The following is a 113,440-nucleotide window of genomic DNA, read 5'->3' as shown; positions in this document are numbered from 1 at the left end:
TTCTTGTAGTAGTCGTAGACCTGCCCGGCCGCCCAGTGCGCGTCCACGGCCCCCGACTCGGTGGCGTCCTTGCCGAACTCCTCGGTCTTGGAGGCCACTTCGGAGATGCCGCTCGGCCATCTGCCGGACGCGTCGTTGGCGTCGACGCCGCGCGCGTCCCAGGTGGTCAGCGCGTTCTTGCTGCCGCCCCACTGGTGGCGGTAGTCACGCAGCTGGTACGCGCCGGACGCCTTGTCCCGGGTCAGGTCGAGGCCGACCTTCGTACCGTCCAGCTTGACGCCGCTGCCCGTCGTGCCGGGGAAGTCGGCGTCGTCGGCTATGGACTGGATGCCCGAGTACTGGAGCACCGGGAAGCCGGAGGCGGCGTCGACGTACACCTCCTGCTTGACCGGAGCGCCGCTCACGGGGTCGGTGCCGGTGACGGTGACGTGGTACGTCAGGACGCCCTTGCCCTGGGGCAGGACGACCAGGCCGTGCGAGGCGCCGGAGAGCGGGGCGCCGCCCCTGCCGGTGCGCTTCTCGGCCTTGCTCCTGGCCTTGGCGGCGGACGGCCCGGGGGTCAGCTTGGTCAGGCTGCCCGTGCGGCCGTCGCCCGCGGCGGTCGCCGCGACGGCCCGCGCGATCGCCGTCTTCTCCGCGACCTGGGCCTTCGTAGCGACCGTCAGACCCGTGAAGTACTTGCCGGAGGTGCCGGTGACGACCCGGTCGCCGTCCTTCTTCTCCATTCGCACCAGGTACTGACCGCCGAGGACCGGCAGGCCCCGGTGCTTCTGCTGGAAGCGGACCGTTTCGTCGCCGCCCTGCGTCAGCGTCTGCTCGGCCGTCAGGTCCCGTGCCGGGTCCGCGATCTCGTAGCGGTCCTTCTTGGCCGCGAGGTGGCCGCGGGCCGCGGCGGCCGGGCTGCCCGAGTCCTTGGCGGCCTCCTCGATCCCGTCCACCAGGGCCGGGGTCCTGGTGCCCGCGCCGGGGACGACCTCGGTGGCCGGTCCCCGGGGCGTCTCGTCGTCGGCCTGCGCCGCCGGGACGCCGGACGCGAGCAGTGCCGCCGCACCCAGGAGCGCGGCGCCCCCGGATATCCGGGCCCGTCTGCGTGACTTGCTCATGTTCCCCTCCACACGCCGAAAAGGCGCACGTCAACCGAGCGCACGTCATGTACGTGCGTCAGCCATGCAAGTCGTTGCCCGAGTGTTGATCAAGGAATAACTACGGGTCACAAGTGGGGCCGCACACTTGTGTGCACCCAGGGGCGCGGTGAGACTTCCGGTCATGACCATGGTGGGGAGCGGCAAGGGGAGCGCGCTGCGCGACCTGGGCCTGGGGGAGTCGGACGAGCGGGTGTACGGGGCGCTGCTGCGGCGCCGGGCCGCGGCGGCCCTGGACGCGGAGCAGCTGCGGCGGGAACTGGGGATCACTCGCGGCGAGTTGGAGCGTTCGCTCGCGCGGCTGCGGGAGCACGGCTTCACCCTGCCGGAGCCGGAGCCGGAGGCCGCGCCCGGCGCGGGCCGCCCGGCGGCGGCGCTGCCGCGCCCGGTGCCGCCCGCGCCCGCCGTGCGCGCCCTGATCCGCCGAAGACAGGCGGAACTGCACTACCGGGCGGCGGAGTTGGAACGCCTCCGCCGGGAGGCCGACGAGATCGCCGAACGTCTGGAGCCGGACCCGGCGGGCGTGCCCGGCGCCGTCGCGGCGGTCGAGACGGTCAGGGGAGCGGCGGCGGTCCGGCGCCGCCTCGACCATCTGCTGGCCCGCGCCGAGCGGCAGGTGCTGATCCTGGACCGGCCGCCGGGCCTGGACGCCTGGACGGCGGACTCCTCGACGGCCGGTGGTGCGCCTCCCGGCGCGGGCATCGCGGCCCTCCTGGAGCGCGGCGTCGCCGTGCGGGCGGTGCTGGCCCGCGCGGGCGCCGCGCCGCCCGCGCTGCTCAGCCCGCTCGCCCCGCTCCTGGAGCGGGGACTTGAGGTGCGGACGGCCGCGCACCTGCCCACCGGGCTCGTCGCCGTGGACGGCCGCGCCGCGCTGCTCCTGCCCGCCGGGGACGCCGAGGAGGACGGCACGGCCGTGGTGGTGCGCGGCACCCTTCCGCGCCAGGTCTTCGGCCCGCTCTTCGAGGCGCACTGGGAGCGGGCCCTGCCGCTCGGCGGTGCCGCCCGGCGCCCGCCCGAGGAGCACCGCGACCTGCTCCGGCTGCTCGCCGGGGGGCTCAAGGACGAGGCGATCGCCCGTCGCCTCGGGGTCCATGTGCACACCGCGCGCCGCCGGATCAGCCGCCTCCTCGACGACCTGGACGCCGACACCCGGTTCCAGGCGGGCGCCCAGGCGGCGCTGCGCGGCTGGCTCGCGGGCCCGTGACCGCATGAGCCCCGCCGCGCGGGGAACTCGTCCCGGCGTGACGGGGCTTCGGAAGGCACGAAGGCCGTGGGGGGCCGCCGCGAGCGGCGTGGCCTCAGAAGGCGAAGACCTTCCCCTCGCCGATCTTCAGCGCGCAGGGGTTGGCGAAGGTGTGCTCGTACGAGACCCGGCGGCCCTCCCACACGCCCTGGGCGGTGACGACGATCGGGTTCCACTCCTTGGTGCAGGGGCGCGACGACGGCTTCTTGGTCACGGCGTCGAACTTGCCGCCCACCGAGCGCAGCTGGTCGCACGCGGCGGCCGCGTCGGGGTGGCTGCCGACGCCGCCGGAGGAGCAGCCGAGCGTCACGGCGCGCTGGATGCTCGCGGTCTCGGCCTTGTCGCCGTAGCCGATGGTGAGCACCAGCTCGGAGGGCGCGTACATCCGGGCCGTGGTGGGCTCGGGTGCGGGACCGGCCATGGCCGCTGTGGTCAGGCCGCCGAGCGCGAGGGCGGCGCCCAGGGCGATCCCTCCAGTGATGTACCGCATTTCGAACACTCCCTTGCTTGATTTCCCGGATAACGAACGGAACCGGAAGCGAGTCTTGCTCAGGGCGCCACTGAAAGCACATCGAACACTTACTTTCAGTCGTTGGTTGAGGACTGAGGGTAGTGGCGTGAAGTGGTGTGCCTCGACGGACGCGCCGGGGCGCCCGGCGCCCCGTGTGACCGGCGGGGAGTGGGCATTGGGGTGGAATCTCCCGATCGCCGGAAAGCGGGGCGCCTGGCTGCGAATGGGTGGTCTGCGTCGCGCCGCGCGCCCCGCCGAGGGGTCGGGATTGGCCGGAGGGTGCTCCTCGAACAGGTCTCCTGTCAGCGCTTGGGCCAGTACCAGAGGGGCTCGTCGAGGAGGCTGTCGCGGCCCGCCACCTGGGTCTGGCCCAACTCCTTGAGCAGCTCTATGGAGTTGACGTCCGTCCGGTGGCGGCGCGCCCCCTCGGCGATCGCGTCCGCGAGGTCCTGCGCATGGGTGACCAGGACGACCTGGGTGTCCTTGGCGGCCGTCAGGATCAGATCCGCGAGGGGGCGCAGGAGGTCGGGGTGGAGGCTGGTCTCCGGCTCGTTCAGAACGAGCAGCGCGGGCGGCCGGGGGGTGAGGAGCGCGGCCGTCCACAGCAGATAGCGCAGCGTGCCGTCGGACAGCTCGGCCGGGCCGAGCGGGCGCCGCAGTCCGCGCTGGTGCAACTGGATCTCGAACCGCCCGCCGTTGTCGGCGATCCGCACCCGGCTGCCCGGGAACGCGGCGTCCACGGCGGCGTCCAGGGCCTCGTCGTCACCGGTCTCGCGGATGGTCTGGAGGGCGGCCGCGAGGTCGGCGCCGTCGTGGGCGAGCACCGGGGTGCGGGTGCCGACGCGGGCCGCGCGGGCGGGCGCTTCGGCGTCCGTGCGGACGTGGTCGTAGAACCGCCAGGAGCGGATCAGCTCGCGCAGCCTGAGCAGGTCGGGCGCGAGCTGGGGGTCCGCGAACTCGCTCAGCATGCTGTCGTACGGGCGGATGCCCTGGGAGCGGTGCCAGCCGCCGTCGGCCGTGCGGGTGCGCACGGCGGGGCCCGCGCGGTCGCAGAGCAGCGCGGCGGTGCGCAGCACCGGCCCCGCCCAGGTGCACTCCCGCTTGATCTCCGGGTCGAGGGCGAACATGGACGGGCCGCCGCCCGGCTGCGCTCCGCTCGACTGGGGGACGCCGAAGTCCACCGCGTAACCGAACTCGTCCCCGGCGAAGCCGAGCCTCAGCCCCGCGGGCTCCTGCTTCTTGTCGCCCGCCCAGACGGCGGAGGGGAGGCCGCCCTCCCTGGCGAGCGCCGTGACGGCACCGCCCTGGCCGGCGTCGGCCAGCAGGCGAAGGGCGCGGTACAGACTGGACTTGCCGCTGCCGTTCGCCCCTGTGACCACGTTCAGCCTGTCCAGGGGGACGATCAGTTTGCGGAGCGAGCGGTAGTTCTCGACGGCGAGTGTGCGGATCATGCTCTTCAGAGTCGCAGGAGGGTCTGACACCCGGCGGTTCCGCCTTCAGACGCCGGGCAGGCTCTTCCCGCGCAGCCGCGCCACCACGAGGGTGACCACCGTCCCCGCCACCGCCCACGCCGAGAGGACGAGCAGCGGGCCCGTGGTCGCGTTGCCCTTGAAGTACGCGATGGAGCGCGCCACCCACGTACCGGCGCCGGGCGGCAGCGCGGGGCCGATCGCCTCCCAGAACGGGGGCAGCATCGGCAGCGGGAAAGCGCCGCCCGCGCTCGGGTTGCCCGCGACCACGATGAGCAGGACCGCCAGGCCGATGCCGACGATGCCGGTGAGCCCCTCCAGGGCGAGGGTGATCGCGCCGACCGCGAAGGTGAGCAGCGCCCCGAGGCCCCACAGGGCCAGGACCGAGCCGGGCAGGGCGCCCAGGATCGGGCCGACGATGACCGCGCCGCCGATGCCGCCCGCGATCGAGAGCAGGGCCATGGCGCCGAGCCTGATCGCCGCGCGCTGCGGGGTCGGGGGCCGGGAGCCCGCGCTGATCGACATGATCGAGGCGCACAGATAGCCGCCGACGCACCAGCCGACGACCAGGTAGAAGGACGACAGGCCGTTGAAGTCCTGGGCCGATGCCGGGGCCACGTCGACCGTCTTCACCGTGCGTTTCTGGGAGCCCTCGACGTTCGTGGCGATCGTCTCCAGGGCGTTGGCGAGCGCCTTGCCGCCGCCGGAGGCGACCAGGAGGGTGTCGTTCGTGCCCTGGGGGTCGACGACCAGGGCCCCGTCGATCTTCCGGTCCATGATCTGCTTCCGGGCCGCGGCCTCGTCCTTGAGTACGCGCGGGTCCAGCGGATCCCCGGGGAGCCGGGCCAGCTGGTCCTTGGTCTGCTCGGCCGCGGGGCCCGGCGCGACGACTCCGAAGGGCACGTCCGTCGGCTTCGGGTGGTGCAGTGCCCCCACGTAGGAGGTGATGAACAGCAGCTGCAGGGCCAGGACGCCGATGACGAGCAGGGCTGCTCGCGGGGTGACGGCGCTCTTCAACTCGTCGGCGAAGGTCATGCCCCCACGCTCCGAGGCGCCCGCCGGGCACGCAGGTGGGGCGGGGCCGAATGGATGACGGAAGCGTTCCCCGGGGTCCGCGAAGGCGCTCCGCCCGCGCGCCCGCCCGCGTGGTCGAACTAATATTCGAACGTGGTCTATGGTGGAGGCGGGGGATGAGAAACGGAAGGTTCAGGAGGTGCGTGTGCCCGGCTTCACGCATCTGCACACCGCTTCCGGGTTCTCCCTGCGGTACGGGGCCTCGCACCCGGAGCGGCTCGCCGAGCGCGCCGCCGAGCGGGGCATGGACGCGCTCGCGCTCACCGACCGGGACACCCTCGCGGGCGCGATCCGCTTCGCCAAGGCGTGCGAGAAGGCGGGCGTGCGGCCGCTGTTCGGTACGGAGCTCGCGGTGGACCCGCCCGCGCCCGGCGAGGGCGACGAGCGCGGCGCCCGCCGCCGCGCCCCGGTGCGCGGCGGCGCCTTCATCGACGAGTCGACCCCGAGGGTGACCTTCCTCGCCCGGGACGGGGCCACGGGCTGGGCCGCGCTGTGCGGCCTGGTCGGCGCGGCCCACCGCGACGGCGGCCCGCCCGTCCTGCCCTGGGACGACAACCACGGCGACGGTCTGACCGTGCTGCTCGGCCCCGCGTCCGACGTCGGCCGCGCGCTCGCCGCCGGGCGCCCCGACCGCGCGGCCCGCCTCCTCGTCCCCTGGCGCGAGCGGTACGGCGACGCGCTGCGCCTCGAAGCGGTGTGGCACGGCCGCTCGGGCACCGGGCCCGGTTCGCTGCGCCTCGCCGCCCGCACCGTGGGCTTCGCCGCCGAGCAGCGCCTGCGCCCCGTCCTGACCAACGCCGTCCGCTACGCCGACCCGGGCCAGGGGCCCGTCGCCGACGTCCTGGACGCCGCGCGCCGCCTGGTGCCCATCGACCCGCGCGGGGAGCACGACGGCGGCGAGCGCTGGCTGAAGGGCGAGGCCGCCATGCTGGGCGTCGCCGAACGGATCGTGGAGGCCGCCGGGTTCCGCCGCGACGCCGCGTACCGCCTGCTCGAACGGACGCGGGCGGCCGCCGCCGCGTGCCTGGTCGACCCCCAGGACGACCTCGGCATCGGCTCCGTGCGCTTCCCCGAGCCCGCCCTCGTCGGCGCCGGGCGCCGCACCGCGCAGCGCGTCCTCGCCTCCCGGGCGGCGGCGGGCATGGTGCTGCGCGGCTACGACAGGCGCGCCGACCGGCGGGCGTACTGGGAGCGGACGCACCACGAGCTGGACATCATCGCCCACCACGGCTACGCCTCGTACTTCCTGACCGTCGCCCAAGTCGTCGACGACGTACGGGCCATGGGCATCCGCGTGGCCGCGCGCGGCTCCGGCGCCGGGTCCCTGGTCAACCACCTCCTCGGCATCGCGCACGCCGACCCCCTCGCGCACGGGCTGCTCATGGAGCGCTTCCTGTCCACGCGGCGGCGGGTGCTTCCGGACATCGACATCGACGTGGAGTCCGCGCGCCGCCTGGAGGTCTACCGCGCGATCCTCGGCCGGTTCGGCCAGGAGCGGGTGGCGACGGTCGCGATGCCGGAGACGTACCGGGTCCGGCACGCGATCCGCGACGTGGGCGCCGCCCTGTCCATGGACCCCGCCGAGACCGACCGGATCGCCAAGGCCTTCCCGCACATCCGCGCCCGCGACGCCCGCGCGGCGATGGCGGAGCTGCCCGAGCTGAAGGCCGTCGCGGCCGAAGCGGACCGGCACGGCCGCCTGTGGGACCTGGTCGAGGGCCTCGACGCGCTGCCGCGCGGCGTCGCCATGCACCCGTGCGGCGTGCTGCTCTCCGACGCCTCCCTCCTGAAGCGCACCCCCGTCGTGCCCACCAGCGGCGAGGGCTTCCCCATGTCCCAGTTCGACAAGGAGGACGTGGAGGACCTCGGCCTGCTCAAGCTCGACGTGCTCGGGGTGCGGATGCAGTCGGCGATGGCGCACGCGGTCGCCGAGGTCGAGCGGGCCACGGGGGAGCGGGTCGACCTGGACGACCCGCGCCGGGTGCCGGAGGGCGACGCGGCGACGTACCGGCTCATCCGCTCCGCCGAGACGCTCGGCTGCTTCCAGATCGAGTCCCCGGGCCAGCGCGACCTGGTGGGACGCCTCCAGCCCGCGACCTTCCACGACCTGGTGGTGGACATCTCGCTGTTCCGGCCGGGCCCGGTCGCCGCCGACATGGTGCGCCCCTTCATCGAGTCCAGGCACGGCCGCGCGCCGATCCGCTATCCGCACCCCGACCTGGAGGGACCGCTCAGGGAGACGTACGGGGTGGTCGTCTTCCACGAGCAGATCATCCACATCGTCGACATCATGACCGGCTGCGGGCGCGACGAGGCGGACCGGGTGCGGCGCGGTCTGTCCGACCCCGAGTCGCAGGGCCGCATCCGCCTCTGGTTCGCGCAGACGGCGGCCGCCAAGGGCTACGACGCCGAGACCGTCCGGCGGACCTGGGAGATTGTCGAGGCCTTCGGCTCCTACGGCTTCTGCAAGGCGCACGCCGTGGCCTTCGCCGTGCCGACGTACCAGTCGGCGTGGCTGAAGGCCCACCACCCGGCGGCCTTCTACGCGGGCCTGCTCACGCACGACCCGGGGATGTACCCCAAGCGGCTGCTGCTCGCGGACGCGCGGCGGCGCGGGGTGCCGATCCTGCCCCTCGACGTGAACCGGTCCGCGGCCGCCCATCGCATCGAACTGGAGTCCGAATCGGGAGCCTGGGGCGTGCGGCTCGCGCTCTGCGACGTGCACGGCATCAGCGAGGCCGAGGCGGCCCGGATCACGGCCGGACAGCCGTACTCCTCCCTGCTCGACTTCTGGGAGCGGGCCCGGCCGAGCCGCCCGCTCGCCGGCCGGCTCGCCCAGGTCGGCGCCCTCGACGCCTTCGGCGCCAACCGCCGTGACCTGCAACTGCACCTGACGGAGCTGGGGCGCGGCGCCCGGGGCGCGCGCGGTCCCCAACTGCCCCTCGCCGGCGGCCGGGACACCGCGCCCGCGGGCCTGCCCGACCTCGACGACGCGGAGCGGCTGAGCGCCGAGCTCGGCGTGCTCTCCATGGACGCCTCGCGGAACCTCATGGACGACCACCGCGCCTTCCTCGACGAGCTGGGCGTCACCTCCGCACGCCGGCTCCGCACCGCGCGGCACGGCGAGACCGTCCTGGTCGCGGGCGCCAAGGCCGCCACCCAGACCCCGCCGATCCGCTCCGGCAAGCGCGTCGTCTTCACCACCCTCGACGACGGCACGGGCCTGGTCGACCTGGCCTTCTTCGACGACGCCCACGCCGCCTGCGCGCACACCGTCTTCCACTCCTGGCTGCTCCTCGTCCGCGGCGTGGTGCAGCGCCGCGGCCCGCGCAGCCTCAGCGTCGTCGGCTCGGCCGCGTGGAACCTCGCGGACCTGGTGGAGCTGCGCCGCGACGGCGGCCTGGACGCGGTGGCCCCGCGCCTCGCCGAAGGCGGCGCGGCGGCCGGGGCGCCCGGGCAGGACGGCGACCCCGGACGCGGCCGCCGCATCCGGATGGAGACCGGATACGAGATGCACCCGTGGGCCGACCTCCAGCCGCCCGGCGAACGGGCGCCCACGGGACGGAAGTTGTGGCACCAGAGCCCGGGGAGTGCGGGATGACCATCCTCTGTGTACGTTTCCAGCTGCCGCCGATGTACGAGGCGGCCCTGCCGGGTCTCCTCGGGCTCCTGGAGGAGTTCACCCCGGTCGTCGAGGCGCTGCCCCCGGACGGGGCCCTCGCCGATCTGCGCGGTGCCGAGCGGTACTTCGGGCGCGACGCCGTCGGCCTCGCGTCGGTGATCCGCGTACGCGCCCTCGCGCTGCACGGCGTCGACTGCGCGATCGGCGCGGGGCCTGGGCCGCTGCTCGCCCGGGTCGCGCTGCGCGACGCCCGGCCCGGCGTGCCGTGCGCGGTGCCCGCGGGCGCCGCCGCGGAGTTCCTCGCCGACAAGCCCGTCGCCGCGCTGCCCGGCGTCGGCGCCGCGACCGCCCGCACCCTGTGCGAGTACGGCCTCGACACCCTCGGCCGGGTCGCCGCCGCGCCCCTGTCCACGCTCCAGCGCCTGATCGGCGCGAAGGCGGGCCGCGAGCTGCGCGACAAGGCGGGCGGCGTCGACCGCGGCCGGGTGGTGCCGAACGCGGTCTCGCGCTCCCTGGCCACCGAACGCGCCTTCTCCCACGACGAGATCGACCCCGGCCGGCACCGCCGCGCCCTGCTCTCGGCCGCCGAGGAGCTGGGCACCCGGCTGCGCGCCCTCGACAAGGTCTGCCGCACCCTGACCCTCACCGTCCGCTACGCCGACCGCTCCGCGACCACCCGCAGCCGCACCCTGAAGGAGCCGACCGCGCACTCGGCGGAGCTGACGCGGGCGGCGTACGGCCTGTACGAGGCGCTCGGCCTGCAGCGGGCCCGGGTCCGCGCGATCGCCCTGCGCGCCGAGGGCCTCGGCCCCGCAGAGCAGGCCGCCCACCAGCTCACCTTCGACCCGGCGGACGAGAAGGCCCGCCGCATCGAGGCGGTGGCCGACCGGGCCCGGCGGAAGTTCGGGGCGAGCGTGATCGTGCCGGGGACGCTCGCGGCGTAGGGCGTGTCGAGCGCAGGATCCGTCTGAGCGAACCGGCACGGAGACGGCGGCAGGAGTCTCCTCCAGCCTCAACTCGCCGTACTGAAAGGGAAGTTGAGGACTCTCGGGCCCTGAGTGGCGCTCATGGTGCAGTGATGCACGTCACATCATGTGTGGGTGTTTGATGGCGCTTTCAGGCGATTCTCCGCCCGCGCTTCGCGGTGACGGCTGGTGCGTCGCAGGCGGACGTTCGCCGTCGCTCGATTGGGCCGCGTCCGTCCGTACGCGGTACAACGACGGCACCCCACCCCCCTTTCGAGAGGACCGTCATGGCCGCGACCCCGCACCGCGCCGCCCCCGCCCCCCGCGACCTCGCGGACCTGCCGTACGCGCATCGGCTCGACGTGTTCGCGGAGGAGTTGGAGCGTGACGGCGACCACGAGTCCGTGCACTTCGACGGCGGCGGCTTCGTCGGCCTGGACGGGGGCGGCACCGTCTTCCTGGAGTGCGCCTTCTCCGCGGTCGCCTTCGAGGGCGGGCGCTACCGCCGGGCCCGCTTCAACGACGTCTGGGCGCATCAGACGCGCTGGGTGGGGGTCGACCTGGCCGAGACCCAGTGGACGGACTGCGAGGCGGGCGCGGGGCTGCTCGCCGGGGTGGAGCTGCACGGCTCGCGGCTGCGCCGGGTGGTGTTCCACCAGTGCAAGTTCGACTCCGTGAACCTGCGCGGGGCCGAGCTGCGCGACGTCACCTTCGCGGACTGCCTGCTGCGGGACGTCGACTTCAGCGGGGCGCGGCTGGCCGGGGTCGCTTTCCCCGGCACCACGCTGGAGCGCGTGCGCTTCGACAACGTCACCGTGGACCGGGCCGACCTCAGCGGCGCCGCGGCCCTCGGCATCGCCTCCGGGCTCGACGCGCTGCGCGGGGCGACGATCAGCGGTCTGCAACTGGTGGAGCTGGCACCGGCCCTCGCGGTGACGCTCGGCCTCGAAGTGAAGGACTGAGCCCGTCCGCGCCGGGCCGTCCGGCGCGGACGACCGTGCCAGTGGCCGCTGGGAAGTTTTGCCCGCGCGCAACTTCACACTTCTACTACCGGCACGTAATTTAGCGTGAACGCGTCAATATCGTGATCCGGGTCACAGTCGATCGTTAGCCGGTCATCGCACCTGCCTTGAACCGCGAGGAGATCGCCTGATGCTGCCCTGGAGACGAGCGCTGCGCGCGTTCACCGCCGCCCTGCTGATCGCGGGCGCCGCCACACTCACCCCCACCGCCGCGGCCGCCGCATCCGCCTCCGCCGCGCCCTCCTCGGCGCGCGGCTGGAACGACTACGACTGCGAGCCGTCCGCCGCCCACCCCCGCCCGGTCGTCCTCGTCCACGGCACCTTCGCGAACTCCGTGGACAACTGGCTCGTCCTCGCGCCCTACCTGGTGGGCCGCGGCTACTGCGTCTTCTCGCTCGACTACGGCCAACTGCCGCACGTGCCCTTCTTCCACGGCCTCGGCCCCGTCGCGAAGTCCGCCGAACAGCTCGACACCTACGTCGACAAGGTCCTCGCGGCCACCGGGGCCGACGAGGTCGACCTCGTCGGGCACTCGCAGGGCGGCATGATGCCCCGCCACTACCTGAAGTTCCTCGGCGGCGCCCCGAAGGTCAACGCGCTGATCGGCCTCGCGCCCGACAACCACGGCACGACCCTGCTCGGCCTGACCAAGCTCCTGCCGTACTTCCCGGGCATCGAGGCCCTGCTCACCACGGCGACGCCGAGCCTGGCCGACCAGATCGCGGGGTCGCCGTTCCTGACCAGGCTGAACGCGGGCGGCGACACCGTGCCCGGAGTGCGCTACACCGTCATCGCCACCCGGTACGACGAGGTGGTCACCCCGTACCGCTCGCAGTTCCTCGACGGGCCGAACGTGCGCAACGTCCTGGTGCAGGACCTGTGCCCCGTGGACCTCTCCGAGCACGTGGCCGTCGGGGTCCTGGACCGGGTCGCCCACCACGAGGTGGCCAACGCGCTCGACCCGGCCCACGCGACCCCGACGACCTGTCTGTCCTAGGGCCTGTCCGGTGGGTCGGCGCGGCGTCGCGACGCCTGGCACGCACGCTCGCCGCGTTGCCGAAATGCCCTAGTAGCTCCGCTACGAGGACATCCCGGCGCCTTGCGATCGCACGCGCCCCCAAGTTCTCGGCTCCGCTCGAACAGGGGGGACCCCCTTGACGCCGCTCCTTGCCCCACGCCGACCCACCGGACAGGCCCTAGGCCCTAGCGGTTCGTGGCGGCGCGCCGCCGTGCCGCCACGAACAGCGTGCCCGAGCCGAGCGCGAGGGCCGCGGCCCCGCCGACGGCGTAGTACGCGGAGGAGCCGTCGCCACCGGTCTCGGCGAGGTTCTCGCTGGTGGCCGCCACCGGCTTCGCGGCGCCGCCCTTGGCCTCGGGGGCGTTGCCCTCGCCGCCGCCGAGGTCGCCGTGGCCGTGGTGTTCCACGGTGGACTTCTCCGCGCCGTCGCGGATGTCCTTCTCCGACGGCGCGGCGGCGCCCTTGGCCTTGCCCCGGCCGAACACCACGTCCGAGCAGGTGTAGAACGCCTCGGGGGAATCGGACCGCTGCCAGATCGAGTAGACGAGGTGCCGCCCCGACCTGGCCGGGACGGTGCCGCTGAACTCGTAGGAGCCGTTCACCAGCTTGGGGTCCGTGACCTTCGCGAAGGGCCGGGCCTGGAGGTCCGACCACTTCAGGGGCTTGGCCGGGTCGTACGACGCCTTGGTGAGGTACAGCTCGAAGGAGCCCCGGTGCGGAGCGGTGGCCCGGTAGCGGAAGGTGTGCTTCCCGGCGCTGAGCTTCGAGGCGGGCCAGTCGCTCCTCGGCAGGTCGAGCCCCTTGTACTTGGCGTTCCCCGCGCTGCACAGCTTGCCGTCCGGGATGATCTCCTTCGACCTGCCCGCGGCGTTGGCGATGTTGACCTCGTTCCAGTCGTACAGCGGCTGGGTGCCGCCCGCCCGGACCAGCGCCTTGCAGGCCGCCGACTTCGGCGCCTCGGGGCCCTCCTGGAAACACGCGGCCACCCGGCTCACCGGATCCGTCATCGACCCGTGCGCGGCGGCGGGCTGCGCCTGCGCCAGGGACAGCACGAGCGGTGCGGCGCCCGCGGCGGCGAGAGCGGCGACCTTACGGCGAGCATGCATGGGGGAACTCTCCTCAGGGGTGGGGGCACGGGGCCTGCGGCATCCCGCGACGCTGAGCAAGCTAGCCCGCCAGAACCCCCAAAACCCCTGCTGGGAGCGGTCGATGGCGATCCTTATGGCCCCGTTAAGGACCCACTAATGAAGGGCTCAGACTGGCGGTCCCGCGGGCCCGCCGTCACCCCACCCACCGGTAGCGCCGCTCCGGGCGCCCCGCGCCGCCGTACTTCAAGGTCACCTCCGCGCGGCCGGTGACCGCGAAGAACTCCAGGTAGCGGCGGGCGCTGACGCGGGAGAGGCGGCCCGCCTCGGCGCACTCGGAGGCGGACAGGCCCCGCGGATGGGCGCGCAGGGTGTGGGCCACCAGGTCCGCGGTGTGCGGGGCCAGGCCCTTGGGGAGTTCGCGGGAGCCGGGCGGACGGCTGCCGAAGAGCCGGTCGACGTCCTCCTGGCGGGCCTCGGCGAGGCCGTCGAGACGGGCGCGCAGGGCCGCCGCGTGCCGCAACTGCTCCCGCAGCGCCGCCTGGTTGAAGGGCTTGATCAGATAGTGCAGGGCCCCGGCGCGCAGGGCCGCGCGGATCACCCCGGCCTCGCGGGCCGCGGTGATGAAGAGGACGTCCACCGGCACCCGGCCGGGGTCGAGCCCCTCGGCCGCCCGCAGCTCCCGCAGCACCGCGAGCCCGTCCATGTCGGGCAGGTACACGTCCAGGAGAAGTAGATCGGGACGGAGCCGCTCTGCCGCGGCCAGCGCGTCGGCGCCGCTGTGCGCCACACCCGCCACCGCGAATCCGTCCACCGCGGCGACGTACCGGCTGTGCAGCTTGGCGACCATGAAGTCGTCGTCGACGACCAGCACCCTCGTCATCGCCCGGCCCCCCTCGGCCCCTTGTTGTCGCCGCAGGTTACGAGCGCGACCACAACGACCACAACGTCCGTTGATTCCGGAAGGGAGACAGGTTCCCCACGCGTGGGCAACATGTGGGCCACCTCACACACGTACCCCGGTCAGACAGGCGGTGGCACCCGTGCGACTACGCACCCCCCGGCGGCTGCGCGTCCCCCTCGCCCTGTGCGGGGCCGCACTCCTCGTGCTCGTGGGCCCCCCGCTGCTCACCACGGGAGACGGCGACGACACCGGCACCCGGATCCCCGGTCTGCGCTTCATGGTCCCCAACACCCCGGGCGGCGGCTACGACATCACCGCCCGCACCGCGGCGAAGAACGCCGAGGACGCCGGACTCAGCCACACCATCGAGGTGTTCAACCTGCCCGGCGCCGGCGGCACCGTGGGCCTGAGCCGCCTCGTCGGCGAGCACGGCAACGGCAGGCTCGCCATGTCCATGGGCCTGGGCGTCGTCGGCGCCGTCCGCTCCAACGACGCGCCCAAGTCCCTCGCCGACACCACCCCCGTCGCCCGGCTCACCGAGGAGCAGGACGTCGTCGTGGTGTCGAAGGACTCGCCGTACGAGACCATCGACGACCTCGTCGAGGCGTGGCGGGAACGGCCGGGGAAGATGCCCGTCGGCGGCGGCTCGGCCCCCGGCGGACCCGACCACATCGCGCCCATGCTGATGGCCCGCGCCGCCGGGATCGCGCCGAAGGACGTCAACTACGTGCCCTTCGACGGCGGCGGCGAACTGCTCGCGTCGATCCTCGGCAACAAGGTCGCCTTCGGCGTCTCCGGCGTCGGCGAGTACCTGGACCAGATCAAGTCCGGCGAGCTGCGCCTGCTCGCCGTCACCGGGCCGAAGCGGGTCAAGGGACTCGACGGGCCCACGCTCAAGGAGTCCGGCTACGACGTGGACTTCACCAACTGGCGCGGCATCGTGGCGCCCCCCGGCCTCTCCGACACCGAGCGCGACAAGCTCATCGGGCTCGTCCGCGAACTCCACGGCTCGAAGGAGTGGCGCGCCTCCCTCAAGAAGAACGGCTGGGACGACGCCTTCCTCGCCGGTGACGGGTTCGGCGACTTCCTCGACGCCCAGGACCGGCGCGTCGCCTCCGTCCTGAAGGAGCTCGGCCTGTGACCGCCACCGAACCCGCGCCCGCGGCCCGCGGCCGCCGCGCCTGGCTGCGCGCCCACTCCGAACTCGGCGTCTGCGTCATGCTGCTCGCCCTCGGCGCCGTCGTCCTCACCGACGCGCTCACCATGGACGTCGCCATCGCCCAGCGCGGCCCCATCGGCCCGCGCACCGTCCCCATCGCCGTCGGCTCCGGCCTGCTCCTCATCTCCGTACTCCTCGCGGTCGACGTCCTGCGCGGCGGCCGCGGCGAGGCCGAGGGCGGCGAGGACGTCGATCTGTCCGAACCCGCCGACTGGCGCACCGTGCTGCTGCTCGCCGGGGTCTTCCTCGCCACCGCCGTCCTCATCGAGCCGGTGGGCTTCCCCGTCGCCGGGGCCCTGCTCTTCTGGGGCGCCGCCCACGCCCTCGGCAGCCGCGCGGTCCACCGCGACCCGCTCATAGCGGCCGGGCTCTCCCTGGTCACCTACGCCCTCTTCAACAACCTGCTCGGCGTGCCGCTGCCCGGCGGCCCCCTGATGGGAGTGCTGTGACATGAACTCCTTCAGCTCCCTCATGGATGGCTTCGGCACCGCGCTCACACCGGTCAACCTGCTCTGGGCCGCGATCGGCGTCCTCCTCGGCACCGCCATCGGCGTGCTTCCCGGCATCGGCCCCGCGATGGCCGTGGCGCTGCTGCTTCCGGTGACGTACGGGCTCGAACCCACCGGCGCGTTCATCATGTTCGCGGGCATCTACTACGGCGCGATGTTCGGCGGCTCCACCACGTCGATCCTCCTCAACACGCCGGGGGAGAGCGCCGCCGTCGTCGCGGCCATGGAGGGCAATCCGATGGCCAAGGCCGGCCGGGGCGCGCAGGCGCTCGCGGCCGCCGCCATCGGGCACTTCGCGGGCGGCATGATCGGCACGGTCCTGCTCGTCGCGCTCGCGCCGAAGGTCGCGGACCTCGCCGTCGACATCGGCGCGCCCGACTACTTCGCCCTCATGGTCCTCGCGTTCATCGCCGTGACCTCGGTCCTCGGCTCCTCCCGCATCCGCGGCCTGGCGTCCCTCCTGATCGGCCTGACCCTCGGCCTGGTCGGCCTCGACCAGATGACCGGACAGCAGCGCCTGACCTTCGGCTCGCTCCAACTCGCCGACGGCATCGACGTGGTGATCGTCGCCGTGGGCCTCTTCGCGATCGGCGAGGCGCTGTGGGTGGCCGCGCATCTGCGCCGCACCTCCGGGCAGGCGATCCCCGTCGGCCGCCCCTGGCTGGGGAAGCAGGACGTCAGACGCACTTGGAAGTCCTGGCTGCGCGGCCCCCTCATCGGCTTCCCGTTCGGCGCGATCCCCGCGGGCGGCGCCGAGATCCCCACCTTCCTGTCGTACGTCACCGAGAAGCGCCTGTCGAAGCACAAGGACGAGTGGGGCAAGGGCGCCATCGAGGGAGTGGCGGGCCCGGAGTCGGCCGCGTCGGCGTCGGCCGCGGGCACCCTCGTGTCCATGCTGACCCTCGGCCTGCCCACGACCGCCGTCGCCGCCGTGATGCTGGCCGCCTTCCAGCAGTACGGCATCCAGCCCGGACCGCTGCTCTTCGAACGCGAGTCGGAGCTGGTGTGGGGCCTGATCGCGTCCCTGTTCGTCGGCATGGTGCTGCTCCTCGCCCTGAACCTGCCGCTGGCCCCCGTGTGGGCGAAGCTGCTGCGCATCCCGCGCCCGTATCTGTACGCCGGGATCCTGTTCTTCGCCGCGGTCGGCGCGTACGCCGTCGGCGGTGAGGCGTTCGACCTGGTCATCCTGCTCGTCATCGGCCTGATCGGCTTCGGCATGCGCCGCTACGGCCTGCCGGTCCTGCCGGCCGTCATCGGCGTCATCCTCGGCCCGAACGCCGAGCTACAGCTGCGCCGCGCCCTGCAGATCAGCGACGGCAGCGCCCGGGGCCTGGTCGACACGCCCTTCTCGGTCACCGTCTACGCGCTGATCGCGCTGATCCTGTTCTGGCCCCTGCTGCGGAAACTGGCGCGCGGCCCCCTGAACGCCCGCCGTACGGTGAGGGAATGACCGACAAGATCACCCCGAGCGGCGCGCAGGCCGCGATCCGCTCCGCCACCGCCGCCGACGTGTCCGCCGTCCGGGAGATCACCCACGCGGCGTACCACTACTACATCGAGCGCATCGGCCGCGTGCCCGCGCCCATGGAGTCGGACCACGCCCAGAACGTGGCGGCGGGGCGGGTGCACGTCGCCGAGGCCGACGGCACCGTCGTGGGGTTGGTGGTCGTCTACGCCTACGACGACCACCTGTACCTGGACAACATCGCCGTCCACCCCGACGCCAAGGGCACGGGCCTCGGCCGCCGCCTGCTGGAGTTCGTCGACCAGCACGCGCGCGGCCTCGGCCTGCCCGAGATACGGCTCTACACCAACGCGCTGATGTGGGAGAACCAGAAGCTCTACCCACGCTTCGGCTACGAGTTCGTGGAACGGCGCGTCGAGGGAGTCTACGACCGTGTCCATTACCGCAAGGCCCTCGCTCCCCGCGCCCCTTAGGGGGCGAAGGCGGCCTCGGGGGCGAAGGCAAGGGCGGCGAAGCGTTCGCCGATGTGGCGGTGGGTGGCGGCGTCCGGGTGGAGGTTGTCCGGGAGGGGGAGGGCGGCGGCGTCGGACTCGCCGTACAGGGAGAGGCCGTCGAGGTAGTGCAGGTTCGGGTCCTCTGCGGAGCGCTCGCGTACGATCCGGGACAGCTCGTCGCGGATGACGGTGAGCGTCAGCTTTCCGGCGGCGCGCTCCGCGGGGTCGCCCGCGGCCAGGAACCGGAGCTTCCCCTCGCCGAGGGAGCCGAAGTCCGGCGCGCTGGGTCCCGGCGTGTCCTCGTGGACGGGGCACAGGAGGGGCGAGACGACCAGGAGCGGCGCGTCGGGGTGCCCCTCGCGGATGGTGTCGAGGAAGCCGTGGACGGCCGGTCCGAAGGCGCGCAGGCGCATCAGGTCGGTGTTGACCACGTTGATGCCCAGCTTCACGCTGATCAGGTCGGCGGGCGTGTCCCGCAGGGCGCGCGCGGTGAACGGGTCGAGCAGCGCGCTGCCGCTCAGGCCCAGGTTGATCAGCTCCACGCCGCCGAGCGACGCGGCGAGCGCGGGCCAGGTGGTGCTCGGGCTCGCCGCGTCGGAGCCGTGGCTGATCGAACTGCCGTGGTGCAGCCACACCTTGCGGCCCCGGTCGGGCGACGGCGCGACCGGGGCGTCGGTGCGCAGGGCGACCAGCTCGGTGGTCTCGTTGTGCGGCAGCCAGATCTCGATGTCCTTGGGGCGGTCCGGCAGGCCGGTGAAGCGCAGGGTCCCGGCGGGCCCCGGCCGCGTCTCGGCGGACCCGGTGGCCATGTCGATGGTCAGGGTGTTGCCGCCGGTCAGGCTCCCCTGGCCGACCAGGTCGCCGTCGACGAGCAGGTCGTACAGGCCGTCGGGCCGGGGCGGCGCGCCCACGTAGACCCGCTTGGTGGGCAGCGCGTCCAGCTCCACGGCCGTGGCCCGGCTGCGGAAGGCGATGCGGACGCCGGAGGGCTGGGACTCCGCCATGGCCAGCTGGCCGTCGGCGCACTGGGCGCGGGCCCGTGCGGGCAGCCGGTGCGGCAGCAGGCCGGACGCGGTGCGCTCCAGGTCGAGGGCGCCGCGCAGCAGGTCCGCGGTGAGGGGAGTGGTGATCAAGGGGTGCTCGGTGCGCATGTCTCAGCCTGTAGGGGTGGGGTGGGGACGTGGCCGCGGTGGTTCCGGGCACGGCGGGGCCGCGGGGCCGGGCGGCTGCCTCAGGGAGCGGGCCAGTTCCGCAGCAGGGCGTCGAGGGAGTCCAGGATCCGGACCCAGCTCTCCCGCGGGTCCGGCGCGCTGTGGTCGAATCCGCCCGCCGTCTCCAGGCTGACGTAGCCGTGGAAGACGCTGCCGAGCAGCCGGACCGCGTGCGTCCGGTCCGGCTCGGCCAGGTCGTAGCCGCGCAGGATCGCCCGCATCATCGCCGCGTGCCGGACGCCCGCGCTCGCGGCCGCCGTCTCGGGGTCGAGCCGCAGCCGGGCGGCGGCGTAGCGGCCGGGGTGCTCCTTGGCGTAGTCGCGGTAGACGTGTGCGAAGGCGGTCAGCGCGTCCTTGCCGGAGCGCCCGGCCAGGGCGTCGGCGGCGCGGTCGGCGAGCTCTTCCAGGGCCAGCAGGGCGATCCTCGTCCTGAGGTCCTGGGAGTTCTTCACGTGCGAGTACAGGCTCGCGACCTTGACGTCGAACCGCCGGGCGAGCGCCGAGACGGTCACCTGGTCGAAGCCGACCTCGTCGGCCAGCTCCGCGCCCGCCCGGGTCAGCCGCTCCGGGGTCAGTCCCACGCGTGCCATATCGGTCCTCTCCTTCGACAGAACCGATTATGCAGTTACCTAAAGGCTTTAGGCAAATGCGATTGGTGCTTAGGCTAGGCCGAGGGGGCCGCGGACGACCGCGGGAGGAGCCCCTGCTCGGCGAGCCGCTCCAGGTCGGACAGGGCCCGCACGGCCGCGGCGGCCGCGGCCGGATCGGCCTCGGTGATGCCGCTCGCCGCGAACTCGTCCTCGTCCAGGCGCAGTACGGCGCTGCCGTCCGCCGCGCACCACAGGTCGAGGTCCAGGTCCTCGACGGTGAGGACGCCGCCGCCGCGTACGGCGGGCCGGGTCACGTCGCAGTACCAGCCCTTGAGCGTGCCGTCCGCGGCGTACACCTCCTTGACGGCGTACCAGCGGTCGCGCCAGTAGTGCTCCACGAAGGTGTCGCCCGGCTCGAAGCGGACGAAGCCGAAGTCCCGTACGCCCGCGCCCGCCCAGGGCGCGCGGACCGTGACGCGGGTGCCGTCGTCCGAGAGCAGCCGGGCCGGGTAGCGGATCTTCGTGCGCCCCGCCTTGCGCAGCTCGACCTCGACGCCGACGCCGACCTCGGCGTCGGTCGAGGGCGTGGCCTCAGGCGATCGTGCGGACATGACGGACCTCCGTGTCGTACGTTTCGTAACCGAACCACTGGTTGATCGCGACCATCGGGCCGTTCTCGCTGTCGTTGCCCGTGAACGCCTCCGCGAAGCCCGCGGCCCTGGCCCGGTGCAGCGAGGCGTTCTTCGCGAGCTTGGCCAGGCCCCGGCCCCGGTGGGCGCGGGCCGTGCCGGTCATCCCCGACGCGTACCGGGACGCGCCGTCGGTGTGCGCCAGGGTGAACGCGGCGGGCTCCCCGTCCACCACGGCCACCGTGGTCAGCTCGTGGTCCAGGAGCGGATGGCGCCAGGTCTCCGTGAGCCAGTGCGCGTAGTCCGTGAACTCCGCGGTCACGTCGCCCGGTTCGTCCGCCGCGGTCTCGGCGTCCAGGGCGAACAGGGGGCGCGGGTCGTCCCGGAAGTCGGCCGCCGAGCGCAGTTCGACGCCCGGGGGCGGGTCGGCGAGCGGCGGCAGCCCGCCCCGCGCCAGGTCCAGGCGCAGGAAGTGCGCGGTGCGGCTCGCGCGATAGCCGCGCCGCGCCGCGAACGCGCGGTTGCGCGGGGTGTCGAGGACCCACGAGTACAGCGCCGTCGCGCCCTCGTGCGCGAGGTACTCCTCCGCCGTGCGCGCCAGGAGCGAGCCCGCCCCCAGGCCGCACCGCCGCGGATGCACGTAGATGTTCAAGAAGCCCTGGCCCGGCTCCGGGCTGTCCTGGGCGATCCCCACCTGGGCCGTGCCGACCACCTCGCCGTCCGCCTCCGCGACGAGGGCGCGGTAGCGGGCGTCGGGATGGGCGTGCTCACAGCTGTACGCCACCGACGCGGCGGTGGCGAGCAGCGCGGGCACCGCCGCGCGCCGCACCGCCGCGTAGGCGGCGGTGTCCTCCGGGTCTGCGGTGCGCAGGTCACGCACCCGGATCTCAGTCATGGCCCGGACGGTACGCGCGGGACGGGCCCGGGTGCCTCCGAATTTCCCCGCGTGCGGGACAATCGGCGCGTGGCTCTGAAGATCGTCATCAAGGAAGGCGCGGGCGCCGCGCCGCCGTTCGAGCAGGTACGGACTCAGATCGCCGGGCAGGCGCGGGACGGGGTGCTGCCCGTCGGCTACAAGCTGCCGACGGTACGCGGGCTCGCCGAGGAGCTGGGGCTCGCGGCGAACACCGTGGCCAAGGCGTACCGGGCCCTCGAGGCGGACGGGGTGATCGAGACGCGGGGCCGGAACGGGACGTTCGTCGCGGCGGCCCGCGAGGCCGCGGCCCGCGCCGCCGCGGGGGCCGCGCAGGCCTATGCCGAGCAGGTGCGCCGACTGGGCCTGTCCGAGGCCGAGGCGGCGGCTGCGGTGCGCGATGCCCTGCGGGCGGCGTACGGGTCCCCTGCTTGACCCCAGCTCAACGGTTGCTCGGCGCCTCGGTGCTGTGCCCACCCTTCCCCAAGCTCTCGGCTTCGCTCGAGCAGGGGATGCCCCACTCGCCCTGCGGGACGATTGCCCACAGCGGGGGGCACGAGGCTAGAGATACAGTCCCGCGTCGTCGCCGTCGCGGGTGGCCGGGATGGAAGGGGGCGTCGTGCCCCGGCGCAGGGCGTACAGCTCGGCCAGGGTCGCGCCCTCGCGGGAGACGCCGTCGGGCGTGCCGAGCCAGCTCACCGACTCGGCCCGGGTGAGCGCGCCCACCTCGATCCGGGCCAGGCACCGCCCGGGCCGCACCACCGCCGGGTGCAGCCGCTCCAGGTCCTCGTTGGTGGTGACCCCGACGAGCACGTTGCGGCCCTGGCCGAGCAGCCCGTCCGTGAGGTTGAGCAGCCGCGAGAGCGCCTGCCCCGCCGTGTGCTTGGCCTCGCCGCGGATCAGTTCGTCGCAGTCCTCCAGGAGCAGCAGCCGCCAGCGGCCCTTCGCCGTGCCCTCGTCCTCGCCGATGGCGATGTCCATCAGATAGCCGACGTCCGTGAACAGGCGCTCCGGGTCGAGGACGCAGTCCACCTGGCACCAGTCGCGCCAGGAGCGCGCGAGCGTGCGCAGCGCGGACGTCTTGCCGGTGCCCGGCGGCCCGTGCAGCAGGAGCAGCCGCCCGGAGATGTTCTCCGGCGTGGTCTTCATCAGCTTGTCCATGGCGTCGGCCACCGGCGCGGTGTAGTTCTGCCGCACCTCCGACCACGTGCCCGCGGAGATCTGCCGCGTCGTGCGGTACGGGCCGCGGCGCGGCGAGACGTACCAGAACCCCATGGTCACGTCCTCCGGCTGGGGCTCCGGGTCGTCCTGCGCGCCGTCCGTGGCCTGTTTCAGGACCCGCTCGGCGAGCTCCGCGGAGGTCGCCGTGACCGTGACGTCCGCGCCCCGGTTCCAGCGCGAGACGAGCAGCGTCCAGCCCTCGCCCTCGGCGAGCGTCGCGCTGCGGTCGTCGTCGCGGGCGGCCCGCAGCACGGAGGCGCCCGGCGGAAGCAGCGTCGAGGCGGCCTTGACGCGGTCGATGTTCGCGCTGTGCGAGTACGGCTGCTCGCCCGTCGCGAAGCGGCCGAGGAACAGCGCGTCGACGACGTCCGACGGCGAGTCGCTGTCGTCGACGTTGAGCCGGATCGGCAGGGCGTCCTGAGGGTTCGCAGACATGCCGCCATGATCCGCCACGAAAGCTTCCGTGTGCACCCCGGTTTCGGTACTCCACCCGAACGTCGCGCGCGAGTCCCGGACACTCGTACGGAACGCGCCCGGCCGGGAATCGTCGCCGTTACGCTGGCCCTCGATGCGACGGCATGGGTGGAACTCGGATACGCGGAAGTGGCGTCTCGCCGCTCTGCTCGGCGTTGGTGCGGCCGCTCTGGCCCTGGTCCTGACCGTGCTCACGCTGCCCGACGAACGCGGCGGCAGCACCGCGGGCACCACGAGGGACGGCGACAAGGTGCACGGCACCCCGGTGGCCCCGCCGCCCCCGGGGCAGGCGGAGGTCGGCTGGGGCTTCACACACACCCAGCACAGCGCCGACCAGGGCGAGGACGCCGCCGTCGCGCGCGCGGAGAAGCTGCTCAAGGGGAAGCCGCGCCCGCTGCCGCAGGTCCAGCACATCATGGGCTGGGGCTCGGGCAACCCCGAACCGGTCAAGGGGCGCTACGACTTCGGCGCCATGGACCGCCGCATCGACTTCATCCGCGCCACCGGCGGCACGCCCGTCGTCACCCTGTGCTGCGCCCCCGACTGGATGAAGGGCGGCAAGTCCGGCTCCGACAACACGAACTGGAGCAAGACCTCCCTGGAGACCGCCCCGGAGCCCGAGCACTTCGACGACTTCGCCCGGCTCGCCGCGACCGTCGCCAAGCGCTATCCGGACGTACGGCACTTCATCGTCTGGAACGAGCTCAAGGGCTTCTGGAACAGCACCGAGCACCGCTGGGACTACGAGGGCTACACCGAGCTGTACAACCGCGTCTACGCGGCGCTGAAGGCCGTGAACAAGGACATCATGGTCGGCGGCCCGTACGTGGTGATGAACAGCGTCGACCCGCGCCAGACCGACGGCGTCGCCAAGGAGCCGAAGGGCCCCTGGGGCCGCATGGACCAGCGCTCCCTCGACGCCTTCGACTACTGGAACGAGAACAAGAAGGGCGCCGACTTCGTGGTCGTCGACGGCGCCAGCTACACGGTCGACGACGAGCTGATCCCCGACGAGTTCGGGGCCGCGGACAAGCTGACGGACGTCAGCAGCTGGCTGCGCGAGCGCACCGAAGGACTGCCCCTGTGGTGGGCCGAGTACTACGTGGAACCCGGCGACGCCAAGGACAACCGCGACGACTGGTCCGAGGCGCACCGCGTGGCCGTGCACGCCTCCGGCCTCATCGCCCTGGTCCGCGGCGGCGCCACGAGCGGCTTCTACTGGAACCCGCAGAAGAGCTCCGGCGACTGCGCGGGCTGCCTGTGGAACTCGACGCAGCAGGCCGGCGGCGGCCGCGGGGAGCCGATACTGGACCTGCTCGCACGGTTCTCCGCCGCCTTCCCGCCCGGCACCACGTACGAGAAGGTCACCGTCGCCGACGACGACGTGCCGAACGTCCGCGTCCTCGCCGACGACAAGACCGTCCTCGTCGTCAACACCCTCGACCGGCCCATCAGCGCGAAGGTGGACGGCAAGCGGTTCGACCTCGCCGGGTACGGGGTGAAGTGGCTCGACCGCTGAGCCGCCGCACGCCCGCCCGGCGCGCTACGCCATCGTCAGGAACCGCTGGATCAGCGACGCGAGGAACACCGCGAGCAGCGGAAGCGAGAACCAGAAGCTGCTCTGCAGCCAGCGCTGCTGTGCCACGCTCGGCCGGGCCGCGACCCGCACCACCTCGCGCGCCGCGAGGAGCAGCACGAGCGCCACGACCGCGAGGGCGCCGACCACCGACCACGGCGTCCACGTCACCTTGGGGCCGACCGCGCCCGGGTCCGCCTTCGGGACCGCGCCGTCGGGCCGCTCGCGCAGCGTGTACAGCGTCGCGTCGGCGTTGCTGAAGACCTTCTTCAGATCCGCGCGCTTGTCCAGGTTCCGCACCAGGCGGGTGTCCCAGTGCTCCGGATAGCCCGAGTCCATCTGGAGGTACACTGTCTGACCGCGGTTGACCATCAGATACGAGTTGGGTCCGGAGTCCTTGAGCGCCTTCACCACGCCCGACACCAGGTCCGGGTCGGGCGGCGCGAGCGTGGGCACGTACTCGACCTTCTCGGGGTCCTGCTTGCCCCAGGGGATCGCCGGGGTCACGTTGTTGACGGTGTCGTTGCTCATCCACAGCAGCCGCACCGTCGGGTCGTCGTGCGCGTACACGTACTCCATGGCGGCGACCTCGCCCGTCCTGACGCGCTCGAAGGGCTCGTTGCCCCAGCGGGCCACCAGGAAGCCGCCCACCAGGACGAGCCCCGCGAGCAGCGCGGCGTACGGCGCGAGGCTCACCCGGTCGCGGTCCCGCTCCTTGGCGGTGGCGCCGGTGCGCGGGAACAGCGCGAGCCCGCCGAGGAGGGCCACCCCCGGCAGCGCGAACATGAAGACGCGCAGCGCCATCTCGCCGCCGTAGCTCTGCATGCCGAAGCCCAGGAACGGCACGAAGGCCAGGACGACGAGGGACACCTCGCGGTACTTGAGCCTGCGCCTGCGCAGCCAGCCGCAGCAGGCGAGCGCGAGCAGGCTCCCGGCGAGCGCCACGCGCGTGTACAGGACCAGCTTGTGTGTGGGGTCGCCGCCCTCGATCCGGCCGGAGACCGACGAGGACACATTGCCGCCGACGCCGCCGACGCCGCCGAACAGCTCGTCGAAGTGGCCCGACCAGTACGGCTCCGCGAGGAAGCCGAGCCAGAGCACCACGAGGACGCCGAAGAGCAGCGGCAGGCCCCGCAGTTCGCAGCGGCGCACGAGCACGAGGGCCGTGACGACGCCGAGCATCACGAACGGCGTCAGCTGGTGCGCGGGCACCGTGGCCGCGAACAGGCCCATGAGGACCAGGAGCAGCACCGCCTGCTGCCGCCGGTCCGCGGGCTCCACCTCGGCCTCGCCGGGCCGCCGCTTCGACCAGAGCACGCGGGGCGCGCGGAACCACACGAGCAGGATCGCCACGAAGACGATGTACAGCAGATACGTGAAGCCCTGCGGGGAGAAGTAGTCCTGGCCCACCCAGCCGCTCAGGACGAAGAGCCACAGGCCCGTCCACTTGGCCCGCCAGCTCGCCCGCATGTGGCGCGTGAGCAGGAACATCGGCGGCAGGTACAGGAGCTGGACGGCCAGCGGCCACCAGCGGATGAGCTCGGTCAGGTCCGAGACGCCGCAGGCCTCGGCGAGGAACGTGGCGCCCGCGAAGAACCCGGGCCAGCTCCAGCGCGCGTCCAGGTCGGGCGCCGCCGTGCCGGTCCTGTCGATGTACTCCATGAAGCCCAGGTGCTGCCAGGCCGTCGCGAACCGCGGCTCGGTCTCGATGACGGCGGGCAGCGCGTGCAGCGACACCACGGTGGCGACGAGCGTCACCGCGAGCAGCCAGGTCAGGGGCCGCTCCAGACGGAGCAGCGAGGCGAACACGACCACGAGGAGCACCGCGCCGACCAACGTGGGCACCGGCAGCACGGAGACGAGACCGAGCCCGCCCATCGCGTCGAGGTCGCCCTCGCCGAGCCCGAGCGCGGGCACCCAGTACAGGCCGAGGGCGAGCGCGAGGAGCAGCCCGAGCACCAGCGGGGCGCGGGACGCGGCCGGGGCGGTGCGGCGCGGCGCCGGGGGCGCGGGGGCGGCGGGCGCCGGTGAACCGGCGGGCGGCGCGGGCGACTTCGCCGCGGTGCCCCCTGCCGTGCCCCGGGAGGCCGGGGTGCCCGTGACGGGTGTCGGTGTCTTCATGCCCGGTGAACCGGGCGAGCCCTGCCCCGGTGACGGCACGGCGGCCGACCCCGTGGCGGAACCCGGGGCGCGGGCGGTGTCCGGGCGCTCCACGGGTGTCCCGCGCGACGGCGTGCCGCCGAACGGCCGCCCCACGGCCCAGGTGGGCCGGTGCCCGTCCATGCCGCCCCCCGTCGTGTGCCCCGAACCCGGATACGCCCGCGTGCCGAACACCGGCGTCGCCGGGCCCGGCCGCACGTCCGGCCTGCGCTCCTGATGATCCAGGTCGGCCCGGTGGATGGCCAGTTGCAGGGTGTCCGCGTCGAGGGAGTCGCGCAGGGCCCACGCCGGGCCGTGCTGGTGCCCGGGGGCCTTGGCGAGGGCGGGGCCCTGCGGGCGGGCCTGCGGTGACACCGGGACGTCCGAGGTGCCGAGGTCCGCGAGGTCGCCGTCCGGGGCCGCCTCCGGTGGAGTCCGGTGCGTGATCGCGTACAGCTTGGGCGCCGCGATCGTCACGATCACCGCGAGGCTGGAGATCTCCGCGACGCCCGCGCCCGTCAGGCCCATCCGCGGCAGCAGGACGAGGGTCAGACCGAGGACGAGCGCGCACAGCAGGCCCTGCAGCCAGGCAAGCCCGGACGTGCGGCTCTGTGCCCGCAGGACGGCGAAGTACGTCTCCATGACGATCCGCAGCGCCGTCCCCACCGCGAACCAGCGCAGCAGCGGTGTCGCCGCCTCGGAGTAGCCCTGCCCGAACACGTGCAGGATGTAGGGCGCGCCCAGGAAGGTGATCGCGCAGATCGGCAGCATGATCCGCAGCATGCGGCGCAGCGCCGCGCGGGTGTTCGCGGCGAGCCGCGCCGGGTCGTGCGCCCCCTCGACGGTCAGCGAGGCACCCATGTTGATCGCCAGCAGGTTCATGGTGCCCGCGATGGTCGTCGTGATGTAGAAGTACGCGTTGTCCTCGGAGCTGACCTGCGAGGCGACGATCACCGGGACCAGGTACACCACGGCGAGCGAGAACAGCGAGCCCGTGTAGTCACCGGCGAGGAAGCGCCCTATCTCGCGCATCGACGGCGGCTGCGCCTTGCCCTCGGTGACCCGCACGTGGCGCGGCACGAGGCGCCGGAACACCAGCCAGCCGAGCGGCACCACCGACAGGGCGATGGCGGCCACCCACGACACGAATACCCCGGCCGTCGGGATGGCCGCGGCGAGGGCGATCAGCAGGACGAGCTTGACCACGGAGAACACGGTGTTGCCCACCGGCACCCAGAACGCGCTGCGCAGGCCCGTGAGCACGCCGTCCTGGAGCGTGAGCAGACACCAGGCCACGACCGCCGCGACGAAGCCGATCCCGGCGAGCGGCCCGTGCAGGAAGCGGTACGAGGGGCCCCACAGGTCGAGCGTGAACAGGAAGAGCAGCGCCACGAACCCGACGATGACCGAACTGCCCGCGTAGGTGCGGAAGATGAGCTTTCCGGTGGCGCGGCCCGCCACCGGGATGAAGCGCGCGAGGGCGCCCGTGAGCGTCACGGCGGTGACGCCCGCGAGGAGCTTCATCGCCGCGATGGCCGCCGAGCCCTGGCCGACCGCCGACTCCGAGTAGTAGCGCGCGGCGGCCAGCCAGAAGCCCAGGCCGAGCAGACCGGAAATGCCGGTGTTCAGCATGAGCGCGTACGCGTTGCGGAACAGCGGGCTGCCCCCGCCCGCCCCTGGCAGACGCATCCTCCGGGACCTTCTCTCCTTTCCGCCGGTCGGCGGTGCGCCGCCGGTACTGCTGGTGGTCCCAGTGACCTCTGCCTGTGCGGTGGTCGTGTCAGACACGGGAGCGAGCTGCCTTCCGGCGGGCTTGTTGGCAACGGCGGACTATCGCGTATCCCTTGGTGAGGACCCGGTCCCCGGCGAAGGTCCGGGTGATCGAACGGCCCTCGGCGAGCCGCTCGAACTCCTCCGGGCCCGTACTGCGCCGCACCGTCACCCGGCGCAGCGCGTACGGGCCCTGGCCTCTGCGTGCCAGGGTGTTCCCCACGGCGAGCGACTGGCAGAACCCGGCGCCCCGCACCGTGCGCCGCACCCGGCGGCTGGAGTAGCCGTACGGGTAGGCGAACGACACCGGCGGGGAGCCGAGTTCGGCCGCCAGGATCTCCTTGCAGCGGATCACCTCGAACCACAGGGCGTCGTCCGAGAGCTGGTCGAGCTGCGGATGGGTGTGGCTGTGCCCGCCGATCTCCACGTCGGACTCGGCGAGGTCGCGCACCTGGTCCCAGGTGAGCATGGTGTCGAGGCCGCCCCCGGTGTCGTACGTGCCGCGCAGCCAGCCCGTCGCGATGAACAGCGTCGAGGCGAACCCCTGCTTGGCGAGCACGGGCATGGCGTGCCGGTGCACGCCCTCGTAGCCGTCGTCGAAGGTGATCAGGACCGGCCGGGTGGGCAGCGGCCGGCTCGGGTTGCGCCAGTGCCAGGCCAGCTGCGCGGTGGTGAGCGGGGTGCAGCCGAGCGCGCGGAGCACCTCCATCTGCTCCCCGAACGCCTCCGGGGACACGGACAGCTCGTGCGTCGCGTCGTTCGGCTGCGGCGCGACCGAGTGGTACATGAATATGGGGATCCCTCTTCGGGTCATCCGGTCGCCCCCTCGCTGCGTCTCTCCTCGGGGCCCTCCACCACGTCCACGACGGAGAACTCCGTCCCCGCCCTGCGCGCGCGAACGCTCCCGATGACGTACCCACCGGCCGCCGCGACCACGCCCGTCACGATGGCGCCCGCGCGGCCCGCGCCGCCGGGGCGGCCGAGCAGCGCGTCCCGCAGACCGCGCCCCACCCCGGCGGGCAGCACCCGCGTGGTGTAGCGCCGCTCGGACTCCAGGCCCTTGTCCGCCCCCACGCTGCGGGCCACCAGGGCCTTGGAGAGCCCCTCGGCGTAGGCGCGGGTGCGGAAGTAGCGGAACCGCTCGCGGGCGGCGGGCACCCGGTGGTGGATGACCGCCCGGTCGTCGATGAGCAGCACGGCGTCCGGCCGGGCGCGGGTGAGCCGGATGCACAGCTCCGTCTCCTCGCAGCCCAGCGGGCGCTTGTCGCCGTCGCGGCCGATGCCGGTGGCGAAGCCGCCTGCGGACTCGAAGGCGGTGCGCCGGAAGGAGGCGTTGCCGCCGAGCACGTTGCGCACCCGCACCCGGCCGGTCGGGTGGCCCCGGTACATGCACCCGACGACCCAGTCGAACTCCTCGGGGAACCAGGCGGGCCTGCGCCGCGAGGCCCACACCGGCCGGGTGGCGCCGCCGACGGCGAACACCTGCGGGTCGTCGTAGGCCTCGGCGAAGCGCAGCAGCCAGTCGCGCTCGGCGACCGCGTCGTCGTCGAGGAAGGCGATGACCTCGCCGCCGGACGCGGCGATGCCGGTGTTGCGGCCCGCGGACAGGCCGCGGGGGCCCGCGTTCGCGAGCACCCGCACGTGCGGCGCCTCCTTGTACTCCTTGGCGAGGCGTTCTCGCAGCGATGTGTTGTGGTCGACCACGAGGAGGGTCTCGTGCGCCGGGCGGGACTGCGCCCGGACCGAGGCGACCGCCGAGAGGATGTCCTCCCAGCGGTCCTCGGTGTACACGCAGATGACCACCGAGATAGTGATCAAGAAACCTCTCCCTGGCCCGCCGAGAGGGCGGCGGCGCGTGTGCTCCGCCGTTGGGTACGCCTGTTGGAGCGCTCGGTGAGGATCACCTTGAGCACCCGCAGGCCGTCGCGCACCGCGCGGAGATTGCTCACGCCGTGGATGCGCAGGTACTCGTGGCTCGGGATCTCCTGGACCTTGAGCCCCGCCTTGACGACGCGGATGTTCATCAGCGTCTCGACCTCGAAGCCGGTGCAGTCGAGCTCGATCTTGTCGAGGCAGTGCCGCCAGAAGGCGTTGTAGCCGTAGCACAGGTCCGTGTACCGGGCGCCGAACTTGGCGTTCACGACCGCGCACAGGGCGAAGTTGCCGAGCTTGCGGATGAGCGTCATGTCGTCCGTGCCGCCGCCGTTGGCGAACCGGGAGCCCTTGGCGAAGTCGGCGCCGGAGACGAGCGCGGAGACGTAGGAGACGATCTCGTGGCCGTCGGCCGAGCCGTCCGCGTCGACCATCACGATGATGTCGCCGGTGCACGCCTCGAAGCCGGTGATGAGCGCGTCGCCCTTGCCCTTGCCGAGCTGCCGGACGACCTTCACGTCCGGCCACAGCTCGCGCGCGACCTTGACCGTGTCGTCCGTGGAATTGCCGTCCACGAGGACGACTTCATGGATCCACTCGGGCAGGGTCTTGAACACATAGGGAAGATTCTCCGCTTCGTTCATCGCGGGAATCACGATGCTCACCGGAGGCGCAATCGCCAGGTGTGAGGAGACCGGCCGGTATTGGTGCTGGCTCGGAATGGCGGGCAATCCGCTTTTGGTCGTGGACGGCCGCGCCGACTTCGCGGCGGAGCCGTTCTTCGAAGGGTCGATTAAAGGATCTTGGCCCGAATTGAACGGGCGCACAACGGAACTCATGAGTCTCTGGTCCCTCTCGTCCGGTGGACCGCCCGCCCCCGGGCGGTCCGGTTGTGGGTCCGGTTCGAAAGGGGGGGTTCTCACCTTCGGTCATGGCGGAGCCCACCTTGTGCGGTGAGCCCCGGGACACGCCCGGGTGAGCTGGCATGACTACGCGGCACGTGACCCGGACGACTTGTGGTCACCGGGCACGGGCACCCCCCAACCGCGCCCCGCGCCGGGACCATCGCGGTCTTGAGCCCTCCCCTTGACCGACTGCCGATGGACCGTTGCGGGTGGATGTACGACGGTATTGATGCTTGCGACCGTATGGCAAGACCTGGAACGAGGTCTCACGTTTTCGATAAATTGACCGTTGTCTTAGGACACTTTGGATGTGCCCTGTTCACTGGCTCTTCTCTGACGTTCCCTGGCGCTTCCTGAGCGCTTCTCACTCTTTCCGACGCCGGGAACGGATCTTTCCCAGGCCCTTGAGCAGGCGATCCGCCGGTTCGAACAATTCCGGTCGGGATACGACGGTGTTGCGCAGCGCCCGGACCGGCGCGCGATGCGCACGATGGCCGAGAGCCATGGGGTGGCGCAGCGCCACCCACCCCTCGGACACGGTCAGTTCCCGTGTCTTGAGGGAGTCCTTGTACTGCTTCTGGCCGCGCCCGAGATCGAGGTGGGCGATGCCGTCGGCGGCGGCCGCCTCGGCCATGTGCAGATGCAGCAGCAGGCCGGGCGAGTACTTCGCGAACGCCGGGTCGTAGGCCGGGAACCAGCAGGAGAGCACGCGCTCGGTGCGCGGCCCGAAGTGCGCGGCGACCGGCGCGTCGCCGGCGTAGAGCACGGAGAGCAGCCCCTGGAAGGTCTCCGAGCGGGTGTGGAAGAGCTGGTGCACCAGCTGGGTGATCCAGGCGTGCGCGAAGCGGTCGCTGCGGCCGGTCCTGCGGTACTGCGCGGACTTCCAGGCCATCAGCGTGCGCAGCGCCTTGGGGTCACGCTCGTCGTGTACGTAGCGTACCGCATCGTGGTCGCGGGCGAGTTTGCGGCCCTTGGCGCGGGTGCTGCGCAGGAACTTCGGCGCATGGCTGCGCAGATGGCCGAGGTAGGCGTCGTAGCCCTGGTCGAGATCCAGGACGGGGGAGGCGTAGGAGCCGGTGGCCCCGGCCTCGAACGCCGGCTGGCTGTCCACGAGGTGGTCGTACTCGTACATCACCAGGCCGCAGGCGCGCAGGAGGTGACGGGCGTCCCAGGTGAAGCCCGGCCGGTGCACGATGCCCTGGCTGTCGGAGACGCCGAGGCCGACGGCGCGGCCGACCCCGGTCAGGGATCTCTGGTACGGGAAGAACGCGGCGGGCTCGCCGTCCTCCCGGACGACCGCGATCCGCACGTCGCGCCGCACCCGGGCCACGGCGAGCGTGAACTCGGGGGAGAGGAAGGGGTTCGCGAGGTTCGGCGAGCCGTTCAGATGGGCCTTGGACTGCAGGGCGGTCCAGGCCGCCCGGTCCGCCGCGGTGAGTTCGCCGGGGCGGTGGACGGTGATCTCCACGACAAGAAGTCCGTCTCCTCGGGGCGCGGTGGCGCTAACGCCGCGCCAGTGCCGACAGGAAGATGGCCGAGCTGATCCCCGCGACCGCCGCGACACCACCGCGGACCGACCACACGTGCAGGGCCAGCATGGCCTGGGCGACCAGCAGGTCGACCACGATCGCCGCCGAGACGGAGGCGAGGGCACGGCCCCAGAGGTCGAGTCCCCGCAGCCAGTGCGCGACCGCGGCGGCGGGGGCGGCGACGAGGAAGAAGAGGGTCAGGGGGCCGCGCACCGGCGAGGAGAGGTCGAGCAGCGCGAACAGCGCCCCGACGCACGCGGCCGTGGCGGCCGCTCCCGCGAGCAGCGGCCGCAGATCCCTGCGTGACGACTTGAGCCCGATGGTCTGCATTGGCGACTTTGCCCCCCGAAGCGCCGGATGCCGGGCTTCAATGTGGCGCAGCGGACGGCGGCTCGTCAAGACGCCCCGGGAGCGGGCAGATGTTCGCCGTCACCCCGACGGATGATCGGTGAACTCCCAGGGCGGGCAGGGGAATTACTGAAGAATTGATTGTCATGAACACTATCTACGGCGGGTGGTGCGGTGCTACCACTGTCGAGGCGGAAATCCTTTAGGGAGGTTCCATGAGATTGTCCCGTTTCGCGGCATACGCTTCCTCGCTCCTTCTCGCCGCGGCTGCCACCCTCACCGGGGTGGGCGCCGCGCACGCCGACTCCGGCGACCGACAGAGCGCGGCCCCCACCTATGTGGCGCTCGGGGACTCCTATTCGTCCGGCGTCGGCGCGGGCAACTACGACAGCGGCAGCGGCAGCTGCAAGCGCAGCACCCGCGCCTTCCCGGCGCTGTGGGCCGCGGCCAACGCGCCCTCCGGCTTCAGCTTCACGGCCTGTTCCGGCGCGCGCACCGACGACGTGCTCGCGAGCCAGATGGGGCCGCTCAACTCCGGCACCGGCCTCGTCTCGATCACCGTCGGCGGCAACGACGCGGGCTTCAGCGACGTCATGACGACCTGTGTCCTGCAGTCCGAGGACAACTGCGTGGCGCGCGTCAACCAGGCCAAGGCGTACGTCGACTCGACCCTGCCCGGCAAACTCGACCGCGTGTACACGGCGATCAAGAGCAAGTCACCGTCCGCCCGCGTCGTCGTCCTCGGCTACCCCCGCTTCTACAAGCTCGGCGGCAGCTGCCTCGCCGGTCTCTCCGAGCGCGAGCGCACCGCCATCAACGGCGGCGCCGACCATCTGAACGCGGCGCTCGCCAAGCGCGCCGCCGACCACGGCTTCGCCTTCGGCGACGTCACCACCACGTTCGCCGGGCACGAGATCTGCTCCGGCGCCCCGTGGCTGCACAGCGTCGTGTGGACCAACATCGGCGAGTCGTACCACCCGACCGCCGCGGGCCAGTCCGGCGGCTATCTGCCCGTCTTCAGCAGGACCGCGTCCTGAGGCCGGGCCCGCGGGCCTAGGAGGCCGAATAGGAAGAGGAGGAGCCCCCGCCGGTCGTGGGCTCCTCCTCGCACGTCACGGAGTACGCCACGGAGTTGGACGTGGCCGACGCGGGCGAGCGGACCTCCACGCTGAGTTCGTTGTGGTACGTCCCGCTCGTCGTGCCCGGCAGCTCCGTGTGGTTGACCTGTCTCGTCCTGCCGCCCGCGGCCGGGAACGAGAGCGACTTCCAGCCCGGGTCGCCGGACTCGCCCTCGGCGGTGACCCAGCGGTACTCGACGGTCACCGGGGCCCGCCCGACCGTGAACGTCGCCGTGAACGAGGGCCCCTGCGACGGCGGGCAGGGCCCCTCGTACTCCGTGCCGTGGCCGGTGAGGGAGACGCGCACGGACTGGGGCGGGGGCTTGGTGGTGCCGCCGGTGCCCCCGCCGTGGGCGGAGCCGCCGTTCGTCGAACCGCCCTTGGAGCCCCCGCCGTCGGTGCCGCCGCCGCTGCTGGACCCGCCGCCGCTGCCGCCACCGTCGGAGCCTCCGCTGCCGCTGCCGCCGCTCCCGCCGCCGTCGCCTCCGGAGCCGCTGCCTCCGGTGCCGCCCGCGTCGGCGCCGGACGCGCTGCCGCCGCCCTCGTCGCCCTCGCCGTTCCCGTCGTCGTTGACGAGGGCGTACGTGATGCCGCCGATGGCGAGCACCAGCGCGGCGGCGCCCGCGACGAGGACCGCGGCCGTGCGGCGCGAGCGGGGCGCCCCGGGCGTGGTCGTCGCGGTCGTGCCGCCGTGCGGGCCGCCCGCGGTGGCCGCGGACGCCGCCGCGTACCCGCCGGGTGGCGGCGGTGGGGGCGGAGTGGCGTCGGGCCGCTGGTGGGAGACCACCGTCGGCGCGTACGGAACGTCCTGGTGGCTGCTCGGCGGGTGGCCCTCCGCGATCAGCCGCAGATCGCGCTCGGCGACGTCGGCCGTGGTGCGCTCGGCGGGGTCCTTGCGGAGCAGGCCCTCGATGACCGGCGCCAGCGGTCCGGCGCCGTGCGGCGGCGGCAGCTCCTCGTCGACCACCGCGCGCAGCGTGCTCAGCGGGGTGTCCTGCCGGAACGGCGACACGCCCTCCACCGCCGCGTACAGCAGGACGCCGAGCGACCACAGGTCGGACTCGGGGCCCGGACGCTGCCCCAACGCCCGCTCCGGCGCGAGGAATTCGGGCGAGCCGACGACCTCGCCCGTCATCGTCAGGGCCGAGCTGCCCTCCACCATCGCGATGCCGAAGTCCGTCAGGACGACGCGGCCGTCGTTGCCGAGCAGGACGTTGCCCGGCTTCACGTCGCGGTGCAGGACGCCCGCGCCGTGGGCGGCCCGGAGCGCGCCGAGGACCTCGGCGCCGATCCGTGCGGCCCGCTGCGGCGTCATCGGCCCCTCGGCCTCCAGGACGTCGGACAGGGCCAGGCCGCGGACCAGCTCCATGACGATCCAGGGGCGGCCCTCCTCGCGCGCCACGTCGTACACCGTGACCACGTTCCGGTGGGGGATGCGGGCGGCGGCCCAGGCCTCCCGCTCCAGGCGCGCGTACAGCCGCTCCACCTCGCTCGCCGGGAGGCCCGCGGGCGCGCGGACCTCCTTGACCGCGACCTCGCGGCCGAGCACGTCGTCCCGGGCCCGCCACACCGTGCCCATGCCGCCCTCGCCGAGCGGGGAGAGAAGGCGGTAACGCTCCGCGATCACGCGCGCCTGACCGGTCACGGTCCCCCCATTCGCAGCCGTGCGATTCTCCACAAAAGTAGCTCAACCGAGCGCGGTTGCAGCCCCCTTGACCACCAATCCGCACCCAAGTGCGAGGACCACGCAGGCGGAGCCCAGCGGGGCGACGCGGCGCGCGAGGCCCGGCGCGCGGCCGCGGCCCAGGCGGCGCCCGGCGAACGAGCCGAGCCGCACCACGAGGAACCCGGCCGCCGTCAGCGTGACGGCGAGCCCTGCCCCGTACGCGAGGACGAGCAGGAGGCCGAACCACGCCTCGCCGAGGGCGGCGGCGCCCACGAGCACGACGACGGCGGAGGGACTGGGCACGAGGCCCCCGGCGAAGCCGAGCAGGAGCGTGCCGCGCAGGGTGGGCGGCGGGTGGGAGTGGGAGTGGGTGTGCGGGTGCGAGTGGTGGTGAGGGTGAGGGCTTCCGCGTCTGCGGCGCCAGGCCCGCCGTACGAGGAGCGCGCCCGCGCCCGTCACCAGGGCCCCGCTGGCCACGCCCAGCCATGCGACGACCGAGGGCGCGGCCGCCGAGCCGCCCGCCACGAGCAGGCCGAGCACCACCACGCCGAGGGTGTGCGTGACCGTCACCGACGCGGCGAGCGGCAGCACGTCCCGCGGCGACGCGCTGCCGCGCGCGGCAGCGGTCGCGGCCATCAGGGTCTTGCCGTGCCCGGGCGCGAGCGCGTGCAGGGCGCCGAGCAGCAGGGCGGTGCCGAGCGCGAGCGCCGCGAAGGCCGGGGTGAGGTCGTGCCGGGCCACCAGGCCCGTGAGGGCGTCGGTCGCGGCGCGCGGCAGGGCGGAGCCGGGAGCCGGCGGCGGCTCGTCAGCGAGGGCGGGGCCGCCGGGGCGTGCGCGCAGGGCGGCGGAGACCGCTTCGGGCGACGAGGCGCCGGACGGGTAGCGGGTGAGGCGCCCGGAGCGGGACTCCCGCGGCACGCTCGATCCGCTGAGGGTCATGCGGTCCCCGCGCGCGGTGATCTCCCGCCAGCCCGGGACGGCCTGGGACGCGGCGCGGAAGCGCAACGCGAGGGCGCCGGGCGGCAGGGGGGCCGTGAGGCGGCACTCGACGCGGACGGTGGGCAGGCCCGCCTCGCCCGGACGGAGGCGGGCGGCGGCAGCGGCCGCGCGCAGGGCCAGCGGCCGCCCGCCCACGTCCACCCGGCTGTGCGCGGCCGCCGCACGGCACCGCTCCCGCGCCCAACGGGCCCTTCCCTCCCGGTCGATGGCGGGCTTCGCCTGCGCGGCCGGGATCTCGGCGAGGTCCTCCACGTGCTCGACGTGGAGCCGGCCCGGGGCAAGGCGCAGCCCGTCGTACTGGTTGACGGTGAAGTTCCCCAGGGGGTGGGCCTGGGCGGGCGCGGCCGTGCCCAGGACGAGGGCGAGCACGACGAGCCCTCGCCGGGCCCAGCGCGGCCGGGCCGCAGGCGCGGTCATCGGGACACCCCCAGGAGTCGTCGCGCCTCGGCGGCGCCCCGGGGCGAGAACCCGGGGTTGAGGTCGAGCGCGGCTCGCAGCCACTCATGGCCCGCCCCGGGCGCGAGCGCCGACTCGATGACGCCTCGGTGGTAGAGGAAGGACGCGTCGCGCACCCCCGTGCCGGTCGCGCGCCGCGCGTACCGCAGGGCCTCCCGGTCACGCCCGTTGACGTGCAGCGCCCAGGCCAGCGCGTCCGCCGTGTGCACGGTGTGCCGCCGCTCCCACTCGTCGCGCGCCGTGCGCAGCGCCACGGCCCGGTCGCCGTGGTCCGCGGCGGCGAGCGCCGTGTCGAGATCGGGATTGACGCCGTGCGCGCGGGCGAGCCGCACCCAGGAGTCGATCAGCGAGTACTGCTCGCGGGCGCGCGCCCCGTCCCCCCGGGCGTCGTACAGCTCCCCCAGGGCCACGAGCGCCCCGGGCAGCGGCCTGCGGGCGACGACGGCCCGCAGATCGGCGACGGCGGCGTCCGTCTCGCCGCGCGCGGCCCTGGCGCGCCCCCGCGTCTCCAGGGCCGCGAGGTTCCCGGGGTCGGCCCGCAGCGCGGCCGCGCAGTGCCGCAGGGACGCGCCGTACTCGCCCTGGCGCCACGCAAGTTGCGCCAGCGCCGTGGCGACGTACGCGACGTCCCCGGGGGACCGCGCCGCCGTCGCGGCCCGGCGCAGCACGCGCCGGGCACCGGCCACGTCGCCGCGCAACTCCTCCACGTACGCGTACCGGGTGAAGACGGGGACGCCGGGGCGGCGCGCGTCGGCCTCCCGCACGGCCCTCGCCGCCCGGTCGTAGCGGCCCAGCTCGACGAGCGCGTCGACGCGGGAGGCCAGCGCCCCCTCGTGGTACGGGTTCACGGCGAGCGCCCGCTCCGCGTACCGCAGGGCGCCGCCGAAGTCGTGCCGGGCGGCGGCGAGCGCGGCCCGCCCGGCGAGCGCGGAGTCGTCGTCGGGGCGCAGCGCGAGCGCGCGCCGCAGGGCCCGCTCGGCCTCCGCGTAGCGGGACGGGTCGCCGCGCAGCCGGGCCTGCTCGACGTAGGCGGTGCCGAGGGCAGACCAGGACCGGACGTCCTTGGGCTGGGCGCGCAGGCGCGCCCGGAGCGAGGCCACGCCGCGGTCCAGGTCGGCGGCGAGCAGCCGGTTCCAGGAGGCGTCCGGCGCGCGGCCCCGCGCGCCGGGCGGGGCGGCCGCCGCTGACGGCCGCCCCTCACCCGAGTCCGAGGGCACCCCGCCGAGCGCCAGCGCCCCACCGGTCAGCGCGACCGCGAGGGCGACGGCGACGAAGAGCCCGCGCCCGGAGACGTGGTTCACCTCAGGCACCCCCGGCCACGGCCCGGGTGCGCCGCCACCACAGGAGCCCGCAGGCGACGAGCAGCACCCCGACGCCGCCCGCGGCGGAGGACGCGATCAGGACGGTGTCGTCGGAGCCCGACGAACCGGGGGCGTCCATGGGCCGCGCCCCGCCGGCGAGGGCGTCCCGCGCGGAGGTGCCCTTCTCGGCCACCGGTCCCCGCGACCCGGCCGTGGGCAGCGCCACGTACGGGAAGGACTTCCCGAAGGCCTGGTCGTTGGTGTCCACGGCGTCACCCAAGTCGTTCTTCTGGCCCACGAGTTCGCCCTCGACGACCTGGAGGGAGATGTCCACGACGTCGTCGGCGAGCCGCCGCCCGTTGGGGTAGCCCGCGTTGTCGCCGTCGAGGACGCCGAGCCGCTTGGGCGACGCGGCGGGCTTGACGGCCGTGTTGAGGCGCAGCGCCTCGGCGGGCCGCACGCCGGGCGGCTGGTTGAGGTCCTTCACGCCGGTGAGGAACACCGACACCAGGTCCTTGCGCGGTTCCTTGGGCGCCTTGATCTTGTAGATGGACTCGATGAGCCGCGGCAGTTCCGGCTTGGTGACGTACGGCAGGAAGTCCGCGTCGTTCCACGGGGACGAGGCGTTGAACTTGTCCTTGTCCTTCATCGGGACGACGACCTCGTTCACCAGCGGCGCGCCGAGCCGGGACACCTGGGTCCACTTGCCCGCCGCGTTCTTGCGCTGCGTCGTCGACCAGACGCCGACGACCGGCTGCTTCTGCGACTGCCGCAGCTCGGCGGACGGCACCTGGAGGGCCACGGTGTTCACGTTGTACCCGGCGAGCGTGTCCCGGCCGACCTCCGACAGGTCGCCCCCGTACAGCAGGTCGAAGACCCTGAGGTCCAGGAAGAAGGGGTCGTCGGCCTGCCCGGCGTACGCGGTGCTCCCGCCGGGGAGCTTGCGCACCGCCTGGTCGCGCAGCTTGCCGTAGTCGGGCATGGACGCCTTGCCGACGTGCGAAGGGGCGACGGGCAGGTCGTCGGCGACCTTCTTGGTCGAGACGACCTTCTGGTCCTTCAGCCGCAGCAGGTCGATGTCGTACGTCTGCGTCACGTTCAGGTCGGGGTCGTCCAGGCTCGTGACCTGACCGGTGTTGTAGAGGAAGGTGTCCCCGTTCTTCGTGCGCGTGTCGAACGTCCAGCGGTAGAGCAGATCGCCCTGCGCGTCGCCGTCGCTGTCTATGTGCACGTCGTACTGGGCGTCCTCGGGGAAGGGATAGAAGGTCGGGCCGCCCGCCGGCTCCTCGAACGGCGTCCAGTTGGCGACGATCGTCGTCGTGTCCGGCCGGTCGGGGCTGACGAAGGCGTACACATCGGTGTTGTCGTACTGCGGCTGCCCCGAGATCAGCGGGGCCTCCCGGTGGCTGGAGGCGCTCGCGGCCTCCGGTCGGAGCGTGCTGACCCCGGCGGCTGCGAGCCCCCCTGCGGCCAGCGCCCCACAGACCAGCGCGGCGACGCCACGGATCCCCCGGCGCCTCGCGCGGTTCGTGACGACTGCTGTCATCGCGTCCGTCCTCACTTCGGCGGTACGGGCCGCGCGCTGACCGCGCCGCCCGCCTGACGCATGCCATTCGGCGCCGGGGCGGCCGCGGATTGGCCCGCGGCCGGGCAATCCCGCGGCGGCGCGCCAATCCGGTCCGGGGACTCGCACCGAATCCCGACCGAGGCCAGAATTGAGCGCCCGGGAAGCCGGGAGAGTGGGGGAGCGGGTGGACGCGGACGAACTGCTGCCACGGGTGGCCGGTGGCGACCACAAGGCCTTCGAGGACCTGTACGCGCTGGTGTCCGGGCCTGTCTACGGCCTGGTGCGGCGCGTGCTCAGGGACCCGGCGCAGTCCGAGGAGGTGGCCCAGGAGGTGCTGCTCGAACTGTGGCGCACGGCGGGCCGCTTCGACCCGGCGCGGGGCACGGCCCTGTCCTGGATCCTCACCCTCGCCCACCGCAGGGCCGTGGACCGGGTGCGCAGCGCCCGCGCCGCCGGTGACCGCGAGCGGCGCGCCGCCCACCGCGGCGAAGGACCGGCCTTCGACCAGGTCGCCGAGGAGGTGGAGGGCAGTCTGGAGCGCGAGTGGGTGCGCCGCTGCCTGGAGCGCCTGACCGACCTCCAGCACCAGGCGCTCACGCTCGCCTACTACGACGGCTACACCTACCGCGAGGTCGCCCGGCGCCTGTCCGTGCCGCTCGGCACCGTCAAGACCCGCATGCGCGACGGCCTGCTGCGGCTGCGCGACTGTCTGGGCGCCGCCGCATGAGCCCTGCGGAAACCGGACCGCTGCGCCGCCTGCGCCGGTACGCGAGCGACCTCCGGCTCGGGCCGCTGCACTCCATGCACTCCCTCGCCGTGCCGTACGCGCTCGACGCCCTCGACCCGGACGAGACCCGCCGCTTCGAGAAGCACCTCGCCACCTGCGCCCGATGCACGGATGAGGTGCGCGCGCTGGCCGCCGACACGGTGCGCCTGGCGCGCGCGGCCTCCGTCCCCGCCCCCGAGGACCTGCGGGAGCGCATACTCGCCGCCGTGCGCACCACGGCACAGGAGCCCGTCGAGCGGCGGCCCGTGCCGGGGCCCGGGCCCGAACCGCCGCTCGCGCCGCCGCGCCGCGCCCCCGGCCGGGCCCTGCTCGCGCTCGCCGCGTCGGCCGCCGTGCTCGCCCTCGTCGCCGTCGGCTTCCTCGCCCTCGCGCTGGCCCGCACCGACGGCGAGCTGAGCGACGAGCGGGCCGCCGCACGTGAGATCGCCCACGTCCTGGCCGCGCCCGACGCCCGCGCGAGCACCGGCAGGGACGCGCGGGGGCGCGGCATCGCCGTGGTCGCGTCCCGTGCGGAGCGACGGGCCGTGGTGAGCGTCACGGGCCTCGGCAGGCCCCCGGACGGGCGCGCGCATCAACTGTGGGTGATGCGCGCCGGGTCCGCGCCCCGGTCACTCGGGCTGCTCGATGGCGAAACGCCGGTGGTCGCGAAGGATCTCAGCACCCGAGCGAGATCACTCGCTGTCACCATGGAACCCGATGGCGGCTCCACGCAGCCCACCAGTGAGCCGCTGGCCCAACTCGCCCTGGAATCAGTTGGATTCGGAGAGTAACCGTCAACCTCCTTGTGGGGAAGGTGAATCCCGCCACCGGGATACACGAGTGTCATGGTGGGGCGATAGGGTTAACCTGCCCTGGGCCGGGTGCCCTCGTACGGGTGGGGAGTGACATGGAACAGATAACAGTGCGCAGCAGGGCGAGGGTCCCTGCGATCACTTGTGGGAGCGGCGCGAGCAGTAGGCGCCTCGACCGTCATCTCTCGGTGCTGGGCGGCCCCGCCGTCCCGCAGCGCGAGTCGGCCGAGGCCACCCTGCTGATGCGTGAGCTGACCTCGCGTGACGCCGCGCACGAGCGGGGCGGCAAGCGCGCGCAGGTGCGCCGTGTCTCGCTGTTCGCACCGCTGCGCAGACTGCGCCGCTCGCTGTTCGGCGGCCACTGACCTCGGGCGCGGGCGCCTCTGGCCTCGCTCGGGGGCGCCCACGCTTCCCCGTACCCCCGCCGTCACTCCCGGCACGCGGCGGGTCGCGCAGTTCCCCCTCAGGCACTCAGCTCTTCGTCCGTCCCGACGCCGAGCCGGGCCAGTTCGCCCCGCGACGACACCCCCAGCTTCGGATACGCGTTGTACAGGTGGTAGCCCACCGTGCGCGGGGACAGGAAGAGCTGGGCGCCGATGTCGCGGTTGGTCAGGCCCGCCGCCGCGAGCCGCACCACGTGACGCTCCTGCGGCGTGAGCCGCTCCAGCGGCACCCGCTCACCGCGTGCCCGCACCCTGCTCTCGCCCGTGGCCCGCAGCTCCGCGCGCGCCCGGCCCGCCCACGGCGCCGCCCCGATCCGCTCGAACGCGTCGAGGGCCGCCCGCAGCGGGGCACGGGCCTCGCTCCTGCGGCCGGTCCGGCGCAGCCACTCGCCGAACAGGAGCCGCGTACGGGCCTGCTCGAAGGGCCTGCCGTCCCCGGTGTGCAGCTCCAGGGCCTCCTCGTACGCGGTCTGCGCCCCGGCCTCGTCGGCGAGCAGGGCGCGGCAGCGCGCCGCGAGGGCGCGCGCCCAGGCCGCGTCCGTGTGCTCCGCCCATTGCGCGAACCGCCGCCGGGCGTCGCGCGCCGCGCCTGGCCGCCCGGCCCGCACCGCCGCCTCGACGTGGTCCGGCAGACAGTGCAGCGCCACCACCGTGTGGCCCGCGGGGCCCGCCGCCAGGTCCTCGTAGCCGCGCAGCGCCGCCTCGTAGCGGCCGAGGCCCAGATCGAGCAGGGGAAGGGCGGCCGCGCCCCACACCCGGCCGGGCGGCGCCTGCCGGGGGTCGAGGTGCCCGGCCAGGTCCCGGACGCGGGCCTCGTCCCCGTCGAGCGCCGCGAGATGGGCGAGGACGCCCGTCAGCTGGGCCGCGTAGTGGTGCTGGCCGCTGTCGCGCGCGATGCGGACGCCGTCCTCCGCGCCCGCCAGGGCGCAGCCGTGCCGGCCGAGCAGCACACGGGCCCGGGCCCGCTGGAGCAGCACGAGGGGCAGCGGCCCCACCGCGCCCTGCTCCCGGCACTCGCGCTCCAGGTCCGCGGCAAGCTCGACGCCGCCCTCCAGATCGCCGAGCGGCGCGAACCACCCGGCGACGGAGGCCCGCTCGCGCAGGTCCAGGCCGTGCTCCCGGTTCCGCGCGGCGTCGAAGAGGCGCCGCAGCGGCGGCAGGGCCGCGCCCGGGTCGCCCGCGGCGAGCCGCGCCAGGCCCGTCACCGCCAGCAGATAGGGCGGCGCGGCGGGCGACGGCTCGACGCCCAGCGAGGCCGCCCGCTCCAGGACCGCGTCGACCGCCGTGCGCCGCCCTGACGCCCAGGCCGCCGTCATCGCCTCGTACAGCAGTCGCGCCGCCGTCTCCGGCGCCCGCTCGGCGAGGTCCGACGCGGTGTCCACGAGCACCGTGTGCGCGGCCTCCAGGTCGTCGCGCTCGCGGGCCACGCCCGCGCGGACCCGTGCGAGGCGGGCGAGGAGGTCCGGGTCTGTCAGGTGCGGCCGCGCGCTGCCCGCGAGCCGGGCCGCGTGGTCGCCGTGGCCCGCGTCGGCCGCCGCCGACGCGGCGAGGGCCAGGCGCCGGGCGCGCTCCGCGCTGTCCGGGGTGAGCCGCGCGGCCCGTTCGAAGGCGGCGGCCTCGGCCGCGTAGCCGCCGCGGGCGCGGGCGTGTTCGGCGGTCCGCTCCAGGACGGACGCCACGTGCTCGTCGGGCTCGGTGGTGGCCGCGGCCAGGTGCCAGGCGCGGCGGTCGGCCTGACCGACGCGCGGCAGCGCGTCCGCGAGGGCGCGGTGGGCGGCGATGCGGGCCCCGAGCGGGGCGCCGCGGTAGGCCGCGGTGCGGATCAGGGGGTGCCGGAAGACGAGCCGCCCGGCTTCGACTCGCAGGAGCTGCTTGCGCTCGGCGGGCTCCGCGTCGGTGACGGCGGCCCCGAGCGCGGCGGCGGCCGCCGCCGTGGTCTCCAGGTCCCCGGTGCCCTCGGCCGCCGCGACGAGCAGCAGGGTCCGGGTGGCCTCCGGCAGCGCGGCGATCCGGTCGGCGAACGCCCGCTGCACCAGGGAGGGGCCGGGCCCCGGCGCGGACTGAGGCCCGGCCGCCGCGAGCTGCCCCTCGCGCTGGGCGGCGGGCAGCTCGCGCAGGGCCAGGGGGTTGCCGCGCGCCTCGGCGAGCAGCTGACGGCGTACGTACGGCGGCAGGTCCCCGGCGTGCGCGGCGAGCAGCCGGTCCGCGGCGGCGTCGTCGATCCCGGCCAGACGCAGCTCGGGCAGGCCCGCGGCGGGGAACGGCGGGCCGTGCGGCTCGCGGGCCGCGAACAGCATCACCACGCCCTCGGCCGTGAGCCGCCGGGCGGCGAACAACAGCGCGTCCGCCGACGCGTGGTCCAGCCAGTGCGCGTCGTCCACGACGCACAGCAGCGGCCCGTCGTCGGCGAGCTCGGACAGCAGGCTCAGCACGGCGACGCCCGTCAGGAACCGGTCGCCAGGGCCGTCGTGCGCACCGCCCGCGAGGCCGAGCGCGGTGCGCAGGGCCGCGGCCTGCGGGGCGGGCAGGGCGCCGACGCGGTCGGTGACCGGGTGCAGGAGCATGTGCAGCCCCGCGAAGGGGAGTTCGCTCTCGGCCTCCACGCCGGTGGTGCGCAGCACCCGCCCCCAGGGGGCGCCCGGCTCCGAGTCGTGCGGTGCCGCCGCCCCGGCCGCTGCTTCCAGCAGGGCGGACTTGCCGATTCCGGCCTCTCCACGCAGCACCAGGGCCGCGCTGCGCCCGGTGCGGGCCAGGGCGAGCAGCGAGGTGAGCTGGTCCAGTTCTGCGGTGCGGCCTTCGAGCATGGTTCAACTCAGCCGCCGCGGTGCGCCGGATATTCCCCGGCCGCGCGGCGGTCAGTCGACCCTCAGGACGACCTTGCCCCTGCCGTGGCCCGACTCCACGGCGCGGTGGGCGGCCGCCGCGTCCTGGAGGGGGTGGGCCGCCCGGAGGTGGACCCGCAGCAGGCCCTTCGCGTACAGGGCGGTGATCTCGGCCAGGCGCTCCGCCGTGCGGGTGCCGCGCAGCAGCGGCACGCCGAGGCGGGTGGCCTCCTCGTCTGCGAGCATCGTCGCCACGCGCTCGCGGTCCTTGGCCACGGCCACCGCCGCCCGCAGGCCCTCGGGGCCCGCGCCGTCGACGGCCGCGTCGACGCCGTCCGGGGCGAGGGCGCGCAGCCGGTCCTCCAGGCCTTCGCCGTACGTGACCGGGACGGCGCCGAGGGCGCGCAGGTGGTCGTGGTTGCGCGGGCTCGCGGTGCCGATGACCGTGGTGGCGCCCCACGCCCTCGCCAACTGCACGGCCTGGGTGCCGAATCCGCCCGCGGCGCCGCTGACCAGGACCGTGTCGCCGGGGCGCACGCCGACCGCGCTGAGCGCCATGTGCGCGCCCTGGGCGTTGCCGGAGAAGCCGCCCGCGCTGACGAAGTCCATCGCGTCCGGCTTGGCGACCAGCTGGTCGGCGCCCACGACGACGTACTGCGCGTACGCGCCGAGCAGCGAGAAGCCGAGCACGTCCGTGCCGGGCGCGAACGCCGTGACCGCGGAGCCCACCGCGTCCACGGTGCCCGCGAACTCGTTGCCGGGCACGATCGGGAAGGCGGTGCCGGGCGGGCGCACGACCCCCTGCCGGACGCCCGTGTCGAAGGGCATGACCCCCGCGGCCCTGACCCGCACCCGCACCTGCCCGGGGCCCGGCTCCGGGACGTCGAGGTCCATGAGGCGGAGCACTTCGGGACCGCCGTACTCCGTGAGAGCCATCGCGAGCATGGGGATTCCTCCCGGAGGCGGTGGGGGGTGTGATGACACGCTCGACGCTAGGCGCGGGCGGCGCGCGCTCGCCTCTGTCGGATGACTGGGATGGGATGACTGGGGGTCGGGTGACCAGTCATGTGACGGAGGCGGCGCGGGGGAGGCCGTTCCTAGCGTCGATCGCATGACTCAGCAGATCTCCGCGGCCACCGGTGCCCCGTCCGCCGACGACGGTGGGCGGACGCGCTGGGCGCCCGTCGTCGTCATGGCCCTCGCCATGCTCATGGTCACCTTGGAACTCAGCCTGTCCGCCGTCACGCTGCCCGCGATGGGGGACGACCTGGGCGTCGGCTCCTCCGCCACCCAATGGGTGCTGCTCGCCTACGCGTTGCCCACCGCCGCGCTCGCCCTCCCCGCCGGGCGCTGGAGCGACCGCGTGGACCTGCGCGCGGTGTTCCTCCTCGCCACGCCCGCCATCGGCCTGACCAGCGTGCTCGCGGCCCTGGCCCCGAACCTTCCGGTCCTGGTGGCCGCCCGCGTGCTGCAAGGCGTGGCGGGCGCCGTCGTCGGCGCGCTGTACATGCCGGTGGTCGCCATGAGCGTGCCGCCCAAGCGCCGGGGCCGCGCCATGGGCTACATCGCCACGATCATGCCGCTGGGCTCCATGGGCGGCTCGTCGCTCGGCGGGGCCGTCGTGGACGCGTACGGATGGCGGCCGGTGTTCCTGCTGAAGATCCCCGTCCTGATCGCGGTGGTGTGGCTGGGCGCGCGGCTGATCCCGCGCGGCGACAAGGGCCTCGTGCCGCCGAGCCGTTCGCTGGTCGGGGACGGCGTGGTCCTCGGCGCCGCCGTCACGGCGCTGCTCGTCGCCTTCGACCGGATCGACGCGGGCGCGCCCGTCGCCGCGGGGGCGGCCGCGGCCGTGGCGGTCGCGGGCGGTGCGTGGTGGGCGCGGCTGCGCACCGCGCGCCCCGTCCTCGACCTGCTGCGGCGGCCCGAGGTCGGCCTGCCCGTGCTCGCCCTCTTCCTCAGCGGTACGTTCACCGGCCTGTCCTACTTCCTGCTGCCCTACTACGTCGCCGACGTCCTGGACGCCGGGGCGTCCCTGACCGGCCTCGCGATGATGTTCTTCATCGGGGCGGTGGCGCTCACCGCGTCCTTCGGCGGCGCGCTCGCCGACCGCTTCCCGAAGGCGCTCGTGGGCGCGGCGGGCGCCGCGCTGACCGGGCTCGGGGTGCTGAGCATGCTCACCCTCGGGCCGGACGCGGGGCTGTGGGACATCGGCTGGCGCCTGGCCGTCACCGGTGCGGGGCAGGCGCTGTTCGGCACGCCGGTCAGCGTCGGCATCCTGGAGCGGACCCCGCCGGACCTCGTCGGCACGGCCGGGGGCGTCACCAACACCTTCCGGACCCTCGCGTTCACGGTGGGCCCCGCGCTGGCCGCCCTCGCCTACGGCACGGGAGGCGCGGGCGTGCCCGGCTTCCGCAGCGGGATCGTGCTCCTCGCCGCCCTCCAGTTCCTCAGCATGGTCGCGCTGCTGCCCCTGGGGCGCGGGAGCCGTGCCTGACCCTCACAGCAGGGCGAACTGCCCCTCGGGCCCCTCTTCGTGGTGGTCGAGGACCGAGGCCGGGCGCCGGGCCGCCGCGGGGACGGGCAGGACCCCCGCCGTGTGCAGGTCGGCGGCCGTGAGCGCGGCGTCCGCGGGGATCTCCGCGAGCGCGGGGAGCTCCGCGAGGAGGGCGAGGACCGTGATCAGCTCCAGGAGCTGCGAGGTCCAGGCCTGGGGCCACACCGAGGGCCCGACGGCCTCCAGGGTGCCGGGCTCCGCGGGGGCCGCCCGGCGCTCGAACCACAGCTCCAGGACCCGCACACCGCTGACCCGGAAGTCCCACGCCCCCGCGGGCACGGGCGAGATGAGCCCGCCCCCGCCGATCCGCAGGGCCTCCTCGTCGGCGTCGTAGCCGAGCCCCGAGGGAAGCGCGGGCAGCGGCGCCCGCACGTACGGCCGCCGTCCGCCGGGCAGCTTCGGCCGCTCGGCGGAGCTGCCGCGCAGCTGGAGCCAGAGCGCGCGCCGCCCGAGTTCCACGCCCCGCTCCCACGCGTCGGCGGCGGAGGTGAGCGGCACGACGGGGCCCGCGGGCGCGGCCCGCGCGGCGACCAGGACCCAGGCCAGGAAGTCCTCCGGGGCGACGTCGGTCCCGTACCGCAGGGAGAGATGTTCCAACAGACCGGGTAGAACGTTCGTTTCAGCGCCACCAGGACGTCGGTACAGCGGGCGGACGCGGCCGGGCCGCCCGGCGGGGGAGTGCCCGTCCGGCAGCACCGCGGAGGCGAGCACGGCGGGCCCGGCGCCCGCGTCGGGCACGTACCCCTGCTCGGTCAGGAAGAGCTGCCCGGCCCCCGCCACCCGCCACAGCTCGGGGCGGGCCGCGTCCAGGAGCCGGTGGTCGGGTATCAGCCACTGCTCGTCGAAGGGGCCGTGCACCACCCGGACGGGTTCGGCGCAGGGCCCGTTCTCGCGGGCGAGCCGCCCCGTGCCGCCGCCGCACCCGGGCAGCTGGGCCACCGAGGTGTGCAGGGTGCGGGCCCGGGTGGGCCCGAACAGCGCCTCGCGCCCGGCCGCGTCGGCGCGGACGAAGGCGTCCCAACGGGCTCTGAGGGACGCGGCGTCGGGCGCCATCGGCCACCCGCGTCCCGGCCGGAGCGGCGCGACGGACCACGGCATGAGATCGGCGAGCGGCGGCGCGTCGTCGTACGTCACGCCCGGCATCGTACGACGCGCCGCGCGGCGGCCATCAGGTCGCGTCGAGCGTGACGGTGAAGGAGAAGCGGTCGCCCCGGTACTGGATCCGGGCCACGTCGAGCGCCCGCCCCTCGGTGTCGTAGGTGATGCCCGTGTAGTGCAGGATCGGGCTGAGCAGCGGCACTTGGAGCAGCCGGGCGGTCTCCGGGTCGGCGAGCCTGGCCTCCACGGTGTCGGTGATGCGCGAGATCGCCACGCCCACCACGTCGCGCAGGACCTTCGTCATCGGCCACCGCTCCAGGTCGGTCGGGTCGATGCGCTCGGCGAGGTCGGGGCGCACGTGGTTGCGCGCGTGGTTGGTCGGCTCGCCGGTCCTGGCGTCGCTGCGCAGCCGGTGGTACGTGGCGACCTCGGCGAGCCCGGGGAAGTGCTCGGCGACGTCGGTGGGCACCTGCTCCCGGCCGTGGGACAGGAGCTTGGTGTCCATGCCGGACTGCTGCGCCACGATCGCGTCGACCGAGCCGAGCAGCCGCACCGGCGAGCCGCGCCGCACGTCCGGCTCGATGAACGTGCCGCGCCGCCGGTGCCTGCTGATCAGGCCCTCGTCCTCCAGCTCCTTGAGGGCCTGGCGCATGGTGAGCACGCTGACGCCGTAGTGCCCCGCCAGCTGCTCCTCGGTCGGCAGGCGCAGCGGGGCGTCCGGCGCCCGGCCGAGTATCGAGGCGCGCAGCGACTGCGAGACCTGATACCACAGCGGCAGCTTTCGGTTCAGGACGATCGAGTCCGGGGCGAAAGCGGTCACAGGGAACTCCGTACTTCCGAGACGACGCGGACAGCGGCCGGAAGTGGTGGTGCTACGGCCGGAAATGACGCTCCAGACCCTGCCATACGTCGTCGTACCTCCGCTGCAGATGGTCCGCCGAAGCCGCCTGCTCCGTGGCGGTCACCGGCCAGCGGGTCTCGAACATGAACGCCAGACCGTCGTCGATCTTCTGCGGCCTCAGCTCCGCGGCGCTGGCCCGCTCGAACGTCTCCCGGTCGGGGCCGTGCGCCGACATCATGTTGTGCAGCGAGCCGCCGCCCGGCACGAAGCCTTCCGCCTTGGCGTCGTACGCGCCCTCGATCAGGCCCATGTACTCGCTCATCACGTTCCGGTGGAAGTACGGCGGCCGGAAGGTGTCCTCGCCGACGAGCCAGCGCGGCGCGAACACCACGAAGTCGACGCCCGCGAGGCCCGGGGTGTCCGACGGCGAGGTGAGCACCGTGAAGATGGAGGGGTCCGGGTGGTCGTACGAGATGGAGCCGATGACGTTGAAGCGGCTCAGGTCGTACACGTACGGCACGTAGTTGCCGTGCCAGGCGACCACGTCGAGGGGGGAGTGGTCGTAGGTGGCCGCCCAGAGGTTGCCGCAGAACTTGTTGACGACCTCGACCGGGCCCTCGACGTCCTCGTACGCGGCGACCGGGGCCATGAAGTCCCGGGCGTTCGCCAGGCCGTTGGCGCCGATCGGGCCGAGGTCGGGGAGCTGGAAGACCGCGCCGTAGTTCTCGCAGACGTACCCACGGGCGCTGTCGTCGAGCAGCTCGACGCGGAAGCGGACGCCGCGCGGGATCAGGGCGATGTGGCCGGGCTCGGCGCGCAGCAGGCCCAGCTCGGTGCGGAGCAGCAGGCCGCCGCGCTCCGGCACGATCAGCAGCTCGCCGTCGGCGTCGCTGAAGACCCGGTCCATGGAGGCGTTGGCGTGGTACAGGTGCACCGCCATGCCGGTGCGCTGGGTCGCGTCGCCGTTGCCCCCGAGGGTCCACAGGCCGGCCAGCCAGTCGGTGCCGGGGGCGGGCTCCGGCAGCGGGTTCCAGCGCAGGCGGTTGGGGTCGGGCACGGTCTCGGTGAAGGGGGCCGTGCGGATCGCGCCGTTGTCGGTCCGGGCGAACGACGGGTGCGCGGCCGACGGGCGGACGCGGTACAGCCACGAGCGGCGGTTGTGGGCGCGCGGCTCGGTGAACGCGGTGCCGCTCAGCTGCTCCGCGTACAGGCCGAGGGGGGCGCGCTGCGGCGAGTTGCGGCCGTGCGGCAGGGCGCCCGGGACGGCCTCCGAGCTGTGCTCGTTGCCGAATCCGGTGAGGTGGGTGAGGCCCTCGGCGAGCTTGCGCGCGTTGTCCCTGTCGTCCTTCGGCTGATCCCCGCTCATGACAGCTCCCTCGGCTCCCTGGCCCACGACGGGGCCCACGCCGGCGCCCTCGCCAACGATTCCTATGGAACACCGTAGGATTCGGTTTTTCCCCGCGCAAGAGGGATCCGTGAAATGTGAACGGTGTTCTACCCTCCCGGAGTGCGTGACTCCTCCGGTACGCGTGACCCGAACCCCCAGGCCGCCCTGCGCCGCACGCCCGTGCAGCGCCGCAGCGCGGAGCGGCTGACCCGGATCCTCGACGCCTGCGCCGCCCTCCTCGACGAGGTCGGCTACGAGGACCTGACCACCCGGGCGGTCGCGGAGCGCGCGGGCGTGCCCATCGGCTCGGTCTACCGCTTCTTCGACAACAAGCGTGCCTTGGCCGACGCCCTGGCCCACCGCAACCTCGACGCCTACGCCCGCCGGGTCGCGGCGCGCATGACGGCCGTGCCCCGTGGCGATCTGCGCGGCGCCGTCGCGGCCGCCTTCGACGAGTATCTGCTGATGAAGCGCACGGTCCCCGGCTTCGGGCGGGTCGACTTCGGCATCCCCTCGGCGCCCGAGGCGATGCCCGACGCCAACGAGACGGTCGCAGACCGCGTCGCCCGGCTCCTCGCCGGGCACCTCGGCCGCCCGCTGGACGCCCGGTTGCGCCGCACCATGCTCGTCAGCGTCGAGGCCGTCGATGCCCTGCTGCAACTCGCCTTCCGCACCGACCCGTTGGGGGACCCGAAGATCGTGGCGGAGACGCGGACCCTGCTGTACGCGTACGTCGAGCGCGCCCTCGGCTGAACCCTGGCGCCATACGTACCGGTCGGTATGCTGGAGGCGGACCGCGCCGCCGCGCCACGCCCCGGGAGGGCCCATGACCCGCACCGCCCCGCGCATCTGCCCGCTCTGCGAAGCCACCTGCGGGCTCACGCTCACCGTCGATGGCCCGCGCGTGACCGGCGCGCGCGGCGACCGGGCCGACGTCTTCAGCCGCGGCTTCGTCTGCCCCAAGGGCGCCTCCTTCGGCGCGGCCGACGCCGACCCCGACCGGCTGCGGCGGCCCCTCGTCCGCCGCGGCGGACGCCTCGTGGAGACGGGCTGGGACGAGGCCTTCGACGCGGTCGCCGCGGGTCTGCGCCCCGTCGTCGAGCGGTACGGGCCGCACGCGGTGGGCGTCGTGCTCGGCAACCCGAACGTGCACACCATGGCGGGCGCCCTGTACCCGCCCGTGCTGCTCGGGGCCCTCGGCACCCGCAGCCTGTTCACCGCGAGCACCGTCGACCAGATGCCCCGGCACGTCTCCTGCGGCCTCCTGTTCGGCGACCCGCTCGCGATCCCCGTGCCCGACCTGGACCGCACCGACCACCTGCTGATCCTCGGCGCCAACCCCGTGGAGTCCAACGGCAGCCTGTGCACCGCGCCCGACTTCCCCGGCCGGCTCAAGGCGCTGCGGGCCCGGGGCGGCCGGCTCACCGTCGTCGACCCGCGCCGCACGCGCACCGCGCTCCTCGCCGACCGGCACCTGGCCGTCCGGCCCGGCACGGACGCGCTCCTGCTCGCCGCGGTGGCGCAGGTCCTGTTCGCGGACGGCCTCACCGACCTCGGCGCGCTCGCGGACCACGTGACGGGCCTCGACGAACTCGACACCGCAGTACGGGACTTCACTCCGGAGGCCGTCGCCACGGCCTGCGACGTGCCCGCCGACACCATCCGTACCCTGGCCCACGAGCTGGCCTCGGCGCCCGCCGCCGCCGTGTACGCCAGGGTCGGCGCGAGCACCGTCGCCCTCGGGACGCTGACCTGCTGGCTCGCCGACGTGGTGAACGTCCTGACCGGCAACGTCGACCGGCCCGGCGGCGTCATGTTCCCGCTCTCCGCCACCGGCAGGGCGCCGCGCCCCGCCGGGCCCGGCCGGGGCTTCGCGCTCGGCCGCTGGCGCAGCCGTGTGAGCGGGCACCCCGAGGCCAAGGGCGAACTGCCCGTCGCCGCGCTCGCGGAGGAGGTCGACACCCCGCCGGGCGTCCCGGACAGCGGCCTGGGCGAGAGCCCCGTCCGCGCCGTCATCGCCATCGCCGCCAACCCCGTCCTGTCCGCGCCCGACGGCGACCGCCTCGACAAGGCCCTGGAGTCCCTGGACTTCATGGTGAGCGTCGACCCGTACCTGAACGAGACCGCGCGCCACGCCCATGTCGTCCTGCCGCCGCCCCCGCCCGCGCAGAGCGCCCACTTCCCCTTCGCCTTCAACGCCCTGGCCGTGCGCAACCAGGTCCGCTACACCCGTGCCGCGGTGCCCCTGGAGGACGGCCGGATGCCCGAGACCGAGATCCTCGCGCGGCTCGTGCTCGCCGCGACGGGCCGACACGGCGCCGACCCGGCCGCCGTCGACGCCCTGGTCGTCGAGCGCACCCTCGCCGAGGCCGTCGCCGCCCCGCACACGCGCGTGCACGGCCGCGACCCCGGGGACCTCGCGGCCCGCCTCACGGGGGAGAGCGGCCCCGAGCGGCGCCTGGACATGATGCTGCGCCTCGGCCCGTACGGCGACGGCTTCGGCGCGGAGCCGGACGGGCTGAGCCTGGCCCGCCTCCTCGACCACCCGCACGGCATCGACCTCGGCCCGCTGGGCCCGCGCGTCCCGGAGGTCCTCAGGACCCGCAGCGGGCGGATCGAGCTGCTTCCCGGGCCGATCGCCGCCGACCTGCCGCGGCTCGCCCGCGCGCTGCGCGAGACCCCGGCCGCCCTCGTCCTCGTCGGCCGCCGCCATCTGCGCTCCAACAACAGCTGGATGCACAACGTCCGTCCCCTCACCGGCGGTTCCAACCGCTGCACCCTGCACGTCCACCCCGAGGACGCGGCACGGCTCGGCGTGGCGGACGGCGCGCACGCGCGCGTGACGGCCGCGGGCGGCGAGATCGCGGTCCCGGTGGAGGTGACGGACACGGTACGCCCGGGGGTGGTGAGCCTGCCGCACGGCTGGGGCCACGACCGCCCCGGCACCCGGCTGACCGTCGCCGCCGCCGACCCCGGCGCCAACGTCAACCAACTCCTCGACGGCAGCCTCCTCGACCCGCTCTCGGGCACGGCGGTGCTCAACGGCTTCGCGGTCGGGGTCACTCCACTCGCGCGGTAGTGCCCCGAAGGGGCGCGGGGAACTGCGCGACCGGCCACGACGAACCCGCGGACGCCCAGTGCGGAGGGCTGTTGGGCCCTGCCCCCGGGTAGGCCGGGGAGTTATTCGGTGCGCCCCGCCGCCCCCGCGGCCACGCACAGGAGGAGCCCCAGCGTCACGAAGGGGGCCGCGACGCCCGCCACCCCGGCGACGAGGCCCGCCCCGGCCGGGGCGGCGACCTGGCCGAGCCGGTTGCCGGTGAGCCGCAGGGCGAGGGCGGTGGAGCGGGCCTCGGCGGGCGCCGCCCGGACCACCGTCGTCATCGACAGGGGCTGGCCGACACCGAGGCAGAAGCCGAGCAGCGCGAGCATCACGCCGAGCGCCCAGACGGGCAGCGGCAGCGCGACCCCGGCGCACAGGAGTCCGGCGGCGGCGCAGGTGACGACGGTGAGCGCGCGGCGGCCGAGCAGCCGGATGAGGGGCGTCATCACCAGGCGGCAGGCGATCGTCGCGGCCGCGCGCAGACCGAGCAGGACCCCGACGGTCGCGGGCGCGATGCCCCGGTGCTCGCCGACGACGGGCAGGTACGCGGTGAGGATGTCCGTGGCGGACAGCACGGCGAGGCTGATGAACATCCCGGCGGGCACGCCCCGGGACCCCAGGATGCGCCGCACGGGAACGGCCCCGGCCGCGGCGGGCCGGGCGGCGCTCCTGCGCCCGGGCCCTTCGCCCCGCGGCCGCTCGATGCGCCACAGCGACGCGCAGGCCACCGCCGCGACCCCCGCCGCCACCACCAGGGCGAGGGCGCTCGTGGAGCCCGTGTCGCCGCCGATCAGGACGCCGGCCGCCAGCGGGCCGACGAGCTGGCCGAGGGAGGCGCCGATGGTGAAGTGGCCGAAGTTCCGGTCCTGTTCGGCGGGTGCCGACCGGCGGGCGACGATCGACTGCGCGCCGATGACGAAGCAGAGGTGGCCGAGGCCCATCACCCCGCTCCACGCGGCGAGCGCACCCAGCGATCCCGCGGTGCCGCCGAGCGCGCAGCCGCCCGCGATCAGCGCGACGCCGAGCGGCAGCAGCGGCGCGCAGCGGCCGTGGTCGGTACGGCGGCCGAGCGGAACCGCGGCGAACAGCGGCAGCAGCGCGTACACGCCCGCGATGACACCGATGGCCCGCTCGTCGGCGCCCAGCGAGAGGGCCCGGTAGGAGACGGCGGGCCGCGCCATCGACACCGCGCCCTGCGCACAGCTGAAGGCGATGACGAGGCGCAGCAGCCAGCCCCTGCCGTCGGCCGGGTGTGCGCCGACCGGGTTCTGCCCGCCCGCGTGCGGGCGGCGTATCGGCAGCATCGGACTCAGATGATGCCGAAGAGGATCCCGGCGCCCAGCACCACGAGCGAGGTGAGGATCGCCCACTTCACCGTGAACCGCGTGTGGTCGCCGAACTCGACCTTGGCCATGCCGACGAGGACGTACACGGCGGGCACGAGCGGGCTCGACATGTGCAGGGCCTGCCCGGCGATGGAGGCACGGGCGATCTCGATGGTGGAGACGCCGTGCGCGTTGCCCGCCTCGGCGAGCACGGGCAGCACGCCGAAGTAGAAGCCGTCGTTGGACATGAAGTACGTGAGGGGGATCGAGAGCAGGCCGGTGACCAGGCCCATCTGGCCGCCCATGCCGTCGGGGATGGCGTCCACGAGCCAGTCGGCCATGTGGTCGACCATGCCGGTGCCGGTGAGCACGCCGGTGAAGACGGCGGCGGCGAAGACCATGCCGGTGACGTTGAGGACGTTCTCGGCGTGCGCGGCGATGCGGGCCTTCTGGTCGGGCATGTGCGGGAAGTTGACGGTCAGGGCCAGGGCCGCGCCGAGCAGGAACAGGACCGGGATCGGCAGCCACTCCATGATCATGGCGGTGAGCAGCAGGACGGTCAGGCCCGCGTTGAACCAGTAGAGCTTGGGGCGCAGGGTGGCACGGTTCGGGTCCAGGCCCTGGAAGCCGTCGTCGTCGGAGTCCGAAGGGGAACCGTCCGTGGCGGAGGTGCCCGCCGAGCCCCCGCCCTTCACGAAGCCGACCTGCTCCGCCCGGCCCCCGTCACCGCCCGCGCCGACCAGTACCGGCTCGCCCGTGACCGGCTCGCTCTCCAGGACCTCGTCGAGCGAGAGCACCCCGAGCCGCTTGCGCTCGCGCAGACCGAGGGCGTACGCGAGGACGAAGACGGCGAGGAGGCCGACCGCGAGCGCGGGGATCATCGGCACGAAGATGTCGCTGGCGTCGACCTTGAGGGCGGTGGCCGCGCGGGCCGTGGGACCGCCCCAGGGCAGCGTGTTCATCACGCCGTTGGCGGTGGCCGCGACGCCCGTCATGACGACGAGGCTCATCTTCAGGCGCTTGTACAGCGGGTACATCGCCGACACGGTGATCATGAACGTGGTGGAGCCGTCGCCGTCGAGCGAGACGATCGCGGCGAGCACGGCGGTGCCGACGACGATCCGCATCGGGTCCGCCTTGCAGAACCGCAGGATGCCCCGGACGATCGGGTCGAAGAGGCCGACATCGATCATGACGCCGAAGTACACGATGGCGAACATGAGCATCGCGGCCGTGGGCGCGAGATTGCCCACGCCCTCGAGGACGTAGTCCCCGAAGTGGGCGGCCTTGCCTACGAAGACGCAGAACAACGCGGGGATGAGCACCAGTGCCGCGATGGGCGACATCTTCTTCATCATGATCAGCACCAGGAAGGTGGCGATCATGACGAATCCGAGGATTGTCAGCATGGGAGCTACCTATCGTTCACCATCGAACTGCCACCAGGTCTGGCGGTTCGGATGACGGTAGGACCCGCTTTCGAGCGTTAACAAGATGTTGACGTGTGAGCAATAAGCGCAAAACTCCAGGTCAACGCGGTGCTGCTAGGGGCGGGGCCGCTCGGCGCCCCCCTCTCGTGGCCGTACCCGAGCCTCTGGCGGCAGAAAACTATCGGCGCTAGTTTGATCTCATGAAGCCCCACACCGGCATGTACATCGCGGGGCAGTGGCGCCCCGCCACCACACAGGACACCACCCCGGTGGTGAACCCGGCCGACGAGCAGGTCATTGCCCACGTCCCGGCGGGCACCGCCGAGGACGTCGATGCCGCGGTCAGGGCCGCGCGCGCGGCGCTGCCCAGCTGGCGGGCGACCCCGCCCGCGGAGCGCGCCGCACGGCTCGCCGCGATCCGCGACGGGCTCGTCGCCCGCAAGGGCGAGATCGCCGAGACGGTCGCCGCGGAACTGGGCGCCCCGCTGCCGTTCGCGGAAGCCGTCCACGCCGGAGTGCCGATCCTCGTGGCGGCCTCGTACGCGGAACTCGCGGCGCTCCACCCCTTCGAGGAGAAGGTGGGCAACTCCACCGTCCACTGCGAACCCGTGGGCGTCGTCGGCGCGATCACCCCCTGGAACTACCCCCTCCACCAGATCGTCGCCAAGGTCGCCCCGGCCCTCGCCGCGGGCTGCGCCGTCGTGCTCAAGCCCGCGGAGGACACCCCGCTCACGGCCCGCCTCTTCGCCGAGGTCGTGCACGAGGCGGGTCTGCCCGCGGGGGTGTTCAACCTGGTCACAGGGCTCGGCCCGGTCGCGGGCCAGGCGCTCGCCGAGCACGAGGGCGTGGACCTCGTCTCGTTCACGGGGTCCACCGCGGTCGGCCGGAGGATCGGCGCGATCGCGGGCGCGGCCGTCAAGCGCGTCGCCCTCGAACTCGGCGGCAAGTCGGCCAACGTCATCCTGCCGAGCGCCGACCTCGCCAAGGCCGTGAACGTCGGCGTCGCCAACGTCATGGCCAACTCGGGCCAGACGTGCAGCGCCTGGACCCGCATGCTCGTCCACACCTCGCGCTACGACGAGGCGGTCGCGCTCGCCGCGCGCGCCGCGGGCAAGTACGGCGAGCGCATCGGACCCGTCGTCAGCGAGAAGCAGCGCGACCGCGTGCGCGGCTACATCGAGCGGGGTGTGGCGGAGGGAGCCCGCCTGGTGGCGGGCGGCCCCGAGGCGCCGCGCGAGCGCGGCTACTACGTGCGCCCCACGGTCTTCGCCGACGTCACCCCCGAGATGACCATCGCCCAGGAGGAGATCTTCGGCCCGGTCCTCTCCCTCATCCGCTACGAGGACGAGGACGAGGCCGAGACGATCGCCAACGGCACCGTGTACGGGCTCGCGGGCGCGGTGTGGGCGGCGGACGACGCGGAGGCGGCGGCCTTCGCACGCCGCCTCGACACCGGCCAGGTCGACATCAACGGCGGCGGCTTCAACCCGCTCGCCCCCTTCGGCGGCTACAAGCAGTCGGGCGTCGGCCGCGAACTGGGACGGCACGGCCTGGCGGAGTACCTCCAGACCAAGTCGCTCCAGTTCTAGCCCCGTCCGCCTTCCGCTCCCCCCTTCCCCTCTCCCCCCTGGAGGATTCGCCACCGTGGTCCGCGCCGCCGTACTGCCCGCCCTCGGTTCCCCGTTGGAGATCACCGACATCGAGCTGCCGGAGCCCGGCCCCGGGCAGGTGCGGGTGCGCCTCGCCGCCGCCGGGGTCTGTCACTCCGACCTGTCCCTGACGAACGGCACGATGAGGGTGCCGGTCCCCGCCGTGCTCGGCCACGAGGGGGCGGGCACCGTCCTGTCCGTGGGCGCGGGCGTCACCCATGTCGCGCCCGGTGACGGCGTGGTCCTCAACTGGGCGCCGTCCTGCGGCGACTGCCACGCCTGCGGGCTCGGCGAGGTCTGGCTGTGCGGCAACGCGCTCACCGGCGCGGGCGCGGTGTACGCCCGCCGCGCCGACGGCACCGATCTGCACCCCGGCCTGAACGTGGCCGCGTTCGCGCAGGAGACGGTGGTGGCCGCGGGCTGCGTCCTGCCCGCGCCCGACGGCGTTCCCCTCGCCGACGCCGCCCTCCTCGGCTGCGCCGTCCTCACCGGCTACGGAGCGGTGCACCACGCGGCGCGCGTCCGCGAGGGCGAGACGGTCGCCGTCCTCGGCGTCGGCGGGGTGGGCCTGGCCGCGCTCCAGGCGGCGCGGATCGCCGGGGCCGCGCGGGTGCTCGCGGTCGACGTGTCCCCCGAGAAGGAGGCCCTGGCCCGCGTGGCCGGGGCCACGGACTATGTCGTCGCCTCCGACAGGACGGCCCGTGACCTGCGCGAACTCACCGGCGGCCACGGCGTGGACGTGGCCGTGGAGTGCGTGGGCCGCGCGGCCACCATCCGTGCTGCCTGGGAGTCCACCCGCCGCGGCGGCCGCACCACCGTCGTCGGCATCGGCGGCAAGGACCAGCAGGTCACCTTCAACGCCCTGGAGATCTTCCACTGGGGCCGGACGCTCTCCGGCTGCGTCTACGGCAACACCGACCCGGCACGGGACGTCCCCGTCCTCGCCGAACACGTGCGCGCGGGCCGTCTCGACCTCGGCCTGATGGTCACGGACCGGATCGCCCTCGAGGACATCCCGACGGCCTTCGCGAACATGGAGGCGGGCAAGGGCGGCCGGGCCCTCGTGACCTTCTGAAAGGCCCCGTCGGCCGCGGGTCTCACCCCGCCCGCAGCGCCACCCGTTCGTACTGGAGGGCGAGCCCGTCGAGCAGGGCCGCGAGCCCCGCGTCGAAGGCCCGCTCGTCCACCAGTTCCTGGTGCTCCGCGAGCAGATGGGCCTGGCCGAGGTGGGGGTAGTCGGCGGGGTCGTACGCCGCCTCGTCGTCGACGAAGCCGCCCGCGAAGGAGCCGAGCGCGGAGCCCATGATGAAGTACCGCATCAGCGCCCCGATCGACGTGGCCTGCGCCGGGGGCCACCCCGCGTCGACCATGGCGCCGAACATCGCGTCCGCGAGCCGCAGGCCCGCGGGGCGGCGGCCGGGGCCGCGGGCGAGCACCGGGACGATGTTCGGATGCCGGGTGAGCGCGGCGCGGTAGGAGACGGCCCAGTCGTGCAGCGCGGCGCGCCAGTCGCGGCCGTCCTCGAACATCGACAGGTCGACCTGCGCGCTCACCGAGTCCGCCACCGCCTCCAGGATCTGGTCCTTGGTGGCGAAGTGGTTGTAGAGGGAGGGCCCGCTGACGCCCAGTTCGGCGGCGAGGCGGCGGGTGGAGACCGCGGCGAGGCCCTCGGCGTCCACGAGGGAGCGCGCCGCGTCGACGATGCGGTCGCGGCTGAGGAGGGGCTTGCGCGGTCGGGCCATGCGGCACATAGTAGGGCTGCCCACAGAAACTAGCAGTGCTAATTAAAACCGCGCCGGGCGGGGAGGCTTCGATGAACCTGGAGCTCAGCGAGGAGCAGGACGCCGTCAGGCGGCTCGCCAAGGACTTCGTCGAGCGCGAGATCGCCCCGCACGCGGCCGCCTGGGACCGGGCCGAGAGCGTGGACGCGGCCATCGTGCGCAAGCTCGGCGACGTCGGCTTCCTCGGCCTCACCATCGACGAGGAGTACGGCGGCAGCGGCGGCGACCACCTCGCGTACTGCCTGGTGACCGAGGAGCTGGGCCGCGGCGACTCCTCCGTGCGCGGCATCGTCTCGGTCTCCCTCGGGCTCGTCGCCAAGTCCATCGCGGCCTGGGGCGACGAGGAGCAGAAGCGGCGCTGGCTGCCCGCGCTCACCTCCGGCGCGGCCCTGGGCTGCTTCGGGCTCACCGAACCGGGGACGGGCTCCGACGCGGGGAGCCTCACCACCAAGGCCGTCCGCGACGGCGACGCGTACGTCGTGAACGGCGCCAAGATGTTCATCACGAACGGCACCTGGGCCGATGTCGTGCTCCTGTTCGCGCGGACGAACGACGCGCCGGGGCACAAGGGCGTCTCCGCCTTCCTGGTGCCGACGGACACGCCGGGCCTCACCCGCCGCGCCGTGCACGGCAAGCTCGGCCTGCGCGGCCAGGCCACCGCCGAACTGGTCCTCGAAGACGTCCGGGTGCCCGCGGACGCGCTGCTCGGGCCCGAGGGCAAGGGCTTCTCGGTGGCCATGGCCGCCCTCGCCAAGGGGCGGATGTCGGTGGCCGCGGGGTGCGTGGGCATCGCCCAGGCCGCCCTCGACGCGGCGGTGGCGTACGCGACCGAGCGCGAGCAGTTCGGCCGGAGCATCGCCCACCACCAGCTCGTCCAGGAGCTGCTCAGCGACATCGCCGTGGACGTGGACGCGGCCCGGCTGCTCACCTGGCGGGTCGCCGACCTCGTCGACCGGGGCCTGCCGTTCGCCACCGAGTCGTCCAAGGCCAAGCTGTTCGCGTCGGAGGCCGCCGTGCGCGCCGCGAACCAGGCGCTCCAGGTCTTCGGCGGCTACGGCTACATCGACGAGTACCCGGTCGGCAAGCTCGTGCGCGACGCCCGGGTGATGACCCTCTACGAGGGCACGAGTCAGATCCAGAAGCTGGTGATCGGGCGCGCGCTGACCGGCGTCTCCGCCTTCTGACCGGCCACTCCGCCCGCCGGAGGCGCCCGGCCCACTTGCCTAAGCGCTTGCTCACCCTCAGGGTAGGGTGACGGTCCGGAACGGTGGAAGGAGCGCGCATGGGCGCGGCGAAGGAGACCCTCGGCGAGGAGCAGCCGTGGGCCGAGGTCAGTCCCGACGCGGCGAGGCGGCTGCTGGTCGCCGCGGTCGAGGCCTTCGCCGAGCGCGGCTACCACGCCACGACGACCCGTGACATCGCGGGCCGCGCGGGCATGAGCCCGGCCGCGCTCTACATCCACTACAAGACCAAGGAGGAGCTCCTCCACCGCATCAGCAGGCTCGGCCACGACAAGGCCCTGACCATCCTGCGCACCGCGGCCGACGGCGGGGGCAGCGCGTCCGAGCGGCTCGCCGACGCCGTGCGCTCCTTCGTCCGCTGGCACGCCGGGCACCACACGACCGCCCGGGTCGTGCAGTACGAACTCGACGCGCTCGGCCCCGAGCACCGCACCGAGATCGTGGCGCTGCGCCGCAAGTCCGACGCGGCCGTGCGGGAGATCATCAACGACGGCGTGCGCGCGGGCGAGTTCGACGTCCCCGACGTCCCCGGCACCACCCTCGCCGTGCTCTCCCTGTGCATCGACGTGGCCCGCTGGTTCAACGTCGCGGGGCGCAGGACGCCGGACGAGGTCGGCGCGCTCTACGCCGACCTCGTGCTGCGGATGGTGGGGGCGCGGGCGCCCGCCGACGCGCTGCCGCAGGCGGCTCAGAAGTAGTAGCGCGACACCGAATCGGCCACGCACGCGGGCTTGTCGGCCCCCTCGCGCTCCACCGTGACCGCCGCCGTCACCTGCACCCCGCCGTCCTTCGTCGACTCCACCCCGGTCAGCGCGACGGCCGCGCGGAGCCGCGAGCCGACGGGCACGGGGGAGGGGAAGCGCACCTTGTTCGTGCCGTAGTTGAGGCCCATCCGCATGCCCTCCACGCGCAGCACCTGCGGGACCAGGACGGGCAGCAGCGACAGCGTCAGATACCCGTGCGCGATCGTCGCCCCGAACGGCCCCTCGGCCGCCCGCCGGGGGTCCACGTGGATCCACTGGTGGTCGCCGGTGGCCTCCGCGAACAGATCGATCCGCTTCTGGTCGACCTCCAGCCAGTCGCTGCGCCCCAACTGCTCGCCGACCGCGGCGCGCAGCTCGTCGGCTGACGTGAAGATCCTCGGCTCTGCCATGTGCGGGCCTCCGTAGCTGGGGGAAACTAAGCGCTTGCTCAGCATGCTGGGTGTGCCGACCGGTGTCAACGCACCGACCAGTAGGCTTCGAGGGGTGCCCCAGATCCCAGAGAAGATCCACGAACTCACCGTCGGCCAGGTGTCGGCGCGCAGCGGCGCCGCCGTGTCGGCGCTGCACTTCTACGAGGCCAAGGGGCTCATCAGCAGCCGCCGCACCTCGGGCAACCAGCGCCGCTACGGCCGTGACACCCTGCGCCGCGTCGCCTTCATCCGGGCCGCGCAGCGCGTGGGCATCCCGCTCGCGACCATCCGCGACGCGCTCGCGGAGCTGCCGGAGGGGCGCACCCCCACGCGGGCGGACTGGGCCCGGCTCTCGGGGACCTGGCGGTCCGAACTCGACGAGCGCATCAAACAGCTGGGCCGCCTCAGGGACCACCTCACGGACTGCATCGGCTGCGGGTGCCTGTCCCTGGAGACCTGCGTCCTGTCCAACCCCGACGACGTCTTCGGCGACCGCCTGGTCGGCTCCCGCCTCCTCAACGAACGCCGCGCCACGGGCTGACCCGCGCCGGATCCCCGGGGCACGCACGCCGTCGTACCCCGGGGCGCCCGGGTCCTTTCCGCGCTGCGCCGTGAGGTGTACATGTACGTCACGCGCTCCGGCGGCGACCCGCACCGGCCGTCGCACGGGGCACGACGCCATCACCACACACACGGGGAGAGCCGATGAGCGTCGCCATCTGCTCGTTGAAATGGGAAGCGGCCCGCTCGGGACGCCAGCGGATCACGTACGACAGCGACGGGTACCACCTCGTGCGCTTCCCGTACGCCGCGGACGAGGAGGCCTACGACCCCTGGCGCATGCACGATCCGCTGCACGGCGCCACCAAGCCGTCGAAGTTCCCCGACGCGCGCTCGGGCCTGATATGGCCCAGCCACGACGGGTGGGGCACGCTGTCGGCGATGGTCTTCTGGGATCCCGACAGCAGGCCGACGGAGTACCGCGCGCGCTTCGTGCGCGACCCGCTGGACCTCTCGACGGGTTATGACTCCACCGCCACCACCGACTTCGTGCCCACCCGCGGCGGTCAGTACCGCACGTACAGCTGGCAGATGTTCGTGCACCCGGGGACACCGGTGGGCCTGAAGATCTCCGCGCGCGGCCCCGGCGACGTGAAGCTCGCCGCACCGCTCATGCTGGCCGAGTTCAAGCTGGCCATCCAGACGGACGTCGTCAGGCCCTAGGATCGGCTGCCCTCAGGCGGACACCAGCGACCGCGAACGCGACCGCCGCACCGCCTCGGGCGTGAGGACCGGCGCGGGCACCACGATGCCGCAGCCGGTGCAGACGGGGCCTGCCGACGGGACGTGCGCCAGGCCGTAGCGCCATTCGAGGGCCGTGTCGCCGCACACGGGGCAGGCGGCGCCCGGCTCTCGTTCCAGTGCGGTGATGAGCCTGCGCAGCACGTCGCCGAGCGGCGCCGAGGGGTGCACGGAGGGGTCGTCGCACCAGGCGACCCCGTGCCCGCCCCACGTGCAGCGGTGCCAGTCGTCGACGCTGCCGGGCCGGCGCAGACCGTCGTGCTTCTCCCGGCGGCGGCGGCGCGCGAAGCTCTCCTCATAGGCGAGCCACACCGTGCGGGCCGCCTGAAGTTCGTCGAGCGCGGCCACGAGCCGCGCGGGGTCGGGCGACCGGTCCTCGGGGCCGAAACCCGCGCGGGAGCACAGGTGGTCCCAGGTCGCCCGGTGGCCGTAGGGGGCGAATCTCTCCAAGCACTTGCGCAGTGAGTACCGCCGCAGCGCCAAGTCGCTGTGCGGATCACGCACCTGTCTCGCGAGACTCCGGAATCCGGCCATCGCCCTGCACCTCCGTCACACTTCTCGGACGTCGCCAGTGAACCGGCGGACATCGAGTAGACGTATCGACACGCGATTTGGTGCCATCCGATTTCCGATGGCTACTCATCAGCGCGTTCCCCGCAGGTCAGCGTCAATGCGTGACGGATGTGGAGGTGCCGTGGGGGCCGGGGCGCACAGGTCGCGCACAGAGTTCGCACAGGTCCGGAGCGAGCCCCCGCGCACACCACGGCCCGCTCGGGCGGCCGCCGGGCGAGCGAGCGCTTGTGGTGGTTGTGAAAAGGCGACGGTTGTTCATCTTTCAGGTTCGACAACCCAGCAGTAACCTCCGCCGCGACGGCCCTCCGGAGGAGCATCCATGCGACTACGCAGCGCACGGCTCAGAACCCTCACCACCTCGGCGGCCCTGGCCCTCGGCGCCTCCCTGCTGCTCGCGCCGGGCCCCGGCGCGGCCGCCGCCGAGCCGCCGCCCGCCGCCCCCGACTTCTGCGGCGACGGCTGCGCGGACATCCTGCCGCCCGGCGCCAACGGCAACGCCACGCTCGCCGAGATCCTCAGCCACCGCGTCCTCGGCACCCGGCCCGCCCACGCCGACGACCAGCTCGGCCCGTACGACGCGCTCGCCGACGGCTACCCCTCGCTGACCGACGACAAGCTCGGCGAGTTCTTCGGCGACTCCTCCTTCGGCGTCGAGCCGGACCAGGTCGCCTCCGTCACCAAGCCGCGCGACGACGTGACCATCACGCGCGACAAAAAGTACGGCGTCCCGCACATCCAGGGCAGCACCCGCTACGGCACCGAGTTCGGCGCGGGCTACGCCGCGGGCCAGGACCGCCTGTGGCTCATCGACCTGTTCCGGCACATCGGCCGCGGCCGGCTGACCCCGTTCGCGGGCGGCGCGCCCTCGAACCAGGGCCTGGAGCAGCAGTTCTGGCCGCAGGCCCCGTACACCGAGCAGGACCTGGAGCGGCAGGTCGAGTACATCAGGAACACCCAGGGCGAGCGCGGCCGGCAGGCCATGGCGGACGCGCAGGCCTACATCGACGGCCTCAACGCCTACCGCACACAGTCCAAGAACGGCCGCTACTTCCCCGGCGAGTACGTCCTGACCGGCAAGATCGACGCGATCACGAACGTCGGCGAGATCGAGCCCTTCAAGGTCACCGACATGATCGCCCTGGCCTCCGTGGTCGGCGGTCTGTTCGGCAACGGCGGGGGCTCAGAGGTCGAGTCCGCGCTCTCGCTGCTCGCCGCGCAGAACAAGTACGGCGTCGAGAAGGGCAGCCGGATCTGGGAGGACTTCCGCGCCCGCAACGACCCGGAGACCGTCCAGACCCTCCACGACGGCAGCCGCTTCCCGTACGCGGGCAAGCCCGACAAGGCACGTGGCACCGCCCTGCCCGACCCGGGCTCGGTGCAGCGCGAACAGCTCGTGTTCGACCGCGAGGGCGGCGCGAGGGCCCCGGCCAAGGACCCCGTCCGCGCCCCGAAGAAGCTGAAACCCCTCCAGGGGATGTACGACGACGGGGTGCTGCCCGCCGACCTGTTCGGCAGTGCCGGGCAGCACAAGGGCATGTCGAACGCCCTGCTCGTCTCCGGCAGGCACACCGCGAGCGGCCACCCCGTCGCCGTCTTCGGGCCGCAGACCGGCTACTTCGCCCCGCAGCTGCTCATGCAGCAGGAGCTCCAGGGCCCCGGCATCAGCGCGCGCGGCGTGTCCTTCGCGGGCGTCGGCATGTACGTCCAGCTCGGCCGGGGGCAGGACTACGCGTGGTCGGCGACCTCCGCGACGCAGGACATCACCGACACGTACGCCGTCGAACTGTGCGAACCGGGCGGCGGAAGTCCCACCAAGCAGTCGGCGCACTACCGCTACCGGGGCACCTGCACGCCCATGGAGAAGCTGGAGCGCAAGAACGCCTGGAAGCCGACCGTCGCCGACTCCACGGCCGCCGGCTCCTACCGCATGCAGGTGTTCCGCACCCAGTACGGCATCGTCACGCACCGCGCCACGATCGACGGCAAGCCCGTGGCATACGTCTCGCTGCGGTCCACCTACCGCCACGAGGCCGACTCGATCATCGGCTTCCAGATGCTGAACGACCCCGGCCACGTCAAGGACGCCGCGTCCTTCAAGAAGGCCGCCCAGAACATCTCCTACGCCTTCAACTGGTTCTACGCCGACTCCCGCGACACCGCGTACTACAACAGCGGCGCCAACCCCGAGCGCGCCGACGGCGTCGACCCGAACTTCCCCGTCCACGCCCAGCAGGCCTATGAGTGGCGCGACTTCGACCCGCGGGACAACACCTCCGCGCAGACGCCGCCCGCCGCGCACCCGCAGTCCGTCAACCAGGACTACTACGTCTCCTGGAACAACAAGCAGGCCACCGACTACACCTCCGGCGGCTTCGGCATGGGCGCCGTGCACCGCGGCGACCTGCTCGACGACCGGGTCAAGGAGCTGGTCGAGGACGGCGGCGTCACCCGGGCCTCGCTCACCCGGGCCATGGCCGAGGCGGCCGTCACCGATCTGCGCGGCGAACAGGTCCTGCCGGAGCTGCTCGAAGTCATCGCCGCCGAGGCCGTCGACGACCCCGACCTCGCCGAGGCCGTGCGGCAACTGGAGGCCTGGCGCAAGGCGGGCTCCCCGCGCAAGGAGACCGCGCGCGGCTCGCACGCCTACGCGCACCCCGACGCCGTGCGCACCATGGACGCCTGGTGGCCGAGGCTCGTCGAGGCCGCGTTCAGGCCCGGGCTCGGCAAGGACCTCTACGACGCGCTGACCGCGCAGCTCGGCGTCGACGAGGCGCCGTCGGCGGGCCACGGCCCGACCGGCGCGCACGCCGGATCCGCCTTCCAGTACGGCTGGTGGGGCTATGTCGACAAGGACCTGCGGACCGTCCTCGGCCGGCCCGCCGAGGGCTGGAGCCGCACCGCCCACTGCGGCGACGGCACCCTCGACGCCTGCCGCGAGACGCTCCTCACCACCCTCAAGCAGGCCCTCGCCGTCCCGGCGTCAGAGGTCTACCCCGGTGACGCCTCCTGCAAGGCGGGCGACCAGTGGTGCGCGGACGCCGTGATCCACCGCCCCCTGGGCGGCATCACGCACCGAGCGATCCAATGGCAGAACCGCCCGACGTACCAACAGGTGGTGGAGTTCCCCCGACACCGCTGACCGGGCCCCAAAGGGGCGCGGGGAACCGCGCGCCCAGCCACAACGGACGCGCGGTTCCCCACGCACCGAACCACAACGGCGCTCACGCCACGTCAATCCGCCCAGCCCCACACACAACCCGAGCCAGCTCCTCATGGCAGATGTCACTGTGCGCCCCGCTGGGAGGACCACCCCGCCTCACCAGCGCGGCGGCGTCCACGCTCACGCACCCCCGCCGGGGCAGGGCGGCCCCGAGCCGCACGCGCCCGGCGCCGTCCGTGGCTTTGATCCCGTCGAACCCGACGGCGCCCCACCGCTCCCACAGACCGAGGAAGCTCGCCGAGTCCCCGGCGAGCTTGGAGGCCAGCGGATAGAGCTTGCCGAGGGCGTCGTCGTGGCGCGAGAAACAGGCGACGAGCGGGCCGTCGATCCGCTGGTGCACCCCGCGCAGGGCACCGCCGCGCGACCGGTCGTGCGGCAGCCGCTCACTGAACGCGTAGTGCGAGAAGGCCCCTTGCAGCAGCGTCGCCGACTTCACACAGCCCACTGTGGCGGGCATGCCGCGCAGCGCGTACGACACCAGACGGGCGCCGAAGCTGTGCCCGACCAGGTGCACCCGAAGCCGGGGCACGTCCGCGGCGAGCAGCCCGAGCGCGGGCCCGAGGCCGAGCTGGCCGACGGCGCCCGCGCGGCGCTTCATCGCGTAGTAGGAGCCCTGGCGCAGCAGTTCACGGGCGCCGTGCCACAGCCGCTTGCGCAGCCCGCCGAAGAGCTCGGGGTGGTGGCCCGTGCTCTCCAGGGCGGCGGCCAGGACCTCGCAGACCTCGACCGCGTCGTCGGTGAGCATCGCGGGCTCGCCCCCTCCGGTGTCGTCGGCGAACTCGTGCGCGGGGCTTGTCTCGCGCACCGCCACCAGATCCCGCACGTGCCGCGCGAACTCGTCGAGGCGGGAACGGGCCTCCGAGCGCTCCTCCAGGAGCCGGGCGAGGCGGTCGAGCCGCGCCGCCTGCTCGGGGCCCGGGAACACCTCGGCGAGCAGCCGCCGCGTCGGCGCGTCGAGCGCGGGCGCCGCGGGGGCCCCGGGCATCCCGGGGGCCGCGGACGGCTCGAAGTCCGGGATGCGCTCGTCGGGGAAGCGCACCGCGGGCCACAGCACCCCGACGTAGCCGAGGCGCACCTCCGGGCCCGCGAGCGCGGCGAAGGGGGTGAAGAAGCGCCGGTACAACGCGCGGGCACGCCGCTGGTCGTTGTTCCAGCCATGAGCGAACACCAGCAGATCGGTGACGCGCTCGTCCTCCGCGCCGGACAGGAGCCGGTCGCGCTGCGCGGCGTCGACGTCCCCGTCGGCGTCGAAGGTCAACTCCCAGTAGGGCTCCACGACCACCATCGTCCCGCCGTCGGGGGCCGGTGGCCAGATCCGCGGCATGACATACCGGATGTTTCCCGGGATCACGGGACACGGGAGGGCAGAGACGGGGTGGGCAAACAGGACACGGAGGCCGGTGCCGTCCCCCGGACGCACCGGCCCCCGTGCGTCACTGGGGCGGGTGACCGTAGCCGTAACCCGCGGCGGCCTCCTTCCGTTCGCGCGCGTAACGATGGGTGCCCGGCAACCAGGCGCACACGATCAGCGCGACCGTGGCGAGCAGGGTCACGAAACTGAACGCCACGACGGAATCGGGTTCGTAGTCCCCCAAGATGAGGAAATGGGGGAACAAGGCGATGACGCCCGAAATGGTAATGAGGACCCGCGCCCACGTCGCCGCCTTCTTGCGGGCGCAGAGCGTGAATATGAGCACGCACGCAGCGGTGAATACGGCGAACCCGGCGCGCGCCGAGAGTGTCCCGGCCCGCTCACTGACCAGCTCGTCCCAGATGGGTCCGGAGAGGGCCTTGAGGTCGGCCGCCGACGTATTCGACGGCAGCCCCACGACGTCCGGATGCTCGTCGACGACGTCCAGGATGTTCTCCTCGGCCAGGTCCTCGCCGCCCGCGAACACGAGCACCGCGCCGATCACGGCGGACACCACCGAGATGACAGAGGTCCAGACCAGGGTCGTGAGGGAACCGGGGCGCCTGGTCGCGCGGGCCGCTCGGGCCGCGCTGCGGGGGCCGGGGGGCGCGGGCGCGACCTGGTATTGACTCACGGGTTCAGCTCTCCTCGCAGAGATGGCGGTTGATCGGGATTGCCATGACCTTTCCACGGGTACCGCGAACGCATCCAGGTTTTTCTGGAAGAAATCCCCAGATAATTTGGGGTGATCGGGGGATCAGTTTCCGCTGCGGTTATGCTGCAATGCCGTAAAACGCCAAGGGCGTCAGCCGAGAGCGTCGGCCAGGAGCGTCAAAAGAAGCGGAGAGAGAAAGTTCGCATGGTCTTAACCGGTCCTCCGCAGTACCCCGCGGAGTTGCTCGACACCACCATGGATCAGCTGCGGACGCTGCTCGCCGTCCATGAGCACGGCACGGCGCTCGCCGCCGCGCGCCAGCTCGGCCGTGAACAGTCCAGCGTGCAGAAGCAACTGGACACCCTGAACCGCACGTTCGGCGCGCTGTGCGGCGAGGCGCTCGTCCTCAAGCGCGGCCGGGGCAAGGACGTCCTGTTCACCGCGACCGGCGAGCATCTCGTCGCCCTCGCGCGCTCCACCCTCACCGCCTGGACGGACGGCATCCACGACGCCCGCCGTCGACTCGGCCGCACCCTGTCCGTCGGCTCCACCCGCTACACCCTCGGCTTCCTCCTCGACGCGGTGGAGCGCGTCAGCGACGCCTACGAGCGCAGGGGCGTCGACCTGAAGGTGACGCATGTGCGCACCGGCGATCTGTTCGCCCGGCTGCGGTCCAAGGAACTGGACCTGGTGTGCGGCAGCATCGTCGTCACCGAGGGCCAGGAGGCCGAACTCGACGACTACGAGGTCATCGAGTGGCGCCGCAGCGGCCTTTCGGTCCTCACCAATCTCGCGCCCGAGAAGCTGCCGGGGCCCACACTGCCCGCCAGCGCGCTGACCGGCCTGCCCCTCGTGGTGTCCGCGGGCGGCCTCATCGCCCATTTCCTCACCGCCTGGTACGGCGCCGACTTCCGCAAGGAGATGTCCATCGCGGCCGAGATCGAGGCCGCACACTACGGCTTCGAGCTCCTGCGCTCCGGTGTGGTCAGCGGCGCGATGCTGGTCACGCGCGGCATCGCGGAGGCCGCCGAGTCCGGCAGCCTGCCCGAGGCGGGCGGTCTGCGCCGCCTGGACGTCATCGGTGACGTCGGGCCCAGGACGGAGGTCCTGGTCGGCGTCTTCACCCGCCGCGGCGACCGCGCCTCCTACGACGCGCACCACCCGCTGAACCTCCTGTGGGGCGCGCTCGCCAAGGACAACGAACGCTGGTGGCTCAGCGAGTGAACCCCCGCGCCCGGCACGGACACGGCCCCCGTCGCGGCCGCCCCCGCCTCACCGGGTCTGCCGGTGGGCCGCCGTGACGTCGTGCAGATGTATGAGCACGTCGTGCGACGAGGCCAGCGCGATCTTGTATGGGCCGTCGGGCCAGCCCGCGCCGATGCTGTACGTCGTCCGGGCCGTGCGGAGCCAGGAGCGGGCGGCCTCGGGGGCCTTGCGCAGGTCGACGTAGTAGTCGTCGTGGCGGACCCGGTCGAGCGTGTGCTCGTTCATCTCCTCGGTGGCGGGGCCCACCGAGAAGGACTTCCACGCTCCGTCCCCGCCGGGCTGCGCCAGGAACGCGCCCCGGTCGAAGGTGAAGCCCATGCTCACGTACTTCTTGCCGAGGAGGTCGCGCAGGAAGGCGCCCTGCATCTTCGGATAGCGCGGGTCGTACGAGGAGTACGCGACGTGGGCGTTGTGCGCGGAGAGCAGGACCTTCGTGCCGGTGTACCGCTGCCACCAGGCGGTGTTCTCCGCCATGATGCGGTCGCGGTACAGCATGGCCGCCCGGTCGCCGTCCGGTGTGTTCAGCTCGAAGGCGTAGATCGTCGCGGTCTGCTGGACGGAGCGGGCATGGTGCAGGGCCAGGGCGAACCGCTTGCCGCCGTGCTCCGGCTGACGCCCCTTCAGGAGCCGGTACGCCGTCCGTGCCCGCTCCGCGAGGCGCTCGCGCTCCGCCTGCGGCCTGCCCATGTGGGCGTCGCCGTCCGTCAGGCGCCGCAGCGGCGCGTACAGCTCGGTGATGCGGGGGAGCAGGTCCGGCTCGTGCCGCCGGACGTAGTCCGTCACGCCGTCGTACAGCTCCTCGCCCGTGCGCGGGTAGTTGAGGTCGTTGCCCATGAAGCGGAGCTGCCGCTGGGGGTGCTTGTCGTTGTACGCGCGCATCCACCTGAGCAGTTCCACGTACTCCTCGGTGTCCCAGGGGGTCTTCGCCAGCTCGCGGTGGACGAGCGCGCGCACGTCGCCCGCGCCGCCGCGCACATAGGCGTCGAAGCGCAGCCCGGTCGTCCAGCTGACCTCCTGCGCGAAGGTGGTGAAGCCCTTGTCCTCGACCAGGTGGCGGAAGACCCGGTCCTTCATGGTGAAGAACTCGTGCGAACCGTGCGTGGCCTCGCCCAGGCCCACCACCGTGGCGCCGCCCACCATCGCGTCCAGCGGCCGCAGGTCCTCGGTGGAGCCGCCCGGGCCGGTCGACCGCAGGGGGTGCGCGACGCGCTCCAGGGCGCGCACCGGATCGTCCTCGCGCGCCGCCGCCCCGGCGCTCTGCGGCGAGACCAGCGCCCCCGCGCCGACCGCGGCCACCACCAGCATCAGGGGGGCCGTGCGCCGTGCCGTCCGTGCCATGCCGAACCACTCCTCAACTCGCCTGCCGTACGCCCGTTGTGAGCCACGGACCACGATCCCGGGCCCGACGGCCCGTCACCAGCCGGGAGTCCCCCAGAGCGAGAGGGGGGTGCACGCACCCTGAGGCCTACCGGAAAACCGGTAGGGGACGTCGGCCCGCGGTCCGGATCTCCCCTTCCACCGGGCATACCGACCGGTTAGTCTGCTGCCGCGGCACGCTGGCGAGGCGGCGTGCGGGCAGCGTGACCGAGGCCGAAGGGGAGACCGTGGAGAGCTTGCGGGACAAGGGAGTCGTCGTCACCGGCGCCGGGGGCGGGATCGGGGCCGCGCTGGCCCGCCGCTTCGCCGCGGCCGGGGCCAGGGTCGTCGTCAACGACCTGGACGCGGCCAGGGCCGCCGCCGTCGCCGAGGAGATCGGCGGGCACGCCGTCCCGGGCGACGCCTCCGGGATCGTGCCCGCCGCGCTCGCCGTCCTCGACGGCGGCGTCGACGTCTACTGCGCCAACGCGGGCCTGGCGTCCGGCGGTACCGAAGCCGCCGACGAGCAGGTGTGGGCGAGCGCCTGGGACGTCAACGTCATGGCGCACGTACGGGCCGCGCACGCGCTGCTGCCCGCCTGGCTGGAGCGCGGCGAGGGCCGGTTCGTGTCCACGGTGTCCGCCGCCGGGCTGCTCACCATGGTGGGCGCCGCCCCGTACAGCGTCACCAAGCACGGCGCGTACGCCTTCGCCGAGTGGCTCTCCCTCACCTACCGCCACCGGGGCCTCAAGGTGCACGCGATCTGCCCGCAGGGCGTGCGCACCGACATGCTCACCGCCGCCGGGTCCGCGGGCGAACTCGTGCTCGCGCCCACCGCCATCGAGCCGGAGGACGTCGCCGACGCCCTGTTCGCCGGGATGGCCGACGACCGCTTCCTGATCCTGCCGCACCCGGAGGTCGCGGAGTACTACCGGGCGCGGGCGGCCGCCCCCGACAAGTGGCTCACCAGCATGAACCACATCCAGCAGAAGTGGGAGGCGCCCCGCCTCCCGTAGCCGGTCAGTGGGAAGATCCTCCGGCGGGAACCGCGTTGACACCGGAGACCGTGTGAACGATCGAACACAGCCAGGCGCACGCATCAGCGGGCACCACAGGAAACGGAAGGCAGGTGGCGGCAGTGGCCAGGACGACGGACGGTGACGGCACGCCCGTCCCGCAGCGGCTGCTCGCCGCCGCCACCCGGCTCTTCGCCGACCGCGGCTACGACCGCACGTCCGTGCAGGAGATCGTGGAGGCGGCCGGCGTCACCAAGGGCGCGCTGTACCACTACTTCGGCTCCAAGGACGACCTGCTGCACGAGGTGTACGCGCGCATGCTGCGGGTCCAGCAGGAGCGGCTCGACGCCTTCGCGGACGCCGACGCGCCCGTGGAGCGGCGGCTGCGGGACGCGGCGGCCGACGTCGTGGTCACCACCATCGCGAACCTCGACGACGCCGCGATCTTCTTCCGGTCCATGCACCACCTCAGCCCCGAGAAGCACAAGCAGGTGCGGGCCGAGCGCCGCCGGTACCACGAACGCTTCCGCGCCCTCGTCGAGGAGGGCCAGGAGGCGGGCGTCTTCTCCTCCGCGACCCCCGCGGACCTGGTGGTGGACTACCACTTCGGCTCCGTCCACCACCTGTCCACGTGGTACCGCCCGGACGGCCCGCTGTCCCCGCAGCAGGTGGCGGACCACCTGGCGGACCTGCTGCTGCGGGCCCTGCGGCCGTAGTCGCCGCCGCTCCCGCCGTCCCGTCGGGCGGGACGGCGGGAGCGGCGGCGTGGCACCGCCCCGCCGCTAGGCGAACCGCTTCAGCTCCCGCCGGGCCAGCGACCGCTGATGCACCTCGTCCGGCCCGTCGGCGAGGCGCAGCGTCCGCGCCGCGGCCCACAGCTCCGCGAGCGGGAAGTCCTGGCTCACCCCGCCCGCGCCGTGCAGCTGCACGGCGCGGTCCAGGATGTCGACGACCGCCCGGGGCGTCGCGATCTTGATGGCCTGGATCTCCGTGTGCGCCCCCTTGTTGCCGACGGTGTCCATCAGCCACGCCGTCTTGAGCACGAGCAGCCGCAGCTGCTCCACCGTCACGCGCGCGTCGGCGATCCACTGCTGCACCACGCCCTGCCGGGCCAGCGGCTTGCCGAAGGCCGTGCGGTCGACCGCCCTGCGGCACATCAGCTCGATCGCCCGCTCGGCCATGCCGATGAGCCGCATGCAGTGGTGGATGCGACCGGGCCCGAGCCGCGCCTGGGCGATCGCGAAGCCGCCGCCCTCCTCGCCGACGAGGTGCGTCACGGGCACGCGCGCGTGGTCGAAGACGACCTCCGCGTGCCCTCCGTGGGAGTGGTCCTCGTATCCGTACACCGTCATGGCGCGGCGCACCTCGACGCCGGGGGTGTCGCGGGGGACGAGGACCATCGACTGCTGGCGGCGGATGTCCGGACCCTCCGGGTCCGTCTTGCCCATGACGATGAAGACCTCGCAGCGCGGGTTCATCGCCCCGGAGATGTACCACTTGCGGCCCGTGATCACGTACGCGTCGCCGTCGCGCCGGATGTGCGTGGTGATGTTCGTGGCGTCGGAGGAGGCGACCTCCGGCTCCGTCATCGCGAACGCCGAGCGGATCTCGCCCGCGAGGAGCGGCGCGAGCCACCGCTTCCGCTGCTCGGCGCTGCCGAACTGGGCGAGCACCTCCATGTTGCCGGTGTCGGGCGCCGCGCAGTTCAGCGCCGTGGGCGCCAAGTGCGGGCTGCGCCCGGTGATTTCCGCGAGGGGCGCGTACTGGAGGTTCGTCAGGCCCGCGCCGTGCTCGGCGTCCGGCAGGAAGAGGTTCCACAGGCCCTGGCGGCGGGCCTCGGCCTTCAGGTCCTCGACCACGGCGGGTGTGTCCCAGGGCGACGCGAGACGCGCGCGCTGCTCCTCGGCGACCGGCTCGGCCGGGTACACGTACGCGTCCATGAAGGCGAGCAGCTTGCCGCGCAGCTCTTCGGTACGGGCGTCGAATGCGAAGTCCATGGGTGCGGATCAGCCTTCCTGGAGGGTGGTCAGGCCGTGCTCGATGAACAGCGGCACCAGTTCGCCGATGCGGTCGAAGCCCGCGCCGACCGTCTGGCCCAGGGTGTACCGGTAGTGGATGCCCTCCAGGATCACGGCGAGCTTGAACCAGGCGAACGCCGTGTACCAGGAGACCGCGGACACATCGCGCCCGGAGCGGGCCGCGTACCGCTCGATCAGCTCGGCCGGGTCCGGGTGCCCCGGAGCGCCCGCCGTGGTGCTGACGGGGGAGTCGGGCACCTCCAGGCGCACGCTGTACATCACCAGCAGGCCCAGGTCCGTCAGCGGGTCGCCGAGCGTCGACATCTCCCAGTCGAGGATGGCCGCGATGCGGTCCGTCCCGGCCGAGGAGTCGATGAGGACGTTGTCCAGGCGGTAGTCGCCGTGGACGACGGCGGGCGCGGGCGAGGCGGGCAGCGTCCGGCCGAGCGCCGCGTGCAGCTCGTCGATGCCGGCGAGCTCACGGCCGCGCGAGGCCGCGAGCTGCTTGCCCCAGCGGCGCAACTGCCGGTCGAGGAACCCCTCGGGCCGCCCGAAGTCGGTGAGCCCCACCGCCTCGGGCGCCACGGCGTGCAGGTCCACGAGCGAGTCGACGAGGCCGAGCACCGCGGCCCGGGTGCGCTCCGGCCCGAGCGGCAGGAGCTGCTCGGCGGTGCGGTACGGCGTGCCCTGAACGAACTCCATGACGTAGAAGGGCGCCCCGATGACCGACTCGTCCTCGCACAGCAGCACCGGGCGCGGCACCGGCACGGCGGTCGGGTGCAGCGCGCTGATCACGCGGTGCTCGCGCCGCATGTCGTGCGCGGTGGCCAGGACGTGCCCGAGCGGCGGACGGCGCACCACCCAGCGGTCGGCGCCGTCCGTGACGGCGTACGTGAGGTTCGACCGGCCGCCTTCGATGAGGCGGGCCGTGAGCGGGCCGCCGCCGAGCAGTCCCGGACGTTCGCGGTCGAGGTGGCCGCGCAGTCGGTCGAGGTCGAGGCCGGGCGGATGGTCTGCGCTCATGGGCGGTCGCTCCTGATCGTGGACGGACAGTCGCCGAACTGGCGGGCAATGCGCTGGCGTTCATGATGCCGACCAGTCGGTATGTCGTCCAGAGGGGGGTGCTCGAACGTGATCAGGATCGCGACCGCCGCCGCGCGGCCGTGGCCGGGCCGCGGGCGGTGGCGGGCGGAGGCGGTGGCGGGACGTGCTCAGGTGGTCGGCGGCCGTGCCAATGGCCGCGTCGACGGGCACGTCAATGGCCGCGTCAACTGGCGCGTCAGTGGTCGTCCCAGTGGCCGTCGTGGGCCGCGTGCCGGTGCCCGTCGTGCACGTAGTCGACGTGGTCGCCGTGCGGCACGGAGGCGTGTCCGCAGTCCGTGCCGTGCTGGTGGCCGTGGCCGTCGTGCGTGACGTGCCCGCCCGGTTCGCACTCGTCGTAGTGCCCGCCGTGCGCGCGGTGCAGATGGCCGTCGTGGGCGTAGTCGACGTGATCGCCGTGCGGGACCTCGGGATGGCCGCAGGCGGGGCCGTGCGCGTGGTCGTGGGCGGCGTGTTCCTGGTGGGTGGTGGTCATGGGCTCTGCCTCCCGAAAGGGGCCGGATGACTCTCTCAGGCTAGTCCTCGATGCCCCTTTGGTCCCGTTGTGTCACCGTCTCCCTAGTGTCATGACTGCGTAAGGCGACTCGATGAAAGCGATCAGCTACCGCGCGTACGGCGGTGCCGAGGTCCTGGAGTACGGCGATGTGCGCGACCCGAAGGTGGGCCCCGACACCGTCCTGGTCAAGGTGCGGGCGGCGGCCGTCAACCCGGTCGACCACAAGTGCCGCGAGGGGTACCTCGACGCCGTCCTGGACCCGGTCTTCCCGGTGATCCCCGGCTGGGACGTGGCGGGCGTGGTGGTCCAGCCGGGCGTCGCCGTTCCGGAGTTCACCGTCGGCGACGAGGTCATCGGCTACGTGCGCGAGGACTTCCTGTCCCGCGGCACGCTCGCCGAGTACGTGGCCGCGCCCGTGCGCACCCTGGCCCGCAAGCCCCGCAACCTCACCTTCGAGGAGGCCGCGGGCCTGCCGCTGGCCGGGCTCACCGCGTACCAGGTGGTGCACAAGGCGCTCGCCGTGGGCGACGGCGACGTCGTCCTGGTGCACGCGGCCGCGGGCGGCGTCGGCTCCTTCGCCGTCCAGCTCGCCCGGCACGCCGGCGCCCGCGTGATCGGCACCGCCAGCGAGCGCAACCACGCCTATCTGCGGGAGCTGGGCGCCGAGCCCGTCACCTACGGCGACGGCCTCGCCGAGCGGGTGCGCGCCCTGGCCCCGGAGGGCGTCGACGCCGCGTTCGACACCATCGGCGGCGACACACTGAGGGTCTCCGCCGAACTGCTCGCGCCCGGCGGCCGCCTCGCCTCCGTCGCCGACGGCTCCGTGATCGGCCTCGGCGGCCAGTACTGCTTCGTCCGCCCCGACGCGGACGACCTGCGGCGCCTCACCGAACTCGTGGAGCAGGACGTGCTCACCGTCCACGTCGACGCGACGTTCCCGCTGGAGCGGGCGGCGGACGCGCACCGCCTGAGCGAACAGGGGCGCACCCGCGGGAAGATCGTGGTCACGGTGGACTGGTCGGCGGAGGGGGAGGCGCCCCAGTAGGCGCCGCGGCGACCTGGCCCGGCGGTTCGCCCTGGGCGTGATCATTTGCAGCGGCAGCGGGCGGCGTCGGAGCGTTCGAGGCTGACCGCATCCATCGCTCATCTCAGTGATCCGTCTAGGGTGTCGAAGTCGAAGTGGTTCGCGAGCAGGGAAGCCAACCGCCAGGAGCGCGTGGACGCGCTCCACGCGGACATCCGCGCCGCAACCGGGCTCAGCGACTTCGGCGTCTATCTGTCACTGCCGAGCGCGGCGTGGTCCCAGGGAGACTGACGTCGGCTGAGCGGCCGTGAGGGCCCGTCCGGTGGGTCAGAACACCGCGACGAGCGCGCACAGCGCGAGCGCGGCCGTGCACAGGGCCGCCGCCGTCGCCGCCCGCGCGCTCAGTGCGCGCGGCCGCGCCGCGGCGAGGCCGGTGATCCTGCGGTGCGCCACCGCGAGGAAGCCGAGCCAGAGGAGCAGGGACAGCGCGCACGCCACGACGCCCGCCGTCGACGCGCCGCGGTGCAGGGCCGTCCGGGCCGCGAGCACCGCGGCGACCGTGCACGTCAGTGTCGTACGCCGCCACGCGAGCCGGGTGCGCTCGGGCTGCAGGCCCGGGTCCCGGGCCGCGGCGGACCCGGGCGTCACCGCCTCACCCCTCCCACCCGAACACCACGACCACCACCATCGCGAGGGCGACCACCGCCACCGCGAGGCTGAGCAGCGCGGGGAAGCGCGAGACCGGGAGGTCCTCGCCGCGCCGCATGGCCCGCTCGCACCGCACCCAGTGGTTCACCGCCCGCAGCGAGCACAGCACCCCGGCGGCGAGCAGGGCGAGCGCGAGCCCGACGCGGGCGCCCCAGCGCAGGTCGGGCAGGAACTGGTCCACGGCGAAGCCGCCGCCGACCAGCGCGAGCGCCGTGCGCAGCCAGGCCAGGAAGGTGCGCTCGTTGGCCAGCGAGAAGCGGTAGTCCGGGGTGTCGCCCTCGTCCCGGAGTCGCGCGGGGCCGAACCACAGCCGGACGCTCCGCAGACCCCCGGCCCCGTCCCCTCTCGACCCGTCCGGCCCTCCCGGCCCTCCCGTCATCGGGTCGCCCGGAAGCCGCGCAGGCGCCGGTACGCGTCCAGGCCGTCCGGCACCCACTCCCACTCCTCGGCGCGCCGCGCGAGTTCGGCGTCGGTCAGGAAGTCGTGCCAGGCGACCTCTTCCACCTGCGGGTCCACCGGGGCCGCGCAGCGGACCTCGTAGAGGTACGACCACCAGGTGCGGCCCGCGCCGTCGTCGTACAGGAACTTGAACAGCGGGGTGGGGCGGGGGAGCCCGGAGACGCCGAGCTCCTCCTGGGCCTCGCGCAGGGCCGCGTCGTCGTAGGACTCGCCCGCGCCGACGACTCCGCCGACGAACATGTCGTGCAGGGAGGGGAAGACGAGCTTCGTGTCGGTGCGGCGGTGCACGAAGACGCGGCCCTCGGTGTCCCGGGCCTCGATGAAGACGCAGCGGTGGCGCAGACCGCGGGCGTACACCTCGCCGCGCGGGGCCTCGCCGATCACGCGGTCGTGCTCGTCGACGACGGCCAGGATCTCGTCCGCCGGGTTCGTGACGTCAACGCTCATACGGCCATCCTGACAGGTCAACCCAGGCCCGAGGCCTGCGCCCCGCGCCCTCCGCGAGCCGGTGACGCCGAGCCCCAGGACCGCGTACGGCTGCGGGCCTCCCGCGGCCGTCGGGCGGCTACCGGCAGATCCAGACGGACCACGTGCGGCCACATGCGAGCTCTCGCGATCCTTGGGCAGCCGCCGGACGGCCCACCGGCGGGTTCACCGACGGACTACGTGCGGGCTCCGGGCGGTCCACCGGTGAACCCCGCGGACCTTGCGCAGTCCTCAAGGGGTCCACAGGCGGGTCACCGCCGGGACACGTGCGGCTCGCAGTCGAACCCCGGGCGGTCACGGGCGGACCCCGCGCGTCCCGTGGGCGGGGCACGGTCAGGCCCATGCGGCCCCGCGAGCCCCAGGCGGATCGCGGGCGGCCCCCGCGGCCCGAGCGGAACCCGGGTGGGACCCCCGCCCGGGTTCCTCGTACCGGACGGTTGACGTCCGGCGTGGGGCTATCCAGGATCTGACTCACGAGTAACACGCGTCCGCGGGCACGTACCACCGCCGTGGGGCGCGGCCGAGCCGAGTCAGTCGAAGAAGGAGCCGCCATGGCCTACGACGCGGACGTCATCGTGATCGGCGCGGGGCTCGCCGGGCTCACGGCCACCGCCGAGCTCGTGGACGCGGGCCGCCGGGTGATCCTGGTCGACCAGGAGCCGGAGCAGTCCCTGGGCGGGCAGGCCCACTGGTCCTTCGGCGGGCTCTTCTTCGTCGGCTCCCCCGAGCAGCGGCGCATGCGGATCAAGGACCACCGCGAACTCGCCCTCCAGGACTGGATGGGCACGGCCGCCTTCGACCGCGAGGAGGACCGGTGGCCGCGCGAGTGGGCCAAGGCGTACGTGGACTTCGCGTGCGGCGAGAAGCGGGCCTGGCTGCACGGCCTCGGCGTGCGGTTCTTCCCGGTCGTCGGCTGGGCCGAGCGCGGCGGCTACGACGCCCAGGGGCACGGCAACTCCGTGCCCCGCTTCCACATCACCTGGGGCACGGGCCCCGGACTGCTCGCCCCGTTCGTGCGCCGCGTGCGGGAGGGCGTCGAGCGCGGCCTCGTACAGCTGAGGTTCCGGCACCGGGTCACCGGTCTCGGCCGCAGCGCGGGCGCGGTCGACACCGTGACCGGCGAGGTCCTGGAGCCGTCGGCGGCCGAGCGCGGCAAGGCCAGCAGCCGTGAGGTCACCGGGTCCTTCGAGTTCCGCGCCCAGGCGGTGATCGTCACCTCCGGCGGCATCGGCGGCAACCACGACCTCGTGCGCGCCCACTGGCCCGAGCGGCTCGGCACTCCGCCCGCGAAGCTGCTCTCCGGGGTGCCCGCCCACGTCGACGGACTGATGCTCGGCATCGCCGAGCGGGCGGGCGCCCGGCTGATCAACCGCGACCGCATGTGGCACTACACCGAGGGCATCGAGAACTGGAACCCCATCTGGCACAAGCACGGCATCCGCATCCTGCCAGGCCCTTCCTCGCTGTGGCTGGACGCGCGCGGCGACCGGCTGCCCGTGCCCCTGTTCCCCGGCTTCGACACGCTCGGCACGCTCAGCCACATCATGGGCACCGGATACGACCACACGTGGTTCGTGCTCAACCAGCGCGTCATCGGCAAGGAGTTCACCCTGTCGGGCTCCGAGCAGAACCCCGACCTGACCGGCAAGTCGGTGCGCGGCGTCATCGAGCGGGCGCGGGCCGACGTGCCGGGGCCCGTGAAGGCGTTCATGGACCACGGCGCCGACTTCGTCGTGGAGAAGGACCTGGGCGCCCTGGTGCGCGGCATGAACGCGCTCACCAAGGAGCCGCTCATCGACGAGGCCGCCCTGCACCGCACGATCGCCGCCCGCGACCGCGAGACCGTCAACCCCTACACCAAGGACCTCCAGGTCATGGCCATGCGTGGCGCGCGCAAATTCATCGGCGACCGGCTGATCCGCACCGCCGCGCCGCACCGCCTCCTCGACCCGCAGGCGGGACCGCTGATCGCCGTACGTCTGAACATCCTCACGCGCAAGACGCTCGGCGGCCTCGAAACCGACCTGTCCTCCCGCGTGCTGCGGGAGGACGGCGCACCGCTGCCGGGCGTGTACGCCGCGGGCGAGGCCGCGGGCTTCGGCGGCGGCGGGGTGCACGGCTACCGCTCCCTGGAGGGCACCTTCCTCGGGGGCTGTCTCTTCTCGGGCCGCGCCGCAGGGCGTGCGGCTGCAAAGTCCGTCGATTAGAAGGGGGTTGACGGCGGCGCCGTGCCCGGCGCCCGCCGCCCCTGGGGAGTCACCGCGCGCCGCCGGAACCCGTGAAGGAGTTCGTCAGGATGCGTGGGAGACGTGTCAAGACGCTTGGGGCGCCTGGGCCTTGACGCGGAGCGCCGCCTACCGGTTGGCTGTGCGAGATCGCCTGCCCGCCTACCGCGTCTTGGGAGGACGCCCGCGGTGTCCCCACCCCCACCTCTCGGTCGCTCTCGCAAACGCGCGAGCCACGTCTTCGACGCCGCCCTCGACGACGCCGAACTCGTCGCCGCGCGCGCCGCGTTGGCGCAGGGACGCTGGACCGAGGTGCGGGAGCTCCTCGCCGCCACCGGCGACGACTGGGACCGCCGCGGCCACCGCTGCGACGTCCTCGCCCGCGAGCCGAGCACCACGGCGTGGATCCGCGACTGGCGGCTCGCCGAACCGGAGAGCGCCGACGCCGCCGTGCTGCTCGCCCACGCCGCCGTGCACCGCGCGCTGCGCGGCAAGGAGCGCTCCGAGAAGGCCCGCACCGCCTGCCGCGAGGCGGCGGCGCGCGTCCCGGCCGACCCGACGCCCTGGCTCGCGCTGCTGCTCCTGGAGCGCTCGCTCGGCCACGAGGAAGACGTCGTACGGCTCTTCGACGAGGTCAGGCACCGGCACCCCGAGCACCACCACGCGCACTACCTGATGCTCGCGCGGCTCGCCGAGCGGCGGCCCGGCGCGGGCCAGGACCCGCTGCACGAGGTGTACGACTTCGCCACCTGGGCGGCCGAGCAGGTGCCCGCCCACTCGCCGCTCGCGGTGCTCCCGGTCGTCGCGCACGCCGAGCGCTACCGGGTCCTCGCCACCGCGGGCAGCGAGAGCCACGACCCCCTCGCCTCCGGACACTGGTCGAGCCGCCGCGCCCGGCAGGTGATGAAGGCCTCCTTCGACTGGTGGCTGGAGTGGGAGACCCCGGGCGGGGCTCCGGCGGGCACCGCCCACCCGCGCGCCTTCGTCGACCTCAACTTCCTCGCCCACGCCACGCACTGCGAGGGCCGGTCGGCAGAGGCGGCCGCGCTGTTCCACCGCATCGGCCGGTACGCGACCGAAGCGCCCTGGTCGTACCCCGACCGGGATCCGCACGAGGCCTACACCGCCGCGCGCGCAGCCGCGCTCGGCACCGCGTGACGCGTAGGCGGCACCACACCCGACCGATCGACCCACGAACAGCGGAAAGGACAACCGCGCCATGGCGACGGGCAGTTCGAACGCGAGTGCAAGCAGAGCGGGGAACCCCGCGGGACAGGGCACCGGAGTCCACGGCCGGCCCGCCGCGGGCCAGGGGGACATCAACACGTACATGGGCCAGGAGCGGGCGCTGCGCGCGGGCCGCCTCGGCACGGCGGGCCTGCTGCTCTCCGTGCTCGCCGCCACCGGGCCGCTGATGGTGGTCGCGGGCGTCATGCCCACCACGTACGGCGTGATGGGCGTGGTGGGCCAGCCCCTGCTCTTCCTCGCGCTCGGCGTCGTCCTCGCCCTGTTCAGCTGCGGCTACGCGGAGATGAGCAGGCACGTCCACAACGCCGGGGCCTTCTACGCCTACATCTCGCGCGGCCTCGGCGGCACCGCGGGCGCGGCCGCCTCCGCCGTCGCGCTCGTCGCCTACAGCGCGCTCCAGGCGGGCCTGTACGGGCTGCTCGGCTTCGAGGTGTCCGGCCTGCTCACCAAGTACGCGGACGTCACCGTCGCCTGGTGGATACCGGCGCTCGTGACCGTGGCCCTCGTCGCCGTTCTCGGCTGGCTGAAGATCGACCTCAACGCGCGCGTGCTCGGCGTGCTGCTGCTCGTGGAGGTCGCCCTCGTCGTCGTCTTCGACGTCGCCGCGCTCGCCGACCCCTCCGCCGAGGGCGTGTCGCTGCACGCCTTCAACCCCGACACGCTCACCGGCGCGGGCGTCGCCACCTCGCTGTGCTTCTGCATCGCCGCGTTCACCGGCTTCGAGCAGGCGCCCGTGTACGCGGAGGAGACCAGCCGCCCGCAGGTCGTCGTCGCCCGCGTGATGTTCTTCGCCGTCGGGTTCGTCGCCGTCTTCTTCGCGCTCAGCTCCTGGGCGCTCACGGTCGCCGCGGGGCCCTCGGGCATCGTGCCCGCCGCGCGCGAACAGAGCGCGGGCCTGCTCTTCGGTCTCACCGAGTCCCGGCTCGGCGGCACCTTCACCGACGTCCTGCACGTCCTCTTCGTGACCGGCATGTTCGCGGCGGTCCTCAGCTTCCACAACGTCGTCGCGCGGTACGCGTTCGCCATGGGCCGCGAGGGTCTGCTCCCGGCCGTCTTCGGCCGGACCAGCAGCGCGAGCGGCGCGCCCGGCACCGGCTCGCTCCTGCAGACCGTGGTGGCCGCCGCCGTGGTGGCGGGCTTCGCCGTCGCCGACGACAAGCCGGCGGGCGATCCGACCGCACCGGTCCTGCACCTGTTCACCTGGGGCGGCAACGTCGGCGCGCTCGGCGTGCTGCTCCTGATGGCCACCGCGTCCGTGGCGGTCATCGTCTTCTTCGTGCGCCGCGGGGCCGCGCGCGCCCAGCTGTGGCGCCTCGTCGCCTCCGGCCTCGCGGCCGTCGCGCTGCTCGTCATCGCGGGCTACACCGTCAAGGACTTCGACATCCTCGTCTCCGCGGGGCCCGACTCGGCGCTGCCGTGGCTGCTGCCCGCGGTCATCGGGGCGGCGGCGGTCATCGGCCTCGCCCACGGCGCGTACCTCCGCGCCCGCAGGCCCGATGCCCACGCCCGCATCGGCCTGGGCAACGAGGCCTTCCAGCTGGAGAAGGCCGCGACGACGCCGCCTCCGGCCGGGTAGCCGGGGCTACAGCACCAGCGACAGCAGCATCACGAACCCCAGCGCCACCACCGAGATGATCGTCTCCATCACCGACCACGTCTTGATCGTCTGGCCGACGTCGAGCCCGAAGTACTCCTTCACCAGCCAGAACCCGGCGTCGTTCACATGGCTGAAGAAGAGCGAGCCCGCGCCGATCGCCAGGACGAGCAGGGCCGTGTGCGAGGTGGACATGTCCGCCGCGAGCGGGGCCACGAGCCCCGCCGCCGAAATCGTCGCCACGGTCGCGGAGCCCGTCGCCAGCCGGATCGCGACGGCGATCAGCCAGGCGAGAAGGAGCGCCGGGATGGACCAGTCCTCGGAGAAGTCGAGGATCATCTGGCCGACCCCGACGTCGATGAGCGTCGTCTTGAAACCACCGCCGGCCCCGACGATCATCAGCACGCCCGCGATGGGAGCGAGGGACTTCTCGACGGTCGTGGAGAGCCGCTCCTTGGTGAAGCCCGCGGCCCGCCCCAGCGTGAACATGCCCACGAGCACCGCCGCGAGCAGCGCGATCAGCGGCGAACCGATGACATCGAAGACGCGCTGCACGGTCGCGTCGGGGTCGTCCACGACGATGTCGACCAGCGCCTTGGCGAGCATGAGGACGACGGGCAGCAGCACCGTGGCGACGGTCGCCCCGAAGCCCGGCCGCTTCTCCAACTCGTCGGTGGCCCGCTGCGGGATCATCTTCTCGGGCGGCGCGACGTCCACCCACCGCGCGGCGACCTTCGAGAACAGCGGCCCGGCCACGATCACGGTCGGGATCGCCACGAGGACGCCGAGCGCGAGCGTGACGCCCAGGTTGGCCTTGACCGCGTCGATCGCGACCAGGGGCTCGGGGTGCGGCGGAATGAGCCCGTGCATCACGGAGAGCCCGGCGAGCGCGGGAATGCCGATGCGCATCAGGGAGTAGTTGCCGCGCTTGGCGACCATCAGGACGACCGGGATCAGCAGGACGATGCCGACCTCGAAGAAGAGCGGAAGCCCGATCACCGAGGCGATGAGGACCATGGCCCACGGCATGGCCCGGCCGCCGGAACCCCCGGCCTTGGCGAGGATCGTGTCGACGATCTGGTCGGCGCCGCCGGAGTCCGCGAGCAGCTTGCCGAGGATCGCGCCGAGCGCGATGAGCACGCCCACGCCCGCCACGGTGGAGCCGAGCCCGGTGGTGAAGCTGCTGATGGCCTTGTCGAGCGGGGCCCCGGCGAAGGCGCCGAGGGACAGCGAGCCGATGGTCAGCGCCAGGAAGGCGTGGACCTTGAACTTCGTGATGAGCAGGACGATGACGGCGATGCCCGCGAGGACGGCGATGCCGAGCTGGGCATGGCCCGCCGAAGTGATCGGTTCGACGGGGTCCGCTGCCAGCATCTCGACGCTGAGACTGGTCACGGTGGTTCCTTGTGCGATTGAGGCGTACGCCGGCGTGAGGACGTACGTACGAGAGAAGGGGTGGGGGAGCGGGAGGGGCGCTACCGGGCGGCCAGGGCCTTCGCCGCCCGGTCCGCGATGTCCTCCGGCGTGCCCGCGACGTCCACGGCCACGCCCGCCTCGTCCGCGCCGAGCGGCTGAAGGGTCGCGAACTGGGAGTCGAGGAGCGCGGTCGGCATGAAGTGGCCCTCGCGGTGGCTCATCCGGTCCTCGATGAGGGCCCGGTCGCCGGTCAGATGGACGAAGACGAGGCCGGGCGCGGCGGACCGCAGCCGGTCGCGGTAGCCGCGCTTGAGGGCGGAGCAGCTGACGACGCCGCCGTGCCCGGCACGGCCGTGCGCCCAGGCGCCGATCGCGTCGAGCCAGGGCCATCGGTCGTCGTCGGTCAGGGGGGTCCCGGACGACATCTTGGCGATGTTCGCCCGCGGGTGGAAGTCGTCGCCCTCGGCGTAGGGAACGCCGAGCCGGGCGGCGAGCAGGGGGCCGACCGTGGTCTTGCCCGTTCCTGCGACGCCCATCACTACGACGACGTGGGGGGTGCTCATCGCTGCTGCCTCGCTGTCTTCATCGACATCGGTCGGGCCCGCCGCCCGGTCCCCGGGCGGGGAGGCCGGGGTGACGTGGGTGCCGGGGATTTCAGACACTGACCCGTTCCGTTCACGCCACTGAAACTCATTAGGTCAGACAAATTCAAGAGCCTGTGACAGAAAAGTCTGACTTTTTAGCCGTGGTGCTCTCCTCGTACGCTGACCCCATGACCGCACAGGCCCCGGGGCTGCACGCCCGCGTACTGGACAGCCTCGGGCCCAGCATCACCGGGGGCGAGTACCCGCCCGGCAGTGTCCTGCGCACGGACGAACTGGCACAGCGCTTCGAGGTGTCCCGCTCCGTGATGCGCGAGGCGGTGCGGGTCCTGGAGTCCATGCACCTGGTCGCCTCCCGGCGCCGGGTCGGCGTGACCGTCCTGCCCGCCGAGGAGTGGAACGTCTACGACCCGCAGGTCATCCGCTGGCGCCTGGCCGGCGCCGACCGCCCGCGCCAGCTGCGCTCCCTGACCGTCCTGCGCTCGGCCGTCGAGCCGGTCGCCGCGGGCCTCGCCGCGCGCCACGCCACGGCCGAGCAGTGCGCGACCCTGACCGAGTACGCGCTCGGCATGGTCGCCACCTCGCGCGGCCAGCAGCTGGAGGCGTACCTGGTGCACGACATCGCCTTCCACCGCACCGTCCTGAACGCCTCGGGCAACGAGATGTTCGCCCGCCTCGGCGACGTCGTCGCCGAGATCCTGACCGGCCGTACGCAGCACGACGTGATGTTCGAGGACCCCGACCCGGCGGCCGTGACGCTGCACGTACGCCTCGCCGAGGCGGTGCGGGAGGGCGACGCGGTCCGGGCCGAGGCCCTGACCCGCGAAATCGCCGAGGGCGCCCTCCAGGAACTGGACATCCTGGCGCCCTGAGGGGCGTGTCGCCCTGGCGGGCGTGTCGCCCTGGCGGGCGTGTCGCCCTGGCGGGCGTGTCGCCCTGGCGGGCGTGCCGCCCTCGCGGGCCTGGCGCCCTGGTGAGCCTGGCCCCCTAACAGCCCTGGCGCCCCGGCCCCCTGACGGCCCTGACCGCACGGAGCTTCGGCCTCGCCCGGCCCGTGCTCGGAGCCGCCGCTCCATGGCATCCACCGGACCCGACGCCGCCGCCCCACCGGCCCCGGCCGGGGCCGCGTCCACCGCGCCCGGCGCGGCCCCGGCCCTCCCGGCCCGCCCTGGGGCCCCGGCCTCACCCGACCCGCGCTCGGAGCCCCCGCCCCACCCGCCCCCGGCCACCACCCCGCCCGGCAGAATGACCCGCATGTCCCCCCGTGCGCCACGCGCCCCCCACCCCCGGGCCTGCCCCTGCGGCCCCGCCCTGCCGTACGACAAGTGCTGCGGCCGACTGCACCGCGGCGAGGCGGCCGCCGCCACGCCCGAGGAGCTGATGCGGTCCCGCTACAGCGCCTTCGCCGTACGCGACGAGGCGTATCTGCTGCGCACCTGGCACCCGCGCACCCGCCCGCCCGGCATCGACTTCGACCCGGCCCTGCGCTGGAGCGGCCTGGAGATCGAGGACACCACCGACGGCACCGCCTTCCACAGCACCGGCACCGTCACCTTCCGCGCCGCGTACCGCGACAGCGGCCGGCCGGGCGCCCTGCACGAGCGCAGCCGGTTCGAGCGGGTCGACGGCGCCTGGGTCTACGTGGACGGCGACTTCATCGACTGACCCGCCCCCGCGACCGCGCCGCGTCGCGACCCGGCCACCGCCGCGCCCGGCGCGGTGGGGTGCGTGGGAACCAAGGCCCGCGAGGGACGCGCACCGCCCCGACGGCGCCGCCGCCACAAGCCGCTGACGGGCCCGAACGGCGCCGCCCGCCCGCCAGTTCGAGCCCGGCCACGGCCCGCGCACATGGCGGGATCGCGCGCTGCGGCCGTCCGGCGCCGCCAGTAGCGTCGACGCCTCCCGCCGTGAACGCGACCTCGTGCGAAGGGAAGCGCCCGATGGCCCAAGCGACACCGTACGAGCGCAGCTACGAGCGCTATCTGGACGGCAGCCCGGAAGCGGAGCGACGCCTCTTCGAGCGGCTCGCCCGCGAGCTGATGAAGGTCCAGGACGTCAACAAGCGCGCCGCGGGCGCCGGTTCCCTGGCCCGCACCCAGCACGCCAAGGCCGCGCTCGGCGTGGAGAACGCGCGCCTGCGCTTCCACGACGACCTGCCCGACGCGCTGCGCCGCGGCTTCGCCGAGCCGGGCGCCGAGTACCCGGCGACCGTACGGATCTCCAACGCGAGCGGCATCCGGCAGGCCGACGGCGCCGCCGACCTGCGCGGCATCGCCGTGCGCGTCGGCGTGACCGCCGAGGAGAGCCACGACCTGCTCGCCACCAACTGGCCGGTGTCGCACGCCAGGGACGCCCGCGAGTTCGTCGCCTTCGCCAAGGCCATGGCGGGCGCCCGCACCCCGCCGCGCGCCGCCTTCGGCCTCTTTGTCAAGCTCCCGCTCGCCGTCGGCCCGGCCACCGCGACCCGCATGCGGCGCAACGTACGGGCCGCCACCCGGCACGCCGTCACCAGCCTCGCCGGCGAGACGTACTGGAGCCGCGGCGCGATCCTGTGGGGCGACGCGGGGCCCGTCCGGTACCTGCTGCGCCCGGCGGGCGGCGCCGCGCCGGGACCGCGCTCCGACCGGCGCGACCCCAACCACCTGCGCCGCGACCTCGAACACCGCCTCGCGTCCGCCGACGTCTCCTTCGACCTGTGCGTCCAGCGGTACGTGGACGAGACGCGCACCCCCATCGAGGACGGCGCCACCGACTGGCGCGAGGCCGTCGCCCCCGCCCTGCCGGTCGCCCGGCTCACCATCCCCAGCCAGGACCTCGACACCGCCGAGGCCCGCGCCGCCGCGGGCCGCGTGGAGGAACTGGCCTTCAACCCCTGGTACACCACCGACGACTTCCGACCGCTCGGCAACCTCAACCGGGCCCGCAAGGCCGCCTACGAGGCGAGCGCCGCCCACCGCGGCGGCCTGCGCTTCCGATCCGGGGAACCCTTGCGCAACCGGATCCTCTCGGCCCCCGCGGGTGCCGCCTTCCGGCTCCTCAACCGCTATCTGCCCTGGCACCGCCTGGGCACGCGGGCGAGCCTGCTGAACCTGGTCTTCCTGCGCAAGGCGCTGCGCCGCTTCAACCTCATCGACACCGACGCGCACGAGGCGCCGCCCAAGCCCGTGCCCGTACCGCGTCCGGCCGACGAGCGGCTGCGCGCCGCCCGCAGTTACGACGGCACGCACAACGACCTGTCCGCGCCCGCCATGGGCTCCGTCGGCGCGGCCTTCGGGCGCAACCTCGCCCCCGTCTACCGCCCCGACCTCTTCGACACCCCGAACCCCGTCACCGTCAGCAGGCAGCTCCTGCACCGCGAGACCTTCCTGCCCGCGACCTCGCTCAACATCCTCGCCGCCGCCTGGATCCAGTTCCAGGTGCACGACTGGGTCAACCACCGCCGCCACCCCGCGGGCACCAAGACCGTCGAGGTGCCGCTGCCCGGCGGGATGTCCTGGCGCAACACGCCCAGCGGCCCCGCCGAGACCGTGATGCGCTTCGCCGAGAACGAGGGCCTGCCCGTGCCCGAAGGGCGGCCGCCGATCCTCTTCGGCAACACCGCGTCCCACTGGTGGGACGGCTCCGAGGTGTACGGCGAGGACGAGACGACCGCGCGCTCCCTGCGGATCCCCGACGGCGGCGCCCAGCTGCGCCTGGAGCGGGGCCATCTGCCGATCGGCCAGAGCGGCGTCCCGCTCAGCGGCTTCACCGACAGCTGGTGGCTCGGCCTGAGCGTCATGCACACCCTCTTCGCCCGCGAGCACAACGCCGTCTGCGACGCCCTGCGGGGGGCCTACCCCTCCATGGGCGAGGAGTCCGTCTACCAGACGGCCAGGCTCGTCGTCTCCGCGCTCATCGCCAAGATCCACACCGTGGAGTGGACCCCCGCGATCCTCGCCACCGAGGCCCTCGACATCGGCCTGCACACCAACTGGGACGGCCCGCCGGACAGCTGGCTCACCAAGCTGGGCCTGTGGCTCTTCGACGCCCACGCGCTCACCGGCATCCCCGGCACGCTGCCCGACCACCACGGCGCGCCGTACTCCCTCACCGAGGACTTCGTCACCGTCTACCGCATGCACCCGCTGATCCCCGACGACTTCGAGCTGCGCGAGCACCACTTCGGGCAGCGCCTCGAAACCGTCGGGTTCCTCGACATCAACGGCGCCGCCGCCGAGGGCGCCGTCCGCAAGACCGGCCTCGCCAACACCCTCTACTCCTTCGGCATCGCCCACCCCGGCGCCATCACGCTCCACAACTTCCCCCGCGCCCTCCAGGCCTTCGAGCGCGAGGGCGAGGTCATCGACCTGTCCGTCGTCGACCTCGTCCGTACGCGGCGCCGGGGCGTGCCCCGTTACAACGACTTCCTCGCGGGCCTGCACAAGCCGCGCGTCCGCCGCTTCGAGGACCTGACCGAGGACCCGGAGACGCTGGCCCGGCTCAAGGACGTCTACGCGTCCGTCGACGAGGTCGACACCATGATCGGCCTGTTCGCGGAGAACCCGCCCACCGGATTCGGCTTCAGCGACACGGCGTTCCGCGTCTTCATCCTCATGGCCACCAGGCGCCTGCAGAGCGACCGCTTCCTGACCGTCGACTTCCGCCCCGAGATCTACACCCCGCTGGGCATCGACTGGGTCCAGAAGGGCGGCATGAAGTCCGTCATCCTGCGCCACTGCCCCGACCTCGCCGCACTCCTGCCCCGGACGGCCACCGCCTTCGCCCCGTGGCGCCAGGTGCCGCCCCACCCCACGCGCTGAGGGGGCGGCGGCCCGGCGTCATGCGATGGGGGGCACCACGCACTCCACCAGGAACGGGCCCGGCTCCGCCAAGCCCCGCTCCAGCAGCGAGGCGAACCCCTCCACGGTCGTGGCCCGTCCCGCGGGAACCCCCATCCCGCGCGCCAGCGCGACGAAGTCGAGCTCGGGCCGCCCGAGATCGAACAGCTCCCGCCCCGCGGCCCCCACGGAGGCGCCCATCATCGCCTGTTCGAGCCCCAGGATCGCGTACGCGCGGTTGCTGAAGACGACGGTCGTGACGTCGAGCCCCTCCCGCGCCTGCGTCCACAGCGCGGGCAGCGTGTACATCGCGGCCCCGTCGGCGACGAGCGCGACGACGGGCCGCTCGGGCCGGGCCACGGCCGCGCCCACGGCGAGCGGAAGGCCCTGCCCGAGCGCCCCGCCGGTCAGGGTCAGCCAGTCGTGCGGCGGCGCCCCGGCCGTGGCGTCGGGCAGCCAGAGCCCGGAGGTGTTGGACTCGTCCACGACGACGGCCCCTTGGGGCAGCAGCGCCCCCACCACGGCGGCCGCGGTCTCCGCGGTGAGGTCCCCGCCGGGCACCCGGGGCCGCCCCGGTTCCCGCGCCACCGCGGCGGCCGTGCCGCCGCCCACGGCGGCGGCCAGCTCCCGCAGGGCCACCCCCACGTCCTGCCCCGCACCGCCGAGGTCGCGGACCTCGCACCCGTCGGGCACGACGACCCCGCTCTGCCCCGGGTACGCGAAGAACGGCACCGGCACCGACGCCCCGGCGAGCACGAGATGGCGTACGCCGGCGAGCTGCCCCGCGGCGTCGGCCGTGCGGTAGCCGAGGCGCTCGACGGGCGGCAGCCCGGCCCCCCGCTCAAGGCGCGCGGGAAAGGTCTCGCACAGCAGCCGCGCCCCCGTCGCCCCGGCGACCTGCGCGGCAGCCCTGAGCCCGGCCCCGTGCGTGGCGGCGCCGCCGAGCAGCAGCGCGGCGGGCTCCCCGGACCGCAGCACCGCGGCGGCCTCTTCGAGCGCCCGCTCGGACACGAACCCGTGCGGGACGGCGGCCCGGCGCCGGGCCCCGGCGTGCTTCTCCACGTCCGCCCAGGCCACGTCGGCGGGTACGACGAGCGTGGCGACGGCCCCCGGCGGCCCGGCCGCGGCCGCGACGGCGTCGGCGACGTCGTCCGCGAGGTCCGCGGCGTCGTACGCGCGCCGCGTCCACGCGGACACCGTGCGGGCGAGCGCGGTGATGTCCGACTCCAGGGGCGCGTCGAGCCGTTTGTGCCGCAGCGCGTGGTCACCGACGACGTTCACGACGGGCGTGCCGGCCCGCCGCGCGTTGTGCAGGTTCGGCAGCCCGCCCGCGAGGCCGGGGCCGAGATGCAGCAGTGTGCTCGCGGGGCGGCCGGTCATCCGCCCGTACCCGTCAGCGGCACCCGTCGCGACGCCTTCGAAGAGGCACAGGACCGGCCGCATCCGTGGCGCGTCGTCGAGCGCGGTCACGAGGTGCAGCTCGGACGTACCGGGATTGGCGAAGCACACCTGGACTCCGGCCTCGACAAGACCGCTGATGACTGACTGGGCTCCGTTCGGCATGACCAAGTGTCATCCGCCACCCCCACCCAACGGCAGCCACATTCCAGCCAGCCCCCGCACCTGGTGACCAAGAGGCCCGGACCGCGGGCAGGCACACGCCTGGAGCACGCCGAGGTGCAGCCCGCGGGCCCGTCGGATGTCCTGGAGCCGCCCGTCGACTCCGCCCGGGGCGCACACATCGCCCGCTTCGACAACGTCGATGTCGAGCAGATCCTGAAGAACAAGCGTCTCTTCGCGGACTACTTCGCATGCCTGATGGACCAGGGGAAGCGCAACTCACCGAGACGACTTCGGCGGGCTCGCCTTCCAGGCTCGGTCGAGAGAGTCGTCCCACGTGCCGTCCCGGTCGAAGCTGGCGGCCCGGCAACCGCGGGACATGGGCGCCGCGGCGCTGTGGCGCCAGGCCGCGTCCCCGATCCGGGCGATGGCGTGGCCGCAGTGCCGGCAGACCGTGCTTCCCATGAGCTCATCGGCCAGCCGCTCGAATTGCGCGGTGCGGTCCGCCACCATCTCCGTGACGCCCCGCAGCACCTCCTCGGCGCTGGAGGCCCCCGCCGTTTTGATGATCTCGCGCACGAGCGCCGCCGCCTCGATCGCGACGTCGGCCCGCCGTGCGGCGTTGACCAGGCTCTGCGCGCCATCGCTGCCCGGCGCCTTGCGCACGGTCCGTTCCGCCAGCTCGGCCGACGGACGGCTCGACACCGTCGGCCGGTCGTCACCGGCCTGGTCCTCCGCACCCCCGTCCCGCAGGCGCCTGCGGGCCACTTCGAAGGCCCACGCCTCGGTGGACGCCTTCTTGGGGACGTTGAAGTGCGTGCTGGTCGCCGAGTCCATCACCGTGTGGAACTCCTCCATCAACGCGCCCCAGTGGTATCCGCCGGCGAAGTCCTCAGGACACCAGCCGTAGTGACGCACGAGTTCGTCACGGACCCGGTCGAAGTGACGCAGGCTCTTCCGCACCGGCCCGGACGTATCGACGCGGAGGCCGAGGCGTTCCATCGTCGCCAGCGTCTCCGGCTCGACCCCCTCCCACTTCATGTGGCCGTCGCGCTCACAGGCATAGTCGACCCAGGACCAGAAGGCCTCGGCGTCCGCGACGTCGGGCGCCTCACGGTGGTGGCGAGGGCAGAGGAGGGCGAAGTTGCGCACGTCGTTGGACCCGCCGAGTGACTCCGGGACCACATGGGCCCGCTCCACCGGCGCCTGCCAGCAGATCAGGCAGATCGGCTCGTCGAGGCCGAGGTAGTCGGCGATGGCCTGGACCGGGGGTCTTGACCGCCGCTGGTCGGGTTGGCTGTCCCGGTTGCGCACACCCAACTCCCGGTGGTCGTAGGCATGCTCGCGGTCGGGGTCCCGTATCGTCAGAACCCGAGGTACGTCCTCACGTTGTGGTTCGGGGTTCTTCCCCTGGCGGAGCGGCGTACTGATCTCCGTGAGGTAGGGGCCGAGGAATCCCGGCAGGAAGTCGCACATGATCTCCCGTGCGTCCGCGTCGTAGTCGCCGTCTGCGTCGCGGTGCCCCTGAATGTCGAGGTAGAGATGGCGCGGAGCGCCGGGGCTCGTCTCTGCGGCCTTCTTGAGGATCGCGAAGAGCCGGGTGGCGCACTTGGCGAAGTCCTCTTCGACCCGCATGTCGTGATACAGCCCGATCCCCTTCGGCTCCGCGCCGCCTTCCGCCCCCTCAAGGGGCGCCCCGCCCCCGGACCGGTCCGCACGTCGCCCCGCCCTCAGCTTCCGTGAGCTGTCATCCATGGCCGCACAGTAGACGCCGCCTCTGACAGCCACCCTCCACGTCCGACCACACCACTGCCGCCCCACAGCCCCGGCACGCGCCGGTCCTGCCTCCGACACACAAGAGTGGACCCCCCTCACCTGCCGTCGCGCCGAGGGCGTCAAGAAGCCGGCCGCGCCCAGCGCGGCCCGGATCGTTCTCGCGTCCCCGGTCTGACGAGGAAACCGTCCGGGCCGTTGGCCACGCCGCTGCCCAGACACGAAGAAGGCCCCTCGAGAGGGGCCTTCTTGCTGGTGTCCGAGGAGGGGCTGCCCCATTACGCCAGCGCCCTGACCAGGCGTTCTAGCTTCCTGTTGGGCTACCAACCGTAGTTCCAATCTCCCTACCGTTTCCCCTACCCGATGGAGCGGCAGACCCTGTACCGGCCCATTGCCGCTGGCCGAGGGGCCTTGGCCACTTCCTTAGGTTCCTGCAACTCGTACCCCTACAGAGGTACGTGGGGTTCACGCCGGGGGGAGGGCGGCCGGCGGCCTCATAGCTAGCTGCGTGAACCGAGGGCGCGGCGTGCGGCGTTGATGACGTTGTGTGCGTCGGCTCCGTAGACCGCGGACTCCTGCATCATCTTCCAGACGCGCAGATGCGTGGCGACGCTGTTGGCGTCCTCGACCCAGAGTTCCGCGTGCCATGTCTCGGTGACCACGCGTCGGTCGTCGTAGATCCAGAAGCCCACGCCCGGCGGTTGTTTGAGCGAGGCGCCGAAGGGGACGATCCCCAGCTCTACGGTGTCCATCCCGATGACCCCGGCCAGCCGGTCGAGCTGGGCGGCGAGCACGGCGGGTGAGCAGACCAGGGCTCGCAGCACGCCTTCCCACATGATGATGTGGTAGCGCCGCCCTGCGCTGTATAGCAGTTGCTGACGCTGCATGCGGGCGCGCACGGCGTCTTCGGTGTCCCGGGGTGACTGGTGCAGTTCGGCGGAGCGGGTCAGGACTGCGCGGGCGTAGTCAGGCGTCTGGAGGACTCCGACAACCCAGGAGGACTCCCAGGCGCGCAGCACTTTGGCGTTGGCCTGGGCGTCGTTGTGCGCGTCCTGGACGGCCCGGTGGCCTGCGGCGAGCTGGCGGCGCCAGGAACGGATGTGGGCCTCGAACCCTGCGAGGCGGGTCCGGAGTTCTTCGTACGCCTCGGGTTGGCCCGTTGATTCTGCCCACGCCTGGAGGTCTTCGGCGGTGGCCGTCTGCTTGCCGTTCTCCAGCTTGCTGACCTTGGACTTGTGCCACCCGAGTTGCCGGGCCAACTGCTCGCCGGTGAGTCGGCCTCCAGGGCGCGAGAGCCGTAGTTCGCGAAGCCGTGTCCCCAGGGCTTCCCGCGCCTGCTGGAAGTCGGTACTCACCGGTGCCTGGTCACTCCTTCGCGTCCATCTGCGCCACGAACTGTTTGTACGGGGTGGCGTGGTGCTGCGCGACATCGCGCAGCCGGTTGTACTGGTTGACGGCCGCAGGCTCCGTGATCAGCTCTGCGCCCGTGAGGTTGTCATCGTCGTCGAAGTTGCACAGGGCGACGATGTGAGAGTCGAAGATCCAGAAGTCTTCGTCCGGCAGATGGACGCGCTGGGCGTCGGCACGCCACATGTTGCGGACGTCCTCCCCGAGGGCGGCGTTCTTCTCTGCGTGCGCGAGAAGGTACAGCTGCCCTGTCGTGGGTGGGTTGTCGACGATGCGGACACGCCCGACGGCCGCACCGTCCGAGGTCTTTGGGCGGATGGTGCGGCCCCACCGGGAGTCGAGATCCCAGGAGGGGACCTCGCCGCGTACGAACTGGGCGTAAGTCTCCGAGGCCTCGTCGACCGCGTAGCGTCGTCGCATCTCCAGGTGCCACGCACTGTGCTGGAAGTTCTCGAAGAGCCGGGCGAACTGGTCCGGATCGAGAATGCGCGGTGCAGGGTCCCGGTCGCGCGGTCCGAAGTCGATCAGCGTGTTGCGCGGTACGACGATGGCCACTTCTCCCTCGTCGAGGTGCTGGAGCTTCGCGAGGTCGTCGGGGTTGGTGACCGGAGGCCCGTGCACGATCACCTCGCCCGTGTCGAGGTCCTCATGTACAGCAGGGCAGCTTCCTTCGCCGGAACCGGTGCCGTTGAAGCGCAGTCGTCGCGCCATGACGTCCCCCCTTCTAAGGGCTGGACCACAGCTTCGTGCTCTGTTGCGGCAACGGGCCATGGTGTTGGTGACCCGCTGAGGGAAACTTCCCGCAACCTTGAGACCACGTCAAGCAACTTTGCGCAACACCCGTGGAATCTCCAACTGGGCCTCCCTAGCGTCCTGTTCATGGCCACTACGCATGAGCAGCCAAACGATGTCGACCCGCACACCGCCGTTGAGGAGCTTCGGGTCGCTCTGGCCGAGGCGGGCATCATCTTCCCGTCCCTCGCCGTCGACCACGCCTCGCCGGAGCTCGGGTTGGTGAACCTTGGGCGTGTTCGCGCGGAAGTAGCCCTGCGGCTGGCTCGTCAATTCCGGCGCGAGGGTCGTGAGTGACGTGTCCGAACCACTCGGCGGGATGATCCTGTATCCCGTCCCGGAGTCGGTGGGCCGTGCGCGCCGCTGGTTCCGGACGTTCACGGAGTCCCTCCATCTGGGCTGTTCGGTCGTGGACGACTGTGTCCTCATGGTCTCGGAGCTGGTCACCAACGCCGTCCTGTACGGGAGAGCCGACGGGCCGTGGCGGGTGCGCGTGGACTGGTACCGAGTGGGCGGGGCGCTTCGGGTGGAGGTGCACAACCCCGGCTGCCCCGCGCACGTACGCCTGCGCTCGCCCTCGGCCACCGAAGCACACGGGCGCGGCCTGCTCCTTGTCGACGCCCTGGCCGACGAATGGTGGTCGGCGCCAAGCCGCCACGGCGGGACGCTGGTCGCCTTTGTCGTACACCAGGCCTTCAAGCCCGACTAACGCGTTACTAAACAGCCTGACCCTGTCGAAAAACGGTTCGAAGAACGGCCCTTTGAGGTGTGGCCCTCCATTTCGCGCAGCGCCTCACGAACGCTCTGGGCCGCACGGTTCGCGGGGCCGGAGGCTGGCCATGGACCGGGCACAGGGCAACCCTGGAACGGAACACAGAACCGACCGCAGGGCAGCGAGGGTGATCGTGCCCGAACAGCAACCCGTGCTGACGCCGCCGGTGGCGGTGGCGCTGGGGCGGCTGATCCACAACGCATCACGGGCCCGCGAGGGCGAGAGGAGGACGGGCTGATGCTCCGCTTCGCGTTCTACGGCCGGGTCTCAACCGAGGACCAGCAGGACCCGGCGGCCTCCCGGGCCTGGCGACTGGCCCGCGCCACCGCCCTGACCGAGGCGCAGGGGCCCGTCGCGGCCGAGTACTTCGACGTCGGCCAGTCCCGCGCGATCCCCTGGAAACGCCGCCCCCGCGCCACCGCCTTGCTCACCGCCCCAGACCGGGGCTTCGACGCGGTGGTCATCGGCGAGCCACAGCGCGCCTTCTACGGCAACTAGTACGGCCTGACCTTCCCCCTCTTCGTCCACTACGCCGTGCAGCTGTGGGTGCCCGAGGTCGGCGGCCCCGACGACCCGGACTCTGAAGCCCACGACCTGGTCATGTCGGTCTTCGGCGGCATGAGCAAGGCCGAACGCAGCCGCATCAAGCTCCGCGTGCGCACGGCGAGGGCCACCCAGGCCCTGCTCGAAGGTCGCTATCTGGGAGGCCGCCCGTCCTACGGCTACCGCCTCGCCGACGCAGGCCCCACCCCGACCCGGCCAAGGCCGCCCAGGGCCAACGCGCCCACCGCCTGGACGTCGACCCGGCCACCGCCCCATCGTGCAGCGGCTCTTCACCGACTACCTCGCCGAATACGGCATCTACGCTCTCGCCCAGCGCCTCACCGACGACCACATCCCGTGCCCCTCGGCCGGCGATCCGCAGCGCAATCCCGACCGCTGCGGCATCGCCCGGTCCAAGAGCGCGGTACGGGCCATCCTCACCAACCCCCGCTACACCGGACACCAGGTCTGGAACCGCCAGCACAAACAGGAAACCCTCATCGACGTCAACGACGTCGGCCTCGGGCGCACCACTGCCCCGCGCCGGAACCCCGAAGACCAGTGGATCTACTCCGAGCGCCCCGCCCACCCCGCACTGATCAGCCGTGAGATCTTCGATGCGGTCCAGGGGCGCCTGGCCTCACGCGGCCCGGCCTCCACCGGCCGAACCGTGCTGCGCACCCGCCACCCCTACGCCCTCAAAGGCTGGTCCTTCCACGCTCGGTGCGAACGGCACATGCAAGGCAACTGGACCCACGGCCGCGCCCACTACCGCTGCCGCTTCCCCGCCGAATACGCCCTCGCCAACCACCTGGAACATCCCCTGAACGTGCTCCTGCGCGAGGACGCCGTCCTGCCCACCCTGGACGCGTGGCTGGCCCAGGCCTTCGTCCTCGACCACCTGGCCGCCTCACTGGCCGCACTCGCACAGGACCAGCCCGCAACCGACCCCGTACCGAGGTCGCTCGCCGCGAGATCACCGCCTGCGACCGCACGCTCGTCAGGTACCGCGTCGCCCTGGAAGCCGGAGCCGACCCCACCTTGATTGCCACCTGGACCCGCGAGACCCAGACCCGCCGCAGCACCGCCCAGCGAGCCCTGGACCGGCGCACCGCCACCCAGGAATGACCGCTGGCGCAGCTGAGCCCCACAGAGATCAAAAACCTGACCGATGCCCTCTGCGGACTGCTCACCATCCTGGAAAAGGCCGACCCGGCCGACAAGGCCGACGTCTACCGCCAGCTCGGCCTGTGCCTGACCTACGACCACCAAACACAAACGGTGCTGGCCGAGAGTCGGCCAGCACCGGATGGTGTACTGATTGTGTCCGAGGGGGGACTTGAACCCCCACGCCCGATAAAGGGCACTAGCACCTCAAGCTAGCGCGTCTGCCATTCCGCCACCCGGACCGGTGGTCTGTCGCGGTTTCCCGCGGCGACGTGGAAAACCATAGCAAACATTCGGGGGTGCCTGATCACGCAGGTCATCAGCGTGAACGGCGTATGACGACGGGCGCCCGCCCTTGGGTCAGGACGCCGGGCGCGGGAGGATGGAAGGGACCGAGAGTGCGACAGCGGGAGGAACAGCGTGAGCGAGCCGACCACGGGCGGCAGGGTGAACGGGGCGGGGGCCGTGTCCGGTGAGGACGAGGTCGTCGACCTCTGCCGGGACCTGATCCGCATGGACACCAGCAACTACGGCGACCACTCGGGGCCGGGGGAGCGCAAGGCCGCCGAGTACGTCGCGGAGAAGCTCGCGGAGGTGGGGCTCGAACCACGGATCTTCGAGTCGCACCCGGGGCGCGCCTCCACCGTGGCCCGCATCGAGGGCGAGGACCCGTCGCGGCCCGCGCTGCTCATCCACGGCCACACCGACGTCGTCCCGGCCAACGCGCAGGACTGGACGCACCACCCCTTCGCCGGGGAGATCGCCGACGGCTGCCTGTGGGGCCGGGGCGCGGTCGACATGAAGGACATGGACGCGATGACCCTCGCGGTCGTGCGCGACCGGCTGCGCAGCGGCCGCAAGCCGCCGCGGGACATCGTGCTCGCCTTCCTCGCGGACGAGGAGGCGGGCGGCACGTACGGGGCGCGCTACCTGGTGGACAACCACCCGGACCTCTTCGAAGGCGTGACCGAGGCGATCAGCGAGGTCGGCGGCTTCTCCTTCACCGTCAACGAGAAGCTGCGGCTGTATCTCGTGGAGACGGCCCAGAAGGGCATGCACTGGATGAAGCTCACCGTGGACGGCACCGCCGGACACGGCTCGATGATCCACAAGGACAACGCGATCACGGAGCTCTCGGAGGCCGTCGGCCGGCTCGGGCGGCACAAGTTCCCGATCCGGGTCACCAAGACGCTGCGGCACTTCCTCGACGAGCTGGGGGACGCCCTCGGCACCGAGCTCGACCCGGAGAACATGGACGAGACGCTCGCCCGGCTCGGCGGCATCGCCAAGCTGATCGGCGCCTCGCTCCAGAACACCGCGAACCCGACGCAGCTGGGCGCCGGTTACAAGGTCAACGTGATCCCCGGGCAGGCCACCGCGCACGTCGACGGGCGGTTCCTGCCGGGGTACGAGGAGGAGTTCCTCGCCGACCTGGACCGGATCCTGGGGCCGAACGTCAGGCGTGAGGACGTGCACGCGGACAAGGCCCTGGAGACCACCTTCGACGGCGCGCTCGTGGACGCCATGCAGTTGGCGCTCCAGGCCGAGGACCCCATCGCCCGCGCCGTCCCGTACATGCTCTCGGCCGGTACGGACGCCAAGTCCTTCGACGACCTCGGCATCCGCGGCTTCGGCTTCGCGCCGCTGAAGCTGCCGCCGGAGCTGGACTTCGCGGGCATGTTCCACGGCGTGGACGAGCGGGTACCGGTGGATGGGCTGAAGTTCGGCGTGCGCGTGCTCGACCGCTTCATCGACGCGTCGTAACCGGGGCGGCCGCCGCCCCATAATCCAGTCAATAAGCCGAAACGAAACTCCAATAATCGGCTGCGCGTGCGTATTGGACTGAAAAGAGTGAAAGCAGTCCGGCGCTCGTAGCCGTCCTATGGCCTCCTCGTTACAGATGGTGCGGTCCGCGGCTGGGGCCGCATTGCCAACTAGGAGGAACAATGATCAAGAAGGTTGTCGCCGCCGCGGTTGCCACCGGCGGCTTGGTGCTCGCCGGTGCGGGCGTCGCCGCTGCCGACGCCGGTGCCCAGGGCGCTGCCGTGCACTCCCCGGGCGTCGCCTCCGGCAACGTCGTGCAGGTCCCCGTGCACGTGCCGGTGAACGCCTGCGGCAACACCATCTCGGTGATCGGCGTGCTCAACCCTGCCTTCGGCAACTACTGCGTCAACAAGTGACGTTGCTGTGCCTCGCCCCCTGAGGGGCGTCACCCCAATGAGGGTCTGAGTCCATCGGCCCCGGAGTGCGTGCCATGCACTCCGGGGCCGCGGGCATTGAGCGCACGGCGCAAGGAGGCCCGTGCGCATTCCGAAACTAAGGGGCAGGGAAAGCAATGCGACAGGTCACGCGCAAAGGACTGATCACTGCGGCGGCCGCCGGTGGCGTACTCGCTGTCACCAGCGGCTACGCCCACGCCGACTCGAATGCGAATGGCGGCAGTTCGAATTCCCCGGGGGTCCTTTCGGGTAATTCGGTGCAGGCGCCCGTGCACGCTCCGGTGAACGCGTGCGGAAACACCGTGAACGTGGTGGGCGCGCTGAATCCCGCGATCGGCAACAGCTGTACGAACGCGTCCGGCTCGCCAGGACACGGGGACGGCTATGGGGGCGGCTACGGCGAGCAGCCCCCGGCGGGCGGCGGCTCGTCGGCCCACGGCGGTACGCACGACTCGCCCGGCATCGGCTCCGGCAACACCGTGCAGGCGCCGGTGCACGCCCCGGTGAACGTCTGCGGCAACAGCGTCACCATCGGCGGCGCGGGCAACGCCGTCACGGGCAACGACTGCGCGAACCACGGGGACGGCGGTACGACGCAGCCGGGGAACCCGAGCCAGCCCGGGAACCCGACTCAGCCGGGCAATCCCAGTCAGCCCGGGGAACCGGGGAAGCCCGGAGAGCCCGGAGAGCCCGGGAAGCCAGGGAAGCCCGGCAATCCGGGGGAGCCGGGCCAGCCGGGCCACCCAGGGAAGCCGGGAACGCCCGGACAGCCTGGTCAGCCAGGAAAGCCGGGGCAGCCCGGTCACCCAGGGAAGCCAGGTCAGCCGGGTCAGCCCGGGAAGCCGGGCGCCCCCACCGCCCCCGGTCGGCCCGGCGCGGAGGTCCCCGCCCACCCCGGCACGACGCACCCCGTCGGCACCCCGAACCAGCCGGACACCCAGGTCCTCACCCCGCCCGAGGGCAAGGACCAGCTCGCCCGGACCGGCAGCCCCTTGTCGGCGGGCATCGCCCTGCCGATGGGCGCGGGCATGCTGCTCGCGGGCTCGGTCCTGTACCGCAAAGCACGTGCTTGAGGTGGTGTGAGTAGGGAGGGGGCCCCGCGACCGCGGGGCCCCCTCCCTACTCACACCACCTGCCTGCGACGGCTCACCAAGTGGCCCGCAGTTGGCGGATGATGCGCCGTCGCAGCCGCACCCGCCGACTGCCGTCGGCGTGGAGGCTGAGGCGGTCCAACTCCCAGTGTCCGTACTCTGCGTGGTCCGTCAGGAGACGTGTGGCTTCCTTGCGGGAGACCCCGCGGGGAACGTACACGTCGACAAATTCGTATTCCGGCATCGCATCTATTGTGCGGGCACGGGCCCGGTACGGATAGCGTCTGCACTATGTCTGATGCTGCGCAGCCCACCGCTGCCGAGGTACGCGCCGCCGCCGAGGCGGTCAAGACCGCGCTCGACCGCCATCTCGCCGCGGTCGAACGCAGGTCGGGCGAGGACGATCCGGACGTCTACGAAGCGTTCAACGAGCTGGCCGCCGCGGCGGAGGCCTACGACGAGCTGCTCTACGACCGCTACGACGAGGTCACCCCCTTCGAGATCCCCGGCGCGGAGGACAGCCTGCCGCCGTACCAGGGCCCCGCGGAGCCGACCGCCCTGAGCGTGCTGATCCGGCGCGACTACGCGGTGGCGGAGCCGCAGCGACTGCTCGCCCAGGCCGCGCGCGTCGAGGCCGCGGACGAGGACGCGACGGACGACGACCGCCAGGCGGGCACGCTGCCGGGCGCCATCGGCCTGCTCTTCGGTGAGTTCGAACCAGACGAAATCGCCTCCCGGCACAAGGAGTTCGGCCTGGAGGAGGGTGACTCCACGCTGTGGGTCACGGCCCTGGACGAGCCCGCGGAGGCGGGCGAGTGGCTGGAGTCCCCCTTCGACCAGACCGACCCGCAGCGGGTGGTGTGCCGCTTCGACGTCAGCGCGGTCTTCGACGACGAGCAGGACGGTCTTGAGGACCTGGAGGACGCCGACGACGGGCCGGATCCGGCTGATCCGGATCTGGACGGCGGGCTCGGCTACGACCCGGACGAGGTCATGCCGCTCGACGACGTCGACGACGTGGAGGTCGTCGAGCGCGGGCGCGGTGAGCCCGCCTAGGCGCGGCGAAGCGCGGCGGGCCCACGAGTCCGTCTGAACACGCGGACGCCCCCGGCCGGTGACCCGGCCGGGGGCGTCCGCGTGCTTCCGAGCGGCAGCGCCCCGAAGAGGCGCGGGGAACTGCGCGACCAGCCACGACGGACCCGCAGGTGACCAACGGTCCGTCGCGGCCGTCCGGCGAAGCGCTCAGCCCGCCTCGGGAAGCTGGGGCCGCAGCAGGGTGCGCAGCCGCGTCGTGCGCTCCTTGGCCGGGCGCTCCGCGACCGCCTGGGGCAGGGCCTGCGCGACCCCCTGGACCACCGACAGATGGCGCTCGGCGCGGCTGAACGCCGCGTACACCCACGGCCGGGTCAGGGCCGCGGCGGCGTCGCCCGGCAGCACCACGACCGCGGCGGGCCAGCGGCGCCCCGCCGCCTGGTGCGCGGTGACGGCCCAGGCGTGCCGCACGCTCTGCTCCACCCGCTCCTTGGCCACGACGACAGGGACCCCGTCGCACTCCAGGTGCAGGCCCTCCGCGTCGGCCCGCACGACACGGCCGAGCGCCGTGCGGCCCGGCACCGCGGCGTGGGCGACGCGGTCGCCCGGGTCGAAGCCGCCGAAGCGGCCAGGGCCGGGATTCAGCCGCTCCTTGAGCGCCGCGTTCAGCGCGCGGGTGCCCGCAGCTCCGCCGTGGCCCGGCGTGATGACCTGCGTGTGCTCGGACGGCACTCCGATGGCGCGCGGCACGGAGTCCGCGACGAGCTGCACCGTGCGCCGGATCGCGTCGGCGGCGTCGTGGACCGGGACGATCACGACTTCCTTGTTCGGTGCGGCGACCTCGGTGAGCTCGCCGACGCCGATGCCGGACACCAGCTCCCCGACCGGGCCGGGGTCCGGGGTGCGCGAGACGACCTGCGGGCAGGCGCGGGCCGCGAGCACGTCGGCGAAGACCCGGCCGGGGCCCGCCGACCACAGCACGCCGGGATCACCGCTGAGCACAAGCCGTGCGCCGTCCGGCAGCGACTCGACGAGCATCGCCGCCGCTTCCACGTCCAGCTGCGGTGCGTCCAGGACCACGAGGAGGTCCAGGGCCAGGGCGCCGTCGGCGTCCCGCCCCGGCCCCTGCCGCCCGGACAGCAGCCCGGCCACGGTGACGGCGGTGGTCTCCTCGGCATCGCCCTCGCCACGGGCGGACTCGGCGAGGCGGCGCTGCCCGTCCGCGGTGTGGGCGGCCGCGCACACCCGCAGGCCCAGCGAGCGCGCCGCCGCGACCAGGGCGGCGGGCTCGGCCCGTGCCGCCTCGCCGCCGGTGTGCAGCACCAGGCCGTGCGCGGCGACGGCGCGGATCAGCTCGGCGGTGGAGCCGGACGCCGAGCTCGCGGCGGACTCCCACGCCTCGGCCCCCGGGCCCGACCCCTCGTCCTTCGGCAGGGAGTTGATGACGCGGGCGAGGCCGTCGGCGAGGCTCTCCTCCGCCAGCGCGTACCGCTCCAGGCCGAACAGGACGCGGACCGGGGGCGCGGCCTCCTCGTCGGACTCGGACTCCCCGTCGGCCGGGGCGGCGGCTGAGGCGGCGGCCGGGGCGCCCTGCGGGGCGTCGTCCAGCGCGTCCTGGAAGACGAGCACATCGCCCTCGGCGAGGGCGCTCTGCACGGCCTCGTCCGGGTCCGGCACCGCGCGCTGCCCGAGCGCCGCGGTGAGGGCGGCGGCGTCCAGGGCCGTGTGCCCCGCGAGCGCGGCCTGCTCCAGGAGCCACACCGTCAGGGCGCGGCCCCGGCGCTCGTCCCCGGGCCCGCACGCGTCGCCGAGCAGCGCCCGCGCGAAGCCGTCGGCCTGCTCGGGCCGCACCCCGGGGACGCGCAGCAACTGCCAGGGGTCGTCGCGCAGCTGTCCGTCGGCGCCCTCGCCGAGCGCGGCCGCCGCCTTGGCCGCGAGCGCGGCGGGCGCGCCGCCCTCGCCGAGGACCGCCGCCACCGCGGCGACGGCCTCCCGGGCGGGCTCGGCCGGAGCGGCGGGGGCCTCGGGGGCCTGCCGCCGCACCGGCTCCGGCGCGGGCCTGCGCGGCGCGACGGGCTCGGGCTCGCGGAACGCGGAGGCCACGGGCTTCTCCCCGCTCTCCACGGCCCGCACCGCCGCCAGCAGGTCCGCCGCCGTGCCCTGGAGCTTGGTGCCGGCGTCCACCGGGGCGGTCCTGGCCGCCTTGCGCTCCTCGATCCGCTGCCGCAGCTCCCGCTGTGCGGCCAGCTCGGCCTCGGCTTCGGACGGCTCACCGCCCGCCCCGCCCTCGGCCGTGCCCCGGGCGTCCGCGGCGGCTTCGGGTCCGTCGTCCGTCCCGGACGCGTCGGCCCCGGCGTCCTCGCCCGGCGCGGCGGCGTCCTCCGGCGTGGCCTCGGCTTCCGGTGCGGCCTCGGCCTCGGGCTCCGCCGCGGCCTCCGGGGCCTCGGGCTCGGCAACCTCCGCGGCAGCGGACTCCGTACTCACAACGTGCTCCAGTCCTGGTCTGGGTAGCGATGCACGGGCGTCGACACGTCGTCGAGCGCCTGGCAGATCTCGTCAGGAAGACTAAGGGTCTCCACTGACAACGCCGCCGTGAGCTGCTGCGCGTTGCGCGCGCCGACGATCGGGGCGGCCACTCCCGGGCGGTCGCGCACCCAGGCGAGGGCCACGTGCAGCGGCGTCACGGCGAGTCCGTCCGCCGCTATGGCGACGGCGTCCACGACGCGGCTCGCCGCCTCGTCGAGATACGGCGCGACGAAGGGGGCGAACTGCTCGGAGGCGCCCCGCGAGTCGGCGGGTGTCGCGTGCCGGTACTTGCCGGTCAGGACGCCGCGGCCGAGCGGTGACGACGGCAGCAGGCCCACGCCCAGGTCGAGGGCGGCGGGCAGCACCTCGCGCTCGATGCCGCGCTGGAGCAGGGAGTACTCCATCTGCGTACTGGCGAGGCGGGTGCGGGGGCCGGGGGCGGCCAGCTGCCACGTCGCGGCCTTCGCCAGCTGCCAGCCGCTGAAGTTGGACACGCCCGCGTACCGCGCGCGGCCGCTGGCGACCGCGATGTCCAGGGCCTGGAGCGTCTCCTCGAGCGGAGTCTCCGGGTCGAAGGCGTGCACCTGCCAGACGTCCACATAGTCCGTGCCGAGGCGGGCGAGGGAGGCGTCGAGCGCCGACAGGAGATGGCCGCGCGAGCAGTCGAAGCGGCGGTCGGGGTCGGGCACGCTGCCCGCCTTGGTCGCGATGACGAGGTCGCGGCGCGGCACGAGCCGCTCCACGAGGCGGCCGAGGAGGTACTCGGCCTCGCCGTCGCCGTACACATCGGCCGTGTCGACGAGGGTGCCGCCCGCTTCCCAGAAGGCCTTCAGCAGGTCGGCGGCGTCGCTCTCACCGGTCTCTTCGGGGCGGCCCCAGGTGAGGGTGCCGAGCCCGATCCGGGACACGCGCAGACCCGTGCGGCCGAGATGCCTCTGCTCCATGGCCGCGAGATTACTGGCCACGCCCGGACACGTGGCGTGCCTGTGGACAAACGCGCGGGTGTGGACAACCCGATCACCCCCGACGGCCGGACCGGGGCGCACCCGCCCCGTCCGCCCCTGACGGATCGCGCGGCCGCGCGCTACAGTCCCCGGCACAGGGACGTTACTCATGAGTAAGGGGATTCGGCCATGCAGCTCGGGATCAACCTCGGCTACTGGGGCGCGGGGATGGACGCGGACAACCTCACCGTCGCGAAGGAGGCCGACAAGCTGGGATACGCGGTCTGCTGGGCGGCCGAGGCCTACGGCTCGGACGCGGCCACCGTGCTGTCCTGGGTGGCGGCCCAGACCGAGCGCATCGACGTCGGCTCGGCGATCTTCCAGATCCCGGCACGGCAGCCCGCGATGACGGCGATGACGGCGGCCACCCTCGACTCGCTGTCCGGCGGTCGCTTCCGCCTGGGCCTCGGCGTCTCGGGCCCGCAGGTCTCCGAGGGCTGGTACGGCGTGAAGTTCGACAAGCCGCTGGCCCGCACGCGCGAGTACGTCGAGATCGTCCGCAGGGCCATGACCCGCGAGCGCCTGTCGTACGAGGGCGCGCACTGGACGCTGCCCCTGCCGGGCGGCCCCGGCAAGCCGCTCAAGCTCACCGTGCACCCGCAGCGCGAGCACATCCCGCTGTACATCGCCGCGATCGGCCCCAAGAACCTGGAGCAGACGGGTGAGATCGCCGACGGCGCCCTGCTGATCTTCCCGGCGGCCGAGCACCTGGAGGAGACCGCCCTCAAGCACCTGCGGGCCGGGCGCGAGAAGGCCGGGAAGACGATGGAGGGCTTCGACGTCGTCCCGACGCTGCCCCTCGCGGTCGGCGAGGACTCCCAGGTCGACGCCCTGGCCGACATGTTCCGGCCGTACACCGCGCTGTACGTGGGCGGCATGGGCAGCCGCAAGCAGAACTTCTACAACCAGCTCGCGGGCCGCATGGGCTACGAGAAGGAAGCGGCCGAGATCCAGGAGAAGTACCTGTCCGGCGACAAGGACGGCGCGGCCGCCGCGGTGCCGCGCTCGCTCATCGACTCGACGTCGCTGCTCGGCTCCGTGGACCGGATCGCCGACCGGATGCGGGCCTACGCGGCGGCCGGGGTCACCACCCTCACCCTGGCCCCCGCGGGATTCACGCTCGAGGAGCGGCTCACCGCGCTGCGGGCGGGCACCGAGGCCCTGGAGCGGGCCGGGGTCGCCTGACGATTTCTGCGGCCGTGGTGGGGGCTCGGGGGTCTTCCCCGCCACGGCCGTCACGGAGCACAACGCCGCGACACGCCCTCCGGTTACGGCCCCGTTCGGCCCGTGAAACTCCTTCGTTCGGCTGAGCTGGCCCATACAGCTGTTGCCTACTCCCGCACTCCGCATTTGACTCGTTCTTTGCGGAAGTCCGTGCGGTCCGGTAGGGCATGGAGGTGCCTGCGATGCTTTCGGCCAAGAGTCTCTTCGGGGAGATCGTCGACAACGACGAGTCGTTCCGGCTGTTCTGCTCCATCGCGGCCAGCGGTGAGTCCCAGGGAGGCTGGGAGAACGGGCGCATCGCCGCCCTCGTCCCGGAGAGTCAGCGCGCCCTCGCCCCCAAGATCACCCGGCACGGCGCCGACGAGGACAAGCACGGACGGATCTTCAACGCGCTCCTGAGGAAGCGCGGCCTGGAGCCCTGCGAGGTCCCGCACGACACCGACTACACGCTGCTCCTGGAGCGGCACGGCATCGGCCTGGCGCACGACAAGCTCCGCGCCGACGAGCCGCTGACCGAGCAGGACATCATCACGTACCTGTCGCACAGCCGGGTCACCGAGCAGCGCGCCGCCGACCAGATGGTGATGCTCCGCAAGTACTTCGCGGACCACCCGGAGATCGGCAAGGCCGTGAAGATGATCTCGAACGACGAGGACAACCACCTGGCCTACTGCCACGAGGAGCTGCTCCGCTTCGCGTACGCGGGCCACGGCCGCGCCATCCAGCGCACCCTCCAGGAGACCGCGCACGTCGAGATCCGGATCTACCGCGACGTCAGCCTCGCCGTCATGGAGCGCATGGGTCGCATCCTCGGCTGGACGCCCACCAAGGCCAAGGCGCTCGCGGCGGGCATCCACGCCATGTACGCGTACGAGCGCCTCGGCGGCTGGCGCAGGATGGTGAGCCTGAAGATGCCCGAGCGGCGCGACGCCCTGGGCGGGCCCGCCACCTCGGCACCCGAATTCGCCTGAAGGGCCTCGCGCGCGGACCCGCCACGCGCGCGTGCGCTACAGCCAGCCCCGGCGCTTGAACATCCGGTACAGGACCACTTCCAGAGTGGCCATCAGCAGGATCACCGCCGGGTACGCCCACCACCACCGCAGCTCGGGCATGTGGTCGAAGTTCATGCCGTAGACGCCCGCGATCATCGTGGGCACGGCCGCCATGGCCGCCCAGGCGGAGATCTTCCGCATGTCGTCGTTCTGCCGCACGCTCATCTGCGCCAGATGCGCGGACAGGATGTCGGTCACTAGGCGGTCCAGGCCCTCCACGGACTCGTTCACCCGCGTCAGATGGTCGCTGACGTCCCGCAGATAGGGCTGCGCCGACTCGTTCACGTACGGCACCGCGCGGCCGGGCGGGCCCACCCCGGCCAGCCGGCCGAGCGGCATCGCGAGCGGGCCCGTGGCCCGGCGGAACTCCAGGATCTGGCGCTTGAACCGGTAGATCCGCGACGCCGAGTTCCGCGAGCCGCCGCTGTCCGGCGAGAACACCTCCGCCTCCAGGACCTCCAGGTCCGTCTGGAGCTCCTCGGCGACCTCCAGATAGTGGTCCACCACGGCGTCGGCGATCGAGTAGAGCACCGCGGTCGGACCGTGCTTCAGAACTTCCGGTTCCGCTTCGAGGCGGTGCCGCACGCTGCCGAGCGGCGCGCCCTCGCCGTGCCGGACGGTCACCACGAACGAGTCCCCCATGAAGACCATGAGCTCGCCCGACGACACCGTGTCGCTCTCCGGCTCGTACACCACCGGCTTCAGGACCATGAAGAGCGAGTCCTCGTACACCTCCAGCTTCGGCCGCTGGTGCGCCTTGAGGGCGTCCTCGACCGCCAGCGGGTGCAGCGCGAACTCCTCCGTGACCCGGTCGAACTCGTCCTCCGTCGGCTCGTGCACGCCGATCCACACGAACGCGTCCCCGGCCGCGCGGGCCTCGTCCAGGGCGTCGGAGAAGTCCGCGGGCCCCTCGGTCCGGCGCCCGTGCTGGTAGATGGCACAGTCGACGATCACGTTGGGCATTCTTCCCAAGCAGCACTGCTGCCGCACCCGCTCGGCGGCTTAGGCTGATCCGCATGCCCACGCTGATCCTCGTCAGGCACGGCCGTTCCACGGCCAACACCGCAGGCCTGCTCGCCGGGTGGACCCCCGGCGTCGCCCTCGACGAGCGCGGTACGCGCCAGGCCGCCGAGCTGCCCGGACGCCTCGCCGCGCTGCCGCTCGCCGAAGCCGTCACCAGCCCCCTCCAGCGCTGCCAGGAGACCCTCGCGCCGCTCAGGGCCGCCCGCCCGGACCTCACCGTGCACACCGACGACCGCATCGGCGAGTGCCACTACGGCGACTGGTCCGGCCGCAAGCTCGCCGAGCTCGCCGGCGAACCGCTGATGGAGGTCGTCCAGCAGCACCCGTCCGCCGCGGCCTTCCCCGGCGGCGAGTCCCTGCGCGCCATGCAGACCCGCGCCGCCGAGGCCGTACGGGAGTGGAACGCGCGCGTGGAGCGCGACCACGGCCCCGACGCCGTGTACCTCATGTGCTCCCACGGCGACATCATCAAGTCCCTCGTCGCCGACGCCATCGGACTGCATCTCGACCTCTTTCAGCGCATCTCCGTAGAGCCGTGTTCCATCACGGCGATCCGCTACACCCGGCTGCGCCCCTTTCTCGTCCGGCTCGGGGACACCGGGGACTTCGCCTCCCTCGCCCCGCGCGCCGAGCCCGCGGGCCAAGATGCTCAGGTGGGGGGAGACACGGGCGCACCGTGAGACGCGCGATGACCGTGATCGTCGCCCGCAGTAGGGTTCAGTGCAGTTGTCGCGCCAAGAACATGCACGCGCCAAGAACATGCAGTCGATTCCAATGGAGACAGGACGTGTCCCGTCAGGTGTTCCTCTACGACCCGCCGGAACGCTTCGTGGCCGGAACGGTCGGGCTGCCCGGGCGGCGTACCTTCTTCCTCCAGGCGTCCGCCGGGGTGCGCGTGACCAGCGTGGCCCTGGAGAAGACCCAGGTGGCCGCGCTCGCCGAGCGCATGGAAGAGCTCCTCGACGAGGTGGTGCGGCGCAGCGGGGGCAGCGCGGCGGTGCCCGCCGTGGCGCCCACCGAGGTCGCGGACAGCGCCCCGCTCGACTCGCCCGTCGAGGAGGAGTTCCGGGTCGGCACGATGGCCCTGGCCTGGGACGGCGAGGCCGAACGGATGATCGTGGAGGCGCAGGCCCTCGTCGAGCTGGACGCGGACTCCGACGAAGACCTCGCGGAGGCCGAGGAAAGGCTCCTGCAGGACGAGGAGAACGGCCCGCCGATGCTGCGCGTCCGGCTCACCGGGGCGCAGGCCAGGGCCTTCGCCAAGCGCGCCCTCGACGTCGTGAACGCCGGGCGCCCGCCGTGCCCGCTGTGCAGCCTGCCGCTCGACCCGGAAGGACACGTATGCCCGCGCCAGAACGGATACCGGCGGGGAGCCTGACCGCCGCGGAGCTGCTCACCCGCGGTGAGCTGAGCGTGCGCGGGCAGATCCGGCAGGCGTCCAACGCGGTGCTGTACTGCTCGGTCGCGCACGACGGCGCCTCGGTGCCCTGTGTGTACAAGCCCGTCCGCGGGGAGCGGCCCCTGTGGGACTTCCCCGACGGGACGCTCGCCGAGCGCGAGGTCGCCGCGTACGAGGTGTCCGAGGCGCTGGGGTGGGGGCTCGTGCCGCCCACCGTGCTGCGGGACGGCCCCTACGGCGAGGGCATGGTCCAGCTGTGGATCGACTCGCCCGGCGAGGAGGCCGACGGCGAGGAGCTGCTCGCCCTCGTCGAGGGCGACGAGCCCGGGGACGGCTGGAAGGCCGTCGGGTTCGCCGAGGTGGGCGAGGGCCGGACGGCGCTGCTCGTGCACGCGGACGACGCCCGCCTGCGGCGGCTCGCCGTGCTCGACGCGGTGATCAACAACGCGGACCGCAAGGGCGGACACCTGATCACCGGGGCCGGGGAACGGCTGTACGGGATCGACCACGGGGTCACGTTCCACGTGGAGGACAAGCTGCGGACGCTGTTGTGGGGCTGGGCGGGGGAGAAGCTCACGGACGAGGCGGTGGACGGGCTCGGGGTCCTGCGGGACGGGCTCGCCGCGGGCGGGGCGCTGGCCTCGCGCCTCGCGGAGCTGCTCACCGCGGCCGAGGTGGAGGCCACCCGGGCGCGGGTGGACGCGCTGCTCGCCTCGGGGCGGCATCCCACGCCTTCGGGGGAGTGGCCCGCCATTCCCTGGCCGCCGGTGTGAGCCCCTCCTGAAGGGTCGCCCGGCCGCCGGGCGGACCGGCCGACCACAGTGGATCGTCCCCGGGGTCGTATGTGGACGGTGCATCCGGTTAGGCTCATGGCATGTATGCCTGGCCCGCTTCTGAGGTCCCCGCCCTGCCCGGCAAGGGCCGCGACCTCCGGATCCACGACACCGCGACCGGTGAACTCGTCACCCTCGAACCCGGTCCCGTCGCCCGTCTCTACGTCTGCGGCATCACTCCGTACGACGCGACCCACATGGGTCACGCGGCGACCTACAACGCGTTCGACCTCGTGCAGCGCGTGTGGCTCGACACCAAGCGGCAGGTGCACTACGTACAGAACGTGACCGACGTGGACGATCCGCTCCTGGAGCGGGCGAACCGCGACGGCAAGGACTGGGTGGAGCTCGCGCAGGCCGAAACCGCGCTGTTCCGCGAGGACATGACCGCCCTGCGCCTGCTTCCGCCCCAGCACTACATCGGCGCCGTCGAGTCGATACCCGGGATCGTGCCGCTCGTGGAGCGGCTGCGGGACCAGGGCGCCGCGTACGAGCTCGAAGGGGACGTGTACTTCTCCGTCGAGGCCGACCCGCACTTCGGCGAGGTGTCGGGGCTCGACGCCGCCGCCATGCGGCTGCTC

The 113,440-nt window shown here is 73.4% G+C and carries 100 protein-coding genes and 1 tRNA gene (2 of these 101 only partly in view); 50 read left to right on the top strand and 51 right to left on the bottom strand.

All coding sequences use genetic code 11. The annotated features are described in order from the left end of the window. A protein-coding gene (locus CP982_RS10185) for a M4 family metallopeptidase (protein ID WP_150510219.1) crosses the window boundary here: on the bottom strand, positions 1-1,103 show its start. It extends 1,702 nt beyond the left edge of the window; the window shows 1,103 of its 2,805 coding nt (coding positions 1-1,103); it begins with the start codon at positions 1,101-1,103; its stop codon lies beyond the left edge, outside the window. Between the two features lie 163 nt (positions 1,104-1,266). Between CP982_RS10185 and CP982_RS10180 the strand changes: the two genes are divergently transcribed. Continuing rightward, positions 1,267-2,346, top strand: a complete 1,080-nt coding sequence (locus CP982_RS10180; protein WP_184925438.1) for a helix-turn-helix domain-containing protein — start codon at positions 1,267-1,269, stop codon at positions 2,344-2,346. Positions 2,347-2,440: 94 nt separating this feature from the next. Here CP982_RS10180 and CP982_RS10175 read toward each other — a convergent pair whose 3' ends face one another. The 3 genes from CP982_RS10175 to CP982_RS10165 form a co-directional block, all read right to left on the bottom strand. Further along, on the bottom strand, positions 2,441-2,875 hold the full coding sequence (locus tag CP982_RS10175; RefSeq protein WP_150510218.1) for a subtilase-type protease inhibitor: 435 nt from the start codon (positions 2,873-2,875) through the stop codon (positions 2,441-2,443). Positions 2,876-3,198: 323 nt separating this feature from the next. Next, a complete protein-coding gene (locus tag CP982_RS10170; protein WP_150510217.1) occupies positions 3,199-4,347 on the bottom strand; it encodes an AAA family ATPase in 1,149 nt (382 codons plus the stop codon). Between the two features lie 45 nt (positions 4,348-4,392). Beyond that, positions 4,393-5,400 (bottom strand): DUF3533 domain-containing protein, encoded by a 1,008-nt coding sequence (locus CP982_RS10165; RefSeq protein ID WP_150510216.1) that lies wholly within the window; start codon positions 5,398-5,400, stop codon positions 4,393-4,395. Between the two features lie 184 nt (positions 5,401-5,584). On the opposite strand from CP982_RS10165, the gene CP982_RS10160 reads away from it, so the two are divergent. The 4 genes from CP982_RS10160 (at position 5,585) to CP982_RS10145 (ending at position 12,045) form a co-directional block, all read left to right on the top strand. Then, complete coding sequence (locus CP982_RS10160) at positions 5,585-9,040, top strand: DNA polymerase III subunit alpha (protein ID WP_150510215.1); 3,456 nt, start codon at positions 5,585-5,587, stop codon at positions 9,038-9,040. Then, complete coding sequence (locus CP982_RS10155) at positions 9,037-10,005, top strand: DNA polymerase Y family protein (protein ID WP_150510214.1); 969 nt, start codon at positions 9,037-9,039, stop codon at positions 10,003-10,005. The genes CP982_RS10160 and CP982_RS10155 overlap by 4 nt, the downstream gene beginning before the upstream one ends. A gap of 308 nt (positions 10,006-10,313) precedes the next feature. Beyond that, complete coding sequence (locus CP982_RS10150) at positions 10,314-10,988, top strand: pentapeptide repeat-containing protein (RefSeq protein ID WP_150510213.1); 675 nt, start codon at positions 10,314-10,316, stop codon at positions 10,986-10,988. Positions 10,989-11,178: 190 nt separating this feature from the next. Next, entirely contained in the window at positions 11,179-12,045 is an 867-nt protein-coding gene (locus tag CP982_RS10145) for an esterase/lipase family protein (protein WP_150510212.1), read from the top strand. A 206-nt stretch (positions 12,046-12,251) separates the two neighbouring features. Here the strand turns inward: CP982_RS10145 and CP982_RS10140 are convergent, their stop codons facing one another. Together CP982_RS10140 and CP982_RS10135 are read right to left on the bottom strand one after the other, a co-directional pair. Next, positions 12,252-13,172, bottom strand: a complete 921-nt coding sequence (locus tag CP982_RS10140) for a lytic polysaccharide monooxygenase auxiliary activity family 9 protein (RefSeq protein ID WP_150510211.1) — start codon at positions 13,170-13,172, stop codon at positions 12,252-12,254. Between the two features lie 175 nt (positions 13,173-13,347). Then, a complete protein-coding gene (locus tag CP982_RS10135; RefSeq protein ID WP_150510210.1) occupies positions 13,348-14,034 on the bottom strand; it encodes a response regulator in 687 nt (228 codons plus the stop codon). A 160-nt stretch (positions 14,035-14,194) separates the two neighbouring features. Between CP982_RS10135 and CP982_RS10130 the strand changes: the two genes are divergently transcribed. The 4 genes from CP982_RS10130 to CP982_RS10115 are packed head-to-tail and all read left to right on the top strand — an operon-like array spanning position 14,195 to position 17,721. Next, positions 14,195-15,196, top strand: a complete 1,002-nt coding sequence (locus CP982_RS10130; RefSeq protein WP_372503349.1) for a Bug family tripartite tricarboxylate transporter substrate binding protein — start codon at positions 14,195-14,197, stop codon at positions 15,194-15,196. Beyond that, positions 15,193-15,723, top strand: a complete 531-nt coding sequence (locus CP982_RS10125) for a tripartite tricarboxylate transporter TctB family protein (RefSeq protein WP_144002608.1) — start codon at positions 15,193-15,195, stop codon at positions 15,721-15,723. The genes CP982_RS10130 and CP982_RS10125 overlap by 4 nt, the downstream gene beginning before the upstream one ends. A 1-nt stretch (position 15,724) precedes the next feature. After that, positions 15,725-17,233 carry a tripartite tricarboxylate transporter permease gene (locus tag CP982_RS10120; RefSeq protein ID WP_150510208.1) on the top strand — a complete coding sequence of 503 codons (1,509 nt, stop codon included), beginning with the start codon at positions 15,725-15,727 and terminating at the stop codon, positions 17,231-17,233. After that, the gene (locus CP982_RS10115; protein ID WP_150510207.1) at positions 17,230-17,721 is read left to right on the top strand and encodes a GNAT family N-acetyltransferase; all 492 of its coding nucleotides are present in this window, start codon (positions 17,230-17,232) and stop codon (positions 17,719-17,721) included. Before CP982_RS10120 ends, CP982_RS10115 begins: the two co-directional genes overlap by 4 nt. On the opposite strand, the gene CP982_RS10110 is transcribed toward CP982_RS10115, so the two are convergent. The 4 genes from CP982_RS10110 to CP982_RS10095 form a co-directional block, all read right to left on the bottom strand. Then, on the bottom strand, positions 17,718-18,893 hold the full coding sequence (locus CP982_RS10110) for a GDSL-type esterase/lipase family protein (RefSeq protein ID WP_150510206.1): 1,176 nt from the start codon (positions 18,891-18,893) through the stop codon (positions 17,718-17,720). The genes CP982_RS10115 and CP982_RS10110 overlap by 4 nt on opposite strands. 80 nt (positions 18,894-18,973) lie before the next feature. Beyond that, positions 18,974-19,543 carry a TetR/AcrR family transcriptional regulator gene (locus tag CP982_RS10105; protein ID WP_150510205.1) on the bottom strand — a complete coding sequence of 190 codons (570 nt, stop codon included), beginning with the start codon at positions 19,541-19,543 and terminating at the stop codon, positions 18,974-18,976. A 74-nt stretch (positions 19,544-19,617) separates the two neighbouring features. Next, the gene (locus CP982_RS10100; protein ID WP_150510204.1) at positions 19,618-20,154 is read right to left on the bottom strand and encodes a ribonuclease FAU-1 family protein; all 537 of its coding nucleotides are present in this window, start codon (positions 20,152-20,154) and stop codon (positions 19,618-19,620) included. Further along, a complete protein-coding gene (locus tag CP982_RS10095) occupies positions 20,135-21,067 on the bottom strand; it encodes a GNAT family N-acetyltransferase (protein ID WP_150510203.1) in 933 nt (310 codons plus the stop codon). The genes CP982_RS10100 and CP982_RS10095 overlap by 20 nt, the downstream gene beginning before the upstream one ends. Positions 21,068-21,136: 69 nt before the next feature. On the opposite strand from CP982_RS10095, the gene CP982_RS10090 reads away from it, so the two are divergent. Beyond that, positions 21,137-21,520, top strand: coding sequence for a GntR family transcriptional regulator (locus CP982_RS10090; RefSeq protein WP_170316397.1), 384 nt, complete (start codon positions 21,137-21,139; stop codon positions 21,518-21,520). A 126-nt stretch (positions 21,521-21,646) separates the two neighbouring features. Here CP982_RS10090 and CP982_RS10085 read toward each other — a convergent pair whose 3' ends face one another. Continuing rightward, positions 21,647-22,741, bottom strand: coding sequence for a DUF5925 domain-containing protein (locus tag CP982_RS10085; RefSeq protein WP_150510201.1), 1,095 nt, complete (start codon positions 22,739-22,741; stop codon positions 21,647-21,649). Between the two features lie 133 nt (positions 22,742-22,874). Between CP982_RS10085 and CP982_RS10080 the strand changes: the two genes are divergently transcribed. After that, the gene (locus tag CP982_RS10080; RefSeq protein WP_150510200.1) at positions 22,875-24,299 is read left to right on the top strand and encodes a GH39 family glycosyl hydrolase; all 1,425 of its coding nucleotides are present in this window, start codon (positions 22,875-22,877) and stop codon (positions 24,297-24,299) included. A gap of 24 nt (positions 24,300-24,323) precedes the next feature. Here CP982_RS10080 and CP982_RS10075 read toward each other — a convergent pair whose 3' ends face one another. From CP982_RS10075 to CP982_RS10050, 6 genes are all read right to left on the bottom strand, one after another. Continuing rightward, entirely contained in the window at positions 24,324-28,283 is a 3,960-nt protein-coding gene (locus tag CP982_RS10075; protein ID WP_150510199.1) for a lipopolysaccharide biosynthesis protein, read from the bottom strand. After that, entirely contained in the window at positions 28,276-29,079 is an 804-nt protein-coding gene (locus CP982_RS10070) for a polysaccharide deacetylase family protein (RefSeq protein ID WP_150510198.1), read from the bottom strand. The genes CP982_RS10075 and CP982_RS10070 overlap by 8 nt, the downstream gene beginning before the upstream one ends. Continuing rightward, positions 29,076-30,083, bottom strand: a complete 1,008-nt coding sequence (locus CP982_RS10065) for a glycosyltransferase family 2 protein (protein WP_150510197.1) — start codon at positions 30,081-30,083, stop codon at positions 29,076-29,078. The genes CP982_RS10070 and CP982_RS10065 overlap by 4 nt, the downstream gene beginning before the upstream one ends. Further along, complete coding sequence (locus CP982_RS10060; RefSeq protein WP_150510196.1) at positions 30,080-30,976, bottom strand: glycosyltransferase family 2 protein; 897 nt, start codon at positions 30,974-30,976, stop codon at positions 30,080-30,082. The genes CP982_RS10065 and CP982_RS10060 overlap by 4 nt, the downstream gene beginning before the upstream one ends. 430 nt (positions 30,977-31,406) lie before the next feature. After that, the gene (locus tag CP982_RS10055) at positions 31,407-32,510 is read right to left on the bottom strand and encodes a GNAT family N-acetyltransferase (protein WP_150510195.1); all 1,104 of its coding nucleotides are present in this window, start codon (positions 32,508-32,510) and stop codon (positions 31,407-31,409) included. A gap of 34 nt (positions 32,511-32,544) precedes the next feature. Continuing rightward, entirely contained in the window at positions 32,545-32,901 is a 357-nt protein-coding gene (locus tag CP982_RS10050) for a hypothetical protein (RefSeq protein ID WP_170316396.1), read from the bottom strand. A 233-nt stretch (positions 32,902-33,134) separates the two neighbouring features. Here CP982_RS10050 and CP982_RS10045 point away from each other — a divergent pair, with 233 nt between their 5' ends. Then, the gene (locus CP982_RS10045; protein WP_150510193.1) at positions 33,135-33,956 is read left to right on the top strand and encodes an SGNH/GDSL hydrolase family protein; all 822 of its coding nucleotides are present in this window, start codon (positions 33,135-33,137) and stop codon (positions 33,954-33,956) included. Between the two features lie 16 nt (positions 33,957-33,972). On the opposite strand, the gene CP982_RS10040 is transcribed toward CP982_RS10045, so the two are convergent. The 4 genes from CP982_RS10040 to CP982_RS10025 are packed head-to-tail and all read right to left on the bottom strand — an operon-like array spanning position 33,973 to position 40,005. Continuing rightward, on the bottom strand, positions 33,973-35,682 hold the full coding sequence (locus CP982_RS10040) for a serine/threonine-protein kinase (RefSeq protein ID WP_425329806.1): 1,710 nt from the start codon (positions 35,680-35,682) through the stop codon (positions 33,973-33,975). Positions 35,683-35,724: 42 nt separating this feature from the next. Further along, the gene (locus CP982_RS10035) at positions 35,725-37,119 is read right to left on the bottom strand and encodes an urease accessory protein UreH domain-containing protein (RefSeq protein WP_150510192.1); all 1,395 of its coding nucleotides are present in this window, start codon (positions 37,117-37,119) and stop codon (positions 35,725-35,727) included. After that, complete coding sequence (locus tag CP982_RS10030; protein ID WP_229879031.1) at positions 37,116-38,459, bottom strand: tetratricopeptide repeat protein; 1,344 nt, start codon at positions 38,457-38,459, stop codon at positions 37,116-37,118. The genes CP982_RS10035 and CP982_RS10030 overlap by 4 nt, the downstream gene beginning before the upstream one ends. 1 nt (position 38,460) lies before the next feature. Then, positions 38,461-40,005, bottom strand: a complete 1,545-nt coding sequence (locus tag CP982_RS10025; RefSeq protein WP_150510191.1) for a DUF4331 domain-containing protein — start codon at positions 40,003-40,005, stop codon at positions 38,461-38,463. A gap of 193 nt (positions 40,006-40,198) precedes the next feature. Between CP982_RS10025 and CP982_RS10020 the strand changes: the two genes are divergently transcribed. From CP982_RS10020 to CP982_RS10010, 3 genes are all read left to right on the top strand, one after another. Continuing rightward, entirely contained in the window at positions 40,199-40,753 is a 555-nt protein-coding gene (locus tag CP982_RS10020) for a sigma-70 family RNA polymerase sigma factor (protein WP_150510190.1), read from the top strand. 74 nt (positions 40,754-40,827) lie between these two features. Beyond that, entirely contained in the window at positions 40,828-41,583 is a 756-nt protein-coding gene (locus tag CP982_RS10015) for an anti-sigma factor (RefSeq protein WP_170316629.1), read from the top strand. 116 nt (positions 41,584-41,699) lie between these two features. Beyond that, positions 41,700-41,969, top strand: coding sequence for a hypothetical protein (locus CP982_RS10010; RefSeq protein ID WP_144002587.1), 270 nt, complete (start codon positions 41,700-41,702; stop codon positions 41,967-41,969). A 98-nt stretch (positions 41,970-42,067) separates the two neighbouring features. On the opposite strand, the gene CP982_RS10005 is transcribed toward CP982_RS10010, so the two are convergent. After that, positions 42,068-44,851, bottom strand: a complete 2,784-nt coding sequence (locus CP982_RS10005; protein ID WP_150510188.1) for a helix-turn-helix transcriptional regulator — start codon at positions 44,849-44,851, stop codon at positions 42,068-42,070. A gap of 51 nt (positions 44,852-44,902) precedes the next feature. Then, positions 44,903-45,814, bottom strand: a complete 912-nt coding sequence (locus tag CP982_RS10000) for an NADP-dependent oxidoreductase (RefSeq protein ID WP_150510187.1) — start codon at positions 45,812-45,814, stop codon at positions 44,903-44,905. A gap of 166 nt (positions 45,815-45,980) precedes the next feature. On the opposite strand from CP982_RS10000, the gene CP982_RS09995 reads away from it, so the two are divergent. Next, positions 45,981-47,363 carry an MFS transporter gene (locus CP982_RS09995; protein WP_150510186.1) on the top strand — a complete coding sequence of 461 codons (1,383 nt, stop codon included), beginning with the start codon at positions 45,981-45,983 and terminating at the stop codon, positions 47,361-47,363. A 3-nt stretch (positions 47,364-47,366) separates the two neighbouring features. Here CP982_RS09995 and CP982_RS09990 read toward each other — a convergent pair whose 3' ends face one another. Genes CP982_RS09990 through hmgA form a run of 3 tightly spaced genes read right to left on the bottom strand, consistent with a single transcriptional unit; the run spans position 47,367 to position 50,728 of the window. Further along, on the bottom strand, positions 47,367-48,566 hold the full coding sequence (locus tag CP982_RS09990) for a type ISP restriction/modification enzyme (protein ID WP_184925432.1): 1,200 nt from the start codon (positions 48,564-48,566) through the stop codon (positions 47,367-47,369). 25 nt (positions 48,567-48,591) lie between these two features. Further along, positions 48,592-49,341, bottom strand: a complete 750-nt coding sequence (locus tag CP982_RS09985) for a GntR family transcriptional regulator (RefSeq protein WP_144002582.1) — start codon at positions 49,339-49,341, stop codon at positions 48,592-48,594. 52 nt (positions 49,342-49,393) lie between these two features. After that, complete coding sequence (gene hmgA / locus CP982_RS09980; protein WP_150510184.1) at positions 49,394-50,728, bottom strand: homogentisate 1,2-dioxygenase; 1,335 nt, start codon at positions 50,726-50,728, stop codon at positions 49,394-49,396. A gap of 141 nt (positions 50,729-50,869) precedes the next feature. Here hmgA and CP982_RS09975 point away from each other — a divergent pair, with 141 nt between their 5' ends. Both CP982_RS09975 and CP982_RS09970 read left to right on the top strand, forming a co-directional pair. Then, positions 50,870-51,502, top strand: coding sequence for a TetR/AcrR family transcriptional regulator (locus tag CP982_RS09975; protein ID WP_150510183.1), 633 nt, complete (start codon positions 50,870-50,872; stop codon positions 51,500-51,502). Positions 51,503-51,575: 73 nt separating this feature from the next. Next, positions 51,576-53,828 (top strand): molybdopterin-dependent oxidoreductase, encoded by a 2,253-nt coding sequence (locus CP982_RS09970; protein WP_150510182.1) that lies wholly within the window; start codon positions 51,576-51,578, stop codon positions 53,826-53,828. Between the two features lie 101 nt (positions 53,829-53,929). On the opposite strand, the gene CP982_RS09965 is transcribed toward CP982_RS09970, so the two are convergent. Together CP982_RS09965 and CP982_RS09960 are read right to left on the bottom strand one after the other, a co-directional pair. Next, complete coding sequence (locus CP982_RS09965; protein ID WP_150510181.1) at positions 53,930-55,153, bottom strand: MFS transporter; 1,224 nt, start codon at positions 55,151-55,153, stop codon at positions 53,930-53,932. A 5-nt stretch (positions 55,154-55,158) separates the two neighbouring features. After that, positions 55,159-56,583: a CitMHS family transporter gene (locus tag CP982_RS09960; protein WP_150510180.1), complete on the bottom strand. Its 1,425-nt coding sequence runs from the start codon at positions 56,581-56,583 to the stop codon at positions 55,159-55,161. Positions 56,584-56,804: 221 nt separating this feature from the next. On the opposite strand from CP982_RS09960, the gene CP982_RS09955 reads away from it, so the two are divergent. Next, positions 56,805-58,193: an aldehyde dehydrogenase family protein gene (locus CP982_RS09955; RefSeq protein WP_150510179.1), complete on the top strand. Its 1,389-nt coding sequence runs from the start codon at positions 56,805-56,807 to the stop codon at positions 58,191-58,193. A gap of 55 nt (positions 58,194-58,248) precedes the next feature. Continuing rightward, positions 58,249-59,328: a zinc-binding dehydrogenase gene (locus tag CP982_RS09950; RefSeq protein WP_150510178.1), complete on the top strand. Its 1,080-nt coding sequence runs from the start codon at positions 58,249-58,251 to the stop codon at positions 59,326-59,328. A gap of 22 nt (positions 59,329-59,350) precedes the next feature. Here CP982_RS09950 and CP982_RS09945 read toward each other — a convergent pair whose 3' ends face one another. Continuing rightward, positions 59,351-59,995: a TetR/AcrR family transcriptional regulator gene (locus CP982_RS09945; RefSeq protein ID WP_150510177.1), complete on the bottom strand. Its 645-nt coding sequence runs from the start codon at positions 59,993-59,995 to the stop codon at positions 59,351-59,353. Between the two features lie 71 nt (positions 59,996-60,066). Between CP982_RS09945 and CP982_RS09940 the strand changes: the two genes are divergently transcribed. Together CP982_RS09940 and CP982_RS09935 are read left to right on the top strand one after the other, a co-directional pair. Then, positions 60,067-61,218 (top strand): acyl-CoA dehydrogenase family protein, encoded by a 1,152-nt coding sequence (locus CP982_RS09940; RefSeq protein ID WP_150510176.1) that lies wholly within the window; start codon positions 60,067-60,069, stop codon positions 61,216-61,218. 98 nt (positions 61,219-61,316) lie between these two features. Then, on the top strand, positions 61,317-61,973 hold the full coding sequence (locus CP982_RS09935; RefSeq protein WP_150510175.1) for a TetR/AcrR family transcriptional regulator: 657 nt from the start codon (positions 61,317-61,319) through the stop codon (positions 61,971-61,973). On the opposite strand, the gene CP982_RS09930 is transcribed toward CP982_RS09935, so the two are convergent. Then, positions 61,964-62,428, bottom strand: a complete 465-nt coding sequence (locus CP982_RS09930; RefSeq protein WP_150510174.1) for a MaoC family dehydratase — start codon at positions 62,426-62,428, stop codon at positions 61,964-61,966. The genes CP982_RS09935 and CP982_RS09930 overlap by 10 nt on opposite strands. 94 nt (positions 62,429-62,522) lie before the next feature. Between CP982_RS09930 and soxR the strand changes: the two genes are divergently transcribed. Both soxR and CP982_RS09920 read left to right on the top strand, forming a co-directional pair. Further along, positions 62,523-62,990 carry a redox-sensitive transcriptional activator SoxR gene (gene soxR / locus CP982_RS09925; protein ID WP_150510173.1) on the top strand — a complete coding sequence of 156 codons (468 nt, stop codon included), beginning with the start codon at positions 62,523-62,525 and terminating at the stop codon, positions 62,988-62,990. Between the two features lie 164 nt (positions 62,991-63,154). Continuing rightward, on the top strand, positions 63,155-63,673 hold the full coding sequence (locus tag CP982_RS09920) for a hypothetical protein (protein ID WP_150510172.1): 519 nt from the start codon (positions 63,155-63,157) through the stop codon (positions 63,671-63,673). Positions 63,674-63,685: 12 nt separating this feature from the next. On the opposite strand, the gene CP982_RS09915 is transcribed toward CP982_RS09920, so the two are convergent. Next, positions 63,686-64,285 (bottom strand): hypothetical protein, encoded by a 600-nt coding sequence (locus CP982_RS09915; protein WP_150510171.1) that lies wholly within the window; start codon positions 64,283-64,285, stop codon positions 63,686-63,688. Between the two features lie 358 nt (positions 64,286-64,643). Here CP982_RS09915 and CP982_RS09910 point away from each other — a divergent pair, with 358 nt between their 5' ends. After that, on the top strand, positions 64,644-67,463 hold the full coding sequence (locus CP982_RS09910; RefSeq protein ID WP_150510170.1) for a penicillin acylase family protein: 2,820 nt from the start codon (positions 64,644-64,646) through the stop codon (positions 67,461-67,463). 82 nt (positions 67,464-67,545) lie between these two features. Here the strand turns inward: CP982_RS09910 and CP982_RS09905 are convergent, their stop codons facing one another. Further along, positions 67,546-68,868: a serine-threonine protein kinase gene (locus CP982_RS09905; protein WP_229879029.1), complete on the bottom strand. Its 1,323-nt coding sequence runs from the start codon at positions 68,866-68,868 to the stop codon at positions 67,546-67,548. Positions 68,869-68,977: 109 nt separating this feature from the next. Continuing rightward, complete coding sequence (locus tag CP982_RS09900) at positions 68,978-69,469, bottom strand: hypothetical protein (protein ID WP_150510169.1); 492 nt, start codon at positions 69,467-69,469, stop codon at positions 68,978-68,980. Between the two features lie 345 nt (positions 69,470-69,814). Between CP982_RS09900 and CP982_RS09895 the strand changes: the two genes are divergently transcribed. Next, on the top strand, positions 69,815-70,834 hold the full coding sequence (locus CP982_RS09895) for a LysR family transcriptional regulator (RefSeq protein WP_150510168.1): 1,020 nt from the start codon (positions 69,815-69,817) through the stop codon (positions 70,832-70,834). A gap of 48 nt (positions 70,835-70,882) precedes the next feature. Here the strand turns inward: CP982_RS09895 and CP982_RS09890 are convergent, their stop codons facing one another. Continuing rightward, positions 70,883-72,214 (bottom strand): erythromycin esterase family protein, encoded by a 1,332-nt coding sequence (locus CP982_RS09890; protein ID WP_150510167.1) that lies wholly within the window; start codon positions 72,212-72,214, stop codon positions 70,883-70,885. Between the two features lie 275 nt (positions 72,215-72,489). Between CP982_RS09890 and CP982_RS09885 the strand changes: the two genes are divergently transcribed. Both CP982_RS09885 and CP982_RS09880 read left to right on the top strand, forming a co-directional pair. Continuing rightward, positions 72,490-73,248, top strand: a complete 759-nt coding sequence (locus tag CP982_RS09885) for an SDR family oxidoreductase (RefSeq protein WP_221515495.1) — start codon at positions 72,490-72,492, stop codon at positions 73,246-73,248. A gap of 122 nt (positions 73,249-73,370) precedes the next feature. Continuing rightward, a complete protein-coding gene (locus tag CP982_RS09880) occupies positions 73,371-73,964 on the top strand; it encodes a TetR/AcrR family transcriptional regulator (RefSeq protein ID WP_138958790.1) in 594 nt (197 codons plus the stop codon). Positions 73,965-74,030: 66 nt separating this feature from the next. On the opposite strand, the gene CP982_RS09875 is transcribed toward CP982_RS09880, so the two are convergent. From CP982_RS09875 to CP982_RS09865, 3 genes are all read right to left on the bottom strand, one after another. Next, the gene (locus tag CP982_RS09875) at positions 74,031-75,245 is read right to left on the bottom strand and encodes an acyl-CoA dehydrogenase family protein (RefSeq protein WP_150510166.1); all 1,215 of its coding nucleotides are present in this window, start codon (positions 75,243-75,245) and stop codon (positions 74,031-74,033) included. 9 nt (positions 75,246-75,254) lie between these two features. Continuing rightward, positions 75,255-76,289: a phosphotransferase family protein gene (locus CP982_RS09870; protein WP_150510165.1), complete on the bottom strand. Its 1,035-nt coding sequence runs from the start codon at positions 76,287-76,289 to the stop codon at positions 75,255-75,257. A gap of 256 nt (positions 76,290-76,545) precedes the next feature. After that, positions 76,546-76,842, bottom strand: a complete 297-nt coding sequence (locus tag CP982_RS09865) for a hypothetical protein (RefSeq protein ID WP_150510164.1) — start codon at positions 76,840-76,842, stop codon at positions 76,546-76,548. A gap of 112 nt (positions 76,843-76,954) precedes the next feature. Between CP982_RS09865 and CP982_RS09860 the strand changes: the two genes are divergently transcribed. Both CP982_RS09860 and CP982_RS41645 read left to right on the top strand, forming a co-directional pair. Beyond that, positions 76,955-77,908: an NADP-dependent oxidoreductase gene (locus CP982_RS09860; protein WP_150510163.1), complete on the top strand. Its 954-nt coding sequence runs from the start codon at positions 76,955-76,957 to the stop codon at positions 77,906-77,908. 120 nt (positions 77,909-78,028) lie between these two features. Next, positions 78,029-78,178 carry a hypothetical protein gene (locus CP982_RS41645; RefSeq protein WP_170316294.1) on the top strand — a complete coding sequence of 50 codons (150 nt, stop codon included), beginning with the start codon at positions 78,029-78,031 and terminating at the stop codon, positions 78,176-78,178. 36 nt (positions 78,179-78,214) lie between these two features. Here the strand turns inward: CP982_RS41645 and CP982_RS09855 are convergent, their stop codons facing one another. The 3 genes from CP982_RS09855 to CP982_RS09845 are packed head-to-tail and all read right to left on the bottom strand — an operon-like array spanning position 78,215 to position 79,501. Next, complete coding sequence (locus CP982_RS09855) at positions 78,215-78,535, bottom strand: DUF202 domain-containing protein (protein WP_150510162.1); 321 nt, start codon at positions 78,533-78,535, stop codon at positions 78,215-78,217. A 4-nt stretch (positions 78,536-78,539) separates the two neighbouring features. Beyond that, positions 78,540-78,974, bottom strand: coding sequence for a YidH family protein (locus tag CP982_RS09850; RefSeq protein ID WP_150510161.1), 435 nt, complete (start codon positions 78,972-78,974; stop codon positions 78,540-78,542). After that, positions 78,971-79,501 (bottom strand): NUDIX hydrolase, encoded by a 531-nt coding sequence (locus CP982_RS09845; protein WP_150510160.1) that lies wholly within the window; start codon positions 79,499-79,501, stop codon positions 78,971-78,973. Before CP982_RS09845 ends, CP982_RS09850 begins: the two co-directional genes overlap by 4 nt. Positions 79,502-80,091: 590 nt before the next feature. Here CP982_RS09845 and CP982_RS09840 point away from each other — a divergent pair. From CP982_RS09840 to CP982_RS09830, 3 genes are all read left to right on the top strand, one after another. Then, on the top strand, positions 80,092-81,747 hold the full coding sequence (locus tag CP982_RS09840) for an FAD-binding dehydrogenase (protein ID WP_150510159.1): 1,656 nt from the start codon (positions 80,092-80,094) through the stop codon (positions 81,745-81,747). Between the two features lie 207 nt (positions 81,748-81,954). After that, positions 81,955-82,923, top strand: a complete 969-nt coding sequence (locus CP982_RS09835; RefSeq protein WP_150510158.1) for a hypothetical protein — start codon at positions 81,955-81,957, stop codon at positions 82,921-82,923. Between the two features lie 61 nt (positions 82,924-82,984). Further along, complete coding sequence (locus CP982_RS09830) at positions 82,985-84,589, top strand: APC family permease (protein ID WP_150510157.1); 1,605 nt, start codon at positions 82,985-82,987, stop codon at positions 84,587-84,589. Between the two features lie 6 nt (positions 84,590-84,595). Here CP982_RS09830 and CP982_RS09825 read toward each other — a convergent pair whose 3' ends face one another. Next, entirely contained in the window at positions 84,596-86,002 is a 1,407-nt protein-coding gene (locus tag CP982_RS09825) for a GntP family permease (protein WP_150510156.1), read from the bottom strand. Positions 86,003-86,082: 80 nt separating this feature from the next. Then, positions 86,083-86,586, bottom strand: a complete 504-nt coding sequence (locus CP982_RS09820; RefSeq protein ID WP_150510155.1) for a gluconokinase — start codon at positions 86,584-86,586, stop codon at positions 86,083-86,085. A 209-nt stretch (positions 86,587-86,795) separates the two neighbouring features. Between CP982_RS09820 and CP982_RS09815 the strand changes: the two genes are divergently transcribed. From CP982_RS09815 to CP982_RS09805, 3 genes are all read left to right on the top strand, one after another. Then, positions 86,796-87,497, top strand: coding sequence for a FadR/GntR family transcriptional regulator (locus CP982_RS09815; RefSeq protein WP_150510154.1), 702 nt, complete (start codon positions 86,796-86,798; stop codon positions 87,495-87,497). A 382-nt stretch (positions 87,498-87,879) separates the two neighbouring features. After that, complete coding sequence (locus CP982_RS09810; protein ID WP_150510153.1) at positions 87,880-88,290, top strand: YchJ family protein; 411 nt, start codon at positions 87,880-87,882, stop codon at positions 88,288-88,290. Between the two features lie 275 nt (positions 88,291-88,565). Next, on the top strand, positions 88,566-91,424 hold the full coding sequence (locus CP982_RS09805) for a peroxidase family protein (protein WP_150510152.1): 2,859 nt from the start codon (positions 88,566-88,568) through the stop codon (positions 91,422-91,424). Positions 91,425-91,442: 18 nt separating this feature from the next. Here CP982_RS09805 and CP982_RS09800 read toward each other — a convergent pair whose 3' ends face one another. The 4 genes from CP982_RS09800 to CP982_RS09780 all read right to left on the bottom strand — a co-directional run bounded on the left by CP982_RS09800 (position 91,443) and on the right by CP982_RS09780 (position 96,893). Beyond that, complete coding sequence (locus CP982_RS09800; protein ID WP_150510151.1) at positions 91,443-93,005, bottom strand: acetolactate synthase large subunit; 1,563 nt, start codon at positions 93,003-93,005, stop codon at positions 91,443-91,445. Positions 93,006-93,281: 276 nt separating this feature from the next. Beyond that, positions 93,282-94,637 carry an HNH endonuclease gene (locus CP982_RS42110; RefSeq protein ID WP_184925429.1) on the bottom strand — a complete coding sequence of 452 codons (1,356 nt, stop codon included), beginning with the start codon at positions 94,635-94,637 and terminating at the stop codon, positions 93,282-93,284. Between the two features lie 638 nt (positions 94,638-95,275). Further along, positions 95,276-96,130: a helix-turn-helix domain-containing protein gene (locus tag CP982_RS09785; RefSeq protein ID WP_150510150.1), complete on the bottom strand. Its 855-nt coding sequence runs from the start codon at positions 96,128-96,130 to the stop codon at positions 95,276-95,278. Between the two features lie 10 nt (positions 96,131-96,140). After that, positions 96,141-96,893, bottom strand: a complete 753-nt coding sequence (locus tag CP982_RS09780; RefSeq protein WP_150510149.1) for a DUF6879 family protein — start codon at positions 96,891-96,893, stop codon at positions 96,141-96,143. A 168-nt stretch (positions 96,894-97,061) separates the two neighbouring features. On the opposite strand from CP982_RS09780, the gene CP982_RS09775 reads away from it, so the two are divergent. The 4 genes from CP982_RS09775 (at position 97,062) to CP982_RS42100 (ending at position 99,334) form a co-directional block, all read left to right on the top strand. Then, positions 97,062-97,271: a hypothetical protein gene (locus CP982_RS09775; protein ID WP_150510148.1), complete on the top strand. Its 210-nt coding sequence runs from the start codon at positions 97,062-97,064 to the stop codon at positions 97,269-97,271. A gap of 22 nt (positions 97,272-97,293) precedes the next feature. Beyond that, positions 97,294-97,683, top strand: a complete 390-nt coding sequence (locus CP982_RS09770) for an ATP-binding protein (RefSeq protein WP_150515397.1) — start codon at positions 97,294-97,296, stop codon at positions 97,681-97,683. A gap of 300 nt (positions 97,684-97,983) precedes the next feature. After that, a complete protein-coding gene (locus CP982_RS42105; protein WP_212669184.1) occupies positions 97,984-98,244 on the top strand; it encodes a recombinase family protein in 261 nt (86 codons plus the stop codon). A 322-nt stretch (positions 98,245-98,566) separates the two neighbouring features. Then, on the top strand, positions 98,567-99,334 hold the full coding sequence (locus tag CP982_RS42100) for a recombinase family protein (RefSeq protein ID WP_212669183.1): 768 nt from the start codon (positions 98,567-98,569) through the stop codon (positions 99,332-99,334). Positions 99,335-99,613: 279 nt separating this feature from the next. Here the strand turns inward: CP982_RS42100 and CP982_RS09760 are convergent. After that, positions 99,614-99,698 (bottom strand) — tRNA-Leu (locus tag CP982_RS09760). A 178-nt stretch (positions 99,699-99,876) separates the two neighbouring features. Here CP982_RS09760 and CP982_RS09755 point away from each other — a divergent pair. The 3 genes from CP982_RS09755 (at position 99,877) to CP982_RS42475 (ending at position 102,748) form a co-directional block, all read left to right on the top strand. Beyond that, positions 99,877-101,220, top strand: coding sequence for a M20/M25/M40 family metallo-hydrolase (locus CP982_RS09755; protein WP_150510147.1), 1,344 nt, complete (start codon positions 99,877-99,879; stop codon positions 101,218-101,220). 182 nt (positions 101,221-101,402) lie between these two features. Next, positions 101,403-101,636, top strand: coding sequence for a chaplin ChpH (chpH, locus tag CP982_RS09750; protein ID WP_150510146.1), 234 nt, complete (start codon positions 101,403-101,405; stop codon positions 101,634-101,636). Between the two features lie 155 nt (positions 101,637-101,791). Next, positions 101,792-102,748, top strand: coding sequence for a chaplin family protein (locus CP982_RS42475; protein WP_150510145.1), 957 nt, complete (start codon positions 101,792-101,794; stop codon positions 102,746-102,748). A gap of 73 nt (positions 102,749-102,821) precedes the next feature. Here CP982_RS42475 and CP982_RS09740 read toward each other — a convergent pair whose 3' ends face one another. After that, a complete protein-coding gene (locus CP982_RS09740) occupies positions 102,822-103,010 on the bottom strand; it encodes a DUF5703 family protein (RefSeq protein WP_030356204.1) in 189 nt (62 codons plus the stop codon). A gap of 47 nt (positions 103,011-103,057) precedes the next feature. On the opposite strand from CP982_RS09740, the gene CP982_RS09735 reads away from it, so the two are divergent. Continuing rightward, positions 103,058-103,822 (top strand): hypothetical protein, encoded by a 765-nt coding sequence (locus CP982_RS09735; protein ID WP_150510144.1) that lies wholly within the window; start codon positions 103,058-103,060, stop codon positions 103,820-103,822. Between the two features lie 186 nt (positions 103,823-104,008). On the opposite strand, the gene CP982_RS09730 is transcribed toward CP982_RS09735, so the two are convergent. Together CP982_RS09730 and CP982_RS09725 are read right to left on the bottom strand one after the other, a co-directional pair. Then, positions 104,009-106,282: a helix-hairpin-helix domain-containing protein gene (locus CP982_RS09730; RefSeq protein WP_150510143.1), complete on the bottom strand. Its 2,274-nt coding sequence runs from the start codon at positions 106,280-106,282 to the stop codon at positions 104,009-104,011. Further along, a complete protein-coding gene (locus CP982_RS09725; protein ID WP_150510142.1) occupies positions 106,279-107,268 on the bottom strand; it encodes an aldo/keto reductase in 990 nt (329 codons plus the stop codon). Before CP982_RS09725 ends, CP982_RS09730 begins: the two co-directional genes overlap by 4 nt. Positions 107,269-107,457: 189 nt before the next feature. Between CP982_RS09725 and CP982_RS09720 the strand changes: the two genes are divergently transcribed. Then, complete coding sequence (locus CP982_RS09720) at positions 107,458-108,513, top strand: LLM class F420-dependent oxidoreductase (protein ID WP_150510141.1); 1,056 nt, start codon at positions 107,458-107,460, stop codon at positions 108,511-108,513. A 221-nt stretch (positions 108,514-108,734) separates the two neighbouring features. Beyond that, a complete protein-coding gene (locus CP982_RS09715; protein WP_150510140.1) occupies positions 108,735-109,523 on the top strand; it encodes a ferritin-like domain-containing protein in 789 nt (262 codons plus the stop codon). A gap of 36 nt (positions 109,524-109,559) precedes the next feature. Here CP982_RS09715 and corA read toward each other — a convergent pair whose 3' ends face one another. Further along, entirely contained in the window at positions 109,560-110,558 is a 999-nt protein-coding gene (corA, locus tag CP982_RS09710) for a magnesium/cobalt transporter CorA (protein WP_150510139.1), read from the bottom strand. A 62-nt stretch (positions 110,559-110,620) separates the two neighbouring features. On the opposite strand from corA, the gene CP982_RS09705 reads away from it, so the two are divergent. The 4 genes from CP982_RS09705 to mshC form a co-directional block, all read left to right on the top strand. Then, positions 110,621-111,307, top strand: a complete 687-nt coding sequence (locus CP982_RS09705; RefSeq protein WP_150510138.1) for a histidine phosphatase family protein — start codon at positions 110,621-110,623, stop codon at positions 111,305-111,307. Between the two features lie 107 nt (positions 111,308-111,414). Next, positions 111,415-112,005 (top strand): DUF3090 domain-containing protein, encoded by a 591-nt coding sequence (locus CP982_RS09700; protein WP_030686241.1) that lies wholly within the window; start codon positions 111,415-111,417, stop codon positions 112,003-112,005. After that, complete coding sequence (locus tag CP982_RS09695) at positions 111,969-112,799, top strand: SCO1664 family protein (RefSeq protein ID WP_150510137.1); 831 nt, start codon at positions 111,969-111,971, stop codon at positions 112,797-112,799. Before CP982_RS09700 ends, CP982_RS09695 begins: the two co-directional genes overlap by 37 nt. Positions 112,800-112,900: 101 nt before the next feature. Further along, positions 112,901-113,440: the 5' end (the start) of a cysteine--1-D-myo-inosityl 2-amino-2-deoxy-alpha-D-glucopyranoside ligase gene (mshC, locus tag CP982_RS09690; RefSeq protein ID WP_150510136.1), read on the top strand. It continues 690 nt past the right edge of the window; 540 of the gene's 1,230 nt are visible here — the first part of the coding sequence; the start codon lies at positions 112,901-112,903; the stop codon falls past the right edge of the window.

This window comes from Streptomyces spectabilis (assembly GCF_008704795.1).
GTDB lineage: Bacteria > Actinomycetota > Actinomycetes > Streptomycetales > Streptomycetaceae > Streptomyces > Streptomyces spectabilis.
This window is presented reverse-complemented; position numbering and strand designations above follow the sequence as displayed.

What these genes read in the sequence shown, in the direction of transcription:
- CP982_RS09915 (WP_150510171.1), bottom strand. Translation starts at nt 64,285, where the DNA reads ATGGCCGGATTCCGGAGTCTCGCGAGACAGGTGCGTGATCCGCACAGC.
- CP982_RS09990 (WP_184925432.1), bottom strand. Translation starts at nt 48,566, where the DNA reads ATGCCGGGCGTGACGTACGACGACGCGCCGCCGCTCGCCGATCTCATG.
- CP982_RS09845 (WP_150510160.1), bottom strand. Translation starts at nt 79,501, where the DNA reads ATGAGCGTTGACGTCACGAACCCGGCGGACGAGATCCTGGCCGTCGTC.
- CP982_RS10080 (WP_150510200.1), top strand. Translation starts at nt 22,875, where the DNA reads ATGCGACGGCATGGGTGGAACTCGGATACGCGGAAGTGGCGTCTCGCC.
- CP982_RS09905 (WP_229879029.1), bottom strand. Translation starts at nt 68,868, where the DNA reads ATGCCGCGGATCTGGCCACCGGCCCCCGACGGCGGGACGATGGTGGTC.
- CP982_RS09895 (WP_150510168.1), top strand. Translation starts at nt 69,815, where the DNA reads ATGGTCTTAACCGGTCCTCCGCAGTACCCCGCGGAGTTGCTCGACACC.
- CP982_RS09870 (WP_150510165.1), bottom strand. Translation starts at nt 76,289, where the DNA reads ATGAGCGCAGACCATCCGCCCGGCCTCGACCTCGACCGACTGCGCGGC.
- CP982_RS10175 (WP_150510218.1), bottom strand. Translation starts at nt 2,875, where the DNA reads ATGCGGTACATCACTGGAGGGATCGCCCTGGGCGCCGCCCTCGCGCTC.
- CP982_RS09720 (WP_150510141.1), top strand. Translation starts at nt 107,458, where the DNA reads ATGCAGCTCGGGATCAACCTCGGCTACTGGGGCGCGGGGATGGACGCG.
- CP982_RS09695 (WP_150510137.1), top strand. Translation starts at nt 111,969, where the DNA reads ATGCCCGCGCCAGAACGGATACCGGCGGGGAGCCTGACCGCCGCGGAG.
- CP982_RS09995 (WP_150510186.1), top strand. Translation starts at nt 45,981, where the DNA reads ATGACTCAGCAGATCTCCGCGGCCACCGGTGCCCCGTCCGCCGACGAC.
- CP982_RS10110 (WP_150510206.1), bottom strand. Translation starts at nt 18,893, where the DNA reads ATGCGCACCGAGCACCCCTTGATCACCACTCCCCTCACCGCGGACCTG.
- CP982_RS09955 (WP_150510179.1), top strand. Translation starts at nt 56,805, where the DNA reads ATGAAGCCCCACACCGGCATGTACATCGCGGGGCAGTGGCGCCCCGCC.
- CP982_RS09860 (WP_150510163.1), top strand. Translation starts at nt 76,955, where the DNA reads ATGAAAGCGATCAGCTACCGCGCGTACGGCGGTGCCGAGGTCCTGGAG.
- CP982_RS09775 (WP_150510148.1), top strand. Translation starts at nt 97,062, where the DNA reads ATGGCCACTACGCATGAGCAGCCAAACGATGTCGACCCGCACACCGCC.
- CP982_RS09800 (WP_150510151.1), bottom strand. Translation starts at nt 93,005, where the DNA reads ATGCCGAACGGAGCCCAGTCAGTCATCAGCGGTCTTGTCGAGGCCGGA.
- CP982_RS09780 (WP_150510149.1), bottom strand. Translation starts at nt 96,893, where the DNA reads ATGGCGCGACGACTGCGCTTCAACGGCACCGGTTCCGGCGAAGGAAGC.
- chpH (WP_150510146.1), top strand. Translation starts at nt 101,403, where the DNA reads ATGATCAAGAAGGTTGTCGCCGCCGCGGTTGCCACCGGCGGCTTGGTG.
- CP982_RS10085 (WP_150510201.1), bottom strand. Translation starts at nt 22,741, where the DNA reads ATGTCTGCGAACCCTCAGGACGCCCTGCCGATCCGGCTCAACGTCGAC.
- CP982_RS10045 (WP_150510193.1), top strand. Translation starts at nt 33,135, where the DNA reads ATGAGATTGTCCCGTTTCGCGGCATACGCTTCCTCGCTCCTTCTCGCC.
- CP982_RS09875 (WP_150510166.1), bottom strand. Translation starts at nt 75,245, where the DNA reads ATGGACTTCGCATTCGACGCCCGTACCGAAGAGCTGCGCGGCAAGCTG.
- CP982_RS42110 (WP_184925429.1), bottom strand. Translation starts at nt 94,637, where the DNA reads ATGCGGGTCGAAGAGGACTTCGCCAAGTGCGCCACCCGGCTCTTCGCG.
- CP982_RS10105 (WP_150510205.1), bottom strand. Translation starts at nt 19,543, where the DNA reads ATGGCACGCGTGGGACTGACCCCGGAGCGGCTGACCCGGGCGGGCGCG.
- CP982_RS10010 (WP_144002587.1), top strand. Translation starts at nt 41,700, where the DNA reads ATGGAACAGATAACAGTGCGCAGCAGGGCGAGGGTCCCTGCGATCACT.
- CP982_RS10095 (WP_150510203.1), bottom strand. Translation starts at nt 21,067, where the DNA reads ATGACTGAGATCCGGGTGCGTGACCTGCGCACCGCAGACCCGGAGGAC.
- CP982_RS10035 (WP_150510192.1), bottom strand. Translation starts at nt 37,119, where the DNA reads ATGACCGCGCCTGCGGCCCGGCCGCGCTGGGCCCGGCGAGGGCTCGTC.
- CP982_RS09910 (WP_150510170.1), top strand. Translation starts at nt 64,644, where the DNA reads ATGCGACTACGCAGCGCACGGCTCAGAACCCTCACCACCTCGGCGGCC.
- CP982_RS10155 (WP_150510214.1), top strand. Translation starts at nt 9,037, where the DNA reads ATGACCATCCTCTGTGTACGTTTCCAGCTGCCGCCGATGTACGAGGCG.
- CP982_RS10140 (WP_150510211.1), bottom strand. Translation starts at nt 13,172, where the DNA reads ATGCATGCTCGCCGTAAGGTCGCCGCTCTCGCCGCCGCGGGCGCCGCA.
- CP982_RS10180 (WP_184925438.1), top strand. Translation starts at nt 1,267, where the DNA reads ATGACCATGGTGGGGAGCGGCAAGGGGAGCGCGCTGCGCGACCTGGGC.
- CP982_RS09810 (WP_150510153.1), top strand. Translation starts at nt 87,880, where the DNA reads ATGTCCCCCCGTGCGCCACGCGCCCCCCACCCCCGGGCCTGCCCCTGC.
- CP982_RS09820 (WP_150510155.1), bottom strand. Translation starts at nt 86,586, where the DNA reads ATGAGCACCCCCCACGTCGTCGTAGTGATGGGCGTCGCAGGAACGGGC.
- CP982_RS09770 (WP_150515397.1), top strand. Translation starts at nt 97,294, where the DNA reads ATGATCCTGTATCCCGTCCCGGAGTCGGTGGGCCGTGCGCGCCGCTGG.
- CP982_RS10005 (WP_150510188.1), bottom strand. Translation starts at nt 44,851, where the DNA reads ATGCTCGAAGGCCGCACCGCAGAACTGGACCAGCTCACCTCGCTGCTC.
- CP982_RS09815 (WP_150510154.1), top strand. Translation starts at nt 86,796, where the DNA reads ATGACCGCACAGGCCCCGGGGCTGCACGCCCGCGTACTGGACAGCCTC.
- hmgA (WP_150510184.1), bottom strand. Translation starts at nt 50,728, where the DNA reads ATGAGCGGGGATCAGCCGAAGGACGACAGGGACAACGCGCGCAAGCTC.
- CP982_RS09970 (WP_150510182.1), top strand. Translation starts at nt 51,576, where the DNA reads ATGACCCGCACCGCCCCGCGCATCTGCCCGCTCTGCGAAGCCACCTGC.
- CP982_RS09805 (WP_150510152.1), top strand. Translation starts at nt 88,566, where the DNA reads ATGGCCCAAGCGACACCGTACGAGCGCAGCTACGAGCGCTATCTGGAC.
- CP982_RS10000 (WP_150510187.1), bottom strand. Translation starts at nt 45,814, where the DNA reads ATGCTCGCGATGGCTCTCACGGAGTACGGCGGTCCCGAAGTGCTCCGC.
- CP982_RS09740 (WP_030356204.1), bottom strand. Translation starts at nt 103,010, where the DNA reads ATGCCGGAATACGAATTTGTCGACGTGTACGTTCCCCGCGGGGTCTCC.
- CP982_RS10145 (WP_150510212.1), top strand. Translation starts at nt 11,179, where the DNA reads ATGCTGCCCTGGAGACGAGCGCTGCGCGCGTTCACCGCCGCCCTGCTG.
- CP982_RS09965 (WP_150510181.1), bottom strand. Translation starts at nt 55,153, where the DNA reads ATGCTGCCGATACGCCGCCCGCACGCGGGCGGGCAGAACCCGGTCGGC.
- CP982_RS09865 (WP_150510164.1), bottom strand. Translation starts at nt 76,842, where the DNA reads ATGACCACCACCCACCAGGAACACGCCGCCCACGACCACGCGCACGGC.
- CP982_RS09930 (WP_150510174.1), bottom strand. Translation starts at nt 62,428, where the DNA reads ATGGCAGAGCCGAGGATCTTCACGTCAGCCGACGAGCTGCGCGCCGCG.
- CP982_RS09960 (WP_150510180.1), bottom strand. Translation starts at nt 56,583, where the DNA reads ATGCTGACAATCCTCGGATTCGTCATGATCGCCACCTTCCTGGTGCTG.
- CP982_RS10120 (WP_150510208.1), top strand. Translation starts at nt 15,725, where the DNA reads ATGAACTCCTTCAGCTCCCTCATGGATGGCTTCGGCACCGCGCTCACA.
- CP982_RS09940 (WP_150510176.1), top strand. Translation starts at nt 60,067, where the DNA reads ATGAACCTGGAGCTCAGCGAGGAGCAGGACGCCGTCAGGCGGCTCGCC.
- CP982_RS10025 (WP_150510191.1), bottom strand. Translation starts at nt 40,005, where the DNA reads ATGACAGCAGTCGTCACGAACCGCGCGAGGCGCCGGGGGATCCGTGGC.
- CP982_RS10135 (WP_150510210.1), bottom strand. Translation starts at nt 14,034, where the DNA reads ATGACGAGGGTGCTGGTCGTCGACGACGACTTCATGGTCGCCAAGCTG.
- CP982_RS09725 (WP_150510142.1), bottom strand. Translation starts at nt 107,268, where the DNA reads ATGGAGCAGAGGCATCTCGGCCGCACGGGTCTGCGCGTGTCCCGGATC.
- CP982_RS09715 (WP_150510140.1), top strand. Translation starts at nt 108,735, where the DNA reads ATGCTTTCGGCCAAGAGTCTCTTCGGGGAGATCGTCGACAACGACGAG.
- CP982_RS09850 (WP_150510161.1), bottom strand. Translation starts at nt 78,974, where the DNA reads ATGACGGGAGGGCCGGGAGGGCCGGACGGGTCGAGAGGGGACGGGGCC.
- CP982_RS10050 (WP_170316396.1), bottom strand. Translation starts at nt 32,901, where the DNA reads ATGCAGACCATCGGGCTCAAGTCGTCACGCAGGGATCTGCGGCCGCTG.
- CP982_RS10150 (WP_150510213.1), top strand. Translation starts at nt 10,314, where the DNA reads ATGGCCGCGACCCCGCACCGCGCCGCCCCCGCCCCCCGCGACCTCGCG.
- CP982_RS09840 (WP_150510159.1), top strand. Translation starts at nt 80,092, where the DNA reads ATGGCCTACGACGCGGACGTCATCGTGATCGGCGCGGGGCTCGCCGGG.
- CP982_RS10170 (WP_150510217.1), bottom strand. Translation starts at nt 4,347, where the DNA reads ATGATCCGCACACTCGCCGTCGAGAACTACCGCTCGCTCCGCAAACTG.
- CP982_RS42105 (WP_212669184.1), top strand. Translation starts at nt 97,984, where the DNA reads ATGCTCCGCTTCGCGTTCTACGGCCGGGTCTCAACCGAGGACCAGCAG.
- CP982_RS10015 (WP_170316629.1), top strand. Translation starts at nt 40,828, where the DNA reads ATGCACTCCCTCGCCGTGCCGTACGCGCTCGACGCCCTCGACCCGGAC.
- CP982_RS10115 (WP_150510207.1), top strand. Translation starts at nt 17,230, where the DNA reads ATGACCGACAAGATCACCCCGAGCGGCGCGCAGGCCGCGATCCGCTCC.
- CP982_RS09890 (WP_150510167.1), bottom strand. Translation starts at nt 72,214, where the DNA reads ATGGCACGGACGGCACGGCGCACGGCCCCCCTGATGCTGGTGGTGGCC.
- CP982_RS10070 (WP_150510198.1), bottom strand. Translation starts at nt 29,079, where the DNA reads ATGACCCGAAGAGGGATCCCCATATTCATGTACCACTCGGTCGCGCCG.
- CP982_RS09920 (WP_150510172.1), top strand. Translation starts at nt 63,155, where the DNA reads ATGAGCGTCGCCATCTGCTCGTTGAAATGGGAAGCGGCCCGCTCGGGA.
- CP982_RS10060 (WP_150510196.1), bottom strand. Translation starts at nt 30,976, where the DNA reads ATGAGTTCCGTTGTGCGCCCGTTCAATTCGGGCCAAGATCCTTTAATC.
- CP982_RS09935 (WP_150510175.1), top strand. Translation starts at nt 61,317, where the DNA reads ATGGGCGCGGCGAAGGAGACCCTCGGCGAGGAGCAGCCGTGGGCCGAG.
- CP982_RS10100 (WP_150510204.1), bottom strand. Translation starts at nt 20,154, where the DNA reads ATGTCCGCACGATCGCCTGAGGCCACGCCCTCGACCGACGCCGAGGTC.
- CP982_RS42475 (WP_150510145.1), top strand. Translation starts at nt 101,792, where the DNA reads ATGCGACAGGTCACGCGCAAAGGACTGATCACTGCGGCGGCCGCCGGT.
- CP982_RS09735 (WP_150510144.1), top strand. Translation starts at nt 103,058, where the DNA reads ATGTCTGATGCTGCGCAGCCCACCGCTGCCGAGGTACGCGCCGCCGCC.
- CP982_RS09705 (WP_150510138.1), top strand. Translation starts at nt 110,621, where the DNA reads ATGCCCACGCTGATCCTCGTCAGGCACGGCCGTTCCACGGCCAACACC.
- CP982_RS10165 (WP_150510216.1), bottom strand. Translation starts at nt 5,400, where the DNA reads ATGACCTTCGCCGACGAGTTGAAGAGCGCCGTCACCCCGCGAGCAGCC.
- CP982_RS09830 (WP_150510157.1), top strand. Translation starts at nt 82,985, where the DNA reads ATGGCGACGGGCAGTTCGAACGCGAGTGCAAGCAGAGCGGGGAACCCC.
- CP982_RS09945 (WP_150510177.1), bottom strand. Translation starts at nt 59,995, where the DNA reads ATGGCCCGACCGCGCAAGCCCCTCCTCAGCCGCGACCGCATCGTCGAC.